General features: G+C 47.6%; 109 protein-coding genes, 2 tRNA genes and 1 other RNA gene (1 of these 112 running past the window's edge). 45 read left to right on the forward strand and 67 right to left on the reverse strand.

From position 1 onward, the window contains the following. The first annotated feature begins 84 nt into the window (after positions 1-84). Positions 85-714, forward strand: a complete 630-nt coding sequence (locus tag MGMO_RS00800; protein WP_023493099.1) for a LuxR C-terminal-related transcriptional regulator — start codon at positions 85-87, stop codon at positions 712-714. A gap of 269 nt (positions 715-983) precedes the next feature. On the opposite strand, the gene dnaB is transcribed toward MGMO_RS00800, so the two are convergent. From dnaB to MGMO_RS00815, 3 genes are all read right to left on the reverse strand, one after another. Then, positions 984-2,378 (reverse strand): replicative DNA helicase, encoded by a 1,395-nt coding sequence (gene dnaB, locus MGMO_RS00805; protein WP_023493100.1) that lies wholly within the window; start codon positions 2,376-2,378, stop codon positions 984-986. A gap of 195 nt (positions 2,379-2,573) precedes the next feature. Further along, entirely contained in the window at positions 2,574-3,065 is a 492-nt protein-coding gene (locus MGMO_RS00810) for a C40 family peptidase (RefSeq protein WP_023493102.1), read from the reverse strand. 131 nt (positions 3,066-3,196) lie between these two features. Further along, positions 3,197-4,081 (reverse strand): class I SAM-dependent methyltransferase, encoded by an 885-nt coding sequence (locus MGMO_RS00815; protein WP_023493103.1) that lies wholly within the window; start codon positions 4,079-4,081, stop codon positions 3,197-3,199. Between the two features lie 278 nt (positions 4,082-4,359). Between MGMO_RS00815 and MGMO_RS00820 the strand changes: the two genes are divergently transcribed. Then, on the forward strand, positions 4,360-4,998 hold the full coding sequence (locus tag MGMO_RS00820; protein WP_023493104.1) for a response regulator: 639 nt from the start codon (positions 4,360-4,362) through the stop codon (positions 4,996-4,998). A gap of 12 nt (positions 4,999-5,010) precedes the next feature. Here the strand turns inward: MGMO_RS00820 and MGMO_RS00825 are convergent, their stop codons facing one another. From MGMO_RS00825 to MGMO_RS00835, 3 genes are all read right to left on the reverse strand, one after another. After that, positions 5,011-5,913, reverse strand: a complete 903-nt coding sequence (locus tag MGMO_RS00825; RefSeq protein ID WP_023493105.1) for an NAD(P)-dependent methylenetetrahydromethanopterin dehydrogenase — start codon at positions 5,911-5,913, stop codon at positions 5,011-5,013. Between the two features lie 33 nt (positions 5,914-5,946). Beyond that, complete coding sequence (locus tag MGMO_RS00830; RefSeq protein WP_023493106.1) at positions 5,947-6,852, reverse strand: NAD(P)-dependent methylenetetrahydromethanopterin dehydrogenase; 906 nt, start codon at positions 6,850-6,852, stop codon at positions 5,947-5,949. 165 nt (positions 6,853-7,017) lie between these two features. After that, entirely contained in the window at positions 7,018-9,288 is a 2,271-nt protein-coding gene (locus MGMO_RS00835; protein WP_023493107.1) for a DNA internalization-related competence protein ComEC/Rec2, read from the reverse strand. 245 nt (positions 9,289-9,533) lie between these two features. Here MGMO_RS00835 and MGMO_RS00840 point away from each other — a divergent pair, with 245 nt between their 5' ends. Both MGMO_RS00840 and MGMO_RS00845 read left to right on the forward strand, forming a co-directional pair. Continuing rightward, positions 9,534-9,941, forward strand: coding sequence for a ketosteroid isomerase-related protein (locus MGMO_RS00840; RefSeq protein WP_023493108.1), 408 nt, complete (start codon positions 9,534-9,536; stop codon positions 9,939-9,941). A 50-nt stretch (positions 9,942-9,991) separates the two neighbouring features. Then, on the forward strand, positions 9,992-10,348 hold the full coding sequence (locus tag MGMO_RS00845) for a hypothetical protein (RefSeq protein ID WP_023493109.1): 357 nt from the start codon (positions 9,992-9,994) through the stop codon (positions 10,346-10,348). A gap of 49 nt (positions 10,349-10,397) precedes the next feature. Here the strand turns inward: MGMO_RS00845 and MGMO_RS00850 are convergent, their stop codons facing one another. From MGMO_RS00850 to MGMO_RS00910, 14 genes are all read right to left on the reverse strand, one after another. Beyond that, complete coding sequence (locus tag MGMO_RS00850; protein ID WP_082458231.1) at positions 10,398-12,563, reverse strand: ATP-binding cassette domain-containing protein; 2,166 nt, start codon at positions 12,561-12,563, stop codon at positions 10,398-10,400. Continuing rightward, a complete protein-coding gene (locus MGMO_RS00855; protein WP_023493111.1) occupies positions 12,523-15,243 on the reverse strand; it encodes an ATP-binding cassette domain-containing protein in 2,721 nt (906 codons plus the stop codon). The genes MGMO_RS00850 and MGMO_RS00855 overlap by 41 nt, the downstream gene beginning before the upstream one ends. Next, positions 15,240-16,433 carry an HlyD family secretion protein gene (locus MGMO_RS00860; protein ID WP_023493112.1) on the reverse strand — a complete coding sequence of 398 codons (1,194 nt, stop codon included), beginning with the start codon at positions 16,431-16,433 and terminating at the stop codon, positions 15,240-15,242. Before MGMO_RS00860 ends, MGMO_RS00855 begins: the two co-directional genes overlap by 4 nt. A gap of 136 nt (positions 16,434-16,569) precedes the next feature. Then, on the reverse strand, positions 16,570-16,935 hold the full coding sequence (locus MGMO_RS00865) for a hypothetical protein (RefSeq protein ID WP_023493113.1): 366 nt from the start codon (positions 16,933-16,935) through the stop codon (positions 16,570-16,572). A 69-nt stretch (positions 16,936-17,004) separates the two neighbouring features. Next, positions 17,005-17,343: a histidine triad nucleotide-binding protein gene (locus MGMO_RS00870; protein WP_023493114.1), complete on the reverse strand. Its 339-nt coding sequence runs from the start codon at positions 17,341-17,343 to the stop codon at positions 17,005-17,007. A gap of 69 nt (positions 17,344-17,412) precedes the next feature. Continuing rightward, positions 17,413-18,009, reverse strand: a complete 597-nt coding sequence (recR, locus tag MGMO_RS00875; protein ID WP_023493115.1) for a recombination mediator RecR — start codon at positions 18,007-18,009, stop codon at positions 17,413-17,415. A gap of 19 nt (positions 18,010-18,028) precedes the next feature. Continuing rightward, positions 18,029-18,352: a YbaB/EbfC family nucleoid-associated protein gene (locus tag MGMO_RS00880; RefSeq protein ID WP_023493116.1), complete on the reverse strand. Its 324-nt coding sequence runs from the start codon at positions 18,350-18,352 to the stop codon at positions 18,029-18,031. A gap of 18 nt (positions 18,353-18,370) precedes the next feature. Next, entirely contained in the window at positions 18,371-19,975 is a 1,605-nt protein-coding gene (gene dnaX, locus MGMO_RS00885; RefSeq protein WP_023493117.1) for a DNA polymerase III subunit gamma/tau, read from the reverse strand. A 36-nt stretch (positions 19,976-20,011) separates the two neighbouring features. Continuing rightward, positions 20,012-20,108: signal recognition particle sRNA small type (ffs, locus tag MGMO_RS18805), an RNA gene on the reverse strand. 239 nt (positions 20,109-20,347) lie between these two features. Next, a complete protein-coding gene (locus MGMO_RS00890) occupies positions 20,348-21,310 on the reverse strand; it encodes an SCO family protein (RefSeq protein ID WP_023493119.1) in 963 nt (320 codons plus the stop codon). 33 nt (positions 21,311-21,343) lie between these two features. After that, positions 21,344-23,932, reverse strand: a complete 2,589-nt coding sequence (locus tag MGMO_RS00895; protein WP_023493120.1) for a multicopper oxidase domain-containing protein — start codon at positions 23,930-23,932, stop codon at positions 21,344-21,346. 392 nt (positions 23,933-24,324) lie between these two features. Continuing rightward, positions 24,325-26,895: an HYR domain-containing protein gene (locus MGMO_RS00900; RefSeq protein ID WP_023493121.1), complete on the reverse strand. Its 2,571-nt coding sequence runs from the start codon at positions 26,893-26,895 to the stop codon at positions 24,325-24,327. 10 nt (positions 26,896-26,905) lie between these two features. After that, positions 26,906-27,640, reverse strand: a complete 735-nt coding sequence (locus MGMO_RS00905; RefSeq protein ID WP_023493122.1) for a hypothetical protein — start codon at positions 27,638-27,640, stop codon at positions 26,906-26,908. A gap of 421 nt (positions 27,641-28,061) precedes the next feature. Then, on the reverse strand, positions 28,062-30,578 hold the full coding sequence (locus MGMO_RS00910; protein ID WP_023493123.1) for an Ig-like domain-containing protein: 2,517 nt from the start codon (positions 30,576-30,578) through the stop codon (positions 28,062-28,064). A gap of 1,009 nt (positions 30,579-31,587) precedes the next feature. On the opposite strand from MGMO_RS00910, the gene MGMO_RS00915 reads away from it, so the two are divergent. Beyond that, positions 31,588-32,349, forward strand: a complete 762-nt coding sequence (locus MGMO_RS00915) for a response regulator (protein ID WP_023493124.1) — start codon at positions 31,588-31,590, stop codon at positions 32,347-32,349. A gap of 96 nt (positions 32,350-32,445) precedes the next feature. On the opposite strand, the gene MGMO_RS00920 is transcribed toward MGMO_RS00915, so the two are convergent. From MGMO_RS00920 to MGMO_RS00940, 5 genes are read right to left on the reverse strand one after another with little or no spacing between them, the layout of a single operon-like run. Then, a complete protein-coding gene (locus MGMO_RS00920) occupies positions 32,446-35,040 on the reverse strand; it encodes a response regulator (protein ID WP_023493125.1) in 2,595 nt (864 codons plus the stop codon). Then, entirely contained in the window at positions 35,040-35,723 is a 684-nt protein-coding gene (locus MGMO_RS00925) for a (5-formylfuran-3-yl)methyl phosphate synthase (protein ID WP_023493126.1), read from the reverse strand. Before MGMO_RS00925 ends, MGMO_RS00920 begins: the two co-directional genes overlap by 1 nt. Further along, positions 35,720-36,283, reverse strand: coding sequence for a DUF447 domain-containing protein (locus MGMO_RS00930; RefSeq protein WP_023493127.1), 564 nt, complete (start codon positions 36,281-36,283; stop codon positions 35,720-35,722). Before MGMO_RS00930 ends, MGMO_RS00925 begins: the two co-directional genes overlap by 4 nt. Continuing rightward, positions 36,280-37,665, reverse strand: a complete 1,386-nt coding sequence (locus MGMO_RS00935) for a DUF6513 domain-containing protein (RefSeq protein WP_023493128.1) — start codon at positions 37,663-37,665, stop codon at positions 36,280-36,282. The genes MGMO_RS00930 and MGMO_RS00935 overlap by 4 nt, the downstream gene beginning before the upstream one ends. Continuing rightward, positions 37,662-38,198: a flavoprotein gene (locus MGMO_RS00940; protein ID WP_023493129.1), complete on the reverse strand. Its 537-nt coding sequence runs from the start codon at positions 38,196-38,198 to the stop codon at positions 37,662-37,664. Before MGMO_RS00940 ends, MGMO_RS00935 begins: the two co-directional genes overlap by 4 nt. Positions 38,199-38,298: 100 nt before the next feature. Here MGMO_RS00940 and folP point away from each other — a divergent pair, with 100 nt between their 5' ends. The 10 genes from folP to MGMO_RS00990 all read left to right on the forward strand — a co-directional run bounded on the left by folP (position 38,299) and on the right by MGMO_RS00990 (position 50,672). Then, positions 38,299-39,090 (forward strand): dihydropteroate synthase, encoded by a 792-nt coding sequence (folP, locus tag MGMO_RS00945; protein WP_036306438.1) that lies wholly within the window; start codon positions 38,299-38,301, stop codon positions 39,088-39,090. A 14-nt stretch (positions 39,091-39,104) separates the two neighbouring features. Then, positions 39,105-40,007, forward strand: coding sequence for a 1-aminocyclopropane-1-carboxylate deaminase/D-cysteine desulfhydrase (locus tag MGMO_RS00950; protein ID WP_023493131.1), 903 nt, complete (start codon positions 39,105-39,107; stop codon positions 40,005-40,007). Continuing rightward, positions 40,007-40,666, forward strand: coding sequence for a class I SAM-dependent methyltransferase (locus MGMO_RS00955; RefSeq protein WP_023493132.1), 660 nt, complete (start codon positions 40,007-40,009; stop codon positions 40,664-40,666). Before MGMO_RS00950 ends, MGMO_RS00955 begins: the two co-directional genes overlap by 1 nt. A gap of 10 nt (positions 40,667-40,676) precedes the next feature. Continuing rightward, positions 40,677-42,788, forward strand: a complete 2,112-nt coding sequence (ppk1, locus tag MGMO_RS00960) for a polyphosphate kinase 1 (RefSeq protein WP_036306439.1) — start codon at positions 40,677-40,679, stop codon at positions 42,786-42,788. Further along, the gene (def, locus tag MGMO_RS00965; RefSeq protein ID WP_023493134.1) at positions 42,785-43,312 is read left to right on the forward strand and encodes a peptide deformylase; all 528 of its coding nucleotides are present in this window, start codon (positions 42,785-42,787) and stop codon (positions 43,310-43,312) included. The genes ppk1 and def overlap by 4 nt, the downstream gene beginning before the upstream one ends. Before the next feature lie 159 nt (positions 43,313-43,471). Then, a complete protein-coding gene (locus tag MGMO_RS00970; protein ID WP_023493135.1) occupies positions 43,472-43,867 on the forward strand; it encodes a hypothetical protein in 396 nt (131 codons plus the stop codon). Then, positions 43,864-44,544 carry a DUF2760 domain-containing protein gene (locus MGMO_RS00975; RefSeq protein ID WP_023493136.1) on the forward strand — a complete coding sequence of 227 codons (681 nt, stop codon included), beginning with the start codon at positions 43,864-43,866 and terminating at the stop codon, positions 44,542-44,544. Before MGMO_RS00970 ends, MGMO_RS00975 begins: the two co-directional genes overlap by 4 nt. 50 nt (positions 44,545-44,594) lie before the next feature. Next, a complete protein-coding gene (locus tag MGMO_RS00980; protein ID WP_023493137.1) occupies positions 44,595-46,439 on the forward strand; it encodes an Hsp70 family protein in 1,845 nt (614 codons plus the stop codon). 60 nt (positions 46,440-46,499) lie between these two features. After that, on the forward strand, positions 46,500-49,334 hold the full coding sequence (locus MGMO_RS00985; RefSeq protein ID WP_023493138.1) for an Hsp70 family protein: 2,835 nt from the start codon (positions 46,500-46,502) through the stop codon (positions 49,332-49,334). Between the two features lie 411 nt (positions 49,335-49,745). Then, the gene (locus MGMO_RS00990; RefSeq protein ID WP_023493139.1) at positions 49,746-50,672 is read left to right on the forward strand and encodes an ExeA family protein; all 927 of its coding nucleotides are present in this window, start codon (positions 49,746-49,748) and stop codon (positions 50,670-50,672) included. Between the two features lie 93 nt (positions 50,673-50,765). On the opposite strand, the gene MGMO_RS00995 is transcribed toward MGMO_RS00990, so the two are convergent. The 10 genes from MGMO_RS00995 to MGMO_RS01040 form a co-directional block, all read right to left on the reverse strand. Next, the gene (locus tag MGMO_RS00995; protein ID WP_036306440.1) at positions 50,766-52,376 is read right to left on the reverse strand and encodes an ABC transporter ATP-binding protein; all 1,611 of its coding nucleotides are present in this window, start codon (positions 52,374-52,376) and stop codon (positions 50,766-50,768) included. A 52-nt stretch (positions 52,377-52,428) separates the two neighbouring features. Next, positions 52,429-52,728, reverse strand: coding sequence for a TIGR02450 family Trp-rich protein (locus tag MGMO_RS01000; RefSeq protein ID WP_023493141.1), 300 nt, complete (start codon positions 52,726-52,728; stop codon positions 52,429-52,431). After that, positions 52,712-54,061 (reverse strand): ABC transporter permease, encoded by a 1,350-nt coding sequence (locus tag MGMO_RS01005; protein WP_023493142.1) that lies wholly within the window; start codon positions 54,059-54,061, stop codon positions 52,712-52,714. The genes MGMO_RS01000 and MGMO_RS01005 overlap by 17 nt, the downstream gene beginning before the upstream one ends. Before the next feature lie 46 nt (positions 54,062-54,107). Beyond that, the gene (locus tag MGMO_RS01010) at positions 54,108-54,827 is read right to left on the reverse strand and encodes a dienelactone hydrolase family protein (protein ID WP_023493143.1); all 720 of its coding nucleotides are present in this window, start codon (positions 54,825-54,827) and stop codon (positions 54,108-54,110) included. A 16-nt stretch (positions 54,828-54,843) separates the two neighbouring features. Next, a complete protein-coding gene (locus tag MGMO_RS01015; protein WP_023493144.1) occupies positions 54,844-55,338 on the reverse strand; it encodes a low molecular weight protein-tyrosine-phosphatase in 495 nt (164 codons plus the stop codon). A 37-nt stretch (positions 55,339-55,375) separates the two neighbouring features. Further along, positions 55,376-55,801, reverse strand: a complete 426-nt coding sequence (locus MGMO_RS01020) for a hypothetical protein (RefSeq protein WP_023493145.1) — start codon at positions 55,799-55,801, stop codon at positions 55,376-55,378. Between the two features lie 41 nt (positions 55,802-55,842). Further along, positions 55,843-59,730, reverse strand: a complete 3,888-nt coding sequence (gene purL, locus MGMO_RS01025) for a phosphoribosylformylglycinamidine synthase (RefSeq protein WP_023493146.1) — start codon at positions 59,728-59,730, stop codon at positions 55,843-55,845. A gap of 160 nt (positions 59,731-59,890) precedes the next feature. Further along, positions 59,891-60,685: an outer membrane protein assembly factor BamC gene (gene bamC, locus MGMO_RS01030; RefSeq protein WP_023493147.1), complete on the reverse strand. Its 795-nt coding sequence runs from the start codon at positions 60,683-60,685 to the stop codon at positions 59,891-59,893. Positions 60,686-60,694: 9 nt separating this feature from the next. Beyond that, entirely contained in the window at positions 60,695-61,573 is an 879-nt protein-coding gene (gene dapA / locus MGMO_RS01035; RefSeq protein ID WP_023493148.1) for a 4-hydroxy-tetrahydrodipicolinate synthase, read from the reverse strand. Between the two features lie 221 nt (positions 61,574-61,794). Further along, on the reverse strand, positions 61,795-62,697 hold the full coding sequence (locus MGMO_RS01040) for a cation diffusion facilitator family transporter (protein WP_023493149.1): 903 nt from the start codon (positions 62,695-62,697) through the stop codon (positions 61,795-61,797). A 253-nt stretch (positions 62,698-62,950) separates the two neighbouring features. On the opposite strand from MGMO_RS01040, the gene MGMO_RS01045 reads away from it, so the two are divergent. Continuing rightward, on the forward strand, positions 62,951-63,703 hold the full coding sequence (locus MGMO_RS01045; RefSeq protein ID WP_023493150.1) for a hypothetical protein: 753 nt from the start codon (positions 62,951-62,953) through the stop codon (positions 63,701-63,703). Positions 63,704-63,830: 127 nt separating this feature from the next. On the opposite strand, the gene MGMO_RS01050 is transcribed toward MGMO_RS01045, so the two are convergent. The 16 genes from MGMO_RS01050 to MGMO_RS01125 all read right to left on the reverse strand — a co-directional run bounded on the left by MGMO_RS01050 (position 63,831) and on the right by MGMO_RS01125 (position 73,695). After that, complete coding sequence (locus tag MGMO_RS01050; RefSeq protein ID WP_023493151.1) at positions 63,831-64,151, reverse strand: non-heme iron oxygenase ferredoxin subunit; 321 nt, start codon at positions 64,149-64,151, stop codon at positions 63,831-63,833. Between the two features lie 16 nt (positions 64,152-64,167). Next, positions 64,168-64,944, reverse strand: a complete 777-nt coding sequence (locus tag MGMO_RS01055; protein ID WP_023493152.1) for a class I SAM-dependent methyltransferase — start codon at positions 64,942-64,944, stop codon at positions 64,168-64,170. Positions 64,945-64,967: 23 nt separating this feature from the next. Further along, on the reverse strand, positions 64,968-65,408 hold the full coding sequence (locus MGMO_RS01060) for a GFA family protein (protein WP_023493153.1): 441 nt from the start codon (positions 65,406-65,408) through the stop codon (positions 64,968-64,970). A 61-nt stretch (positions 65,409-65,469) separates the two neighbouring features. Beyond that, positions 65,470-65,922 (reverse strand): Fe-S cluster assembly sulfur transfer protein SufU, encoded by a 453-nt coding sequence (gene sufU, locus MGMO_RS01065; RefSeq protein WP_023493154.1) that lies wholly within the window; start codon positions 65,920-65,922, stop codon positions 65,470-65,472. 79 nt (positions 65,923-66,001) lie between these two features. After that, the gene (locus tag MGMO_RS01070; RefSeq protein ID WP_023493155.1) at positions 66,002-66,553 is read right to left on the reverse strand and encodes a DUF6155 family protein; all 552 of its coding nucleotides are present in this window, start codon (positions 66,551-66,553) and stop codon (positions 66,002-66,004) included. Between the two features lie 3 nt (positions 66,554-66,556). Next, positions 66,557-67,792 (reverse strand): cysteine desulfurase, encoded by a 1,236-nt coding sequence (locus tag MGMO_RS01075; RefSeq protein WP_023493156.1) that lies wholly within the window; start codon positions 67,790-67,792, stop codon positions 66,557-66,559. Continuing rightward, positions 67,783-69,168, reverse strand: coding sequence for a Fe-S cluster assembly protein SufD (gene sufD / locus MGMO_RS01080; protein ID WP_023493157.1), 1,386 nt, complete (start codon positions 69,166-69,168; stop codon positions 67,783-67,785). The genes MGMO_RS01075 and sufD overlap by 10 nt, the downstream gene beginning before the upstream one ends. Next, positions 69,168-69,929, reverse strand: a complete 762-nt coding sequence (gene sufC / locus MGMO_RS01085; protein ID WP_023493158.1) for a Fe-S cluster assembly ATPase SufC — start codon at positions 69,927-69,929, stop codon at positions 69,168-69,170. The genes sufD and sufC overlap by 1 nt, the downstream gene beginning before the upstream one ends. An 80-nt stretch (positions 69,930-70,009) precedes the next feature. Continuing rightward, on the reverse strand, positions 70,010-70,369 hold the full coding sequence (locus MGMO_RS01090; protein WP_023493159.1) for a type II toxin-antitoxin system VapC family toxin: 360 nt from the start codon (positions 70,367-70,369) through the stop codon (positions 70,010-70,012). Then, on the reverse strand, positions 70,366-70,572 hold the full coding sequence (locus tag MGMO_RS01095; RefSeq protein ID WP_023493160.1) for an AbrB/MazE/SpoVT family DNA-binding domain-containing protein: 207 nt from the start codon (positions 70,570-70,572) through the stop codon (positions 70,366-70,368). Before MGMO_RS01095 ends, MGMO_RS01090 begins: the two co-directional genes overlap by 4 nt. A 113-nt stretch (positions 70,573-70,685) precedes the next feature. Then, positions 70,686-70,934: a hypothetical protein gene (locus MGMO_RS01100; protein ID WP_235557202.1), complete on the reverse strand. Its 249-nt coding sequence runs from the start codon at positions 70,932-70,934 to the stop codon at positions 70,686-70,688. Positions 70,935-70,958: 24 nt separating this feature from the next. Next, positions 70,959-71,252 (reverse strand): hypothetical protein, encoded by a 294-nt coding sequence (locus tag MGMO_RS01105; protein ID WP_023493162.1) that lies wholly within the window; start codon positions 71,250-71,252, stop codon positions 70,959-70,961. A gap of 22 nt (positions 71,253-71,274) precedes the next feature. Further along, positions 71,275-71,484: a type II toxin-antitoxin system HicB family antitoxin gene (locus tag MGMO_RS01110; RefSeq protein WP_023493163.1), complete on the reverse strand. Its 210-nt coding sequence runs from the start codon at positions 71,482-71,484 to the stop codon at positions 71,275-71,277. Beyond that, the gene (locus tag MGMO_RS01115) at positions 71,477-71,734 is read right to left on the reverse strand and encodes a hypothetical protein (protein ID WP_023493164.1); all 258 of its coding nucleotides are present in this window, start codon (positions 71,732-71,734) and stop codon (positions 71,477-71,479) included. The genes MGMO_RS01110 and MGMO_RS01115 overlap by 8 nt, the downstream gene beginning before the upstream one ends. After that, on the reverse strand, positions 71,734-73,182 hold the full coding sequence (gene sufB, locus MGMO_RS01120; RefSeq protein ID WP_023493165.1) for a Fe-S cluster assembly protein SufB: 1,449 nt from the start codon (positions 73,180-73,182) through the stop codon (positions 71,734-71,736). Before sufB ends, MGMO_RS01115 begins: the two co-directional genes overlap by 1 nt. A 63-nt stretch (positions 73,183-73,245) precedes the next feature. After that, positions 73,246-73,695, reverse strand: coding sequence for an SUF system Fe-S cluster assembly regulator (locus MGMO_RS01125; RefSeq protein WP_023493166.1), 450 nt, complete (start codon positions 73,693-73,695; stop codon positions 73,246-73,248). Positions 73,696-73,848: 153 nt separating this feature from the next. On the opposite strand from MGMO_RS01125, the gene MGMO_RS01130 reads away from it, so the two are divergent. Together MGMO_RS01130 and MGMO_RS01135 are read left to right on the forward strand one after the other, a co-directional pair. Beyond that, on the forward strand, positions 73,849-74,226 hold the full coding sequence (locus tag MGMO_RS01130) for a YajD family HNH nuclease (RefSeq protein ID WP_023493167.1): 378 nt from the start codon (positions 73,849-73,851) through the stop codon (positions 74,224-74,226). Between the two features lie 61 nt (positions 74,227-74,287). Next, positions 74,288-75,124, forward strand: a complete 837-nt coding sequence (locus tag MGMO_RS01135) for a putative phage abortive infection protein (RefSeq protein ID WP_023493168.1) — start codon at positions 74,288-74,290, stop codon at positions 75,122-75,124. Between the two features lie 131 nt (positions 75,125-75,255). On the opposite strand, the gene rnhA is transcribed toward MGMO_RS01135, so the two are convergent. Both rnhA and MGMO_RS01145 read right to left on the reverse strand, forming a co-directional pair. Then, positions 75,256-75,699 carry a ribonuclease HI gene (gene rnhA / locus MGMO_RS01140; RefSeq protein ID WP_407656486.1) on the reverse strand — a complete coding sequence of 148 codons (444 nt, stop codon included), beginning with the start codon at positions 75,697-75,699 and terminating at the stop codon, positions 75,256-75,258. Continuing rightward, on the reverse strand, positions 75,696-76,397 hold the full coding sequence (locus MGMO_RS01145; RefSeq protein ID WP_023493171.1) for a class I SAM-dependent methyltransferase: 702 nt from the start codon (positions 76,395-76,397) through the stop codon (positions 75,696-75,698). The genes rnhA and MGMO_RS01145 overlap by 4 nt, the downstream gene beginning before the upstream one ends. A gap of 93 nt (positions 76,398-76,490) precedes the next feature. On the opposite strand from MGMO_RS01145, the gene MGMO_RS01150 reads away from it, so the two are divergent. After that, the gene (locus MGMO_RS01150) at positions 76,491-78,206 is read left to right on the forward strand and encodes a lytic transglycosylase (protein WP_023493172.1); all 1,716 of its coding nucleotides are present in this window, start codon (positions 76,491-76,493) and stop codon (positions 78,204-78,206) included. Between the two features lie 377 nt (positions 78,207-78,583). After that, the gene (locus tag MGMO_RS01155) at positions 78,584-79,852 is read left to right on the forward strand and encodes a sialidase family protein (RefSeq protein WP_023493173.1); all 1,269 of its coding nucleotides are present in this window, start codon (positions 78,584-78,586) and stop codon (positions 79,850-79,852) included. 383 nt (positions 79,853-80,235) lie between these two features. On the opposite strand, the gene MGMO_RS01160 is transcribed toward MGMO_RS01155, so the two are convergent. The 4 genes from MGMO_RS01160 to MGMO_RS01170 form a co-directional block, all read right to left on the reverse strand. Continuing rightward, on the reverse strand, positions 80,236-82,449 hold the full coding sequence (locus MGMO_RS01160; protein WP_023493174.1) for a methyl-accepting chemotaxis protein: 2,214 nt from the start codon (positions 82,447-82,449) through the stop codon (positions 80,236-80,238). A gap of 68 nt (positions 82,450-82,517) precedes the next feature. Next, positions 82,518-82,679: a hypothetical protein gene (locus MGMO_RS19815; protein WP_023493175.1), complete on the reverse strand. Its 162-nt coding sequence runs from the start codon at positions 82,677-82,679 to the stop codon at positions 82,518-82,520. A 1,018-nt stretch (positions 82,680-83,697) separates the two neighbouring features. Beyond that, positions 83,698-84,087, reverse strand: coding sequence for a hypothetical protein (locus MGMO_RS01165; protein WP_023493177.1), 390 nt, complete (start codon positions 84,085-84,087; stop codon positions 83,698-83,700). A 484-nt stretch (positions 84,088-84,571) separates the two neighbouring features. Continuing rightward, positions 84,572-85,234 carry a hypothetical protein gene (locus tag MGMO_RS01170; protein ID WP_023493178.1) on the reverse strand — a complete coding sequence of 221 codons (663 nt, stop codon included), beginning with the start codon at positions 85,232-85,234 and terminating at the stop codon, positions 84,572-84,574. A gap of 401 nt (positions 85,235-85,635) precedes the next feature. Between MGMO_RS01170 and MGMO_RS01175 the strand changes: the two genes are divergently transcribed. The 5 genes from MGMO_RS01175 to MGMO_RS01195 all read left to right on the forward strand — a co-directional run bounded on the left by MGMO_RS01175 (position 85,636) and on the right by MGMO_RS01195 (position 89,196). After that, positions 85,636-86,223 (forward strand): TetR/AcrR family transcriptional regulator, encoded by a 588-nt coding sequence (locus tag MGMO_RS01175; RefSeq protein WP_036306451.1) that lies wholly within the window; start codon positions 85,636-85,638, stop codon positions 86,221-86,223. A gap of 49 nt (positions 86,224-86,272) precedes the next feature. Further along, the gene (locus MGMO_RS01180; protein WP_023493180.1) at positions 86,273-86,548 is read left to right on the forward strand and encodes a DUF4242 domain-containing protein; all 276 of its coding nucleotides are present in this window, start codon (positions 86,273-86,275) and stop codon (positions 86,546-86,548) included. A 35-nt stretch (positions 86,549-86,583) separates the two neighbouring features. Beyond that, positions 86,584-86,763 (forward strand): (4Fe-4S)-binding protein, encoded by a 180-nt coding sequence (locus MGMO_RS01185; RefSeq protein WP_023493181.1) that lies wholly within the window; start codon positions 86,584-86,586, stop codon positions 86,761-86,763. A gap of 52 nt (positions 86,764-86,815) precedes the next feature. Next, positions 86,816-88,183: a methanethiol oxidase gene (gene mtoX, locus MGMO_RS01190; protein ID WP_023493182.1), complete on the forward strand. Its 1,368-nt coding sequence runs from the start codon at positions 86,816-86,818 to the stop codon at positions 88,181-88,183. Between the two features lie 95 nt (positions 88,184-88,278). Further along, a complete protein-coding gene (locus MGMO_RS01195; RefSeq protein WP_023493183.1) occupies positions 88,279-89,196 on the forward strand; it encodes an NAD(P)-dependent methylenetetrahydromethanopterin dehydrogenase in 918 nt (305 codons plus the stop codon). A 90-nt stretch (positions 89,197-89,286) separates the two neighbouring features. Here MGMO_RS01195 and MGMO_RS01200 read toward each other — a convergent pair whose 3' ends face one another. Continuing rightward, positions 89,287-89,754: an ATP-dependent zinc protease family protein gene (locus tag MGMO_RS01200; protein WP_023493184.1), complete on the reverse strand. Its 468-nt coding sequence runs from the start codon at positions 89,752-89,754 to the stop codon at positions 89,287-89,289. 188 nt (positions 89,755-89,942) lie between these two features. Between MGMO_RS01200 and MGMO_RS01205 the strand changes: the two genes are divergently transcribed. Next, positions 89,943-90,572, forward strand: a complete 630-nt coding sequence (locus MGMO_RS01205) for a YchE family NAAT transporter (protein WP_023493185.1) — start codon at positions 89,943-89,945, stop codon at positions 90,570-90,572. An 86-nt stretch (positions 90,573-90,658) separates the two neighbouring features. Here the strand turns inward: MGMO_RS01205 and MGMO_RS01210 are convergent, their stop codons facing one another. From MGMO_RS01210 to MGMO_RS01240, 7 genes are all read right to left on the reverse strand, one after another. Continuing rightward, positions 90,659-91,591, reverse strand: a complete 933-nt coding sequence (locus MGMO_RS01210) for an N-acetylneuraminate synthase family protein (RefSeq protein ID WP_023493186.1) — start codon at positions 91,589-91,591, stop codon at positions 90,659-90,661. A 26-nt stretch (positions 91,592-91,617) separates the two neighbouring features. Further along, positions 91,618-92,136, reverse strand: coding sequence for a KdsC family phosphatase (locus tag MGMO_RS01215; RefSeq protein ID WP_023493187.1), 519 nt, complete (start codon positions 92,134-92,136; stop codon positions 91,618-91,620). A gap of 13 nt (positions 92,137-92,149) precedes the next feature. Beyond that, positions 92,150-92,968, reverse strand: a complete 819-nt coding sequence (locus tag MGMO_RS01220; protein ID WP_023493188.1) for an SDR family oxidoreductase — start codon at positions 92,966-92,968, stop codon at positions 92,150-92,152. Between the two features lie 14 nt (positions 92,969-92,982). Further along, positions 92,983-94,356 carry an aminotransferase class III-fold pyridoxal phosphate-dependent enzyme gene (locus tag MGMO_RS01225; RefSeq protein ID WP_200922688.1) on the reverse strand — a complete coding sequence of 458 codons (1,374 nt, stop codon included), beginning with the start codon at positions 94,354-94,356 and terminating at the stop codon, positions 92,983-92,985. A gap of 20 nt (positions 94,357-94,376) precedes the next feature. Continuing rightward, positions 94,377-95,177: a cytidylyltransferase domain-containing protein gene (locus tag MGMO_RS01230; RefSeq protein WP_023493190.1), complete on the reverse strand. Its 801-nt coding sequence runs from the start codon at positions 95,175-95,177 to the stop codon at positions 94,377-94,379. After that, positions 95,178-96,251, reverse strand: a complete 1,074-nt coding sequence (locus MGMO_RS01235) for a glycosyltransferase family protein (protein ID WP_023493191.1) — start codon at positions 96,249-96,251, stop codon at positions 95,178-95,180. Positions 96,252-96,731: 480 nt separating this feature from the next. Continuing rightward, positions 96,732-97,142, reverse strand: coding sequence for a hypothetical protein (locus MGMO_RS01240; protein WP_023493192.1), 411 nt, complete (start codon positions 97,140-97,142; stop codon positions 96,732-96,734). Between the two features lie 717 nt (positions 97,143-97,859). On the opposite strand from MGMO_RS01240, the gene MGMO_RS01245 reads away from it, so the two are divergent. After that, entirely contained in the window at positions 97,860-98,192 is a 333-nt protein-coding gene (locus MGMO_RS01245; RefSeq protein ID WP_023493194.1) for a sll1863 family stress response protein, read from the forward strand. Between the two features lie 170 nt (positions 98,193-98,362). Here MGMO_RS01245 and rsgA read toward each other — a convergent pair whose 3' ends face one another. Beyond that, complete coding sequence (gene rsgA, locus MGMO_RS01250; protein ID WP_235557203.1) at positions 98,363-99,286, reverse strand: ribosome small subunit-dependent GTPase A; 924 nt, start codon at positions 99,284-99,286, stop codon at positions 98,363-98,365. A gap of 3 nt (positions 99,287-99,289) precedes the next feature. After that, on the reverse strand, positions 99,290-100,540 hold the full coding sequence (locus MGMO_RS01255) for a M48 family metallopeptidase (RefSeq protein WP_023493196.1): 1,251 nt from the start codon (positions 100,538-100,540) through the stop codon (positions 99,290-99,292). An 89-nt stretch (positions 100,541-100,629) separates the two neighbouring features. Here MGMO_RS01255 and orn point away from each other — a divergent pair, with 89 nt between their 5' ends. From orn to MGMO_RS01335, 18 genes are all read left to right on the forward strand, one after another. After that, positions 100,630-101,184, forward strand: coding sequence for an oligoribonuclease (orn, locus tag MGMO_RS01260; RefSeq protein WP_023493197.1), 555 nt, complete (start codon positions 100,630-100,632; stop codon positions 101,182-101,184). 29 nt (positions 101,185-101,213) lie between these two features. Beyond that, complete coding sequence (gene crcB / locus MGMO_RS01265; protein ID WP_023493198.1) at positions 101,214-101,921, forward strand: fluoride efflux transporter CrcB; 708 nt, start codon at positions 101,214-101,216, stop codon at positions 101,919-101,921. A 38-nt stretch (positions 101,922-101,959) separates the two neighbouring features. Further along, entirely contained in the window at positions 101,960-103,234 is a 1,275-nt protein-coding gene (gene serS, locus MGMO_RS01270) for a serine--tRNA ligase (protein ID WP_023493199.1), read from the forward strand. Positions 103,235-103,435: 201 nt separating this feature from the next. Continuing rightward, complete coding sequence (locus MGMO_RS19385; RefSeq protein WP_023493200.1) at positions 103,436-103,690, forward strand: hypothetical protein; 255 nt, start codon at positions 103,436-103,438, stop codon at positions 103,688-103,690. A 39-nt stretch (positions 103,691-103,729) separates the two neighbouring features. Next, positions 103,730-104,941: a hypothetical protein gene (locus tag MGMO_RS01275; protein WP_023493201.1), complete on the forward strand. Its 1,212-nt coding sequence runs from the start codon at positions 103,730-103,732 to the stop codon at positions 104,939-104,941. 179 nt (positions 104,942-105,120) lie between these two features. Then, positions 105,121-106,746 (forward strand): peptidase, encoded by a 1,626-nt coding sequence (locus MGMO_RS19820; RefSeq protein WP_023493202.1) that lies wholly within the window; start codon positions 105,121-105,123, stop codon positions 106,744-106,746. Positions 106,747-106,910: 164 nt separating this feature from the next. Further along, positions 106,911-107,279, forward strand: a complete 369-nt coding sequence (locus MGMO_RS19390; RefSeq protein ID WP_152976266.1) for a hypothetical protein — start codon at positions 106,911-106,913, stop codon at positions 107,277-107,279. Positions 107,280-107,390: 111 nt separating this feature from the next. Continuing rightward, on the forward strand, positions 107,391-107,636 hold the full coding sequence (locus tag MGMO_RS01285; protein ID WP_023493203.1) for a type II toxin-antitoxin system ParD family antitoxin: 246 nt from the start codon (positions 107,391-107,393) through the stop codon (positions 107,634-107,636). Continuing rightward, positions 107,636-107,869, forward strand: coding sequence for a type II toxin-antitoxin system RelE/ParE family toxin (locus MGMO_RS01290; protein WP_023493204.1), 234 nt, complete (start codon positions 107,636-107,638; stop codon positions 107,867-107,869). Before MGMO_RS01285 ends, MGMO_RS01290 begins: the two co-directional genes overlap by 1 nt. A gap of 136 nt (positions 107,870-108,005) precedes the next feature. Continuing rightward, positions 108,006-109,409 (forward strand): glutamate--tRNA ligase, encoded by a 1,404-nt coding sequence (gene gltX / locus MGMO_RS01295; protein WP_023493205.1) that lies wholly within the window; start codon positions 108,006-108,008, stop codon positions 109,407-109,409. Between the two features lie 47 nt (positions 109,410-109,456). Next, positions 109,457-109,532: transfer RNA gene (locus MGMO_RS01300), tRNA-Ala, on the forward strand. Between the two features lie 35 nt (positions 109,533-109,567). Then, a tRNA-Glu gene (locus MGMO_RS01305) sits at positions 109,568-109,643 on the forward strand. Between the two features lie 31 nt (positions 109,644-109,674). Further along, complete coding sequence (locus MGMO_RS01310; protein WP_023493206.1) at positions 109,675-110,484, forward strand: alpha/beta fold hydrolase; 810 nt, start codon at positions 109,675-109,677, stop codon at positions 110,482-110,484. Between the two features lie 232 nt (positions 110,485-110,716). Beyond that, a complete protein-coding gene (hfq, locus tag MGMO_RS01315; protein ID WP_023493207.1) occupies positions 110,717-110,959 on the forward strand; it encodes an RNA chaperone Hfq in 243 nt (80 codons plus the stop codon). A 69-nt stretch (positions 110,960-111,028) separates the two neighbouring features. After that, positions 111,029-112,294, forward strand: coding sequence for a ribosome rescue GTPase HflX (hflX, locus tag MGMO_RS01320; RefSeq protein WP_023493208.1), 1,266 nt, complete (start codon positions 111,029-111,031; stop codon positions 112,292-112,294). 202 nt (positions 112,295-112,496) lie between these two features. Next, positions 112,497-113,765 carry an FtsH protease activity modulator HflK gene (gene hflK / locus MGMO_RS01325; RefSeq protein WP_023493209.1) on the forward strand — a complete coding sequence of 423 codons (1,269 nt, stop codon included), beginning with the start codon at positions 112,497-112,499 and terminating at the stop codon, positions 113,763-113,765. Beyond that, positions 113,765-114,631, forward strand: coding sequence for a protease modulator HflC (gene hflC / locus MGMO_RS01330; protein WP_023493210.1), 867 nt, complete (start codon positions 113,765-113,767; stop codon positions 114,629-114,631). Before hflK ends, hflC begins: the two co-directional genes overlap by 1 nt. Positions 114,632-114,763: 132 nt before the next feature. Beyond that, positions 114,764-115,343, forward strand: the 5' end (the start) of a protein-coding gene (locus MGMO_RS01335; protein ID WP_023493211.1) for an ATP phosphoribosyltransferase regulatory subunit. The gene runs 626 nt beyond the window's last position; 580 of the gene's 1,206 nt are visible here — the first part of the coding sequence; its start codon is at positions 114,764-114,766; its stop codon lies beyond the right edge, outside the window.

Consider the following 115,343-nt stretch of genomic DNA (forward strand, 5'->3'; position numbering starts at 1 on the left):
TATACATCCCGATAAATCTAAGTTAGATTTTACTTACCAGAAATAATATTTGCTAAAAAATCACAATACATCTGGAGATGTCAAATGTACAAAATATCGATTATCGAAAATCAGCCGATAATCAGGGAAGGTTTGTGCTCATTACTAAGAATGCAGTCAGGATTAGATGTTTTAGGGGGCTATAGTGATATAGTTGATTTTTTACGGGATCACGAAGTATTACCGGATGTCGTCCTTCTTGATCTAAATTTATGCAGCAAGAATGAAATTGATAATGTCAGAAAATTAAAGAACTTATTTTTATATGTAAAGATAATAATTTTTTCTACAACCAACAACGAACAATGCATTAAATGTGCATTCCAAGCAGGTGTACACGGCTTTGTCAACAAGGATGCCACGCCGGAACAAATTTACAATGCCGTCAGTTGTGTTGCCCAAGGTCAGATCTACCTCGGACCATCTATTTTACCGATTGTAATCAATGGTTTCATTCTAAGCCAAAACCAAGCACGTCCTGTCGACACCTCGGCCCTCACCGCCCGTGAACGTGAATTAGTAAGGCTTATTACCGAAGGTTATAAGAATAAGGAAATTGCCAACATCCTTTGTCTAAGTGTCAAAACGATTGAATCCCATCGAAGTAACCTTATGAAGAAACTCCAAGTACACAATGTTGCCGGCTTGATGACAAAAGCAAATCAATTTATCTGATCTTGCCCCGAAGTAGCCGGCACTCCGTCAAGAGAGTAGCCTTTGAAATCAAAGTCAACGATGAAAAGCAGAAACGGCAGCACGATATGCCCGCAACAGAGACAGCGCGCAAATTAAAGGGCAAGCCCTAGAACGGGCTGAACGGGACACGCGTCCCCAGGTGGCTCAGGATTTAGGGCTAGCGGAGACGACATTGTATACCTAACGGGTAAAGCGTCGGCAAACAGGGTAACCTTCTTGAAGACCAAAGACATCGTTCATAATACTGGCTACTCATAACTACTGTCGCCATAAGAACCACCCGCATAATTCTCAAACCGGGTGTATTGACCCAAGAAGGTCAGACGTACCGTACCTAATGGCCCATTCCGTTGTTTGCCGACAATAATCTCGGCAATGCCTTTGTCGGGACTGTCTTCGTTGTAGACTTCATCACGGTAGACAAAAATAATCAGGTCGGCATCCTGCTCAATTGCGCCGGATTCGCGTAAATCAGACATCATCGGACGCTTATTGGGGCGAGACTCAAGATTACGGTTTAATTGCGATAAAGCGACTACAGGCACGTTCAGCTCTTTGGCCAAGGCTTTCAAACCACGGGATATATCGGAAATCTGTTGTACCCGATTATCGCCGCTGCTGGGCGATTGCATCAACTGTAAGTAATCCAGTACGATCAGGCCTAATTGCCCGTGTTCGCGGGTTAAACGCCTCGCCCTTGCCCTAACCTCTGTCGGCGATAATGCCGGCGTGTCATCGATAAACATTTTGGTTTCGCCCAGCAAGCTGATGGCTGAGGTCAAACGCGGCCACTCGTGGTCTTCAAGCTTGCCAGTCCTGACCTTATGTTGGTCAATGCGCCCCAGTGACGACATCATCCGCATCGCTAAAGCGTCGCCTGGCATTTCCATACTGAATATGGCGACGGGTTTGCCGCCCCTGATAGCGATGTTTTCCGCCATGTTCATGGCTATCGTGGTTTTTCCCATCGACGGGCGGCCTGCAACGATAATCAAATCGGACGGTTGCAATCCTGAAGTCAACTCATCAAGGTCAGTAAATCCGGTGGCCGCACCGGTAATATGGCCTTCCTGCTCAAACAGCATTTCAATCTTGTCCACTGCCTTGGCCAGTAGCGATTTGATACCGATAAAACCGCCCTGCCCGCGTTGGCGCTGTTCTGCAATCTTGAAGACTTCCCGCTCGGCATGTTCCAGCAAGTCTGAGGTGTCCCGACCTTCCGTATTGAAGGCAGAGTCAGAAATTTGGGTGCCCACATGAATCAATTGCCGCAACACCGAGCGGTCCCTCACGATATTGGCATAGCTGACGATATTGGCGGCACTGGGCGTATCCTTGGCCAACATGCCCAGATACGGCAAACCGCCGACAGTGTCGAGTTCACCAATCGCTTCCAAGGTTTCTGATATGGTTATCACGTCAAAGGGAACTTGCCCTTCCGCCAATTTGGCAATGGTGCGGAAAATCAGTTGATGATCTTTTCGGTAAAAATCGCTTTCGCCGATTTTATCCGCAACCGAATCCCACGTCAGGTTATCCAACATCAAACCGCCCAAGACCGATTGCTCAGCCTGTATGGAATTGGGCGGTATCTTCAAAGATTCATAAGCATAATCACGGTCTAACACAAAAGTTTCAGGCATGGTAGGTAATTAACGGTAGTATTAAATTATCGGCACTCGATATATTTATAGGTTTCATGTCGGTGAACAAAACACTCCCGCCAGATACCCACATTTTACATCCAATGCTAATTCATTGATATTATAAATATTTATAATATATTGCTCTTGTTATTCTGATCGCCACCTCATGGCAACATCGGACAAAAAGTTTGGTTAATGAGGGCTTGGCCGACGCGCACCGACATAGTGTTTCCGCCAATAATCATTGCTCATGTTGGAGACCAATACCCGACCGGTGCGACGGCTAGGTGCGTGGATAAATTTATCATTATCGATAAAAATGCCAACATGGGAATAAGTGTTGCCGCTGGTATTAAAGAAGACCAAATCACCCGAGCGAAGGTTGCTTGGTGGTACGGAAGGTAAGGCGGAAGCCATTTCACTGACAGTACGTGGCAACCAAATTCCGTGTTTACCATAGATATGCTTAACAAAACCGCTACAATCGAAACCCTCCTCCGGTGTATCCTTGCCTGAACGGTAAGGTATGCCTTGTAGGCTCAAGGCATAGTTAATTAAAGGCGACTGGGATTCGGCTTGGGGTTGGATTTCTGGTGTGCTTGCGCATCCCGACAACAGGACTACAAGCAATACCGCAACTATAATAATTGTCTTTGATTGGAATTGCAGACTAGGATTTTCCATCAACTTACTCGTACATTTAACTATGCCTATGGATGATAAGGGATAACGGCACAACTATAAAATATCCATTATCCAGCGGGTAAATAAGTGCCTGATTCAGTTTGATAGTAAGCCGAATCCCCAATGTCCGGTCAAAGGGATTTCTGGAATCCATAGATGTAATACATCAATAGCCGAAGTTTACTCAGCCCTTCTGCCGTGACAGTTTCGATCAAGGCGAATATATTATTGACAGGGAATTTCAAGCTTAACCGCCTGAGATAACTGTAGGTTGGCAAGGTGTTGACTGTGATGTCGCGCTCGGTTTCTATCGTGAACCCCGTTTTTACGGCCAGATTCCGGTAATCCTCCACGCCGCACAGGATGTTACATTTGCCGTAAAACCCGTCACTCAGCTTTTGAGGCAGCTTTATCTTAGTGAACGGCAGCAATACTGGCTTAGGCACAAAGTCCGACAATGCCAAGTAGCCGCCCGGTTTAAGCACCCTGCAAGCTTCTTTAAAAAACTGCTCCCGGTCAGGAAAATGGAAAATACATTCCACCGCCAGCACCACATCGAAAGCCCCATCCGGCAACGGCAAAGCGCAGGCGTTTCCTTGCTTGAATTCGATGGTGTTATTGGCGGTAGGCTTGACGATCTCTCTCGCCCTCGCTAATTGCCGGTCATCAATATTCACGCCGACCAATCTCATTCCCTGATAATTTTCGTTGATATGGGCAATCGTCCCGCCAAAGCCGCAACCCACATCGAGGACGCTCAGGTTGTTTTGGATATGCCCTGCCAGACAAACTTCCCTACTCAAATCTTCCGAAGCTTGGGCAAAGGCCTCCGTAGTCAAGACGGCCTGCTTAGGATTCTCCCAATATCCCCAGTGCACATGCCGACCGAAGCTAAGTTCGACAGTGTCATTGCCTTCCTTTAAAGCAGCCAACAGATAATCAAAATAAGGCAAGCGAACAATCTTGGATTGGGAAAGTTCAGGATCGGGTACATTTGTTTGATTTTTGTTAGCCATTTCAACCTTTTTCGGAAAAGTTAGTGCCTAAATTTCGATAATGCCTGATCTTTATCAACCATCCGAAATTCCCGGATAATAAACGCTTTTATACCATACCGATAGTGCCATCGCAGGGTGACAAGAAAACCATTTGATTCACTTTATAGTTATCATTCAGATAAAACAACCTCGTAAAAAAATTACTCGACGGTTTTTAGTTGTATAATTCCGGTCACCGAAAGGAAAACGGTAAGCCACGGCTATAACAATAACTTAGATTTTCCAAAATAATAATAATGATTCGGATATTACTTGTTGACGATCATGAGCTTGTGCGAACAGGCATAGCTGCTTTATTGAACACGGCAGAAGACATGACTGTTGTCGGTGTCGCTCAGTCAGGGGAGGAAGCGGTCAATCAAATTGCCCTGCAAGCCGCTGACGTGATCCTAATGGATGTCAATATGCCGGGCATCGGCGGAATGGAAGCTTGCCGAAGGATGTTAAGGCGCGACCCCAACCTTAAAATTATCGCCATCTCTGCCCATAACGACGGCCCCATCCCGCAACAATTGCTTAAAATCGGTGTTAAAGGCTTTGTGTCCAAAGGCTCTTCCGCCGAAGAGATGATACTTGCCATTAGAAAAGTCATGACCGGAAAACGCTACCTATGCTCCGAAGTGGCGAACAACATGGCCCTTCAAGGTCTGCCAGGTAACGTGGAATCACCCTTCGCAAAACTTTCCCAACGTGAAACGGAGGTTGTAACGCTGATTCTACAAGGCAAATCCATTCAGGAAATGGCAGAAATGCTGGTATTAAGCGACAAGACCGTCAACACCTACCGTTACCGCTTATACGAAAAACTCCATATAAAAAATGATGTCGAACTGACCCGTCTGGCGGTTAAGTTTGGTCACATGATACCGGATTGATTAACAAGGATTTTATAGCTCTCTCGCCTTAGCGAAGGCATCCCTGAAATCGAGATACAAGGGTGTGTCGGTTTCCAACATCAGTTTCAACAAGATATTTTGCAGTTGGTATTTAACATTACCCACCGCCAACGCCCCAATGCCCACCGCACCAGGTGAATTGACCGCATGGATTAACGGATCGCCCATATGGCTACGCTTAATGCCTTCAATCCCAAGCGGCGGCACAGCGTTGACGTCACCCGCTACTTTTAACTGCTTAGCATCGTCCAAGACGTCTGCGCTAATCACTTGAAGTCCCGCTTTCGCCGTACAAAATACAATATCCGCATGGCTTATTAACCGTGCCTTATCGGCATCCGAACTGGCATAGGTCCCCTTCAAATGACATCCAAAACGTCCGTTGTATTCATTCGCAACCGCCAAAGCCGTATCGACAGACAAATGGTCAGTCAAGGTAATGTCAGCACCCGCCAATGAAGCGATTACGCCCGTTGCGATTCCGACCGAACCCGTACCGCCAAAGACAACGCCATGACAATCGCCCAATTCTTTGCCGTGCTTTATTTTGAGTTGCTTCTCCACACAGGCAACCAATGCCGCAGCTGTGGTGAACGCACCGCTAGGGTCGGCAAATACCGATACCTCAAACGGCGGCACCATCGCTTTTTTGGCGGCTTCCATCATATCTACCGCCGTGCCTATATTACGGCCGCCAATAAATATTCCCGTGCGTTTAACCCCCGAAGGCCCACGGGAAAAAATAGCGTCCTGCACCAAGCCATGTACGCTTTCCAGTGTGACATTGCTGTAGGGCATCATAATATCGAAATCGGCATCCATTGCCATGTTGATGTCAAAGGGACTATTGTGGGGCATAGGGTCAAACATGTGCAAGATGCTGCGTTTTTCCATCGGTTTCTCTCGTAGATTATGGGATATTGCTTATTAAGCCGATTTTGCACAAGCCCTGGCGACCTCAAAAGCATGTTCAAAATGCAGATAAATCGGCTTTTTTGCTTTGAACATCATTTTTAATAGCCGGTTATGCGTCTGATATTTAATATCGCCAATTGCCATAGCACCTATCCCCACTGCACCGCTGTTAGAACCATCAATGACATTGCCATTTTGGAATGCATCCACACCCGCAATTCCGGCGGGAGGAACGGCATTAACATCGGCGGCAACCTTTAGCTGTGGGGCAGACGCCACCAACTCGGCACTTAATAACTCAATACCGGCCGCACCTGTTGCCACGACTATATCCGCGGTCTTGATGTATTCGGCTTTATCGGCATCTGCGCCGGCAGTAATGTTGGTTTTTCCTTCGCCAAATTCATTGTTGCATAGATCGGCAATATTTTGGGCCCTTTCAAGTTGACGGCCAATAATCCTGACATTAGCCCCAGCTTTTCCTGCGATCACCGCTGCCGCTTGACCCACAGGGCCTGTGCCTCCGAGAGCCAACATATTTTTACCTGCCAATGAGGTGTTGAATTTTTTCTGCAATTCGCGTTCGACGGCTGCCATCATACCGGCTGCCGTGGTGAATGCGCCACTAGGATCGGCAAGCACGGACACTTCGTAGGGGGGCACCATAGACTGTTGGGCCATTTTTAACATGTCCATAGCCAGCTTGGTATCGCGACCACCAATGAATATGGCCGTACGTTTTACATTTTCCGTACTGCGTGAAAATATGGCATCTTGAACCAAGCCTTGAATCTCGCCCAATTCCACGTTGAGATACGGAACGGCAGAAATCCAACCGGCATCCATCGCCATATTCACATCAAAAGGGCTAAGATTTTTCGCCGTGGTCAGCATGTGTAAGATATACGGTTTTTCCATGTTTTGTCCTCTATAAAATAGCGCGAGAGTATAAAAGAAAACGCACCGGATTGACACATGGGGTAGCATTTACCGTGCATATTTTAGTTGGGGCAGTTAGGGCATAAGCGTAGAAATATGAATAAGGTATGCGTTTCTAGGCAGTTACGGATTTGATCCCTGCGCCTATCTTGAAACTACATTATTCCAATACCGGGCTTCGGTTGCACGCCATGCTTCAACTTTAATGCCGTTATCCATATTAACCTCAATACTGCCATCCTCTGAATTATTGAAAACCCTAATGTGCAAATCACTATAACGCCGGAGAACATCTTGATGCGGATGACCGAACTGGTTTCTGTAACCAACTGGAATTAATACGGTATTAGGTTGTACTGCCTTTAAAAATGTGCTTGTCGACGAGGTCTGGCTACCATGATGGGGGGCAATCAAGACATCGGCTTTTAGCTTATCTTTATAAGTCTCAACGAGCCATGACTCCGCTTCCGCCTCAATATCACCCGTTAGCAATGCCGTACCCTTCTGCGCCTGGATTTGTAAAACGCAAGAATTGTTGTTATCTGACAATAAGTTAGCCACCTTTGGCGACAGTATGGAAAAGGTAACCTGATCCCAGGTCCAAGATTGCCCCACCTTACATTGAATTGGCGAATATTCCATTAATTGCAGCGGCACACTGGTCAAAATATCACCTGTATCTATATGGCCTACTACCGACCCAACACCGCCGATATGGTCATTATCGCCATGGCTAACAATTAAAGTATTAACCTTATCAATGCCCTGGTAACGCAAGAAAGGGATGACAACGCTTTGTCCCATGTCACTGGTAGCTGAAAACTTTGCCCCTGCGTCATAAACCAGGACGTGATTCGCGGTTTGCACGACCGCAGACAAACCTTGACCGACATCCAGCAAGGTTAACTTTACGGCGCCGGGATGAATTATGCTTGATCCTGTAAAGACCAATGGAAATAACATGACCCAACCCAAATGGCGCGACGGCATACCCTTAGGGCTAAATAAAAGCAATATGCCAGGTATTGCAAACACCAAAGCCCACCCTGATGGTTGGCTATGAGCTGCTGTTGACAACGGTAAAGCCGCTAATTTGACCAGTACCCACCATAAACCTTGCAATGTTACGTCCACGACAATGAATAATTTTGCCGCCACTATCGGCGCAACAAATAGTATCAACGTCGCAAACAAGGCTATGGGAACGACCAACAAACTGATAATCGGCACGGCAATAAGGTTGGCGAGCGGCGAAATCAGTGAAACCTGCTGGAAAAAGAACAACAATAACGGTGCCAGTCCTATCGAAGTCACCCAGTTGATCTTGATGCTGCCACGAATCAAGCCCGGTTTACCCAAACGTCCGGCAATGACATAAATAATCAGGCTAACTGCAATAAACGACAGCCAAAATCCGGCAGATAAGACCACTAAAGGATCAATAACCAGGACGGCAAATAAGGCAACGGCAAGTACGTTAAAGGGGCGTGTATTTCGCTGCTGGACAATAGCCGTCATGGCGATAGCGATCATCAACGCAGAACGTTGTGCAGGTACAGAAAATCCCGTCAAACCTGCATAAAATATGGCAACCACCATTGCCGTCATGGCAGCGACTTTCTGGGGCGACCACACCAAAATCCCCGTCCAAGCCCAAAATCGGACAACCAACAAATAGACTAAGCCTGCAATCAGGCCGATATGCGAGCCAGAAATGACCATCAAATGTGTTGTGCCAGTCTGGCGAAATATCTCCCATTGGCGTGGCGATAAACTATTGCCGTCCCCTATCGTTAACGCTTTAATCAACGGTAAGCTTTCGCTATTGGCCAGTGTCCGCGCTAACTGTTCGGCGATATGTTGTCGCCAAACTAACAGGCTGGTTTTGGTAGAACCGCTATCCACTAACCTAGGCTCAGGTTTCGGGCGAATATAACCCGACGCGCCAATACCTTCCAAAAACAACCAGCGTTCATAATCAAAACCGCCAGGGTTAAATGTGCCATGCGGCGGCTTTAATCGGACTGTAACCGCCCATTCCTGGCCGGCTTTGACCACTTTATCGGGGTAATACCAAGTTAACCTTAATTTAGGTGGAATCTGTTTGGTTGATCCTGTTACAGTGAAATTAAACCGGACATGGTTACCCTCATGTTCCGGTAAATCAGCAATGTAACCTTGAATTTGAATATCTTGACCGGCCAATTGCTCGGGCAAACGGTGATTAAGGCTCAATGAAGCAAATACAGCTGCCCATAATATTCCCAACAATAAAAATAGGCCTCCCCAACACCGCAACCATACCGTAACAGCAGCAGCGCAAACAACCGCTACCGCCCATATAGGCTCTGGCAATGCCGTCATCTGCTGGACACATAAAATTCCGACCAGAAAACACAGGACAAAAACAACCATTGAAGTCGAAATTAATTAAGGTAAAAATCTGCTAAAATTAGCCATCCAAAGGAACCATGAACCGGTCATTCGACAAAGCTCTTTGAGGGAAGCGAAAGGATCCAGGATGGCAGGCAAGCTGTTGATAACCTTTGCAGCGAGCCGTGGGCTTGTCGAACCTGCCGAAATCCACTTGCCCAGAGTTCCCATAACGTCATAATAATAAACTTAAACCCCATTATCATTGAACTTGACAAGAAACCATCATGAACCAAAACACCATTAACCTTATTGAACAATACTATGCCGCTTTCAACAGTGCAGATATGGAAACTTTTTTAAGCCTGCTGACCGATGATGTCATACACGATATCAACCAGGGTAAGCGTGAAATCGGTAAGGAGGCATTCAGTCGCTTTATGGCCTGTATGAATTTCAATTATAAAGAGCAATTGGTCGATATGGTGATTATGGCGACACCCGACGGCTCGCGCGCCGCTGCCGAGTTCGTGGTATTAGGCAAATACCTAAAATCCGATGAAGGATTGCCCGCCGCAAACGGCCAGGAATACAAGTTACCTGCCGGCGCTTTTTTCGAGATATGTGAAAACAAAGTCGCCCGAATCACCAACTACTATAATCTGGAAGATTGGATCGCCCAAGTTAGCGATTAATTTATTGGCCCTTTAGCTCGGCAAGAACCCTAAACATCGGCAATAATCGAATGAAACTAGTCACCATCGCTATAACCATAGGCTTGATCCTGCTTTATTTTGTGAATGCGGCCTTTAAAATCGATATTTTTAACTGGGAAATGCTTATACACATTAGCATCCGGTTTTTTACCGGCTTCATTATTTTAGGCATTAGCTATTTTTATGCCCATAAACTCAAACTAAAGATCTCGATTTTTTTGGTTTTAGGCCTGGTCCTGGCAGATGATGTATTGGATTACTACCGACAGGTAACCCGTTTTAGTGTCGAAATGATGCTTTATGGAATCTATATGCTGTTTTGGGGGTCGGTGGTCGGTTATTTATTCATGAGACAGTTCAAGCATAATATTGACGACCAAGGATAACAACCAACATTGACGATTTGTGCTAATCAAACGCTTCAATTCGCTGAACTCAAGGGTGGGCTATCACCAACAAGGTCTGGGCGCGTTCAAACGCGCAATTCAGGCATTTTTCCAATGATTCCGGGTCCAACGCAGCAAAGCTTTCGTCCAGGATAGTCAATTGGGTATTTTGCAGCAAAGCACGCGCCAGGAAAATGCGGCTGCGTTCGCCATGCGAGAGTTGCCAGCCGGTTTCGCCCACCATTTGCATCATGCCGGACGGCATTCGCTCCAGCAATTCCCCCAAGCCTAAATCCACACACAACGCGTGCGCTTCCTGGATGTCGCCCTCCGAAGCCGGCCATTGACGGCCCATCAGCAGATTAAATGCCAGTGTTCCGGTCAGGATGTGATTTTCGTGGAACTGGGGCGCTTCGGTTGCCAAGCTATGCCAGCTTTCACCCAAGGTATGGCTATCCAGTCCATTCAACAGCAACAGGCCGGAATCCGGCTTTCTCAGCCCTACCAGCAAAGAAGCCAGTGTTGATTTTCCGCCGCCCGACGACCCTTCAAGCAAAATACGTTCACCTTTATAGATCGATATATTAACCCCACGGAGAACCGGATCGGACTGTGGCTGATAACGAAAGACCAAATCGCTGGCATCAATTAACTTGGTGGTCACATGAGTGGTGCTTGCTCCGGCTATCTGGGCAGCGGTTAAAAAAGCTTCGTTGGCTGGTTTTTTACTGCCTGAATGAAATAATGCTGAAACTTGCGTCCAGGCAATGCCTGCCCTAGCCAATGCCGCCAGGCCACCCGTTGCCCCGGAAAGCGCCCTGTTAGCGAGCAATATCCCGCCTAAACTAATGGCCAATGCCGACGCGCTGCTTGCGCCGGAAATAAAGGCAGGCGCCAAACCGATCAACCCAATGATCAACCAACCGCGTGACAGCCCGCCAATTATCGGCGTTATCGCGCCATCCAGTCCTTTAGATGCGTTCAGGTACTCTTGGACTGTTTGGTCTTCTTCCGCATTTCGCCGCGTTGCCGACTCCTGGGCAAGCCGTGTCCTGTGCCCAACCATGCGTTCGACCAGCTCATGGGTCATGTCAAGGCGCATTAGCGTCCATTCTTGCAAACGCTTAAAGTATCGCCAGACCAGGGCTAGGGTCAGGGCTAACCAACCTGTCAACAGCAACAAATGCAGTTGGCCACCTGCGCCATACGCCAGGATAAATCCCGCAAAAACCAGTTCGACTGTTGCGACAACGACTGAAAAACCACCATTCAGCGCCAGTGATTCCAATGCTTGCGACTCCATCACCCGACCCAGGAATTGGCCTGCCCCTTGATGCTTTACTGACTGCAGATCCATGCGTAACGCACCCGCTAATAACCGCTTTTTTAGGATTCTCCCCATATCGAGCGCAAACATACTATCCAGCCAACCACCCAGCAAATGCAGGGGGATTAGCGATAAGACCAATAAAACCCAAGCGGTCAACCAACCAAAATCTAGCCTACCATTCAGTGCCGCCTGCCCAATCAATGCCCAGCCAGCCATTTCCATGCCGTATAGCAGCATGAACACCGTTACCATTAACAACGCGCGTCTTGGCAAATGGGCTTGCGAGAGTTGCCGCCAGAACCCCGTTGTTGGCGGTAAGCGCAGCAACCAGCAACCCCGTATGCGTTGGCCGGCAAGCCGTTCCCGTACCATGACCGCCCGCACCTGTTGCCACTGTTGCTTGGGCACATTGGCGAGCTGCAATAAATGGTCGATTTCGGCACTAATGGGGATTTCAAATGGCTCACAGATTGCTGCACGGAGCATGTCAACCGAACAACGATGTACCTGCAAATCCGGGCCGATCAACAGCAATTTGCCAAATTTCAATTTAAGCAATAACAGGAATTGACTTTCTTCGCCTGTTTTTACCTGCAACACGGCAGGGCTGACATTGCGCAGCAATTGTCCAAATTGCGAAACCGGTGTTTCAATGGGTTCGGCTTCCAAGGCTAGCCGATCGCTCGCCCATTCAATCCAACGGCTTAAATCGGCTATGTCTTGCTGTTGCAAGGGTTCAGGTGCAATACGATTTCTACTTTCTGGACTTAATCCTGCCTGCCTCGCCAATTCTTCGATGCCTTCACCTAATCTGGCAAGCGGCCAGCACAAATCGACGATAGCCTTATCCATTGCTGGCATCCGTAGCGGATTTAATGTAGCCATCCTGGACTTGAATTTTCCGCCATTCTTTCCCCTTCCACAATTCTTGGCGCACTAGTTTTTCGGCATTGAGCAGGTCACGGTATCGGGAATCACGGGCAGCCAATCGGCCAGGCGCATCATCTTCGATGATTTGCCCATCTTCTACTACCAGAACCCGGTTGAACGACAGCGTTTCTTCGACATCATGGGTGACACAAAGCAATGTTGCCGTTGCCCACCAATTTCTGGCCTCATTGAGCAATCGATGCCTCTGGGTACGATCCATGCCACGAAAAGGCTCATCAAGCAAGGCCAGCCGGACATCGGTTTGCATCAACGCCCTAGCCAGACGTACGCGCTGGCCTTCCCCACCAGACAGCAACGAGCCGCCTTCACCCAGGTAAGTTTGTAACCCCGATGGCAGTTTTTGCAATACACCCCGTAAGGTGGCGGCATCTATGGCACTAGTTATCCTGTCGAAACCGTTCTCGTGTGAACTGTAAATGAGATTGTCTAAAAATGGGCGATTCCATATCTGAACGGCAGGATCAACCCAGGCGATTTCTTGCCTAAGGGCTTGTTGATTACGCCCCGATAAAATCTGGTTATCGACCAACAATTGCCCACCAGCGAGCCGATGCCATCCAAGCAACAATCCCACCAGGCTGGATTTCCCAGCACCGGAAGGGCCGACGATGGCAATTTGCTCACCTGGAGCAATACTCAGGTTGATGCCTTGTAAAATCGAATGCCCCGCCGCCACCACATTGCCATTGGAAATTTTAATGCTAACGCCAGTGCTGCGTTTAATGGGTCTTGTATCAGGGGAAGCATCGTCCTGTATAGGCGTATCAACCTCTTCTGGTGTAGATAACGGCTCTAATAACCGCAGCAATATATTCCGTTGCGCAGGGTATTGATGCGCAAGCGTTGTCAACGTATGCCCAATAGCGGGCAGCTTCAATGCCCAATAGACCAGCAGCAAATCACCGCCGGTCACACCGCCCGAACGCATAAAATGCTGGAACAACATCAGGCCTACAAACGACATGCAGACCAAAGATTGTACGCCGTCTATCGCCAAGGAAAGCTGTATCAGGCTTCGGCTAGACCGAGCCCATTCCACTAATAAACCTTCATGTTCGCGACGAACGGCAAGTTCGGCCCGATGTGTTCGGATAGGCACAAGGCCTAGCAAGGCATCCAGGTAGAAACTGAACAAAGCCCCAGAATGGCTACGCACCCGCAAGTCCCTCTCATTAAGCAATGGCTGTGCCAGTAAAGGCAATAGAATTGCCAGCAGTGCTATGGTTATCGCCAATACGCCGCTGGCAGGGGCTATAAGAATAATCCCGGTCAAGGTGAAGACAATATCCCAAACCGTCTGGACAAAATGGATACCTAAGTCGGGGACCAGCCGGGTCAAGGCGATGCTATGGCTGCGTTCCGCCATATCCGATACGGGACGGCTTTGGAAATAACGGTCTGTCAGGTTCGGCAATTTTCGCAACAATGCCATCCGCAACCGCGTTTCCAGATGACGGCCAAACCGCAACGACTCCATCTTAATGGGGATTTCAATCAACAGCAGCAAGCCGACAAAAACCATTAAAGCGACAACGGCAAATAACCGCTGGTCGGCTAATTTGAGCTCCCAGCTTATATCAAAGATGCCCCTGAACAGCAGGGTTTCTATCAATAATGCTGCGACGGAAACGGTTAGCGCCCCTATCAGGGCATACGGGGATAAAATGCCATCGTCTTTTAGCATATTGAGGAGGGCTTTACTCGGCTGTAGCGGTTTCTCTTTGAGTGCGGCCTCTATCTCTGTGGCAAGGGGTTCTTGTCCAGTGGTTTCCTTAGTAAGCGCGGGGGTTATTTCAGGGTTTTTTGCCTTTATTTGTAATAAAACGGCACCGCTTAATACCAGCTTTTCATCGGATTCGCCTTCGGAAAGCGGGGGCATTACCGACCAGTAAGAGCGTGGGATTGTTTTGTAAATAGCATTTTTATCGATTTGTCCAAGCAACGTATCCATCAATTTAACGGCTTGGTTTCCTGCGGGTATCCCGCCCGCTTCCACTATAGAATGGACTAATCTGACGCTGGCATCCAGTTTTGCCCATCCAAACCAATCCGATTCTTGACGTGCTTGGTTAAGCACGGCGGTGACCTTCTCTTTAGTCGCGCCCAACAAGGAGATGCGCTGGGCCAATGGTTTTAGGAATTCATCCGAAGCCGCCCATTCCAGCCAGTCTTGGGCTTGAACCGGAAATTCATGGCGAAATATTTCTTCTGCAAAACGCTGGCAAGTTACCCAGCGCCTACCCATTGCCGGATCCATCACTTGCAGCCATCTGCCATGTCGACGCCAAATCACTACAAAATGGGTTGCACCGTCGGAGTGCCGCACGACGACCATCGCAGGTAACACGGCGGCTTCAGATAAAAAGATATGGTCAAGAGGGACCATGGTTTGCTCGGCAGTAACGCCCAACTGGTTGGCGACTTCTTCCAACATATCGATTGAAGTGCCATCGACATTGGTTTGGCATGCTTCCCGAAGCCGACCATAACTGACAGGAATGTTGAAGCCTTCCAACAAGCATTTTAAGGAAGCGGGTCCGCAATCCATTGCGGATGTCTGGACGACCTCCGGCACTAGCCAGCGCCGTTTTTCAGTGATGCCTAAGCTGCTCATTTCGGGTTGGGCGCGTCAGCAGGATGTGATGTTTGGTCAGTATTGGATAACAACTGCCCTGCTACACGCAGCACCATAACCGCTGGGCTGACTTGCTCGATACTGACTTCAATTGATCCCGGCAACCCATGTTGAAGAGTAATACGCGAGAATGTGGATGGGTCGGGCGTGAATTCCACCCGCACTTGGTTATCCCTGATTTCAGAACCCACCCGGCTTACTTTCGCCGGGATCGTCCCAAATTGTACCCAAGGGAAACCATCCAATCGCATACGGGCACGTTGTCCTGGGTGTATCCTGCCTAACACAGAAGCCGGAGGAAAATCAGCGACTATCCTGAGCTCACTGCGCGGCACCACCGTGCCGAGTTTTTCACCGACGGCGATATACATGCCAACTTGCAAAGGCACGATATCGCCGATTTGTCCGTTTGCCGGAGACCGTATCAGATGCTTTTCAATATCCTGCTTAAGGCGCACAATCGTCACTTGTATCGTTGCAAGCTCACCATTTAACCTGGCAACTTCGCGCTTTAGGTTTTCAATTTCAGCTTGTTGTTGATGGGCACGGGTTTGTGCCTCCATCTCTAAGCGCTGTATATCGGATGTCAATGCTTCTTTGTTAGAACTCAGCTTTTCTGATTCTGCTTGGGCACGTAAAGTTTCTATGACAGGAATTCGACCTGAGCCACGTAGTGTTTTTAACCGTCGCTCATTATCTTTTGCAAAAGTGACGGCTGCACCCGCCTCTTTTTGTCGTGATTTAGCGCTATGCACTGAAGCCAATGCGGCTTGACGGCCTTCAGTTTTAGCCCGTTCCAGTTCGCTAATTTGTTTTTCAAGTGCGGCAATTTGTGGCGGCAAGGCAATCAATTTTGATTCTTCTTCTTGTAACCGCAGTTTTTCACTGCTTGCGTCCAAGGTAAACAATACCTCGCCTTGCCGGACTTCCTGCCCTAAGGATAAGGAGGTCGAAACAATTTTGCTGGCAACCAAAGCGGCAATGGGATGTGAAGAGCGGTCGACTTCCAGTCGCGCTTTTGTAGAAAGCTCATAAACGGTGACTTCAGCAAAAAAAAACCAAACCAGCCATCCGGTTAAAAAAAAGCCGCCAATTAGCCACGCTATCACCGCATACTTAGATGAGTCTTGTGCGAGAGAACGGGTGGTTCGAGAAAAAGTCGTAGGCAAAAATGCTCCTTAGGCTGAAATTTGTTACTTATAAGCGATGCACCAAATCTACACTATCTTTGTATTTTTACGTTACGATAAAATCAAGATTTTATCAAACCAGATATTAGCGTTCTAAGGCAGCATTGTCCGCAACTTATTCGCTGTGCGTATCTTCTGGCTCAAAATGGAATTTATGTAACAAGCGATGAACTAATGGGCTAAAGAAAAGGCCGGCTGCCACCAGAAACATTAATCCCGAAAACAAGGCGTACAATCCGGCAAACAATTTACCTACCTGGGTATGCAGGACATCAACTGGCCCCATCCCGCCCAAAATCATTGCCGCATTGAGAAATGCATCCAGCCAACTCATGGACTCAAATTCGTGATAACCGATCATACCGATACCCAAACCAATAGCCAATAATAAGAAAGCCGAAAATAAATACTGCGCTTGACGGACTAAAAACGTACTAAACGGAATGGGTTTTTGCTGGCGATGTTCAAAGGGGTGGCGCATCTATATTATTGTGGTTTGCAGTGTCTCAGCCTTGTCATTGTGGTAAGGCCTAGGTTCATCGATGGGCAACTAACCAGGAGGCCAGCCCATTTGCCGACCGCCCAAAAGATGTAAATGCAGGTGATAGACGGCCTGACCGCCATTCCTGTTGCAATTGAACACGGTGCGGTAGCCGTCTTCCGTCAAGCCTTCTTGTTCGGCCAATTCGACGGCTACCTGCAATATTTGCCCACCTAGCTGGACATCATTGAGGTCATTCAGGGTCGTGATATGGCTCTTGGGAATGATGAGAATGTGGACTGGGGCTTGGGGGTTGATGTCGCGGAAGGCAAGGATAGCTTCATTTTCATAGACGACATCCGGCTTTATGTCTCCAGCAACCATTTTGCAAAACAGGCAATCGGTCATTATTACCTCCTAAATTTTGGGTTTATTCAAACAAAGTACGGTCAACGGTATCTATTTACCGCCTATTTGTCACAGGTTTTTTCGTCCATTAAACGCATGTGCCAACGTACCGCTGTCGATGAATTCCAATTCACCGCCCATTGGCACACCGTGGGCTATACGGCTGGCTTGCACTTGGTGCTTTCTTGCTAACTCGCCAATGAAATAGGCAGTGGCTTCACCTTCGACAGTTGAATTAGTGGCTAAGATCAATTCCTTGATCCCCCCTGTCGCCATGCGTTGCTCCAAGACATCAAGACCCAACTCGTCAGGCCCTATTCCGTCCAAAGGTGATAAGCGCCCATGCAGGACAAAATAATGTCCATTAAATATGGTGGCTTGGTCGATAATCCAGGCATCCGCAGGACTTTCAACGATACAGACCACAGCGCTGTCCTTGGCCTTATCTGCGCAAATCTGGCAAACATCCTGTTCGGTCAGGGTTCGGCAGATTTGGCAATGGCCTATTTTGTCTAAGGCTTCGATCAGGGTATTGGCCAGTATTTTAGCGCCTTTACGATCCCTCTGCAGTAAGTGGAAGGACATGCGTTGCGCGGTTTTCGGGCCTACGCCCGGCAAACAGCATAATGTTTGCGTCAACTGTCCAAGCAGGCCTTTTTTCAGCATGTCACTTTAATTTATCTAATTAAAAGGGCATTTGGAATCCGGGCGGAATCGGCAAGCCAGCCGTAATTTCGGCCATTCTCTCTTTTTTCATCTTGCCGACTTTGTTGACGGCATCATTGATCGCTGCGGCGACCATGTCTTCCAGCATGTCCTTATCTTCGCCTACCAGCGACGGGTCAATAGTCACTTTCCTGGCTTCGCGCTTTCCGGTCATGACAATGGTCACCAGACCGCCGCCCGATTCCCCTGTCACTTGCATCAGTTCCAGTTCTTCTTGGGCTTTACGTAAGTCTTCCTGCATCTTTTGGGCTTGCTGCATAAGGTTGCCAAGCGGGTTTTTCATTTCATTTTCTCCATCCTGTTAGACAGGCTCTATAGTACCGGGCATTATCCTGGCATCAAAATGTTCTTTTAGCGCCAAAATGTTAACATCCGAGTTAATGGCATCAACTGCCGCCTGCTGCCTGGTTTCCTTGTCTTGGGCTGATTGTACCGCAGGTGTCAGAATGCCCGCCTGTTCGATTTTAATCACCAACTTAATTGGCGCACCTCGATAATTTTGCAAAGCTTGCAGCAGTTTTTTTTCGCGGCTAGCTGTCAATAACTGTTGATGGCTGGCATCCAACAACAACGTACAGGTTTCGTTGTCTATTTGTTGCAATACGCAGTTGTTGGCCAACTCCTTGGTCAAACTCTCAAGCCCCATGATTTCGATTATGTCTTTCCAACTGTGATTATCGTTTGTTTGACTTGAAACTTGTTGGCTAACTTTTTCTGCAACGCATAAAGGAGGAATGGGCTGCTCAACTTTTATTGTCGTTTCCTGCGTTGGTTTTGAACTTGGTAGCGATTGCTGATGGGACGGTAGTATCTTGGGTTCTGCCGTGACAGGCCTAAAGGCCAACATACGTAGCATGACCATCTCAAAACCCATCCTAGAATCGGGCGCAATATCCAGGTCTTTTTGTCCGAGCAAGCCTATTTGATAATAAAGCTGCACATCCTCAACCGTCAATCGCTGCGATAAGGCCGTTATCATTGCCTTGTCAAATTCATGCTCTATTGCATTTGGCACCTGCTGCGCCAAGGCGACACGATGGAGCAATTGCAATATCTGCTGCAATACTGAACTGAAATCCGGTTGAATGTTGGCGATCTCATCGATTTTGTTGAGGATAGCCTGTGCATCTGCGTCAGCCAATGCATTGAGGATGTCCTCAACAGGTCGTTGTGCCACAGTGCCTAACATGGCACTCACATCGTCCGCCGTGACTTTGCCAGCACCATGGACAATCGCTTGATCCAATAAGCTCAAACCATCCCGCATACTGCCGTCTGCAGCTCGTGCCAGCAGTTGCAAGGCTAAAGGTTCTGCTTCAATCTGCTCCTGTTTGAGTATGCCCTGCATCTGGGTAAAAATCTGCCCAGGCAACAAGCGCTTGAGGTTAAACTGCAAACATCGCGATAAAACGGTAACCGGAATTTTCTGGGAGTCTGTCGTTGCCAACAGGAATTTCACATGGGGCGGCGGCTCTTCCAACGTCTTTAGCAGGGCGTTGAAGCTATGCCCGGACAGCATGTGGACTTCGTCGATTAGATAAACCTTGTACCGTCCAGCATTGGGCGCGTATTGGGCATTATCGAGCAAATCACGGGTATCTTCGACTTTAGTGCGGGAAGCGGCATCGACTTCGATCAAGTCCATAAACCGGCCTTCGTCCAAAGCACGACAGACATTACATTCACCGCACGGATTAAACTCCCGGAGATTTTCGCAGTTGATGGCTTTCGCCAGGATTCTGGCTATCGTCGTTTTGCCTACGCCACGGGTCCCGGTAAACAGATAAGCATGGTGCAAACGGTCATGCTGCAAAGCGTTTATCAACGACTTGACGACATGATCCTGACCAACGACTTCGGTGAAATTTGAGGGCCGCCACTTTCTGGCGAGAACCTGGTAATTCATTGCAGGCTCGTATCTGTGTGACTGATTGGGCGGCGACCGTGCCAGCCGCATCCCGGCACACGAATCTGCTGCTACCGTTGCTTCCTTCCGGACCTGGCGGGGTTTACAGCGTATCGTTGCGGGAGGACCAACACGATCACCATGATAATTCCTTCGCCGTACTGGCTTAAGACCTCGTATTATCGTTGAACGGCTAGAATATTACAACAGGCGGAATACAAACAAACTCAAAACTGCATTTCTTAATTAAGAAATGCTATTAAAATAACCCCTCCTCCTGAGAGAGGGTCAGGAAATATGCTTGATTCTGAAACCCTTAACCACTTTCTTCCGCAAGGGGATAGGGAGGAATTATTGGCCTCTTATAACGCGTTAGTGCGCATGCCTATTTGGGTTGGCAGTTGAGTCCAAATAATCGATCAATGCTTCCACATCACTATCGTTCAACCTTAAATTAGGCATCAACACCTTGTTGTAGCGGTTGTACAAGTCAATGGCAATTGGGTCTTTTTCAGCCAGCATCTTGTCCGGCTCTTTTATCCAGCGTTTCAACCAAGTGCGGTCCCGTTGTAATGTCACACCATACAAGCCAGGCCCCAAACCGCTGCCTCTTCCTAAACTATGGCACGAACTGCAACGGTACCGGAACATTTCTTCAGCCTTGTTGATATTGGGCAACGGTTTCGCATCGGTATACTTGGCATGCTTACCGCCAGGCATTATTTTGTTTTTGGACAACGAGTAACCTAACGCCCATGCCAGTGTCATTGGCTCGTCGTAAGGTGTCTTTTTGACCCATCGGCCGCTGTTATCGTTTCCAATAATGAAATTGGTATTGTGGTCGCTTAATTTTTTTTCGCCTTCGCTGTTGTATAAGCCCAATTTCTTGCGCAGCAATATCGTATCGGCTTTCTTCCCGGTCAAAAATGTCCAGCCGTGGCCAACCTTAAACCGTTCCGAATATTCTTTCAGTACTCTAGGCGTATCGTGTTTGGGGTCAATGCTAATGGAATAAAAAAAGATGTCTTTACCCATCCGATCTTCCAGCAGGGCATAGACCCGTTTTAAATTTGCAGTTTCCACCGGGCAACTGTCGCCGCAATGGGTATAAATAAAATTGATGGCGACGACCTTGTCTTTAATCAGGCCGTCATAGAACTTATGTTTCTTTCCGTCTTGGTCGGTCAATTCGATATTGGGGAAATAATCGCCACCCCAAGGTGAATCCTTGGGAGCCGCCCAAGTTGGGCAGGCTCCTAAGGCAAACATAACGCATATCAATAAGCATCCATAAATCTTTCCTTGTAAATAACGGACCACGTTATGTTTTTTCATCGCTGTAACTTCCTGTGTTATGGGTTTAATGCCTTACTGAGGCGGTATGATAAAGTCTTTCGCTGCTTTGGTATCACCCGTCAGATAACTCGGTAACGTCGACGTTTGGTTATAGGTCACGCCTTCCCAGCCCAATTCCGGCGACGGTAATGGAATGGTTTGGCCCGGATGCATCGAATCCCAGCGTAAAAGCATGGCATGGTCTTCATGCTGGGTGTTATGGCAATGCTCAACATAGGTCCCCGCAAATTCTCGTACCCTGATCGCCATATCAACTCGCTGTGACAAATCTGGCAACGGGCCAGGGCCGCCGACACGGTACATGTCCTTACGGGCATATTTTTCCCAGCTTGGCGGTGTTTTACCGTCACGGTACAGGATTTGGCCTTCTTCAAAGTGGACGTGCACCGGGTGTAACCAACCTGCATTTGATTTGATATGCCAAATTTCAACCGAACCTTCTGGGCCCGTAGACTGAGGTGCCGCCGACACACTGCTCATATCGGCATTAAGGCCTAAGCCACCATCGGTCTTGATCGCCCAAGGCTTGTTATCGGTGGTTACCACACGCACAAACTCGAAGGAGCGATGTTTAGCAGTCTTGAGTTCTTCCGTGGTGAATTTCGGCCTTACAACTAGGTTCTTTTTACCGGGTTCATAGTCAGCTGGGTTCATGCTCAGGTCCGTGCAAGCCGACGTACCGTTAGCACCGCAGCCTTTAAGCCTGAGTTCTAGGAATTTACCGACCGCAGGGTCGCCGTTTTTATAATCCGCTTTGTATGCACCACTTAATATACTCGCCAATGGAATCACCTTGCTAGGCCCACGTCCGTTTGTATGTTCTTGGATATTAACAAAATAAACATTACCTATGATCGGTTGGCTAAAGTCTACGATAATATCGTAACGTTCGGCGATTGATTGTTGCGGTAATGCTTCAGGCGATTCCGTATTCGGGAACGGAATCGCATATTCCATCAGGTTGCCGTCATTGCCGATCATGTGGTACTTAAGTTTATTTCCGGCAGAATCCACTATCGCAATTTTCATGATACGGGAAACGGAACCGTTCAGGATACGGAAACGGTACTTGCGTTTCCTGACTTCCATATAAGGTTTGTAGATCCAGTTGACTGTCATGTGGTCGCCCAGGAAACCGTCCGTGTTGAAAATGTTGAATTTCAACTGACCAGCCTTGTCCCAGGCCTTGTCCGCAACCAAAAGGTTAACGTCGTAATCGCGGTTACCCCAATCCAAGTTGCTGCCGCTTGGCAAGCAAAGGTTCGGGCTTGCTGGGTTTGCATAATTACAACCCCAACCATCTGCTCGATGACCACTAGGGGATGTGCCGTTGCCTTGAGCTTCAGTCACTGTTGCAGGTTCTCTGCCCCGGTCAATAGCACTGTAATAGTTCATCATCGCAGCATTGCCTTTGTAAACATTCTGCGCGGTGAAATCGACCATGTGGTCGTGGAACCAATGGGTGCTCATGGTTTCCCGCCAATCACCTCGTACTAAGGTATTGCCCCCGTCATCGTTTGGTGCGCCGGCCCAAGGGTCAGTTGCACCGATATTGACACTGTCATGACCGGCCAAAACCATCGGCCAATGGTAGTCGTAATATTGACCGGGATAGAAAAAAGCACCCGCAAACCCGTCGCTTTCCGCCGGGTTATGACCGTTATGCTCATGGGTCGAGATCGTGTGCAAACCGAAGCCACCGTTGGCAGCCTCATCGATAGGCAAGGCATTGTAATGGCGGAACAATAAGGTTTCACCGTAACGCGCCATCAGCAATTTTGGCGGCAAGGTGCCATCAAAAGTCCAGACCTTATGGGGGTCTTGGGCGGGCAAATTGGGGTGCATTTTGATGTCCACACCTTTGGTGCCCGGTATGCCGTCGCCATTGGCATCGATATAATACAATCCGCCGGGCGCAAACTCGCCTTTGCTGTATTGATGCCTTTGGTTAAGGTCACGTAGGCCGCCGTTGGTGCGCGCACCAGTCATGGCGGTTTGGAAATACCCCTTCGACGGAAAGTCTTCATAGCGCTGGTGTTCAAAAAATTCACCGGTCGGGCGGCCTTCGGTATTGCTGTGGATATCCCCTAAACTAGGGTAACAGTCTTCAACCTTTTGTTCCCACGCATTTTCAAGGTAATGGTCGTCGTCTTCAGGATGCGCCGGATCATACGCATTGGTGTTTTCATTTGCTTGTTTTGTCGGCAGTGGAAACAGTGTTTGACTCAAAAAGCTATCCAAATCGGCACCATTTGGCATACTGTCACATCCGCCAGCAACGGGCGGCAACTGCGGCATCGCAGGGACTTCACCGGTGAGATCCTGGTAGTTCTTAACCCCGAACTCCTCAAACATCACCATCTTGGCGGAAAAGGGAGCCGCCGTCTTGCCATTGATGGTCAAGGGACTGGCTGGTAAATCAGTTGGAATATTGAATGCCGCATATACCGGGTTAGTGGTTAACACGCTTCCCGTTAGCGCCGCAATCGCGACAGTCAAGGCTGAAAGTGGTTTGGAAAAAAGTGTTCCGGCCTTACAGGCCTTGTCCTTGAATGGTTTTTCAGCGTTTTCCTTAGCGCTGAAGTTGTTTGTTTTTTTCATGTTAATCCCTCTCATTGACGGTTTGAGGATTTGCACAAGTGACGGCAAGCGCAAACATTATTGTTACAATTTAGCTTTGATTAGTTGGGCATGAAGCCCTCCCAAAAAAGCCAAAACCGATATTGTTTTATAGTTAAATTCACTGAGAAGCAGCACCCAAACTTGGCATCGGTGAATCTAATATCTAAAAAGCCATCGGTATTTGTCGATTCAACGACTGGCGATACACCATACCGATGGTTTACTGCTTTTCAATAAAACCCAGACCCTTGCGGAACTGGGCTTTACAACTTACCTCCCTAGGTCTTAATTAAGGGCATCAGACCCCAATCAGACCTTTTATGTGCCACCACTTTTTTAGTGGCGGCAGCATTAGGTCTCTCTCTTTGCTACTACTGAACAGTGACGGCTATGTTTTCTTTGACCGTACCGGCAGTGGATCGCAGGCTTATGGGTGATGTACAAGCCGGGCCAGGTTTAGCCTGGAACTGCCATCCACCGCCATTAGACGAAACCGAAACCGATGCACCCAGCGTGTTGCTGGCCAAATTAGCCGGAACAGTTGGAGCCCTATATAGCTGGATCCTGTTACTGGTGGTGATGGAGCTCGTACCTTGCACCAACCATTCACCCGACGTTGCATTGATCCGCTTACACTGCGTTTTATTGCTGTTCACTGAAATCGTCTCAGTCACTGTCGCATTCACTGTGACTTGTTGAATACAAGTTGCCGTGAGCCCTACCCCATCGGTGGCAGTCCAAGCCACTGTTGTGAGGCCAAGCGGTAATGTACCTACTGGCGAACGAGTGACAACGGGGGTTGATGCATTGTCCGTTGCCGTCAGCAGCGGCAATGGTTGGCCTTGGGTCAACGTAACGGTTGCCGGGCAGCTTGTGAACACAGGTGGTGTTTGGTCGGTTACGATGGCTACAACTGTCACGACAAAGCTGACGGAATTGGTGTTTCCAGCAATATCACTTGCCGAACAAGTTACCGTTGTAGTTCCAACTGCGAAGATCGATCCTGAAGCAGAGCTACAGTTAACAGATGGATTAACGTCTACATTATCCGTTGCTGTCGGCAATACATAGTTAACAGCAATGCCATCTGGGCTGTTTGCAGTCACCGTGATATTTGCTGGGACATTCGCCAACACTGGTGCGGTTTGGTCTGCCACAGTGACAACAAAGCGAGAAGTGGCACTATTCCCAGCGTTGTCGCTAACCGAACAATTGACTGTCGTGTTCCCTAAGCCAAAGGTCGATCCCGATGCTGGTGTACAACTAACAGCGCCTGCTACACCAGAAGTCAAATCTGATGCCGTTGGCAAGGTATAGTTAACGACAGACCCGGCTGCACTGGACGCATTCCTTGTAATTGCTTGCGATGGACTGATAGCAGGTGCAACTGTGTCCACCTTAACTATGGCTGACACAGGCCCAGTCGATCCGCCAGCACTGCTTGCAGTACAGGAAAACTGTGATGAGACCGTATCGGACACAGACAGCAGATCAATACAACCAGACTTTGTGACAGTGGATTCAGGGTCACTCACTGACCAAGCGATGCTTGGTGATGTTAAGTACCAGCCTGAAACAGCCGGCGCAACAGGAGATACGGTCACCCTAACCACGGGCGGTGTAGTGTCCCCACCTATTCTAACCAGTTGGGAGCATATAGCCGTATTACTGTTAGCATCGGTTGCCGTCCATATTACCGTTGTGTCGCCATTTGGGAAGGTCGCTGGGCGGTTATTGGTAACTGTGGGCGCTGGGTCCAGGTTATCCTGGGCGACTGCAACGCCGATGCCGATTGGCTGTACACCGGTTGTAGTGACCGTTGCGGGACAAGTGATCGTCGGCTTTATTCGGTCAGGCGACAACAGGAAGGCGTGGTGTTCCACTACGTTGAGATTGTTGACTGCGTCAACTTTCGTCAAAGTCCCGATACCGATGACCTGGCCAGCATCGTTTATGGCATGGGCTTCGGACAGCACCCAACCCGTATTGGGCAGGATCATTCCATTGAGGTCGGCTATTGGAACACCGGCTTTACGGATAATGGCGCGTTTGGCCGCACCGCCTGCTGTTGTCGAATAACCGACCACGTCATCATTGGCATTGATATCAATGCCAGCCGTATGGGTGCTGGTGGCAGTCAGTGCACCCAGGTCCACCATGCCTTGTCCAGCCTGCCAAACGAAGCCTCTCATCTGGACGTCGTTGGCATTACTGGCCACGCCAGTGACATGCCCAAAAGCATTAACGGCGTTGGCTTCGCTGTAACTGCCGCCAAGGGTCCCCAAATCTTGCACCGACGTGGGCGTGGTATAGGGAGGCGACCAAAGGGTGGCATGTGCCACTTGACTGGCAGTCTGTGAATAGCCGGCAATTTGACCGTTAAAATTGATGTCATTGCCCTGGCTATTGCCACCGCCCAAGGTGCCCAGGTCGATAGGTAACGCGACAGTCGGGCTAAACCAGACCACGCCATGTTCGGCGACATCGCCAGCCACAGTGGCTACGCCGGTTATCACACCGTTGTCGTTAATCGCCGTAGCGCGGCTAAGTGTGCCACCCAAGCTCGATAAGCCTTGCATTGCTCCAAGCGTCCAAACAAAACCATGGCTGGTGGCATCGCCGGCGATCCGGGAATTGCCGACAATTTTTCCTGCGTTATTGATACCCAAGGCCAATGCGTGCGTACCGCCAAGGGTGCCAAGGTCTTGCAACACCGCACCCTCCTGCCAAATGAAGGGGTGCAGGGCAGCATTGGCGGGCAGATGTGAATAGCCAGCAACCTGACCTGCCTCGTTGAGGGCTGCACTACTGCTGTAAGCGCCGCCGAGCGTACCCAGGTCAGTTATGGAGTACTGGGGGGCAGCATGTAGCACATCCAACGGCAAACCAAGCGCGAGCGGGACCGCCAACAAGGCCGTAATCGTTATTTGTAGTGTTTTCATGGTCGTAATCTCAGAAATTAGCCAAGGGGACAATGGTGAACTGGTCACCGATGATGGAACCCCCGCCCGTGCTGATGATGGTCAACTCGGTAAAGCCATGTGAGTCCTCCACACCGACAAAGGGTATATTGCCGCGCGTCTCCTGGGTAAAATCACGGACCGGGGTCGCCTGACCGTTGACGATGAACTGTATTCCGTCGGAAACGCGGCCCTCCTGCAGATCTGGCGAGTTAGTGACGATGAACGGGTCGAAGACCATGCCGAATTGGGCGATCCGCTTGTTGAAGCGGATTTGGACAACGCGTGGCGCTTCATTGGGTTGGCCAAGTGCCGGAGAGCGGCCATTGACACCGAATTCCAGGCTGATCCGATCTAGCCCCGATTGCTTGTCTGCACCAGTGAAGGGAAGGGTCGGTTTGGGGATATTGGTGATGCTGTTGAAGGAAAAGAAATCAGTACCGAATCGAACCGCATTACCGCACACCAGATTGTTTGCATTAAGGTCTGCCGGAATAAGGCAAGGGGTTGTGTTTAAACCCGCCGCAATGAGGCGCTCTTGTAATTGGGCCTCGATCGTCGCCGTAGTCAACTTGACTTTTTTGGGGTCAGCGTAGAAGAACATGTAGCTCGTCTTGGCTGCCTTCAAATCGCCGTCGCCGATCAGCTTCGGTGCCGCTGCGGCTGGCAAGGCAAAAGCCGAGCAAAGCGCAAACGCCACCGTTCTTGTGAATTTGTTTGTGTACATTATGTATTACCTCAGTTTAAGCGCAGTAAAATCTGCATGAACCTTCTTGGCTACCTGCAATTATTGTTAATGACTTGTCGTATTCCTTATGGTGTTTAGTTTGTGTCCCCAAACCAACGCACCTATGGTGTATTCCCAAAGACAATCTAAAAGTTCACTTGAGTGATAATATAATTTTCAGTTCGTATTTGATGACCGAAACCTACCATTCAATCTTCTTATCCTGAATTGATAACTTAACGACCTAAATTGCCATCATTAAAACAAAGTCCTGAATCAAGCCTTTGTTGGTTCATCCTCTTTTAATGTATGGGGTTGCAGGCGAAACACCATGTTTGCCTACAGCCCCTTTGTTTCAGTGTTCACAGTGGCCACCACATGAGGTGACCACCGTGCCCTTTTTTCCGCCAACTTGATCGGCTTACAACTGCCCAGTACGATTACCAGAACCGCCGCTGGAGGTAGTACAGTTGACCGTGTAGTTGTTGCCGACAGCCGCAGGTGAGTTAGCAACATTCACGTAAGCGTTGGTCCCGGCACCCGGCACAACTGGTCCGCCGATGTCACCGATTTGGCCACCTGCGCCATTGGCAGTCAACCTGCATTGTGCGCTTGGCGCCAGGGTGATGGCTCCGGCCGGGCCCGCATAAGTGCTGGTGAAGCGGATATCCCACCGTGAACCGTTCCACCTGACGCGTTGGAAAGCCACCGCTTCTGCCGCTGTCTTCAAGGCCACTTGTACCGTGATGGGTGCTGAACGAACGCCAGCCGTATTTGCCACTGTGTAGGTAAACGTGTCGATGGTGTTATTAGCGGTTGCGCCCTGGCCTACTGGTGTGTAGGTGATGGTGCCGCTGGCATTTGCAACCGCATTCCCGCGTGTACCTTGGGTGGCAATTTGCACTGAAGTAATATCAATCGGCGTAGCGCTCAAGCCAGTCGTGTCATTAGCCAAGACCGGGATAACGGCCCCAGCAGTTGTACGGAACACGCCTTGGCGGTCAGCCACGCCCACGGGTGGTGGTATGGTTTTGTCCACGCTCAAGTCTACCCTGGCAACGTTGGTCACCGTGTTGTTTACCGTATCTTGGATAGCATAGTAGAAGGTCAGGTTAGACGCATCCATGCCTTCTTCAGCGGTATAAGTCACGGTGCCGCCGCTGATAGGTGCCGTCACAGTACCAACTTGCTTAGTCCCATCATTAGGCTGGCTAATCACCACAATGCGGAAGTTTCCTGGCGTGGTGTCTGCACTGGCAGTTAGCTTGACCAAACTTGGTGTATTATCAAAAGCCACACCAGTCAGATCCAAAGCAGTTGTGCCGGTACCTTGGATATTGTCGAAACTGTCACTGACTGCGCCTAGGAGTACAAGCGCATCGCTGGCGGTGCCGTCGGCTAGACTGACAGGTTGGCTGGTTTCTTTTCCGCCCAAGTTAGATTGCACGATAACGTCTTTCGGGATGAAATGGGTGTCCGGATTGAAATTGTCCAGATCTACATCCAGCACCACGTCATTCACTGCCACGGCAGGGCAAGTTCCAGTTGCTGGGCCGAATGCACCATAGGCAGGTGAGTTCAGGCTTAACGGTACTGGGCTGGTTTCGTCACCGGAATGCGCGGCGATACAAAGCTTTCTAGTCACCGGTTCAAAGACAGATTTGGTTACGATCACGGCATCCACCACCCCGCTTGATGAACGGTTAGTCGGATTGCTGGTCAGGTCGGTCACGGTTACGCTGGAAGGGATTTGCGCCAAACTAACAGCGCCATTATCGAATTCCAGGTGGGCATGATAACGGCCTGTTGCCACGCCAGCGACCTTTTCTTCCTGCATCGTCACGCTAGGCAAGTGCTGGGAAGCATCGGTTGAAGCCGTCAGGACGACATTATGGTTTTTGGTGCCATCTGCCCACACATCCAACGCAGCTGTAGCGCCGTTACGGACATAGGTTGCCTTGGTGATGGCGATTGGGTCTACGATGGGCAAATCCCAAATAGGGCCTGAGATGGCAGCCAAGTCATTGAACAGCGGTTGACCTGCGCCAGCGCCCAAGTTACAGCCTGCGGGTGGAATAATTTCTACATAGTTATTGAATGTCTTTTCAAGATGACCAGGACCTGCAGGTATCGTACTACCTACGAACAAGTGTTCAATATTGGGGTCGCCGATATACTTACGGACAGGGCCGACTGGCGGGGTGAATACTATTGCAGGATTGGTAGCACTGACTGGGTTAACACCGTCTACACCTACATCCCACTTCAGGAAAGGGCCGTGGAGACCTTTTAACGCAGCATCCATATCCCCAGGGATAGGCGTTATGTCGTTGGTGTAGAACAGGGCGCGCCCGCCCTCTTCCATGGTGAAGTTATGGACTGCAAACGGTGTGCGCACTATATAGTCGCCCGCACAAGAATTGTCGCCCGTTACCGGCAAATCGATACGGATACGCTCACGGGAAAATACGACTTCCTGTGGGTCTGCGGCATTGCGTACCGCCGGCGGCGAACCGTCGGCAGTCAAATAGGCCATTTCAAAATTACCAATCCAAAGCAGGTCACCGCCCGTAATCGGAATATTGATTTCGGATGCCGCATAAAATGCCTCGTCACCGATATTACCGGCAAAACGGTCAGGCAATGCATCGGCAGTGCTGGTCAAACACAAAGGTCCGCTTCCTGCGTCATCCTGATAGATACATTGGCCAATCGCCAAGCCGCCTGCATCGGCAGTTTCGCGGTACCAGTCCGGAAAGAAATCGGCCGGTAAAGTGGTAGTGCCGACAGACCTTACTGGGCCGCGGTCACGCAATACGGCATTCGCCATGCCACTGACAAGTATGGTGCCTGCCAACGCAATCTCGATACCCTTGCGCAGGCGGCCTTTGCCTATTTGGGAGCTTACTCTCCCTGTCAATAACTCAATTTTTTTCATGTTAAACTCCATTATTTCGTTGTAGGTTGAACAAAGATGCCAACGCCGTTGACTTTCACCAATCTCGTACGTCCTTTTTTCAGTTTTGTTTTCACTAAAATCCCCATCAGTAAAAATTGGAAAACTATTTTTAATGCAGCAATCAGAAGCGGCTTCAGTACTTCCGCCTTTTCGAGCAGTTAGCCCACATCCATTCAAAATCCCTATCATCAATCGCCATTCACTTAATTCGCGGGGATGACAAAAATTAATTAATCGCTGATTATTTAATGCTTGACTTTTACTCCATGTTCCATAATAATTAAACCGTGTTTAGAAAATGACAGGTTCAAGCACGGTTTGGTTTTTTACTTTTACTCTTCACACTAAAGGTATACTCTGAACAATATGATTATTGCTATGGTTCGACAGGTTCAGGACGAACAGAATTAACGCGTTATCGTACTCTCCGGTTTTGTCGAAAGACTTAACCCAAGTTTTCCATTATTAAAACGCATGGGATTTATCCATGCACGGCATAGCTAACGGTGTGCTACTTCTCAGCCTAACCCAGAAAATTTATCCTTGAAGTTAAGGCGATATATCGCAAATCCCCCTTGTTTTTAACCGTGAGCTCAGGTTACTAAAAACTGCAAGCAATTAAACTAAGCAAAAGACCTGAATCCAGGTCAGTAAAACACCTGAAATGAGCTAAGGCAAAAGCCTTAGTCAAAACTAAGGTCTAGCTTTTTCACTGAGCCGCCTTGCCGCCATAAGTCAGTTGGGGAAAGGTAGCGACTCCTCGTCGAGTCTTGTGAAAAGTCAAATTTCGACAATCCCTCGCCTAATTTTTCGGCAAATAGCCTTTTAATCAAAGTCGCCTATATATCCATAGGTATTAGTACGTATAGACCCGTTTCTTTAAAGATAGATAATGTAGTCCAAGGGAGTATTTTGGCGTTTCGCAAAATTTAATAGGATGCGCAACCGCACTTAATCGTTTAGGTTATCTAATGAAATCGGGCTAATTATGAACAGAATTGCAATAGTGGAAAATCAGGCGATTGTCCGGGAGGGTTTGCGGATGCTTTTATCACGAAACCCTGAGTTTTCGGTTTATCATGCCACTGACCCTATCGCCCTTTTTCGGCAAACGTGGACAGCTCCCCCAGAGTTGGTCATTATGGATAAAATCATGTTCGGCATGAACGCAATTGAAGCGATAGAGGAAGTCAAAAAACGCTGGAGCAATACCAAGGTTTTAATTTTTACTGCTAAAAGTGCAGAAGAAAATATTGTGAGGGCCTTTCAGGCCGGTGCTAGCGGCTATATCTTAAAGAGCGCAGCCCCCGAAGAATTGCTGTTTGCCATTCCCCACTTATTGGCAGGCCATTATTATGTCTCGCCAGCTATCTTATCGACAGTCATCCAAGGCTATTGCCGATTGGGTAAAGCCGTCCTTGAGAATATTTGTGGCGTTAAACTTTCTACGCGTGAAAGGGAATTGCTAAAGCTGATTGCTGAAGGCAACAAGAACAAGGATATCGCCAATATTCTTTGTCTCAGCATAAAAACTGTCGAGACGCACCGTTACAATTTGATGAAGAAACTGGATATCCATAATGTTGCCGAGTTAACGGTATTTGCCAACCGAGCGGGGGTGACGATGGACAGCGTCAATAATGGAATCGAACGGCAACCCGCTGAAATTATAATAAACCATCCCAGTGGCATGAGAATTGTGGAACGGAGGAAGACTTCGCGCAAGCAAACCCAGCACATCAACCATTGATCCGCTAATGTGTAAAACCGTTCGGGCTGAACCCTTGGCCTAAGCTGAGAAGGGAGGAATCAACGACTTACGTTCGTCCTTAACGTGCCGAAGGACTTAATCAGGGATGCCTCGACTTAGGCTCGCTTGTATCAATTCGACTAACTGATATTCCTTTATCGGTTTGGTTATGTAAGCATCAAATCCGGCATTTAGCGCTTCACTTATCTTGGACTCGTCGGCATAAGCACTAACCACGGCGAGTTTAAGCCTAAAATTTTGACTGCGAAGTTTTTCCACCAATTCTAAACCATTCATGACTGGCATATTAATGTCCACCAAGGCGAGGTCGTATGGATTTTTCCCGATCAATTCCAGGGCTTCCTGTCCATTCTTGGCAGAATCAACCCTGCATCCCAATTGTTCTAACATACTCACTAAAAATATAAGGTTGATTTCACTGTCATCCACTACCAACACATAGGCATCCTTAAAAGTGCCGGTTTCATCAGGCAGATCCGACGCAACCTTGACGTGGCTTTTCTCACTGAGCGGCAAGGGTAACGAAACAGTAAAAACACTGCCCAAGCCAAGTCGACTACTGACCGTCAGTTCACCATCCATTAAATTGACGAGTTCTTTGGTAATTGACAACCCAAGGCCTATACCTTCACGGGTAAAACTATTGTTATTGATCTGCACAAAAGGGGAAAATATCAGATCCAAATCCTTTTGCGCTATGCCAGAACCCGTGTCGGCCACGGACACCTCGACGATGCCGTCTTGGTAAGATGCAGTCACTGTTACACTGCCTTGACTGGTATATTTGACGGCGTTGTCTATCAGGTTTACCAGGATTTGCCGTATCCGCTTTTCATCGCCTTGAAATTTCCGTGGGGGACAGGAGTTTTTTGTGTTGAGTTTAAGGCCTTTCTTATCTGCCCGAAATTTACAGATCCGAATGCTATCGGTCAGCAACGGGGTAAAATTAAAGCCATTGAGTTCCAACTTTATTTGTTGCGTCTCTATGGCCGATATGTCGAGAATATCATTAATAAGCCGCAATAGGTCATCGCTGCAATGTTTGATGATTGAAATCTGTTTTTTATCTTCGATATCCAAGGATGGTTTCTTTTCCAATAACTGGGCGAAACCAGAAATACCGTTCAGCGGTGTCCTTAATTCATGGCTGATTTTAGCCAGGAATTGATTCTTGGCTTGGTTGGCCAATTCCGCAGCCGTTTTGGTTTCCGTCAATATTTTGGTGCGTTCTTCTATGATGGCTTCAGTGCAGAAATATCGGCCCGTCAAGTGTAACAGGGCGATACCGAGTATCGCGGTAAACCATAATCCACTTACCATTATCCAGCCTACCGGCCACCAATGGTCGCTAGCCTTTTCCTTACCCCAATCATGATAAAAACTTAACAGCCAAGTTTGGCCAGCTACCTCGATCGGAACGGTTTGGTAAAGCATTTGGTCTTTATTGCCGATATCGCCGTAAATAACTGATCTTTCCGGTAAGGAATCTTGGTGGGGTGTGCTAATCATCAACGCACAATGAGCCGTATTCAACTCGGCAAACGCTTGCTGGACCAAGCCTTCCATCGATAAATCCAAAATGATTACGCCCAACGCTTTCTTGTCCTGGCTAAACTCATTGAGAACGGGAATAAGCAATTTAAAGCTGTTCCGCTCCGAAACCAGGAATTCGGCCTTGGCGGCTTGCGGGTTTGTCTGCAATTTTTTCCTGACATCAAGAGGAATTGCCCACGAATTTTCCGATTTACTGGTCGCTTGATCGTTAAGTGGGATTAGGTATTGGTTTTTTTCTTCTTTGCCTTCTATATTATTCACCCAATTGATAGCCTGCATCTCTTTGTACGGCATGAGCATTTGTTTGGCTAATTGTGAAAACTTTTGCGGCTCTATTGATTTCAAACCAAGCAAGAAACTCCTTACAGCTTGAAGTTCAGACAGGTCTTCTTTTACCCTGTTTTTTAATGCCTGGGACAAGGTAATGGCTTTTTCTTTTAATTGTTGTTCGTATTGCTTCTGGGTAATGCTGTCCAGGTAAAAAAACAGGGCGATGACTAACGCAAACGTCGACAAAATGGGCAAGCCGACGGTAGCACGCCGTTGATGCCAGATATGTCGCGGCTGGGCAAGAAGTATCAGGATAAGCGGCGTAAAAATAAGTACGCCCAATACGTCGGCCACCCACCAACTTAACCAAGCGAGCGAAACGTCGGGCAAGGCAACAATTCCTAAGCGGTACATTGCCGCAACACCAATACCCGCAGAGACTAGGCAACTGACCGGCCCGCCCAAGCCCATAAAAAGCATGATGCTCCGACCCTCTATCAGAGGATTGGGAAATCCGATCACCCGACGTATAAGGCCCGCCCCCAAACATGCCGATAGGGCTGCCCCAATAGCGCTGGCGGCATAGAAAAGCAAAAACTCAGGATCAAAATCGAAAGCCCAGGCACTAACACAGAAATTGCCTATAGCGACAGCGGGCAAAATCCGTATCCCAAACAGTAATGTCGCCGCCAATGCCAAMCCAGCCGATGGCATCAGGATACCTAAGTGCTCAGAAGGAAGCCTAACGAGCAAACCTAATAGGCCCAACAGGATATATAGACCCGCAACCATACCAATTAAGATAAGACTTTTACCAAATTGGATGAACGGCGAGCTATTTGGCATCAGGAAGAATATTCAGAAATGTTTTGCTTGATAGCCTGGACACGCCGGAGATTTAGATGCCCTACCCTATCGTTTTGGTCGCATAATGCCCCCCTAAAGCCCAAGTAATCAGGTTGATAAGGCATCAATAGGGCAATGTCTTCCAACTTTAAGGAACCCGCAAGGCCACAGAGGACCTGCTTGGTTTTAACGTGGGCGACAAAACGCCCGATCTCGCTTCGAGCCATGATTCCTGTCAATGAACCCTTGGTTTTATCTTGGGTATCGAGCATGATCCCCTTTAAACCTGCCTCAACAAGGCGGTCTATTAAGCCGAAATCGGGGTTTGTGTCCGCAAATAAGACGGCGATCAAGTTAATAGTTGAAGTCAATTGAGTTAATTTTTCAATGACTTCCTGTTGATTTTCGTCTGGAGAAAAGCCGATTTTGATATAGTTAACACCTGTTTCCGCCATTTCTTTTACGGCATTAAAAATTAACCCAGATTGCATGGGCAAGTCGCCAATCGTTGCACTGACCGGGCATTGATGACCAATAATGTTGACAATTTCCTTTACCAATTTAATATCCAGCCCGCCCAACGAACCCAATGCGGGTTCTTTGAGGTCAATGATAGCGACATTTTCCGCCAATACCAGCCTCGCTTCATCCACGCTGTTCACACTGGCTAGCATTCCGGTCATATCTTTGCATTCCTTTTGTGATGATCGAGCGCATCCATGAGCCAGCCCCAGGCTTCCCACTCGCGCTCGCCTGCGGTTTTTTCCAAGCCAATGCGTAAATAATCCATTTCCGATTCAATTTTTTCTAACGGCAACATGTCCAATCGGCTAATTAAAATGGCGGCTTCCAGGACTGAAAACTGGGCGCGATTGAAACCCGTAAAAGGCCTATGGTTAACCGTATTTACAGGCCTGCAAAATAATTTGGGTCGAGTGGAATCCTCTTCAACCCTTTCGATTTCTACTTCAGTATGCGCCAATGCACACTCCAAGACCTTACCTGGGATAACTTGTGCAGGTTTCAGCGGCCAATCACGGTGTCCGGTCAAACATCCCGCAAACACCCGCACATCATCGCAATAATTGATAACGCCCACCTTCGTTTCCAAAAAATTGTTCAGTGTGGTCGATGGCCGGAAGGGCAAGACAATAAGGTGAGCCCCCTCCTCATGGATGCCCATCGGGGCGATGTGGACAGTCCCTTCATTATTTTGGGTAATGACGATGGTTTCCAGTATCATTTTTTTAAGGTAGTCCCGGCAGGTTTAAAACTGTGCAGGTCAACGGTTTGCTCGGCGCTGTCGCTGGCACAACCCCAATCCAGCCGCTGGTCTTGATTGAACCGCTTGCCTAATTGCCAGGCAATCTCAGCCCGTGCCAATTCCACACCTAAATAAAAGGCATGCCCAGGATCATTCGCCACTGCCAACTTGGGGTAAAGATCAAACGGGTCGCTCGCCGTATGGAATCCGTCCCGGTTAAAGAGATGGATGCCCTCAGTGCTGGTTTGGATGCGGTAGCTAGGATCGGTAATCTGGCCAGCCAGTTCCTTGATTTCATCCGCCGAATAAGGAAACGGCGAGGTCTCGTGCAAGGCCATCAGGCTAGAGTCGATATGCTTAGGCAAGGTGTCTTGCTCTTTAGCCGCAAACATAATACGCCGTGCAATATCGGATTCTTTGACGGCGCGGCACGCATGACGACTGACTTCGGTGGCAAGGATTTGGTTAATGTTGAGTTCCGAACAAATCCCCAACAACAAGGCATTCATCCCAGCCGTATCGGCATGGGTCAATTCGGTGATGTTGCCCACACCCATCATGATCTCAATTTCGGGATGCCGCTTCCTGACCTCATGATAGCGCACGATGGACTCGGTAAAGCCGAAATGGATGGGATCGAGGATGGGATCGACGATGAATGGGCGATTTTTGCCTTGCATGACCGAAATTGCACGGTCGAGCGACGCTAAATCTTCATGCGTTTCAGGAATCAAAATCGGCGTTGCAGCGACTTCATCGGCGATCCACAATGTATTTTCGTGCAGGCTGAGGAGATAATCAGCCCCTGCCTTTCCACCTCGAAGCAAGTCGTCGCTGTTTAGTGAATCGATACTGACAATGAATCCTTGTCGTTTGAGTGCCTGGATTGCCTCTTCCATGTGCGGAAAATCCGTGCTCGGCAAACAGCCGATGTCGATAACGTCCGCACCATTTTTTTTGTAATAGTTAGCGCGTTTGACAATTTCTTCGATGCCAATATGGGGCGCATCAACAATTTCGGCATAAATCTTGACGTTATAGCGGTTTAAATCGTATTGATGTGCCGCCTTGCCGAAATACTGGGGCAAATCCTTGAGCTCATCCGGCCCCCTTTCTACCGTCACATCCAGTTCTTTCGCCAAAGCCCCAACATCGCCACGGCAGCGACCCGGGATGATAATGCGGTTTGCGCCGAAGGTATCTTTTAATCGGCGAAGGATCATGTCTGTCGTTATCAGGGCGGCGACTTTAACGCCAAGTTGATGAACCGTATAGGTAAATTCTGGCTGCATTTTTTTCAGGATGCCACGCAATTGCTTTTCTGCCAACCTGCCGGTGAGAAAAAGTAGATGCTCGCTCATGCCAATGCCGCTAGCCGTTGTTTAACCGTGTCGATCAATTCTTCAACGCTTTCCACGACGGTGGTGTATTCAAAACTGCGTATTTTTTCCGTGCCTTCCAAATCGATTTTGCGCGGATAAACCATCACTTTCCCACCCGGTGCCGTCGTTTCCATTTCCGGAGCAATATCGCAAGGATAGACAATGCACGGCACTTTGCACTTCCCTGCCTGTGAGTAGAGGTTAGTCACCAGATTGTCGGCAATACCCAGTACGCACTTGGCAATCGTATTCGAGGTGGCGGGTGCCATCACGAAGGTATGGTAATAGCCTTTGTAAAACAGGCCGACGGGCGGAGAGGAGGCCGTCTTGTCACGATAAACCGGATGTATAGCCCGCACTGCATCCAAACTAATGCCGTACATTTTCAGCACTTCCTCGCCCGCCGGACTGATATAGACATCCACATCCTGCAAGGTCAGCAAAAAGTCCAGGCATTCTTCTATATAATGACCAGAACCGGTAATCGCCCAGGCCAGACGGGGTTTACTCATGACAACAACAAGTAGGAATAGTCCTTTTATTATAAGGTAGCTTGGACAACGCACACAGGAAAATCGAGTGGACTTTAACGAAAGACAAAAACCGCTGATTATGGGCATTTTAAATGTAACCCCTGACAGCTTTTCCGACGGCGGCCAATATGTCCGCACCGATGCGGCAGTACGACAAGTTGGACGCATGTTGGCGGAAGGGGCCGATATCATCGACATCGGCGGCGAATCCACACGCCCTGGCTCTGGCCCGATCAGTTCGGAGGAGCAAGTGCGGCGCGTCATTCCTATTATCCTCGCCATTCGCAAACAGTTCACCAATGACAGGCTGATTAGCATCGATACAACCCTAAGCCCCGTGGCAGAAGCCGCATTAGATGCAGGCGCCAATCTTATTAACGATGTCTCGGCGGGGCAGGATGACCCCGATATTCTAGCTTTGGCCGCCAAAAGGTCAGTCCCTATCATCCTTATGCATAGGTTAGGAACGTCGCTTACGATGCAGGATAACCCTCATTACGATAAGGTGGTATCGGAAATCCTTGATTTTCTACAATCAAGGGTTTCTGCTGCCCTAGCGGCGGGCATTCATAAAGAAAATATCTTAATCGACCCTGGCATTGGCTTTGGTAAGCGCAGGCAAGATAACCTCGATTTATTGGCAAATCTTGATAAATTCGTCGAACTCGGATTCCCCGTGCTGTTGGGGACAAGCCGCAAACGGTTTATGGGCGCGATCTGCAATGTCGCCGAGCCTTCCGAACTGGTCACCGCAACCGCCGTCACCACTGCACTAGGCGTAATGGCAGGCGTAAAGCTGTTTCGGGTACATGATGTGAAGGAAAATCGGCAAGCAGCAGATGTGGCTTGGGCGATTAAGCAGAGCCTTTAACTCAAAACAACCGAATGCACCCAGAACTGGTTAAACTGGAACAAAGCTTCGGCTTATCCGTCCTGACTAAAATTGACGATCCCCTCCTGGATGATTATCAAGTCAGCTTATGGATAAAACGGGACGACCTGTTGCATCCTATAATTTCCGGCAACAAATGGCGTAAGCTCAAATACAACCTGGATCATGCCTTGTCTTTAGGCGCGGACACCCTGATCAGCATGGGTGGCACCTATTCAAACCACCTGCACGCCTTGGCGTATACGGGCAAAATCCTCGGGCTGAAAACCATTGGCATCATTCGCGGCGAAAAACCGGCCCTGTTAACCCCTACCCTGCAAGATATGCAGAATTGGGGCATGGAGCTTAGGTTTATCTCCCGCACAGAATTTCGGCATTACAGAAATTATAGGGATTGGCAAGACTTGCCCGACATCAAGCCCAACGAATTTTGGCTACCGGAAGGCGGGGCAAACCACCTTGCACTCAAAGGCATGGCTGAATTGGTCAATGAAATTGACATTGAATACGACACCTTATGCGTAGCATGTGGAACGGGCGTAACCTTAGCCGGCTTAATCGATGCCGTTCCTGGACGACAATCCGCATTAGGTTTCGCCGCATTAAAACACGCCGATTTTTTACAGCCTGACGTGAAATCTTTATTGTCAAAAAACAGTAATAATTGGGAAATAATTCTGGATTATCATTGTGGTGGATTTGCCAACACTAGCCTAGAATTAACGTCATTTATGCATGCCTTTACGCAAAAAACATCCATCCCTCTAGATCCCGTGTACACCGGAAAAATGTTGTACGGCCTCTATGACCTGATTGCAAAAGGCTATTTTAAGCCGGGACAGCGTATTATTGCGTTGCATACAGGAGGATTACAAGGAAACCGGGGCTACGCCTGATGCAAAGAATATTAGAACTTGAGTTAATGGAAGACGTGGACCAAGTGATCGCTTATGCGCAAGCTGATTTTGAAAAGCCGCATAATGATTTTTTACAACGACTTAAAACCTTTGTAAATGAACCGACATTCAATGGCAAGGCGCTGGATTTAGGCTGCGGCTCAGGGGACATCAGCCGACGATTTGCTTCAGCTTTCCCATTTAGTAAAATTGATGCTGTTGACGGCTCCAAACCCATGATAGATTATGCGTTAAATTCGATTGATCCTGTGTTACAACTTAGACTTAACTTCATACACGGCAAGTTACCTGATACCGTATTACCCGAATCCAGTTACGACATTATTTTCAGCAACAGTTTGTTACATCACTTACCGAATCCGCAAGTGCTTTGGCAACTCATCAAAAAGTGTTCAGCACCCGGTACGCGCATAGTTGTGATGGATTTGCTTAGGCCCGTTTCAAAAAAAATGGCAAAAACGCTAGTGGAAATGTACGCTATAGACGAACCGAAAATATTGCAGCGGGATTTTTATAATTCCTTGTTGGCGGCATTTAGCCTTGAAGAAATCGACAAGCAATTGGCTTTTGCAGAGTTACCGCTAGCTATCGAACAAGTCAGCGACCGGCATGTTTTTTTATCGGGCATTGCAAACTGATGGGCAATTTATGGCAAACCTGACTGTAGCACCGAAAGAGACATTACAGATTATCGACCTGCAAAGGCCGGAATTCTATATCAACCGTGAACTCAGCCTACTGGAGTTCAACAAACGCGTATTGGCACAAGCGAAAGATGAAAACGTCCCATTACTGGAGCGGCTAAATTACCTGTGCATCTCGTGCTCCAATCTCGATGAATTCTACGAAGTCCGGGTTGCTGGCGTTATCCAGATGGAGGCGATAGACCCCAAAGCGACTGGGCAGGATGGCTTAAACCCCCATGAACAGTTAGAGCTGATTTCCGTTAACGCCCATGAATTGGTGACTGAGCAATATCGGGTACTCAATGAACTATTGATCCCTAAACTTAAACAAGAAAATATCCGCTTTATTCGTCGCACTGACTGGACGGAAGCGCAACATCAATGGCTGCAAACGTACTTCAGCGATCAGTTGTTGCCTATTTTATCCCCCGTCGGATTAGATTCCGCCCATCCTTTCCCCCGGATATTAAACAAGAGCTTAAACTTCATCATCTCGTTGACGGGCAAGGATGCGTTTGGCCGCAACAGTGGACGCGCTATTTTGCAAGCCCCCCGATCATTGCCGCGCATCATTCAATTTCCTGCAGAAGAAACCCAAAGTGGGCCTACCGATTTCGTGTTCTTGTCGTCGATTATCCATGCTTTTGTGGGCGAGCTGTTTAATGGTATGCATGTTAAGGGCTGCTATCAATTCAGGGTAACGCGAAACAGTGATTTTTTTGTTGATGACGATGCTATAGACGACTTACTGCTCGCAGTGCAAGGCGAATTGGCCACGCGCAATTACGGGGACGAAGTGCGCCTGGAGATTGATGCCAATTGCCCCGATGAAACGGTCAGTTTCTTACTTGACCGCTTTGAAATGACCAAGGATCGGCTGTTCTTGGTGGATGGCCCTGTCAACCTTAACCGCTTACAGGAAATTATTGCGCTGGTAGGTCGTCCAGACTTGAAATTTGCGTCTTTCAAGCCGACGACCCCTTTACAATTCAGCCGAAACACCGACATTTTTGCAGTTATCAAAAAACAGGATATTTTACTGCACCATCCATTTGAATCCTTTTCGCCCGTCGTTGAGTTCCTTCGCCAAGCGGCAGTTGCGCCGGATGTGCTGGCAATCAAACAAACGCTTTACCGTACTGGTGCTGAATCACCGATAGTTAATGCCCTGATAAAAGCAGCGATGGCGGGGAAGGAAGTGACAGTTGTCATTGAACTCAGGGCGCGGTTTGACGAGAAAGACAATATCAGCTTGGCCGCCAAGCTCCAAGAAGCTGCCGTGCATGTCGTGTACGGCGTGGTCGGCTATAAAACCCACGCCAAAATGTGCCTGGTACTAAAGCGGGAAGGCAAAGAATTACGCAATTACGTGCACTTAGGTACGGGGAATTACCACCCCAAAACAGCGTTGCTGTATACGGATTATGGTTTATTTTCCTGCGATAAAGACCTGGGCGAAGATGTACGGCGGGTATTCGCACAATTGACCAGTTTAGGTAAAGTCAGTAAACTCAATAAATTGCTGCAATCTCCCTTTACCCTACACAGCGGCATTATCGAAAAGATTGAACGGGAAATTGCATACGCCCAGGCAGGTAAAGCCGCCAAAATCATCTTTAAGGCAAATGCCATCGTTGAAGAACAAATTATCCAGGCGTTGTACCGCGCTTCGCAAGCGGGCGTTAAAATAAAACTCATCATTCGCGGTATTTGTTGCCTTAAGCCAGGCATTCCAGGGGTATCGGAAAACATAGAAGTCCGTTCCATTATCGGCCGTTTCCTGGAACATGCCCGTGTCTATGCCTTTGCGAATGACGGTAACTGGGAAGTTTATGCTGCCAGCGCAGACTTGATGAACCGCAATATGTTCCAACGTGTGGAAGCTTGTTTTCCCATTGAAAGCAAACGCTTACATAATAGGATTTTGCATGACCTGGATACCTACCTAAGTGATAACAGCCAATCTTGGTCGCTACAAGCAAACGGGAGTTATAAACAAAATCATCGTAAAAGGAATGAAGCCGCCATCCAGGCACAGACAGTGCTTATGCAAGAGCTACAAAACCAGCCATGACACAAACCTGCGAAATCGCCCAACTGGGTGCAACAGTACTGCGGCAACAGGCTGAGATTGTCGAGCATGTCGATAATCCCGACATCCGGCAAATCATCAAAGCCATGCAAGCCGCCTTGGCGACGACCCAAGGTGTAGGGCTTGCCGCGCCGCAAATCAGCCAACTCAAGCGAATCATCATTGTTGCATCAAGGCCGACTGATCGTTATCCCAGCGCACCATTAATGCAGCCGACCGTTATGATCAATCCCGTGTTCGAACCCCTCTCGGATGAGAAAGAAAAAGACTGGGAAGGTTGCTTAAGCGTTCCCGGCATACGCGCCCTAGTGCCGCGCTTTAAATCCATTGAGGTAAAATATGCCGATGAGCAAGGCTACCGTATTGAAACGCAACTGGAAGGTTTTGTCGCCCGGATCTTCCAGCATGAGGCCGACCACCTGGAAGGCAAGATTTACCTGGATCGAGTGGAATGTTCAACAGACATTATCTCTGAAAGTGAGTATTTGAAACTGTTCCCTCATTGAAATTATTTTGGCTGACTGACGAAACCGCTTAACCCTACCCTATTGATAATACAGTTTATATTCCTCCGTCATGGCCTATTGCGACGATAGCCCTCACACTCACCGCAACTTCGAGTAAAATTACCCTAATATAGATTATTGCTTTATCAAGAGGAACTCATGAAGACAGCCTTTATAACTAGCGCACTGTTATTTGCTTCACTATTTTTTTTAGTTATCGCAGAAGCCGAAACATCGACTGATGAATGGCAAAATACGACTATTTCTGATGCCACCATCAAGAAAATCCAGGAAGCAAAATATGAATATAAAAAATGTATCGGTGGGCAAATGCAAAAAACCGCTTTTTTGGACATGGACAGCCGCAAAGCAACGGAAGAGATCTTAAAGCTGTGCGAACCCATGCTGGGTAAAATGCGCGAGACTTATTTGACAGAAAAAGTGCCTGCCGTGATGGCAGACCGCCATTTGCGGCAAGTCCGTATCCAGACGACCCGAAAATTGTTGCAGGAATTGATCTTTGCCCAAGCTGGCCGTGGCGCGGTAAAGCCATGACTTACATAGAGTCGTTAATGAGCACTTTCTCCGTCGATTTGACCTTAAGGCCGACCACATTTGACTTATGGCATGTGTGTTTGGCAGGTACCGTGGTGGCCTTGATGGCTGTTATCATCTTGCTACTGTTGTTGCTATTATTTAGCCGAAGCATGAATAAGACAGTAGCCGAACCCGCGACCGTCCAACCGATTCACGCACAACCCGCTGAACCTACGGTAAAAATTATCGAGAAAATCATAGAGGTCGAGAAAATCGTGCCTGCACCCACACCGGAACCTGTAGTCCTTAAGGAATACACGCCGGATGCCGCCCTGCAAGTATTGGGCTTGCTGCAAAAAGAAGCTCGGTTTATCGACTTCATCAAAGAAGACATCACGGCTTATAGTGATGCCGATATTGGTGTTGCCGCACGGGTGGTGCATGATGGCTGCAATAAGGCCCTCAATGCGCACTTCAGCCTTGCGCCTATCCGAACAGAGCAGGAAGGCAGCAATATTACCGTACCTGTCGGTTTTGATGCCACGGCGATTCGGTTGACCGGCAATATTGTGGGCGCTGCACCGTTTACTGGCAGCCTAGTCCATAAAGGATGGCAAGTGACTGAGGTGCGCTTACCCAAACTCACACAGGGACATAACCCCCATATTGTTGCGGCTGCAGAAATTGAATTGTAAGCATCGCTATTTTCACGCAATTCCATTCAACTAACTGCCATAATTTATTGATGAATAGCCCTATCAGACCAAAATATACCGTCGGAATTGATTTAGGCACCACGCATTGCGTCATGTCTTATGCCAATCTAGCCAGCTTGGAACAGGATGAATTTTCCCAACAAGTCATGCCGATTTCGCAGCTTACCGCTCCAGGCACGGTTGAAGACAAGCTCCAATTGCCTTCTTTTATCTATCAAGCCCATGCCGCAGAACTTGCCAATGGCGCAGCCATCCTGCCTTGGACGAGCAAACCGCAACATCTGGTGGGTGAAATTGCCCGTAATTTGGGCAGCAAGACCCCTATCCGCCTCGTGTCCAGTGCCAAAAGTTGGCTGTGCCATTCCGGTGTGGATTGCAAAGCGCCGATATTGCCGCCCGATGCGCCAGAAGAAGTCGAACGCATCTCGCCTTTTCAGGCGACCGTCGCTTATTTGCAGCACCTTAAAAGCGCGTGGCAGCACCAACACCCCGATGCGCCGCTGGAACAGCAAGATCTTGTGATTACCGTCCCCGCATCGTTTGATCCGGCAGCGCGGGAGCTCACTGTCGAAGCGGCTAGGACCGTTGGCTTAGGCCATGCCATCCTATTGGAAGAACCGCAAGCGGCATTTTATAGCTGGATTGAAAAAAGCAGCAAAGATTGGCGCAAGCAAGTTCATGTTGGGGATGTTATTCTTGTCATTGACATCGGCGGCGGCACGACCGACTTATCCTTAATCGCCGTCACAGAGAATGACGGCAACCTGGAGTTGACCCGTGTGGCGATTGGCGACCATATCCTGCTCGGCGGGGATAACATGGATTTGGCACTGGCCTATACCGTGAAAACCAAAGTCGAGACAGAAGAAAACCCTTTGCAACCCTGGCAATTTCAGGCATTGACCCATAGCTGCCGAGATGCGAAAGAAAAGCTGCTCAATAACATGACGATGGATGTCGCCCCCATAGTCATTGCGAATCGAGGTTCTTCGTTAATTGGCGGCACATTACGGACGGAACTGACCCGCGATGAAGTCAATAGCACCTTAGTGGAAGGCTTTTTGCCTATTGTTGCCTCCAATGCAAGGCCTGCAACTCGAGCCCGGACTGGATTGAGGACATCCGGCTTACCGTATGCCCAAGATGCGGGTATCACAAGGCATCTCGCCGCATTCCTGGCCAAACAGCAACATGCGACTGGCGAATTGGAAGGCATCAGGCTGACGGAAAATGCCACATTCATCCATCCTACCGCCGTGCTGTTTAATGGCGGCGTGTTAAAGGCGGATTCCTTGGCTGACCGGATGATGAGCGTATTGAATGGCTGGTTGCAAGCAGAGCAAGCCCCGCCAGCCAGGTTGTTGTCTGGAACTGACCTCGACCTAGCCGTTGCCAGGGGAGCGGCCTATTACGGCTTTGTCCGCAAAGGCAAGGGAGTACGCATTAAAGGTGGGGCTGCGGCTTCCTATTACGTCGGCATTGAGAGCGCCATGCCTTCTGTGCCGGGCATTCCGCCCGAAATCCAGGCCTTATGTATCGCTCCCTTTGGCATGGAAGAAGGCACACAGCAAGAGTTGCCCAATGAGGAATTCGGCTTAGTCATTGGTGAACCTGTCCGTTTCCGCTTTTTTGCATCGACCAGCCGTCGGTCAGACCGGGTTGGCACCCGCTTAAACCGCTGGAGTCGAGACGAACTGTCGGAACTGGCTGAAATCGAAATCACCTTAGCCAAAGAAGGCCGTAATGCCGGAGATATTGTTCCCGTCCATTTGTGCGCAGCCGTCACGGAAATCGGTACGCTCGAGCTGCAAGCCGTTTCCCAAAAAGATAACTCCCGTTGGAAGATTGAATTTGATGTCAGGTCGGGGGAATAAGCATCAAACGCCAGCATCCAACCCTGTCCGCAAGCATATCCAAGCAGTTTTAAGCAACCCGTGCAAAACCCATCTCCCCAATACCACGTCGGCATCGACCTGGGTACGACGCATACGGCGGTTGCTTATGCCAAAATCGGCAACCCGCAAGACATTCAGTTATTCCAGATTGAACAACTGACCGCGCCGGGGCAAGTCGAAGCGAAACCCTTATTGCCGTCAGCGCGTTATCATCCGGCTGAAAACGAACTTTCCGAAGCCGAACTTGTTTTTTCCCAATCCGGTACTCGCGCCGTTATCGGTGAAGCCGCACGATTGTTGGGCGCGAAGTCCAAAGGACGATTGGTGGCCAGCGCCAAAAGCTGGTTGTCACATCCCACGGTTGACCATCATGCCAAGATCCTGCCCTGGGGCAGTGATGAAAGCATCGAGAAAGTCTCCCCCATCGATGCCAGTGCCAGCTATCTCAGGCATATTTGCACCGTTTGGGGCATTCGCAACCCGAGCGCACCCTTAGAAAATCAGGATATTGTGATTACCGTGCCGGCTTCTTTTGATGAAGCCGCACGGTCGCTTACCCTGGAAGCGGCAAACCGGGCGGGACTCCATAGCGTCAGGCTGCTCGAAGAACCCCAGGCGGTCTGTTACGACTGGCTACGCCGCAACAGTGGCAATATCCATGACGCGCTGGAAAATATACAGTTGTTGTTAATCTGCGATGTAGGCGGCGGCACGACTGACCTGACATTAATAAAAGTCGAAAAACAGGGCCAAACTGATCCTAAGCTAACCCGGATTGCCGTGGGCGACCATATTTTACTGGGCGGGGACAACATTGATTTGGCCTTGGCGCATCTCGTCGAAAGTCGCTTGCAGTCAGGCCAGTCCCGCTTGTCTACGGCGGATTTTTCCCAGTTGAATGAACAATGCCGCACCACCAAGGAACACTTGCTGGCAGAAAATGCACCAGGACAAGTGACCATTACCTTATTGGGCGGCGGTTCCAAATTGATTGGGGGATCGCGCTCCGCCATTTTGACTCAGGACGATGTCAAACGAATCGCCTTGGACGGCTTCTTCCCGCTCACCCAATTAGACGACACGCCGGACAGGAAACGCAGCGGTGTGGTGGAATTTGGTTTGCCGTACGCGGCAGAACCGGCCATCAGCAAACATATCGCCGCGTTTTTAAACCTGCACAAACAGGCTGCCCTGGAGGCATTGCAAGGCACAGGGACAGTGCCCGATGCTATATTACTGAACGGCGGCCTCTTCCGCAGCCAAACGATCACCCAAAGAATCCTTGACCTATGCAATGCCTGGAGCCCAAAGCCCTTGGTCTTGCTTGAGAACGACTACCCTGATATTTCTGTGGCGTATGGCGCAGTCGGTTATGCCATCGCCAGACATGACAAAAAACTCAAAATTGGCGGCGGTGCGGCGCGGAGTTATTTTCTGTTGATCGACACAAACGTATCGGCGCAAGCACCGATCACGAAATCGCCTACGAAATACGGAGTTTGCGTACTGCCAAAAGGTAGTGCAGAAGGCAAGGAAATCATTTTGCATGACCGACGGTTCGCCTTACGTACCGGCACACCCGTCCGGTTTGACTTGGTTTCATATTCGGGCGACCAGCCCTTCAAACCTGGGGGCATTACCGAAATTAGCGATGACTTCCATGCCCTGCCCCCACTTGTCGTAGTGTTTGATACCGAGACCGCCCATCAAGACACCGAAACGGTTGTGCAGCTAGGTGTCACCCAAACCGATCTGGGAACGCTTAAAATTCAATGTATTGCAGTAAATGATGCGGCAAACCAGGAAACGGCAACACACCAAACGATAGGCGACAACCCACAACAACGCTGGGATGTGGAATTCCAAATCAGGAAACAAGACACTATCAGGACTCCGGTCAATACCGAATTACCCCCCCAATTCAATGCGGCTATCGAGCTAATACAGGCCGTATTCGGCACTAAATCCAAACAAATCAACCCAAACGCAGTCAAAAGCCTCCGTTCCGATCTCGAAAGGCTGCTGGGTGACCGCTCGCTATGGGATTCATCCTTGCTCAGGGCATTGTTTGCGGTATTGTGGGAAGGCCATAAATACCGTCGCCGTTCGGAACACCACGAACGGGTTTGGCTCAGCCTGATCGGCTTTTGCCTACGCCCTGGCTTTGGCTGCCCCCTGGACGACTGGCGCATCCAGCATCTGTGGCAACTCTATCCCCAAGGCATCCAATTCATCAACAGCAATCAAAACTGGAGCGAATGGTGGACACTCTGGCGGCGCATAGCCGGCGGCTTGGATGTTGTTACCCAAGAACGGGTTTTTGCCGACATTGCTAACTATATTAACCCCGCTGCAAGTAGGCAACCTAACATTGCCAAGCAAGCCAAACAGCGCAGTTATGACGATATGGTCATGCTTGCCGCCGTTCTCGAACGCTTGCCGATTGCCAAAAAAATAGGCCTTGGCGAATGGCTAATCAAACGATTGGGGAAAGCGAATGAATCCCAACAGACATGGTGGGCCGTAGGCCGCGTGGGTGCACGTATCCCTTTTTATGGCAATAGCCATGATGTGATTCCAACCGCTACCATTGAAAAATGGTTGGACCTCTTGTTAGTGCAAGACTGGAAAAAGAATCGGCAGGCAGCTTTCGCCGCCATGCTGTTAAGCCGTAAAAGTGGCGATCGTGTCCGTGATATTGATGAACCGCTCAGCATGAAAATTATTGATAAGCTAAAAATAAGCAAAACGCCTTATGCTTGGCTAGAAATGGTTGAGCATTATAAAAAGCTCGATGAAAAAGATGAGGCCCAGTTTTATGGAGAAGCGTTACCGCCGGGATTAAAACTGATACACACGAACTCCGCGTATTGACTAGCCTTGGTTAAAGTGTATAACCAGAAGGTAACACCGCATTTTTGGTTGTTGCGATGGTTTACCTCAATTTACTGACAGCTAATTGAAATATAGGTAATACCACTTATTGTGAAGGGCTGGAAGTTTACGTAAGCTATTGCTTAAGATTACTAAAGCATTCGTTAACTACGTCTCCAGCGCTATTTTTTATAGATGCCGTTACTTTTTTTAAGGCACAAGCTATAGTTGTAACCAAATGGACTTAACATGCCTATCAATCCGGCCATTTTGGTTATTTTTTAGCATGTTTTTTTAAGACTTAGTATAGAAATGCGCTACGCGTTCGGCAATTGGAAAGAAAGCCTATACTTCTTTGAATATAGTCTGTGTTTAACTCATCTTTTATGACTGGTTTGTCGAACTAGAATTATGTACACAAATTTTTTTGGCCTGACAAAAAAACCATTTTCGCTCAGCCCTGACCCCAGTTTTCTCTACTTAAGCCCCAATCATAAGAAAGCGCTGACTACCCTGAGATATGGTTTAGTAAGCCAAGCCAGTATAACCGTCATTACTGGAGAGATTGGCTCGGGCAAGACTACCTTAATCATGGCAGTTTTGGAAAAAGTCCAGAACCAATGCACTGTCGGCTTGATCACCAATACCCACAGTGCATTTGGCGACCTGTTGACCTGGGTTTTGGCTTCGTTCGACATCCCCCATGAGTCCAAAAATAAGGCCGAACGCTACCAGATTTTTACCCGATTCCTGGCCGAAGAACATAAAAAGCAACGTCGCGTCATTTTGATCGTCGATGAAGCTCAAAACATGGACATTGAAACATTGGAGGAGCTAAGGCTGCTCTCCAACATCAACGTAGCGGATCAAATCAAATTACAAATGATTTTGGTCGGACAACCTGAGCTGGTCGACAAACTGAACCAACCGGAACTCGTCCAATTTGCACAGCGTATCTCTATTGAATACCATCTGAAACCGCTCAATTTCGAAGAAACGCGAAACTACATCGCACACCGTTTATTGATAGCCGGTGTCAATTCCACGATCTTTAATGAGGCGGCATTAGCGGCAATATATTTTTACACTGAAGGCGTGCCGCGCCTGATCAACAACATCTGTGACTTGGCAATGGTTTTTGCCTTTGCGGCGGAAACCAAAAAGATAGGCTGGAAAACCATTACCGAAGTGGTAAACGAAAGAAAAACAGGGGGTATCAGGCGTTTTAAAGGGACTATTTCGACAGAACCCACCTTGATGGATCGAGCAACAGAAGCCGAGCGTCTACGCAGGGATATTTTGGACAAGACCAAAATCGATATTTCAAGGTCGCTTTGAGAGCAGCGTAAGCACGTACATAATCAACACATGGCCTTTGTGTTGGGCTTGCAGAAACCCATAAAACTTCCCTACTATTTGTCGGCTTTTTGGTCAGGCAACTTCCTTTTTTAGCACAGGCACGGCACTGATCAACTTTTTGGTGTAAGCGTGTTGGGGCTTGAAAAGCACCTGCCCGACACTACCTTGCTCTATTATTTTTCCTTGATACATGACGGCTACGTCATCCGCTATTTCGGCTACAACGGCGAGATCATGGGTAATAAACAAATAGCTGATACCCTGCTCCTTCTGCAGATCCTTTAATAGCCGGATTACCTGCGCCTGCACAGAGACATCCAGCGCACTCGTCGGCTCATCGCACACGATCAGTTTTGGCCTTACCGCCAAGGCACGGGCGATACAAATCCGCTGCCGTTGCCCACCGGAAAATTCATGCGGGTAACGCAATGCGGCATCTTCGGGCAAACCGACTTGCTGCAGCAATTGCCGTACACGTCCCTTGCACTCAACGGCGTCAATATCTGGATGCAGCGCACCGATGCCTTCTGCAATAATATCGCCTACCAGCATTCTGGGATTCATCGAAGAAAACGGATCTTGGAATACAATCTGTATATTGGCGCGTTGTCTCCTTAACAATTCGCCTTGTAAGCCGTCCAAATCCAAGCCGTCAATCTTGACCGACCCAAAACTGCCTGGGATCAAATTGAGCAAACCTTTTCCCAAGGTCGTCTTGCCGCAACCGGATTCACCGACCAAGGCCAGCGTCTTGCCTTGCTGGATAGTAAGGCTTACCCCGTCCACAGCGCGCACATAACCTACGATGCGCTTGAATAAGCCTTTACGTATCGGATAATGGCAATGAAAATTGTCCACTTGAAGCAAAGGCGGCTTTTCTTCGGGGCAACGGTTCAAGCCGCTTTGCATGGATGGCAGGGCAGCTAGCAACTTACGGGTGTAAGGGTGCTGGGCTTGCGTAAATAAGTCCGATGAAGAGCTAGATTCAACAATTTTACCGTGTTGCATCACGGCGACCCGATCCGCCATCGTGGAAACCAGCGCAAGATCGTGGCTAATAAGCCACAGTGCCATGCCAGTTTGCTGTTGGATGCTTTTCAGTAAGGCCAATATTTGCGCCTGGATCGTCACATCCAGCGATGTCGTCGGCTCATCCGCAATCAGCAAATCCGGCTTGCCTGCCAAGGCAATCGCTATCATCACCCGTTGCCGCTGGCCGCCGGACAATTGGTGGGGAAAGTCCTTTATCCGCTGCTGCGGCTCCGGCAGTTCAACTTGCTGCAACAATTCCAATACACGCCGCTGTACCCCATTATTGGACAGGGGAAAGTGTTGTCGGACGGCTTCTGCAACTTGGTCGCCTATGGTCATGACTGGATTCAGCGATGACATGGGATCCTGAAAAATCAAGCCGATACGACGACCACGGATCTTGCACAATTCCAATTCGGACAGCTTTAATAAGTTTTCGCCTTGCAAGCTAATCGACGCGGCATTGAGAGTAGCGTTATTGGGCAGCAATCTAAGTACCGACAAAGCCGTAATCGATTTCCCAGAACCCGACTCGCCGACGAGGGCGAATGTTTCCCCCGCATAAAGTGTAAAGCTGATGTCATCGACAACCGGTTGGGATCGGCCAAAACGGACACTCAAATTTTCGACGGAAAGCAATGGCTCAGTCATAGTGTTATTTTCAGTATTTAACGCCATCCAGCTAACCGTTGTGTATGGTCTTTCAGTTCTTGCCAAACCATTTCATATTCGTTATGCGTAAGCACTGCTTCGACGATGCAAGTGATACCAATCCCAATAAATTTTTATTTGAATTCCCCTCATCCTGACCTTCTCCCTCTGGAGAAGGAATAATACGAGAATTTATTGGGATTGGTATGATTACCACACCTTGCCCATCTTCACTAGTACGCGTGACCAGAAAATGTTTTTCCTTATCTTGTGGTGTGACCGCCGTCCATTTGCTCAACAACAATTTAGCGGGATTTATTCGATTGCCCGTCGGTTTATTTAAAGCTTTCATTGCCCGCGCTCCTCGGATCAAACGCATCCTGCACGACATCGGCAAACAAATTGGCCGCCAATACCAGGGCAAACATAAATACGAAGGCAGCGGACAATGACCACCACACGACAGGTTCGCGTGCCATTTCCAGGCGCGCGCCGTTAATCATATTGCCCCAACTATAAGTCGTAGGATCAACACCAATATTGATATACGACAGCACGGCTTCCGCCAATACCAAGGAACTGAAATCCAGCACGACGGAAATCAATACGATGTGCATCACATTAGGCAAAATATGGCGCAGCAAAATGGCATGTTGCTTCACACCCAATGCGTAGGCAGCTTGCACATATTCCATTTCCCTCAGCTTTAAGGTCTCCGCCCTGAGCAAACGACATAAGCCCGTCCAACTGGTCACGCCTAAAATCATGCACAGGAACAGCAAGCGCATATCGGCACGGACAATCACACTGGTAAATGCGGACTCATGGTTTGCCATGTACACTTGCACCATCAATACCGATGCCGCTATCAGCAATACGCCGGGGATGGAATTAAGCGTGGTGTAGAGGTATTGGATGACATCATCCACCCAACCCCGAAAAAATCCGGCCAGGATGCCGAACAAGATCGCCAAGGGCAACATGATAAGCGTGGTCAGCGTACCAATGACCAAGCCGGTACGGATACTTTTAACGGCTTGGTAAAAGACATCTTCACCCACTTTATCTGTCCCTAACACATGATAATAAAGTGACAGGTAGCTAAAAATTGCGCTTATCACGATAAGCGTGAATAGGGTTAACATGACGGGGCGTAAGGCAAAAAACGCGGGCGTTGCCCCATATCGCAAATAGCTTATGACGGCCGATAAGAGCAAAAAGACAATGAAAAAAGCCACACCCAGCAAGAAACCGAGCCCTGCTTTTTGCAAAATATCGCCCAGCTTCCCTTTTCCTGGATCGGCCAAATGCTTGCCGCCATACACCAGTCGCGGATAATCCCAAACCCTATCACCGTCTTTTGCTATCATCTCCTTGCTGTACAAAGTTGTGGCAAACGGCGCGGAATAAGTCTTCTCGGACTGCTCCCGCAATGGGGTAGCGCAGTAGTCCAGCAGGCTGATAATCTCGTTGCTCCCTTCTTGCTTCGGCTTGAAATGAAGCGAATCGAGCAGGCCGACCAACAGGAAGAACAGCAACACCACCAAGGACACCATGCCCACGTTGCTGCGGGCTATCTTATTGAGCGGACGTTGGATATGCGGTTTGTCGTGCAGGTAAAACCCGATACTGACCGATGCCAGCAATAACAGGAATATCAACGCGTCGGTCCACAATAAGGTCATGGCAGGAGTTTCAACTTAATTTGCTAGACGGGTTCAATAACGAACCTTACGCGAATATTTCAGCAAAGAAATTTCGCATGGCTATCCACGAACGCCTATCGGCATCGGCCTGATAGACCGTGCCAAAACCGGGATCGTTGGCAACGGGATTGGTGAAAGCATGGACGGTATGTCCATACGATACAAATTGCCAATCGGCATCAGCTTGGGTCATTTCTTCCTGGAACGCAAGCACTAGCTCAGGTGGCACCATCGGGTCATCGCGTCCATGCAAGGCCAAGATTTTTGCCTTGATAAGGTTGCCTTTGGTATTGTCCGGTGCGCCGAGCAAGCCGTGAAAACTCACCACACCTTTAATGTCCACACCCGTCCGCGCCAAATCCAGGACACACAGTCCGCCGAAACAAAAACCCATCGCGGCGATAAGTTTGTCATCCACCCAAGGCAATTGCTTAACAGCATTCAAGGCGGCTTTCATTCGGTCCTGTAATTTCTTCCGATCCGCCAAAAAGGGTTGCATCAACTTAGCGTTTTCTTCCGCACCGCTCCCTAAAACACCCTTGCCGTACATGTCCAATGCAAAACCCACATAACCCAATTCGGCCAATTTCCTGGCCTTATCCGCAACGAAAGCATCCCTCCCACCCCAGGCATGGCTGATAAGCACCGCAGGTCGTCGGCCTGTTACGCTATCGTCAAAAGCAAAGAAAGCCTCCAATGCCACGTCTCCATCCAGGTAAACGACAGTATTTTCGATGATCGCCATGCTTATCCTCGCACCGTTAATTGCTTACACTGAGTTTGCCCGATTTTTGTAAGGACTCCAAGAAGCCCAAAGAAGCTTCTTGCACCATATCCAAGACCCGCTCAAAACCCAGCTTTTCGCCATAGTAAGGGTCGGGGACCTCACGGATGCCTAAATGCGGTGCATAATCGAGAAAATACTTAACCTTAGCCTTATGCTCATCGGGACACTCATGAAACAGTATTGAATAATTGTCGTCATCCATGGCAAGCACATAGTCAAAATATTCGAAGTCGCTGCCATGAACCTTTCTGGCACGTAAATGTTGTAATTCCACACCGCGTTTCAAAGCGGCTTTTTGGGCTCGTGCGTCCGGTGGATTACCGACATGGTAAGCATGAGTCCCCGCTGAATCGACAGTAAATCGGTCAGCCAAATTTTTTGAGGCAATGATTTTTGTAAATACGCCCTCTGCAGTTGGTGATCGGCAGATATTGCCCATGCAGACGAAAAGTACTTTGATTTTTTCCATAATTTTTTAACGTATAAGCAATGGCTAAGTAACGGGATTAAAACAGCAGAAAGGACGCCAAGTAATTGACGAGCAAAAAGGCTGAAACAAGAAGCACCCGGTCAGTGACAGTCATCGCTTGCCAATCCTGGGTAATAGCCCCGACAAATTCCGTCCATTCGATTTGCATACGGTGGCCTGCACTCCTAAAAAGTTGCACCAGCATTTTCCATAAAAAATATATTAAGATCCCTACCAGCACGAGCAAAATATAAAACACAATCAATTGCGTTTCATGAAGCTCTGTTTCAAACGTATGTTCAATGAGCTTGTCCAACGCCATTTCGACGACTTCAAACAAGAGATGTAAAGCTTCCAATATATGGCCGAAAATTACATCGTAAAAACCGACCAAAACGCTGATGGTAATACCAAGCAAACTCAGATGAAAAATGAATTTCTGATAAATCTGCCTGTTATTCATACCTTACCTGACAGTAGGAGAATTAATCTGATGATCTGGCCTTAGCTTATCCATACCCTGGCATTCCTGAATAGCCGCATCCATCCGCCATCTTCCTGCCAATCCTGCGGATGCCAGGAATTCTGTATTGTCCTAAAACACCGTTCAGGATGCGGCATCATGATGGTAAAGCGTCCATCGCTTGTCGTCAATCCGGTTATGCCTAAGGGTGAACCATTGGGATTTGCCGGAAATGCTTCGGTTATCTTGCCGTAATTATCCACATAACTCAATGCAACTTTATTGGCGTTGGCCACAATTGAAGGTTCGCCTTCAAAGACAGCGCGTCCTTCGCCATGCGCAACCACCACGGGCAAGCGGGAACCTGCCATACCGGAAAATAACAAGGAAGGCGACGGTTGGACTTCCACCATGACCACCCTGGCCTCAAATTGTTCTGAAGTGTTACGCACAAAGCGCGGCCAATGTCCTGATCCTGGGATGATCTCAGTCAAACCCGACATCATTTGGCAACCATTGCATACACCCAAGCCGAAACTGTCCTGCCGCGCAAAAAACGCCGTAAATTCATCTTTGGCGCGTGGGTTGAACAAAATGGATTTGGCCCAACCGCCACCTGCACCCAGCACATCGCCATAAGAAAAACCGCCACAAGCGGCAAGCCCGACAAATCCAGCCAAACTCACCCGTCCATAGATGATGTCGCTCATGTGGACATCGACACAGGCAAATCCGGCACGGTCAAATGCCGCCGCCATTTCCACATGACCGTTTACGCCTTGCTCACGCAAGATAGCGATTTTAGGTTTTGTCGTGTTGATATACGGTGCGGTAATGTCGTCATTGGCATCAAAGGTCAGTTTCGCATGCAATCCGACATCATCGTTATCTTTAATTCGCTCAAATTGTTGGTATGCACAGTCAGGATTGTCGCGAAGCGCTTGCATCTTATAACTCACTTCCGACCAAACAGATTGCAACTCAGCGCGGCTAGACGAGTAGATGACCTTATCGGCACGAAAAATCGACAACTGCTGGCCTTCGGTTAATCCGCCAATAATATGGACTCCGCCAGAAAATCCGGCTTGCTTAAATAAACCGATAACCTCATTGGTGTCATGACGTGATACTTGAATAACTGCGCCCAATTCTTCATTGAACAATGCTGCCAACACATCGTCGCCAAGATTATCGATACATAAATCAACACCTAATCGACTGGCAAAATGCATTTCTGCAACGGTCGCCAACAGGCCGCCGTCCGAACGGTCATGGTACGCCAACAGCTTGTTTTGCTTATTTAGGGTTTGGATAGTATTAAAAAAGCCTTTCAATAAACTCGGATCGTCAAGGTCAGGATTGACATTACCCATCTGTCGATAAACCTGCGCTAACACCGACCCACCCAAACGATTTTTCCCTAAACCCAGGTCGACCAGGATCAACACGCTATCAGCGACATCTTGCAATTGCGGCGTCAGGGTTTTAGCGACATCATCCACGGGCGCAAATGCCGTAATAATCAACGACAACGGCGCGGTCATGGTCTTTTCACCCTGATCGTCTTGCCAAACCGTCTTCATCGACAAGGAATCCTTGCCCACAGGAATGGCAATGCCCAGTTCTGGGCATAATTCCAGCCCGACGGCCTTTACGGTATCGAATAAAGCCGCATCTTCGCCTTGAGTGCCTGCCGCCGCCATCCAATTCGCGGACAATTTAATGTCCCCTAATGCATCAATACTGGCGGCGGCAATATTGGTAATCGCCTCACCCACCGCCATCCGGCCTGATGCAGGCGCGTCGATAACGGCGATGGGCGCGCGTTCACCCATCGCCATCGCTTCACCCGTAAGCGCATGAAAACCGGATGCGGTGACAGCAACATCGGCAACGGGCACTTGCCAAGGGCCGACCATTTGGTCCCTGGCAACCAGGCCGGTAACAGAACGGTCGCCGATATGGATCAAGAAACTTTTGTCGGCGACTGCCGGGAAAGATAAAACCCGTTTGATCGCCTCATCCAGTCGTACGCCACCCAAATCCAATTCGGTTTTGGAGGCCGTGAAACGCTCAACCTTGCGGTGCATTTTAGGCGGCTTGCCGAATAGCACGGACATGGGCAAATCGACGGGCTTATTCCCTAATAATGAATCGCTGAGTGTTAAATGTTCTTGTTCAGTCGCCTTGCCGATAACGGCATACAGGCAATGTTCCCGCTCGCAAAATGCAGCAAACAGTTCCAACGCTTCGGGTTTAATGGCAATGACGTAGCGTTCCTGGGCTTCATTGCACCAGATTTGCATGGGCGACATGCCCAGATCGGCATTTTGGACGTGGCGCAATTCAAACTGTCCGCCACGACCACAATCATGGATGATTTCCGGCACGGCATTGGACAAGCCGCCGGCTCCAATGTCATGGATAGAAATAATCGGCGATTCGTCACCTAAGGCATTGCAATGGTTGATGACTTCCTGGCAGCGCCGCTGCATTTCAGGGTTTTCACGCTGGACTGAGGCAAAATCCAGGTCTTCTGCACCTGACCCCGAAGCCTGTGACGAAGCCGCGCCGCCGCCCAGGCCAATCAGCATGGCAGGGCCGCCCAGGATAATAATCAACGAACCAGCGGGTATCGGCTGCTTGTTCACCAGCATGGGACGAATCGCACCCATGCCGCCTGCTACCATGATTGGTTTGTGGTAACCCCGGTATTCATTATCCTTACCCATCACGGCTTGTTCAAAACTGCGAAAATACCCTGCCAAATTAGGCCGACCAAATTCATTGTTGAATGCCGCACCGCCCAACGGGGCTTCCAACATAATCTGTAAGGCGGACGCTATGCGTTCAGGTTTACCGTGGTCCTTTTCCCAGGGTTGCGGAAAACCTGGGATAAGCAAGTGCGATACCGAAAATCCAGTTAACCCGGCCTTGGTCGCGGATCCTCTCCCTGTTGCGCCTTCATCCCTTATCTCCCCGCCCGAACCCGTTGCTGCACCAGGAAAAGGCGAAATAGCCGTGGGGTGGTTGTGGGTCTCAACCTTCATGAGCAAATGAGCCGCCTCTTCGGTATAGCCGTATTCTCCGGTCATGGGGTTGCGGATGAAAACTTGGGTGTTCGCGCCTTCAACAACGGAAGAGTTATCGCTATAAGCCGTTAAAACTCCTTTTGGACTAAGGGCTGTGCTATTGCGGATCATGGCGAACAAAGTCTGTGCCTGTTCGATGCCGTCTATCGTCCAGTTCGCGTTAAAAATTTTATGGCGACAATGTTCGGAATTGGCTTGGGCAAACATCATCAATTCCACGTCGGTCGGGTTCCTGCCCAGTGCGGTAAAGCTGGCGCTTAAGTAGTCGATCTCATCTTCGGATAAGGCCATGCCCAACTGCGTGTTGGCTGATACCAACGCACCACGGCCTTGCCCCAAAATATCGACTGACTGCAATAGCTTTGGCTTATGCTCCGCAAAAAAATCGGTTGGAATATCGCCAAAGTAGACGGATTGGGTCATGCGGTCGTGCAGCCAAGCCGATAAGCGTTTTCTAGTATCCTCAGATAAGCCGGTATTTGCCACTATCGAATACTCAATGCCCCGCTCGATACGCCTGACGGAATTCAAGCCACAACGTTGGGCAATTTCCGTCGCTTTGCTGGACCAAGGTGAAATCGTCCCTGCCCGTGGCACGACCAGCCATTTTTCGGGAATCAAAGCATCAAAAGGTTCTTGTTTGACGACTGCTGTCCCATAAGAAAGCAATTGGCTTAATATTTCCAATTCCTGGTCTTTCAAACCTTCGCCCGCATCGACAAAATGAATAAATCGTGCGCTTTTCAAAGTGACGCCACCCTCTATCTCTCGTAACTGAGAATTCAGCGGACGGATACGAAAATCTGATAAGGCGTTTGAACCTGGGAGTTTAAGCATGTGGGTGAGGACGGCTAAAAATTAGGGATTAGCATCACAAAAGATACTGGGTAACTGGAATGACGAAAAGTTAGTGTTATTGTATCGCCACCGCGACATTCGATTTAATCGGGTTCTCGCACCGAAGGCTGAGCACTTTCTTTTATTTCGCTAAAAAAGCTTACGGATTGTTTTCGTTATCTGGCTGTGATTTTTTAGCCAAATCCGCTTTTATGGTATCCGCCATCAGTTTCAACAAGCGCAAAGCGGCTTCATCGTTGAGCATCGGCAAATGCTCTTCATTCAGGACGATCGTATCGGTTTGCTGGCCATGCTCTTCGAGCTTGAGCACAAATGTCTTGTCATTTACGCCGATTCCCTTGAAGAGAAAGATAATTTCATCCATAAATGAATCGTCTTTTGCTTTTTTTTCGTCGGGATCATACTGGATAACGATTTGTGCCTTATCGTGATTCCGTTCAGTGACTTCGATGGTATTGCGGCTCAATGCCTTATTGACTACGCGCCAGGATTTTGAAAATCCCGCCCCTAAACGCAATCGGCTTTCACCGTCGTCATATTTAACGATTTGCACGGATAAAACGATATCCCGCCCATCGGATTCTGCGGCTGGCGTTATGGGCGTGCTGGATACTTCCGGGGTAGCGGAAGGTGTAGTTTCCAGGGCGTTTTCCGACAACGCACCAGTTGCTGGCGGCTGATCTGCATTATCTGTCGTTGTGCCGACCTCGCTACGTTCAAGATTTTCGGCTGGGGAGGGTGTTTCCGCAACACCATCGCTACTCGGGTTCTCTGCCGACTTATTTTTCCTTAAATCAGCCGGATAATTGATCAACGGAATTTCGGTAGTGTATTGGTAATCCCTTTCCTTATCTGGAAAGTAACTTTCCAGATAACTGCAACCAGCCGACAAAATCGCGGTAAAACCAACAATGCAAATGCCTATCCTATTCATAATATGGCACTACACTCTAATCTCGGCTTGCTGCATGGCTTGACGTACCGGGGCAAAACAATCTTCCGTCAACCAAGTTAACGGCAAACGGATACCCTTGCCCATCAAGCCCATTTCAGCCACCGCCCATTTTACGGGTATGGGATTGGCTTGGATAAATAGCTGCTTGTGCAATCCTGCCAGTTTGTTGTCGAGCGCCAACGCGGTTTCTGCGTCGCCCTTAATGGCCGCCATAATCATTTCGTGCATTAACTTAGGGGCGACATTACCCGTGACGGTAATCGTGCCGTTGCCGCCCAACAAGCAGCATTCACGGCTGGTGGCATCATCGCCGCTATAGACGGCGAAGTGTGCACCGGCCAAATCCCGGATGGTTTTTATTCTGGACAAATCCCCAGTCGCTTCCTTAACACCAACAATATTAGGTAACTTCGATAGCCGTCCGACAGTTTCCGGCAACATATCGCAAGCCGTCCGCCCAGGGACATTGTATAGAATCTGAGGAATATCAACGGCCTCGCTAATGGCCTTATAATGCAAGTACAAGCCTTCTTGGGTCGGCTTATTATAATACGGTGTGACGATCAAACAGGCATCTGCGGCCACATCTTTCGCCCTGCGTGTCAGGGTAATGGCTTCAGTGGTGGAATTTGAACCCGTTCCGGCGATGATGGGAATCCGGCCTTGCGCATAATCCACGGTAGCCTTGATGACATCGCAATGTTCGTCCTCGTCCAACGTGGCAGATTCACCCGTCGTGCCGACCGCTACGATGGCATCCGTACCCTGCGCTATGTGGAATTCGACTAATTTCTGCAAGCTTGCCCAATCCACCGCGCCAGTTTCATCCATGGGCGTGACTAAAGCGACGATACTACCTTGAATCATTTATTCTCTCGATCAAAATGGCTATTTTTAAACTTTTCTTTATAGTGGGCATTATAACAAGCAAATCGTTTAAAAAGGTATGGATAAGGGTCGTGCCAATTTGACGTGCCTGCACATCTTACGCGTTTGGGCAAAAAGTTGGGATGAAGGTGGATTTAAAGCATTTTCCTTGTTTTATTACTCTTCGCTTTGCCCCTACACCTGAAGGGGCGGTTAAAGATTTAATCCTTGTCGTCAATCTCAAAGAAAATCCATTTGACGCGGCTGTTGGTTTGCTTGATCTGCCTTTCCATGGCGTTAATCTCTTGGACGGCAGAATGGACTGACAGTTCGGGCTTTAATTCCGCTTTGATGGCGACCATGACAGAATTACCATGGTTAATTGCCCAAACGTTTAGCACCCGCATAACACAAGCCTGGGCTTCCAGGTAAGTCTGTATGCTGGTCCGAACGTCTTCGGCAGATTCCCCTATCAAGAGCGAATGTATCTCAGCACCAACCACGGCTGCGACTGTAACCAACAATAGTCCAATAATCATGGAACCTAAGGCATCAAAGGCCGTATTTCCGGTCATAACGGTTAAACCCAAAGCAACCAGTGCAAACACCAAGCCCAGCAAAGCGGCGATATCTTCGCCCGTCACTACCATCAACTCGCTGGAATGGGTCGTTTTAAACCATTGCCAAAGTGATTGTTTCCCCTTCTCTTCCTTCATCGCCGACAACGCACCTTTCAACGAAAGGGCTTCCATGATGATTGCAGCCAACAAAACCAGCAATGCAATTTTGGCATTCTCTATGGCTTGGGGATGATGATACCTGTCCCAACCTTCATAGATCGCAAAAACGCCACCGATTGAAAACAGGATAAATGCGACCATCATTGACCAGATATAGGACTCGCGTTCATAGCCCATGGGGTGTTTTTGGGTTGCCGCCTTTGCAGAACGCTTCATACCGATTACCAATAACACTTGGTTGCCGCAATCGGCGTAAGAATGGATCGCCTCAGCCAACATGGAGCCCGAACCTGTCCAAACGGCCGCGCCGCTCTTCGCTAAGGCGATACCTAAATTGGCCGTAAATGCATATAGCACTGCTTTAATTGAGTTATTATCCGACATATATTTGGGGCTTGTTAAAATTTTTGGTAAAAAGTTAGTGTAAAAATATACACCTAAGTCCACTCATTTTGATTATATCTAAGCATGTAAGCGTAAGCTGTAAGTAATTATACGTATTGTTAATATTCAATAGCCTTGAAAGAATAGCACTAGCTAATAATTTTGCATCTAGCTATGAAGCATATTATCCGCATGAATCATGTGTGCGATTTAATATTTCGTTTTTAAATGTTTTTCAAAGGCATAACATTCTATGGGAATATTTAGTTTATCAAAAAAATCTCTGTTAGGACTTATATTGGTTGCGGCTCTTTCATCGGGCAATTCTTACGCTGCCAAGATTGTCTTAAGCTTTGAGGGAATCGGCGATTTGACGCCAATAAACGACTTTTACAATGGGGGTGCTGATGGAGTGCGAGTGGGCAACTCCGGCATTGATTACGGCGTTCAGTTCTCGAATGACGCTGACGGAATAATTGATGAAGATGTCAGCTTAAATTTCAGCGGTCTTTTCGCCAATGAACCATCGGCCAGTACTGCCCTGATCTTTAGGGAAGGTGGCGTTGCAACCATGAACGTGGAGGCAGGTTTCGAGTCAGGCTTCTCTTTTTTCTATAGCTCTTCTGCTGATGCAGTTGTAAACATTTATGATGGCTTGGATGGAACCGGTAATTTATTAGCATCCTTAAATCTCGCCGTTAACTTCAAAAATAATAATTGCCAAGGTGACCCTGGTGGTGGTTATTGCCATTGGGATTCCATTGGTGTGAAATTCTATGGCAAGGCTCGATCAGTCGTGTTTGAAGGCCCAAGGGAATTCACATTTTATGATGACATTACATTGGGCAGCCCTGCCCCGAATGATTGTAAAAAAGATTTTAGAGGGCATCGGCGGGATCGTCACTCTAGTGATAACGACGATATTTCTATGGATGACGAAATCCGAAGCGAATGTAAAGATTCTCGGCGGCAACGACGTAACCGCTACTCTTTTAGGCAAAATTAAATCTCGTAACCATCATTGCAGCAGAGATTCCAAAGCAGGCCCCTGCTTTGGAATCCAATTGGCGTGACCATATCGACAAAATCAAGATCAGTTGTTTTTAAGCCACTTATATATAACCTTGGTTCATTCAATTGGAATATTCATCCTTGACCTGCACTAGGCCATTTTCAACCCTGACCGGGAAACAGGCAATGTCTTCATAAGCGGGAGGGGATTTCACCGCACCGGTTTTAATACAAAATCGTGCGCCGTGCCGAGGACAAATAATCTGGTCGCCATCTATCAAACCGTCCGCTATGGGTGCGCCATCGTGGCTGCACACATCTTCAATCGCGTAACATTCGCCGCCAATTTTGAAGACGGCAACATTGACCCCGTCAACATCAACGACAATATGTCCGCCTTCAGCTAACGCCGTTTGTTCTATTGCATTGATCCATACTGACATTTTATCAACACCTGGGTTAACATTTTAAATATACATCATAGCGCAATAGTTTACCGTGAAAACTATCATTCGGCTTACCGCCCAATGGCTCGGCATAATCTGGGCTTTTCACCACGACGCGCTTACCTGCCGCTTTATAAGCGGCTGCAAACAACTGCTCCTTATCGCTATCATCCCCCACCAAATCCCGCAATACCCTAATGGATTTTTTTGCTAAAGCTGATTTTTTGCGCTTCGGCGGAAACATGGGGTCAAGGTAAACGCAATCGGGCTGATCGACTAACTCGGTTAAACAGGCTAGCGCATCACCTTTCAGCAAAGTGGGCAGTTCGAGTCCCAAGCGCTGCACCCAATCTTGCTGGGCGAGCCTCCGATAAGCATCGTCCAATAATTCCGCCATAATCGGATTGCGTTCGATACTGGTAATCCGATAGCCCATACGAAACATAGCCAAACTATCCTGTCCCCAGCCCGCAGTGGCATCAACCACGGTTTGAGTTTTCTTTCCTATCGCTTGCGCGAATGCTCCGGTTTTGGGCATAGGCCAAGTCCGTTGCTCACCTTGGCGATGTTCTATGTCAACGGTCAAACCCGAGCTTTTAATACTGTCCTTATCCAGTAAAGACAAGCGGCCTTCGCGCCAGCTTAGCCAAAACTGCAGCTCTTTGTTTAAACCCATTTCTGTGCTGGATAGCAAGCTTATGCCCAGCTTTGTTGCCAATTGCTCGATTGCGGCTATATCATCCTGTCCATCGTAAAGAACGGCAATCTTGTCTCGCCAATCACACTGCATTTGTAATGCTTTAAATCGCCGAACTAGGTTTTACTGGCATCAGGTGGCGGGGGCTGTCCTTCCGTACGCGGAATACTATCGCTAATGCACGCCCAACCAGGTGCCTCGGAAGTCCAGATAGTGATCTCCGGTTTTGCAATTTCAGGATCGTCCAGCGTACCGGCACGTACGATAATGAGATGTGGCCGCACTTCCGCTGAACTAAAAAGATGCGTTCCGCACACTGGGCAGAAGCGGCGGTGCATTTGATTGCCGCTGTCGGCAACACTGGGGAAATCCCGCGTCTCGCCGCTTATGCTCATAGCAGCGCTGGGAAAGGTCACGTTGACCGTCGCATTGCCGGCAGCCATATATTGGCACAACCGACACCAGCAAACCCGCGTGGTAATCGGTGCTGCGTTGATCTCATAGCGTACGGCTTTGCATAAGCAGCCGCCGGTGATTCGTTTGTCGATTTTATCCATGGTTTAACTTTGTTGCTTAAAGATACTTGGCCCAGTATCGCTAAATTTATGCAAAATAATGTCACTCCGTCGAAACCGGCTGCTGCTGGTTTTTCAACGCCGCATCCAACGTATGCCATGCCAAGGTCGCACATTTTACGCGTGCCGGATACTCGCGTACACCAGCCAAAACAGCTAACTTTCCGACCGCTTCCAATTGGATGTCTTCGCTTTTGCCTGTTGTCATTTCGTGGAAAGTCTTGAATAAGGCTTCGGCTTCCGCTTCGGTTTTGTCTTTGATAATCTCGGTCATTAGTGATACGGAAGCGGTCGAGATGGCGCAGCCGGAACCCTGAAAACTGGCGTCGACGATCCTGTCGCCGTCCATTTTTAAATACAACGTCAAGCGGTCACCGCATAAGGGGTTGAAACCTTCCACTTTCCGGTCAGCATCCGCGATCACCCGAAAGTTGCGCGGATTGCGGTTGTGGTCGAATATGACTTCTTGGTAGAGGTCGCGTAAATCTTCAAACATGATTGTTTATTAGGTTATCTTGGACGAACTATAAGGGAACTTTTCCAGGCTTAAATAGAAGATGGTTAAGTTTTTGGTGTCATTGATCTTTATGCCGAATATGGACATACTCTTCATAGCAATATCTCAGGTCGTCATGAAAACCCCAGCCGATTCCACGTGTATTATTGACGACCGCAAGCAAGCGATCCTCGAATTCAGCAAGCATTTGTTCCTTGAGCAAAAATTTTAAGGTGTTTTCATACATACTCACCATGCTGTTGTAAAACGGTTCGTCAATATCACCAAACTCATTGGTATAAACAACCCCGGATTCGACATAAGCCAGCATGATGTCGGCAATGCCGTACTTTGATACTGCCACTTTTTTGTATTCAGAAATCGCTTTACGGGCAATTGAAACCCGCGCGTCAGGATATTCTTTTTTAAACCCTGGCACAAACTCAGCCCTAACAATGTTTTTATACTTGCGTTGGATTGCCGAGTCATCGCCCCCTGAAAATTTAGCTTGATAGTGTTCTTTTACTTGCGGGAATGTTTTATACAAAGAGGCAATATCTTCGATCAAGTCCATATTGGTCTTGGTTTTTAACAATTGTTTTAATATTGTTAGCGATAATTTCTCGGCCATGATTTAACTTAATTCAAACACATCTATCAAAGATTCTATCCCATTCATCAACACATCAATTTCTTGTCTAGTATTATACATGGCAAACGAGGCTCTCGCCGTGGCGGGTACACCGTAAAACTCCATTACCGGCATGGCGCAGTGATGCCCTGCCCTTATCGCAATCCCTAAGCTATCCAGCATGGTACCGATGTCGTGAGGATGGATTCTATCCAGCACAAAAGACAGGATAGCGCCTTTGTCTCCCGCCTCGCCGATTATCCTTAAACCTTTAATTTGCTTGGCTTGTTGTGTGGCATAGTCCAGCAATTCAGCTTCATAAGCGGCGATGTTTGCCATGCCGATTTCGTTTAGGTAGTCGATAGCCGCACCTAAGCCGATCACATCGGCGATACTGGGTGTGCCCGCTTCAAATTTATGCGGTAATCCGGCGTATGTGGATTTTTCAAAACTGACGGTCTTGATCATATCGCCGCCGCCTTGGTACGGCGGCATGGCTTCCAACAAGGCTTGCTTACCATACATCACCCCGATGCCGGACGGCCCGTACAATTTATGGCCTGAGAAGACGTAGAAATCGCAATCTAACGCCTGCACATCAACGGCAAGATGCGGGATCGCCTGTGCGCCATCGAGCATGACGGGGATGTTATGGGCATGGGCAGCAGCAATAATAAGTTCGACCGGGTTGATCGTACCCAGCGCATTCGACATGTGGGCAACAGCAACCAGTCGGGTTTTGTTATTCAACAAGGAAGCAAATTCGTTATAAAGTAATTCGCCCTGAATATTCATCGAGGCAACTTTCAGCACCGCACCCGTTTGTTCGCACAGCATTTGCCAGGGTACGATATTGGAATGGTGTTCCATGGCGGTAATCACAATCTCATCACCCGCCTTGATATTAGCCTTGCCGTAGGTTTGGGCAATCAGGTTAATGGCTTCGGTCGCGCCGCGCACGAAGATGATTTCCTTGCTGCTGGCTGCGTTGATAAAGCCGCGCACCTTCTCCCGTGCTGCTTCAAACTTGTCGGTCGCACGGACGCTTAAGGTATGCACACCCCGATGGATGTTGGCGTACTCGTGCCTATAGACATGGCTGATGCTGTCGATAACCGCATTCGGCTTTTGGCAACTGGCGGCATTATCGAGATATACCAGCGGTTTGTTGCGGATTTTTTCGGCCAATATAGGGAAGTCGGCGCGGATAAGTTCAACTGGGAACGATGTTAAAGCCACTCTTTCTCAACTCCTTCCTGCGGAAACCGTACCAACACCTGTTCCAACACTTTGTCATGCAAGCTTCTAATCTTGATTTTATCCACCATCTCATTTGCAAAGGCGAAGGTCAGCATGTTCCGGGCCGTTTCTTCGTCGACGCTGCGGGATTGCAGATAGAAAATCGACTTTTCGTCCAGTTGGCCGACGGTTACGCCGTGTCCGCACTTAACGTCGTCGGCATAAATTTCCAATTGCGGTTTGGTGTCAGCTTCGGCATCATCCGATAACAACAAGTTACGGTTATTCATTTGCGAATCGGTTTTTTGGGCATCTTCCGCAACGATGACCCGTCCCTGAAAAACGCCTCTGGCACGGTCATCCAACACACCTTTGTACATTTCCCTGCTGATGGCGCGGGGCTTAAGGTGATTGATTCGTGTATGGTTATCCAGATGCTGGCGTTTTACGCCTAGATACAAGCCATTCAATGTACATTCCGATGCCTGATCCAAATCGGCATGAATATCGCAACGTGCCAACAATCCACCCAAGGCAAAGTTGTGATGGGAAAACCGTGCATCTTTCGCTTGCTTAACGTAAATACCGCCAAAATGGTAGGCTTTTTCCGATTCTGTTTGCATTTTATAAAGCGTTAACTGGGCGTTTTGTTCGACAAACACTTCCGTGACTGCCGCCGTCAGATAAGCATTCGCCGCACCTGTTCCAGGCAGGCTTGCGGCATACACGCCATCCCTGGCGATACCCAATCCGACAAAAGTTTCTATCACTTGGGCTTCGGCACTTTCAGCAATGATGACCAGATTGCGTGTCGTTGCCATCACATCGGCTTCGGTCACGATATTCAGCAATTGAATCGGTTTGGCTAAAATTTGTTTGGCTGGCACATGCACTAATATGCCATCGGTAAACCATGCGGTATTGAAGGCGACGAAGCTATGCTCTTGATTATTGACCGCTTGCCCTAAGTATTTTTCGACCATTTGCGGCTGTTTTTCTAAGGCATCCGCCATACTCACGATTAAAACGCCCTCAGGCAAACCATCTAACCGAGAATACTCTGCGGAATAATGACCATTGACCAACACCACCGACCAAGCATCTTCTAGTCGTTGTGATTTCAGCCAATTTGCATCAAGAGCCTGTAGGTTAGGCTTCGACACGGAGTCCAACACCGGTGCAAACCACTTCTTCTCGATAGCGGACACATTCGTGTAACGCCATTCTTCCTCACGGGGGGAAGGAAAGCCGTTTGCGGAAAATTTTTCTAAGGCATCTTTTCGTAATTGCTGCAGCCAAGGTAAATTTTGCCCTGGCAATATCGGCACTATCGCTTCATATTCAGCCACATAGCGGCTGGTGGATTCTGTTGCCATTAAGCAGCCACCCCCGGCTGACTGGTTTCTACCCAACTGTAACCTTTTTCTTCCAGCTCCAAGGCTAATTCAGGCCCGCCGGATTTAACGATCTGCCCATGCGCCAACACATGCACGAAATCAGGCTTAATGTAGTCGAGCAAACGCTGATAATGGGTAATCATCACAAAGGCACGATTCTCGGAACGCAAAGAATTAACGCCATCCGCCACGACTTTTAAGGCATCAATATCCAGGCCGGAGTCCGTCTCATCAAGGATGCACAGCTTAGGCTCAAGGATTGCCATTTGCAGGATTTCGTTACGTTTCTTTTCACCGCCGGAAAAGCCTTCGTTGACGGCGCGATAGAGAAATTTTTCATCCATTTCCAACATCTTGACCTTATGTTTCACTAAGGTCAGAAAATCCATCGCATCCACTTCCGGTTGGCCGTGATGCTTACGCACGGAATTCAACGCTGCTTTCAACAGATATATATTGCTGACACCAGGGATTTCCACCGGATATTGGAACGCCAGGAAAATGCCTTCCCGCGCCCGGATTTCCGGTGCCATGTCGGTTAAATCCTGGCCCTGATAAGTAATCGAGCCTTGGGTGATTTCATAGCCGCTTTTGCCGGACAGCACATGCGACAACGTACTTTTCCCGGAACCGTTCGGCCCCATGATGGCATGGATTTCACCCGCTTTGATTTCGAGGTCAATCCCTTTCAGGATCGGTTTGTCAGCCACGCTGACGTGGAGGTTTTCTATAAGGAGCATTTTTACAACCTATTAAATTTTAAATTTCTTTGTTCGTTTCCAAACTTTGCACAGAATCAATAAATCAAGTCTTACTCTGATTAGTTCACACCAGGAATCCCTTCAAAATCCTTGTCCTGCGTCCACAATGTTGCTTGAAAGCCATAAGCTGTCGCCAAAATAATGCTATCGGCCATCGGTAATTTATGTTGGATAGAAAGTTTGCCAGCATATACTGCTAATTCAGGGTTTAGATCGACACATTTACCTTGCTGCATTAAAGCAATGGCTTGTAATCCCTGTGATTCGTTGGTTTGCTGGGTTACGCGCTTAAATACCTCATACAAACTAATAACGGGGACGATAAGGTTTTCAATATCCTCTATAGCGGCAGAGAAAAAATCCGCGTTTTTGCCATCAGCAAAATATTCCAGCCAACCGGATGAATCGACAACATTCATATTCGGTCATTTTCCCGCTGAATGCAGGTGTCAATGCCCTTTAAAAAACCTCTAGCTTCCTTGATATTGCGTTGTGGAATCAGCTCAATCCGGTCGCCGAATTGAAGCAATTGCACTTGTTGCCCCGGCTTAATATGCAGAGCCTCGCAGATAGCTGCTGGCAACGGCAATTCGAGTTTTGGCGAAATGGTAACTGTTTGCATAAGTTCAAACCTTCAAATTGAGGCAATAATTTTCTTAGATGTTATTCGTTTAATTTCATACGGCGGAATACGCTTCGCTATTCCGCCCTACAGCTCTAGATGCCTTATAGATATTAATTTTCTTTTAAATACATATTAATTTTTTCACTTAGCTCTTCAATTTCTTTATTTATTTTTTCAATTTCTATGTTGAGAGGTTCAATATTTGTATTATGAAAATCACGGCTAATTCTTGCTTTTTCAATCCCTTCGGCCAGACCTGTTGTATTGGAATTATGAGAACTTTGCCAATTAGCCATTGTCATTTTTCTATCCTCAAGCTTATAAAGTTGACTTGTTTTATAATCGAAAATAGTGACCATTGCAGCTAGTCGGAGCTGATCTAACTAAGCGTTAGTGGATACTTTCAGAAGTTTTCTTGTTTCTTCTAACTCCGTTTTCTGTAATTCATAAGTTTTTGCGATTAAATAAAACGCAAAAGCCGCAATAATGGGGTTAAGTATTCCACCTACATAATCACCAAAAGTACCCCATACTCCATTATCTTTGGATAACCCATTATGAAAATTGTAAAAATAAAATCCGACAATTATGAGTACGATAAAGCAAATAATTACTACAATTTTTTTAGAATCAACGGCGCTAGTTAGTGATTTATTTTCTTTATTTGAATTATCCATAGCTCACCGCTTTAAATATCACCTAAGCAAATAACAGCCGCCCCTTTGGGTCAGGGACATTATGTCCTAGCTCTCTTGCTGTCGTTATCCATTCTTCGATAACGATTTCAGCATTTTTAACGGCTTCCTGATAATTGCTACCATCCGCCATACATCCAGGCAATTCTGGCACTTCGGCAATATATGCCTGATCTTCTTCGCTCCAGTAGATAATCATTTCGTATTTAGTCATTCTTCAACTCCAAACGATAACGTACGATAATCTGGCGTACCTGTTTAACCTGATAAGGTTTAGCCATTGCTCCCAATGGTTGTAAATTGATAATTTCAACCACACCCTCCTTGCTAAAAATATGGTGGTCGCCACGAATCCGTTCTTGAAAACCCAAAAGTAAAAGTAACTGCTTTAATTCAGAAAATGTAACATTGGTATCGGAACGTCCAAATATAACTTTCTCTAAAACTTTATTGTATTTACCCACTACCCAACCGACCCTTCCAAACTCAGCCCCAACAAAGCTTGCGCTTCAACCGCAAATTCCATCGGCAATTCCTTAAACACTTCCTTACAGAAGCCGTTAACGATCATCGAGACTGCATCTTCTGCCGATAAGCCGCGTTGCTGGCAGAAGAACAATTGGTCTTCGCTGATCTTGGATGTCGTTGCCTCGTGTTCGACTTGCGCAGACGGCTGTTTGACTTCAACGTAAGGGAAGGTGTGCGCGCCGCATTTGTCGCCGACCAATAAGGAATCGCACTGAGTATAGTTACGGGCGTTTTCGGCGCTTTTCAACACTTTGACCAAGCCGCGATAGGTGTTTTGCGCGCGGCCTGCCGAAATGCCTTTCGACACTATCGTGCTGCGGGTGTTTTTGCCGATGTGGATCATCTTGGTGCCGGTGTCGGCTTGTTGCCTGTTGTTGGTGACGGCCACCGAATAAAACTCGCCGATGGTGTTGTCGCCGGTTAAGATGCAACTGGGATATTTCCAGGTGATGGCGGAACCGGTTTCCACCTGCGTCCAGGACACTTTGGCGTTATCGCCCCGGCAATCGGCACGTTTGGTGACGAAATTATAAATGCCGCCCTTGCCTTCCTTGTCGCCCGGATACCAGTTTTGTACGGTGGAGTATTTAATCGACGCGTCTTTCAACGCAATCAGTTCGACGACCGCTGCATGTAATTGGTTTTCATCCCGCATCGGCGCAGTGCACCCTTCAAGGTAAGACACATGACTGCCTTCATCGGCAATAATCAAGGTGCGCTCGAATTGTCCCGTGTTGGCGGCGTTAATGCGGAAATAAGTGGACAACTCCATCGGGCATCGCACGCCTTTGGGAATATAGACAAACGAGCCATCAGTAAATACGGCAGAATTCAATGCGGCAAAGAAGTTATCGCCAGTCGGAACCACCGAACTGAGATATTGCTTAATTAAATCCGGATGATCGCGCAAAGCTTCGGAAATCGGACAGAAAATGACGCCCGCTTCTTTTAGTTTACCCTTGAATGTTGTTGCGACTGACACGCTATCGAAAACGGCATCTACTGCAACGCCTGCCAGACGTTCTTGTTCGTCCAGTGGAATACCCAGCTTTTTATAGGCATCCAAGACTTGAGGATCGACTTCACCCAGGCTTTTGGGGCCGTCTTCCTTGCGTTTGGGTGCGGAATAGTAACTGATCGCCTGATAATCGATTGGCTCGATGTTCAATTGCGCCCAATCCGGCGACTTCATGGTCTGCCAGTGGCGGAATGCTTTTAACCGGTATTCCAGCATGAAGTCCGGTTCATTTTTGACCTTGGACAGTCTATGGATAACAGCCTCGTCCAGGCCAACGGGAAAGGTATCGGTTTCCAGTTCGGTAACAAAGCCTTGCTTATAGCTTTGGTTTATCAGGTTATTGATTTCTTTGGCGCTAGCGGACATAACAATTGTCTCTTTATTTACAAGGATGTAATGTAGGCAAAAAACGCAGGGGCAGTTTTTTGCCTAGCGATATAAACTGGAAACAGGGATCAGGAATTCTTGCGGCATATTAATTGGCTTAATCATATCCGCCAGGGTTACCACTTCCAGCGCATGTTGGATGGCCTGGTTAATCAAGCCCCAATTGGCACTGATACCGCAACCCGAAGCCTGCCCACACCCTTCATGGCTTATGCTGCATTCGGTCAAGGCAATAGGCCCTTCCAACGCACTGATAACGTCCGCTACAGAAATAAGTTCAGGTGACCTCGCCAATGCATAACCTCCCTTAATGCCGCGCGTAGACACCAGCACATTGGCATTCACCAATATTTTCAAAACTTTGCTGACTGTCGGCAACGCAATTCCGGTTGCTTCCGCCACCCCCATTGCCGAATTCGTTTGACCGCTCTCTTTCGCGATATGGCTGAGTATGACTGTAGCGTAGTCGGTGAGTTTGCTTAAGCGTAACATACCTGCTCCTGTAATTGAGGACTATTTTAGTCCTATTTAGTTCCCGAGTAAAGCGGTTATGCTATACAACACGAGTTGTTACTATTTTTGTCGGCTGGCAACAGCAGCTAGTTGCGGTTAGAATGAATCCGAGCTAGCCTAAAAAGGTGAATTATGACCATAAAGAAAACCCAAATCGATGCCCACAAATCAGCCAAAATCGTATCCGAAGCGCGAAAGCAGCAGGAATTACGGGACCAATCCTACCGTGGGCAAGCGCTGAAAATGTACCCGTGGATTTGCGGGCGTTGTGCACGGGAATTTACCCATGTGAATCTTAGCGAACTGACGGTTCATCACCGCAACCACAACCACGACGACAACCCACCCGACGGCAGCAACTGGGAATTGCTGTGCCTGTATTGTCATGACAACGAGCATCAACGCTATGAGGAAACGCGGTTTGGCAATGCGAAAGCGGCAGCTTCAAATGCAACGGCTGGCAGTCATAATCCGTTTGCTAACCTTAAGGATTTGATGAATAAGAAATAAATATTTCGTTAGTAATTTACGCTTGTAAATTCATTTTTTGATTATAAAACAACATCTGCCTATGAATGAAAGCCACGAATTAGATTCTTCGAATCAAAAGCTTACTTTCGTAAGATCTTGTTTTGGTTGGCTAGAAGAAAAATCGTTTGTAATACTACCATCCATAGCTGTTTTACTAACTTTCAGTGTTGTATCCGTATATTTTCATTACTTTAGCGGTGAGGTATTAGTTGAGCATGACAAGTGGGGGCAGTTCGGGGATTATCTAGGCGGTGTTCTCAACCCAATCTTTGGTTTTCTCGGGTTTATTGCCCTACTTTTAACGCTTAAATTGCAGAGACAAGAACTTAAGTTATCTACCGAAGAATTGGCAAAGTCTGCAAAAGCCCTCGAGCTACAGAACAAAGCCCTAGCCCAACAGAACTTTGAAAACACTTTTTTTCAGTTATTGCGGCGACACGGAGAATTGGTTTCCGAAGCAAGTTATAACAATCTCACTGGTCGCTATGTTTTCCAGAACTTATACCAAACTAGGCTAACCCATATCTATAATAATGAGGTTACTAAAGTGGAGGACATTAACGAAAGGGCAATAACTTCTTACAAAGTTTTTTTCTCTCACCATCATCACTTACTGGCACACTATTTTCGGGTTCTCTATCATGTATTCAAATTTATCGACACGAGCCAATTATCAGAGGACGATAAATCTAATTATGCAAATATAGCTCGCGCACAGCTTTCATCTTACGAACTTTGCCTGATGTTTTACAATGGAATTTATGGAGAAGGAAAAGTGGGTTTTAAGCCGCTTATCGAAAAGTATGGACTGCTTAAACACCTTGACACGAACCTTTTACTTGACTCTAAAGCATATGGAAAACCGTTCTTTTTATGAAAAAACGGCTTTTCTAAGTTATACAGATAGGACTAAATTCTATGAAGCAGTGGAAACGGAGTAGTACAGAGGAACCCGAATTCGTGGCTTCTATTTCCCCGCATTTCGTTACACTTCATGCGGGCTACGGCTTATAAGTTGTCAATGCCCAAATTCGCCAACTGATCCGCCCGGTCATTCCCATTATTCCCGGAATGCCCCTTGACCCAAAGCCACTCGATTTGATGCGGCAATCTGGCGGCATCCAGCCTGCGCCATAAGTCTTCGTTTTTAACCGCCGATTTATTCGCTGTCTTCCAACCCCGCTTTTTCCAATTTTCCAACCATTCGGTAATGCCTTGTAGGACGTATTTGGAATCAGAATGCAATTGCACCTGACAAGGCTTGGTCAAGGTTTCCAGGGCATTGATCACCGCCGTCAATTCCATGCGGTTATTTGTGGTTTCGCGTTCGCCCCCATACAACTCTTTCTTATTGTCCTTATAGCGCAGAATCGCACCCCATCCGCCAGGGCCTGGGTTGCCACGGCAGGCACCGTCGGTGTAAATTATTACCATCTCATTCATGTTTTTTATTTAGGGTGACTGGTCATTGCCGAACCTGCTAGCGCAACACGCGGGCTTAAGTTTTTTACTGGCGTTAAGGGAATCAAATTATACCGTCGTTTTATCGCCTTGACCCCATAGGCCGTCGACGACAAGGAAAAGGCATTCGCCATTTTGACATGCGTCGTTTTGATGGAATCCAGGTTGAATTGGGAAACTGTCGTCACCTCAAAATTCAGCAACTTTAACCAGTCGATGACGCGTGCTCGACGGATAAAATGCCCGCGCCAAGAATCTGCCAAGCGCTTGTCCCACAGATATTGATACCTAACCCAGACGCTCCAAGGGTTAAAGTTCAATATCACCACTGTGCCTTCCGGTTTCAACACCCGTTCCACTTCGCGCATGGTCTGAAAGCGGAAAGCATCAAACTCAAGGAGGTGCGGCAGGATAATCATATCGACGCTGTCGGATTGCAGGGGCAGGTGATACGCCTTTGCACGGATTTTTCTGGCGTCCTTATAACCTAAGTTTTTGGCATCCAGTATCGTATAATTTGTATAAAGTGTGCAGTCGACAAACTCGTTTTCCCAGCCTAACCCGCCTATCTGTAAGACCGTCTGCTTGCAACTGACGATAATCGCGCCACCCAGGTATTCGACCTCCAGGTCTCGCAACAGCTTGCCGCGTGGCGTTTGGTAGTAAGCAAATAGGAAATCGCGTTTCATGGCTTAAATTTTATTATCATTAACTTTATATATTTCAATAAAAACAAGCTATAATGAGCCAATCCTATGTTTAAACTTTACTTAAAGGGTTAGATGATGCGCAACAATTCTAACAGGTCAGTCAAATTTCTTATTTTTTTGATCGCATTGATCGTTGCCGGTTGTTCCGATGCGCCCAAAGAACCTTTAGCCGTCAGTGAAACTCCTGATGCCTCAACGTCTTATACCAACTCGGCAAAACAAACTTCAAAACTTCATTTCAAAAAACGGCTTAGAAATCTTTTTTCCCATCATGATACGGTTTGGGAAAGGATGATTTCACTTTATTCTTTCCCCGAAGTCGATAATGAGCGCATCAATGCCGAATTAAGTTACTACCTCAACCATCCTGATTATATCGCCAGAGTCCAGGAACGTGCCGCACCTTACATGCACCTTATCCTGGATGAGATTGAAGCAAAAAACCTGCCTGGCGAATTAGCTTTGCTACCCGTCGTCGAAAGCGCGTTTATCCCCGAAGCTTACTCACGCAGTGCCGCCTCCGGGCTTTGGCAATTCATCCCCTCAACGGGTCGCTTGTTCGGGCTGGAACAAAACTCCTGGTACGATGGCCGACGTGATGTCTATGCGTCTACCCAAGCCGCCACTACATTCCTTAAAAGTCTCAGCGAAGAATTCAATGGCGACTATTTTCTTGCCTTGGCATCGTATAACTGGGGTAAAGGCAATGTTGCCAAAGCCATCATGCGTAACGAATACCAAGGTTTGCCCACCGACTATTGGTCTTTGGACCTTCCTAAGGAAACAGAAGATTATGTACCACGGTTATTGGCAATTGCCAAATTATTCGCTAATGCTGAACAATACGGTATCCGTTTACAAAATATTCCCAACAAGCCTTATTGCGAAGTGGTCAATGTCGGCTCCCAACTGGACATAGACAAAGCCGCTGAACTGGCACAAACCCCGCTTAGCCACTTCCTAAAATTAAATCCTTGCTTCAAGAAGGGCAGCACCGCGCCTTATGGCCCACACCGCTTGTTGATTCCGTCCCATCGCGTAGAGGCTTTCAAACAAAATCTGGCACGCTTGCCTTATGAAGAGAGGGTTGACCAAAGGCAACGTGATGCAGAACTGTTGGCCGAAAAAATTCGCCAAAATGAATTAATGGCGCAAAAAATGCGCGATGAAGAAGAGAAATTTGAAACACGCCGCAAACGGGAAGTCATCGTATCAAAACGCTATTATGCAGGGACACCTACCCAGAGATATCAGGTTCACCGGGGCGAAACTCTTTCTACTATCGCCAGGAACCACGGTACCACGGTTGAAAATTTGCGCCGCATTAACCACTTATCCAAAAACACGGTCAACTCAGGCGGCTACCTGAAAGTGCCTGCATCAGGTAGACACACAACCGTGATAATGGAAGCAAGCAAATCTGGTAAAACGAAAATGTCAGGTGGACAAGTCTACATCGTCAAGAAAGGGGACACGTTTTATAACGTCTCAAAACGCTTTGCGGTCAGCCGAAATGATATTGCCGCCAGGAACAACATCTCGCCTAACGGCAGCCTTCGGATGGGACAAAAGCTAGTCATAAAGGGAGGGGCTCAGCAACTCGCTTCCGCATCGCCGTCCCGCCTTATTCGTTATAAGGTAAAGAAAGGCGACTCACTGATGCAACTTTCCAGAAAATTTGGCGTGCCTTTGAATGAACTCCGTAAATCTAACCCGCAAACCAGCAAAGGACTGCTTCCAGGCCAAAGCATAAAGATATTGGTTGATAATACGGATCGCGCCACTTAAGGCGACGGGCGGAAGTTATCAATCCCTTGCTTTGCCCTGGGCGGATCAATTTGATCACGCTATGAAAGCGCACTAACCAGTTATTGCTATTGCGGTATCACCGCAACACTTGCATTCAATCGAATTAGTGTGATCTTTATTTAGAGCGTTTTAGCATTTTTTTGAAGAAATTAGCTCGCTTCCCAGATGCACTCGCCAATATTTACTTAATCGTAACACACTAAAAGTCCACTGACTTACGCAGGTACCAACCCCCCAAAGTGCTGTGTTTGCCGTTATTCAAATAGGCGTAGATATTCGAATTGAGCCATACATTTAGATACAAGTCCCTAAGTCAAATACGTAAATTTCGAACAACAGGTTACTTAAACCCTAAAATGACAGAAACAACCATTCACTTATTCGCTGTAGGCTTCAAAAGCCGTTTTTCGGTACGACTTTTTAAACACGGCAGCCAATTGTTGAAATGCATGTTATTGACATGTTTGGTATTGCCGTTAATTTCCTCTTGCAATCTTACAAATCAAGTTCGCTTAAGCACGGGGACAACAAATTACAGCCATTATCCCGATGGAGGAGGCTTGTATGTTTCTGCGGCATTTGGCCCTGACGGCCGCTTATGGCGGGTTGTGCCAGAAAAGCATTTTATTTATGTCGATGTTTCGTCAGATTTAGGCAAAACTTTCAGCGCACCTGTCCGTATCAATAAGGAATCCCAACAAATCAAGGTAAGCGGTGAAAACAGGCCGGGCATAGTTGTTGATCGGCTTGGACATATCTATATAATTTATGCCGCCGAAAGCAACCAGCCATCCACTATTTTTTATAGTGTCTCCAAGGACGAAGGCCGCAACTTTTCTGCGCCCGCGCCGCTAAGCGACAATGCCGCTGACGCCAACACCTTCCAAGGCCGATTCGGAGTGGATCGTAAGGATAAAGTCTTTGTGTTTTGGCACGATGAGCGCAACCGCACCGATTGGCGGCAGGCAGGAAACGCCATATACTTCACCACTATAGACGGGAACACGGGCCTGAGCACCCCTGCACGAAAGGTGTCCGATACCCTGTGCGATTGCTGCCGTATTGCTACGGCTTTTGACAAGGCTAACCAAGCCGTCTTGTTTACGCGCTTTATTTATCCGGTCGGAATTAGGGACCACGGCTTGTTAAAAATCCAAGCAGATAACAAAGAACCGTTGTCCTGGCGCGTCACGTTCGACAACTGGGTTATCGAGGGTTGTCCTGAACACGGCCCGGCTCTTGCCATCAGCGAAGACGACAGATACCACATTGCTTGGTTTACCCAAGGTAGTGTCCGGCAAGGTTTGTTTTATGCCTATTCAACTGATGAAGGACAACATTTTTCAAACCCATTAGCTTTCGGTGAGTTGAAAAACTTGCCCAGCCACCCCGATATTCTGGCGCAAGGCCAGCACATTATCCTGACTTGGACAGAATTTGACGGCAAACAAACACAGCTTAAGGTAATGCATTCCAATGATGCTGGCGTGACGTGGTTGCCGGCAAAATCCATTGGGAGACTCAATTCAGAAGCAGACTTCCCATTCCTGCTGAACAATAAGCAAGGCGTGTTTGTCTCGTGGAATAGCAAGATTGACGGCTATCAATTGATTCACGTGAATTGATAGCCGGAAAATTTTTGCGATATTTAATTAAAACTGCTCGCCATGCTACATTCGAGAATTAACTATTAATTTTTCACTGAGGGACTCCCTAGTTTAGGCAAGTCGCATTATCGTGTGAAAAATGCCTAAAAATCCCTCCTGAAATCCAGTGTCATAATCGCAAAACTGTGTGGAAAAGTAGATAAGCCAATGCTTATTCGACAATGATCCCCTTCGGTTATTACTAAACGTCGGCAAAACCAGAAGCGCACAAACCATTATCAACACCAAACCTCTCGTACTACAACAAAATACCTTGTTTGCACCACCTCGTAAAGCGTTTGAACACGAAGTTCCATTTACCTATTCCCAATGAAGAAATTATCTTGATTCCTTGCGCCTGTTTAAAACTCCGTCCACGCGCCATCGCTATCTAGAGGTTTGGCAGGTTTTTCCTTACTTTTAGGTGTTTCTGGATTTGCAATAAGGCGTGGCACTGGCTTTTGAACAACGTTCGGGCTGTTAACAGGGCGGAGCACTGTCAACAGCCCGGTGCCCGAATCAAGGCGGAATTGCGCCATCGTCTCGGTTAACATATCAGCTTGTTCCTCCAAGGATTCGGCGGCCGCCGATGCTTGCTCGACCAGCGCGGCGTTTTGTTGCGTCACCTCGTCCATCTGGTTCACGGCTTGATTTACCTGGTCGATGCCTGAGCTTTGCTCCGCCGAAGCCGATGCGATCTCAGACATGATGTCGGTGACGCGGTTGACCAAGACCACAATTTCGTCCATGGTCTTGCCTGCTTCGCTGACCAGCATACTGCCGTCTTTTACTTTTTCGACCGAATCGCCGATCAAGCCCTTGATTTCTTTTGCCGCCGCCGAACGTTGCGCCAGGTTGCGCACCTCGCTCGCCACCACCGCAAAGCCGCGCCCCTGTTCACCTGCACGGCCCGCTTCAACCGCTGCATTTAGGGCCAGGATGTTGGTCTGTAAGGCAATGCCATCAATTACGCTAATAATATCAACAATTTTACCGGCACTTTCATTGATGGCGTTCATGGTGCCGACTACTTGCTGCACAACGTTCCCGCCCTTGATCGCCACATTCGATGATTCCAAGGCTCTTTGGTTAGCCTGTTTCGCATTGTCAGCGTTCTGTTTGACCGTGGAGGCCAGCTCTTCCATGCTGGAGGCGGTTTCTTCCAGGCTGGCCGCTTGTTGTTCTGTGCGATGGGACAAGTCGGTATTGCCAGAGGCAATTTCCTTGGCTGCGGTGTTAATCGCTTCCACAGCGGACTTGATATCCAAAACCAATTTCGACAGGTTTGCCACGGTGACATTGCAGTCGTCTTTTAATTGGCCAAACATCCCTTGGTATTCATTGGTGATCTTTTCGGTGAGGTCGCCCCGCGATAAGGCGTCCAATATTCGCATCACTTCGCTCAAGCCTACGTGGCTGGTTTGCATCAACGTATTGATGTCTTTGCCCAAAGCTAGGAAGAAGCCTTCCTTTCCGGACAACTCTATGCGTTTGGTAAAGTTGCCTTGCCCAGCAGCGTTTACGATATCAGCGACTTCGCTTTCAATGGCGACTTCATTGGTACGGTCATTCCATTCGACAACCGAGCCCAAACGTTCTCCCTGTTCGGTAATTACCGGATTGGCGACCAATGAGAAAGTACGCCCACCTATTTGGATCTGGGTACGATGGGTACTGGTGAAACTGGTCAACATGCCTCGTTGGTGCGACGGTTTCTTATGAAATTGGTCTATGTTTGAGCCCATTAGGCGGGAAACATTGAAGCTCGGCAAGGCTTTGCGTACGTCAGCCTCTGCCTGTGTCAACATGCCGACAATGGATTTATTCATGTAAATGATGTTATGTTCGTTGTCGGCCATCATCACGTTGGTGGAAACATTGTCCAAGGCGATGCGGATGCGGGAATTTTCGGCAGAAAGTTTCTCTTCCTTCTCACGGGCTGCAATTTCTGCCGCTTGGTGCGTTAATTCGGCTGTCATGTCTACCCATTCCGCTACGGTGCCTAACTCAGCGCCATTACCATCAATGACGGGGTTGACAGTCACCTGCAGGTTGCGGCCACCTATTTCCAACATGGCAGTGTGGCTGGATGTCAGGTTCTTCAGTAGCCGCGCTTGGTGCTCCGGAGTACTGTGGAAACAGTCGATGTTGACACCAACCAAGTTGTCGGCGTTGAAATTCGGTAACTGTTTGCGGATGCTTGTTTCAGCTTCTTTAAGCAGCTTTTGCACGGACTTGTTTACATAGGTGATGTCCCGGTCGGTGTCGGCGATCATGATCCCTGTACTGACGTTGTTTAATGCACCCTTGCTGGCTATGAGCCCAGCCAATACGTCATTGGTGGCGTTGAGGGATTCCTTAATGGTGTTAAAATCACCTTTGTAGTTAGTGGTGATCTTAGGCGGTAAATTGCCCTTTCCAATATTATGGACATAATCCGTTAACATAAATAACGGCTCCGTCAACGCATCGAGTATCATGTTGACACCTTCCGCAGTCGTTCGGTATAAACCATCCGGCAGATTACCTAATCCCATTCGAGTAGACAGTTTACCAACCTGGATACCTCCAATCACTTTGCTGAACTCCTTATCGAAGAGTGTTGATGTGCTTATGTGACGGTGGCCTTCCAAAGCCCGCTGTTCTATCTTAACGGCTTTTTTTTCAATGCCTGCATGAGTGGGACGACCGGATCATTGCCTGATGTGTCGATGTGGCCGATAAGTTCGCCGTCCGTCATCAGATCGACGATTTTCACCGCCTCTTCGATACGGGATTTTAATATTTTGTTGCCTGAAAATAACATATGGATCCCCTTGGTTTTACGTTAATTTTTAAATAAAAAATAAGCCGTATCAAGATGCTAGGGTGTTTGAGAAACGGCCATACCGGAATTTCTGCAAACCAGGATTAGCATACAAGGCCATCGCTCAACCTGGTTTCGGACGCAACACAAAAATCTAACTTAGACTCTAACATTCTTCATAAGGGGCATTAGCAATCTGACTGCCAATGATTCCAGTAAGGCTGCGGATTCTTCCGATGAAGTGGCTGATGCTATGCCAATGGTTCTTCAATCAGGGTCGTAGCCAACTGCAAAAGCTTGCTTTTTCCCGATTTAATTTGAATATGTTATTGGATTAGCAATCGTCAGATGGGAAAGGCGAATCAACTCGAATACTAGCCCGAACCTGCGTGGTGTATACATCCCCACTCCTTTGATTTTGATAGATTGGAATAACGGTTTGGTAAGAAAAAACTGACTTGGTACGTTAATTATTCATAATGCGAATTATTTGTCAAGAAATTTATTGATACTGGGTCGTGCGCCATAACCCTAAAAATTTACCATTCCTTATCATATCAGTACGTTACTATAATTTTGTGTTGCTATAATATAGCCGTATCGAGGAAAAGCACGACCAGGATTACCATGTTTATGCCGTTCCCAGTAGAAGACCGCTGCATAACTCAGCCCAAAATCATCCTGAATTCCAACGAACCAAAAAAATAAGAAAACCTCAAAAAAACGAAAGTTCTATTCCAATTTTGATGCCGAAGTACTGCCAATTCCTCGTTTGACCGGCTATCCTGTAGCTTTTTGCGATAACGACATCAATCCTGTTCAGTAAAAAATCAACTGAGTAAAAATTCATTAACCCAATAGGAAGAGGTTTTTTGTCATGAGACTCATCTATCAGTGGTTAGGCAATCATTTGATGAATGGGGGTCATAGATCATTTGGGTTGAATAAACGGAGGCTTCCACACTACTTCAATTCGAAGTCCCCTCGGGTATTAGCCTCTAATCCGTTTATTAAACCGTCAGACTTTTTCGTCGATTACTTCAGTAGTAATGTGGGGTGACTCAAGGCAGAAATTATCGGGGCTTAAAATAACCCTTGTGAATTCAATAAATTCTATTGGTGAATTTTCGTAATGTTCGATAGTGATTTCGGCATCATCTTCTGTATATATTGGATATTTAGTTAATGCCAAAAATTCACTTCTAAGTTTCAAAAGTTTCTCGTCAACATTGATTCCGCGCTGTTCTAACCTGAGTCTGACATAGGGTTCGTTCAGAAATTCGATTGTTTTTCGTAAGGCAACCCTAAGCGTGGTTATCCGCTGCTTTGGCGTTGCTTGCAGATTCGTTAAATTATATTGTAATACAGGCAAAAGCCGTTGTGAGTGTTGCGAAAGTTCAGTATTCATATATGAAATGATCTTATTGAAAATGAGTGAGGATGGAATATTCACGCCTCATGCGACGCGTCTATTTCCCCATATTTTAAAAGTTGATAAAAAGTATATTTCTAAACCTTGATGGTTGCTATTGGTATGATTACCTAGCCAATGTAATCATATCAAGGAGGCTGGCTGACGCAGGGAATCAGATAAAAGGCCTGGTTTGAAATACAGCGTGCAAGAATCACAGACGACCCTGATGTTCATCTTGGACTAAGCGATTTGGTCTTTGAAACGATGCCTATTGGGAAGGGAATACAATTTGAATGGTTTCTTTGGCAAAAATTATAAATTTACTTTCAGTGTCGAGTACGGTCGGTGAGCACGAAAACGATGTGGTTGTTACCTAACCAAAAATATGTAAAAACAGGTTATTCAAATAATAACACAAATAACAATGAGTTAGCGCCATGTAATGGTTGCGCTAGATTCTAATCGAATACTCGTTTAACTATGCCGCCAAACGCGATTCAAGCAATGCCATAACTTCCTCACAGCCGATGACTGCTTTAGGCTGATCGCGGATATATTTCGCGAGTGCCGCAATGGCGTACCAGTTTGAATGCTTGTTTACAAAGCTGAAAGCCGCCAAAAAAAGCTCTATCAGTTTTCTGTCGCGTTCGGCTTTGTCTGGCATAAAACATTCCATGTAGTCCGTAATCAGCTCAATATCAGCATTGCCACCATAAAAACGCAGTGCAGCAATATTGACAAGATTGGCATTAAAAACTTCATCATCCCGCAATGCTATATATTTGGCTTCTGCCAACGATCCCGCCAAAACATTGATGACATCCGCTTCAAAAGCGCTGCGAAACTCTTCTTGCTGTTGCCAGGAAAAATCCTGAGTAAGGCCCGAAAACGATAACGGCAAACTCTGTATTAATCGACCTCCTTCAACTTTCGCAGTGTATTTGTCCTGTAAGCGCGAGAGGTGTTGCCCCTCTTCATCTTGTTGCGTAATGATGATTTGAAAATGCACAGCCGGTAGTCGTTTTAGTTTATTGCCCAGATAAATGGCGGTAGCCCGGCCTGCTTGATGATAAGCGCTACCCTTATCGATATGGATCTGAGATTCTCGTTGGCTATTAGAAGCCGTGCGATGTTGTTTCATATTCGCCTCGTTGAAAAAAATGCGGACTCAACGTCAGCCCGCTTTTATAGAGAGGAAGGATACCAACTGCTGCAGGACGTGAACACCCACAAAAGTCGGTAACAGTCTAACGTCATTTCCCAGCAGTTGGTATGTGACAAATTGTCGCACCCTAAGGCGCATAGTTATGCCGCATAAATCAATATCCTGGCTGAATGTCTTAATACCTCTATGTGAAAAAATATCTTTTCGAACGGGCTTCTTCAAATAAGGACATGATAATTTGCTTGTTGCGCCTATCTGAAACTGTAAAAGCAGGATGTACAATTTATTTAAATAACAATAAGATATAAATTATTGTGTTGATTATTTGGTTTACCTTGACAAATCAAGACAACCGGTCGTATTATAAATCCGTGATGATGCCTAAAAAACAAATTAACAAAGAAAACCTCCTCGCCCAAGGGGTACAACTATTGATGCAACAGGGATATCATGGTACGGGACTTAAAGAAATCCTGGATGCTGTACAAATCCCTAAAGGATCTTTTTATAACTACTTTGCAAGCAAAGAAAGTTATGCTGCCGAGGTCATCCAGTATTACATCGAGCCTTTCATCATACAACTCGATAGCCACCTTCAACACCCTGAATGCGATGGCTTGACTGCCCTTAAGAATTATTTCAATGAATTGATTGTCGAACTGGAAAAAGCGAACTTTAAGGGTGGTTGCCTACTGGGCAACTTGATGGGAGAAATCGGCGACACCAGCGAAATCTGCCAGAAATCCTTGCAGTTGGCGATCCAACGATATCAAGGTTTACTCGCTGCCGGACTGAAAAAAGCGCAAAAGGAAGGCACGATCCGCACGGATAAATCTGCCGATGAGATGGCGGATTTATTGGTAAATATGTGGCAAGGCGCATTGCTGCGAATGAAGATAGAGCAAACGGCTGAGCCATTAAAGCAATGTTGCCATGATTTACTGGATGATTATTTCAAAGTGTGATGTAATTACATTAAAGACGACTGGTCGTATTTTATTAGAGGAGAACGAAATGCCGAAATACCTTATAGAACGAGAAATACCTGGTGCTGGTGCTTTGACACCCGACCAACTGCAAGCTATATCCCAGAAATCCTGTGGCGTCCTACGCGGAATGGGACCGCAAATCCAATGGCTGGAAAGCTATGTGACCGATGATAAGGTCTATTGCGTTTATATCGCGCCGGATGAAGCGACTGTTAGGTCACATGCCGAACAAGGCGGTTTCCCGGCGAATAAAATTTCTCAGATTAAAACGATTATCGATCCCACCACCGGTGAAAGTTAACCGCATTGACATCTTTAACCCAGAGGGGACACGCCATGCAAGTGACATGGGATGAAAACAAATGTTGTCATACTGGGGTTTGCGTTAAATCCTTACCTGACGTGTTTAGGATTGAAGACGGCCAATTTGTCATTGACCCATCTAAAGCTAGCGAAGCAGAGGTTAAGGACATTGTCTGCCAATGCCCATCAGGAGCGTTGGAAACAAAGGATTGACGTTATCGGTTCCATCGTTAAATAAAATAACTACAAAATCAGAGAGGAAAACATGAAAGCAAACACACCAAACCTGAGCAACAAGTTAAAGACTATATGCGCGGTGGCTTTAAGCACCGTAGCCTTGAGCGGAATAACCACCCATTCAGCGCTCGCCGATGAAACCTGCCTATCGCCTTATGCGCCAAAAATCACCGGACAGGAAGATTTTGTCTACATCTGGACATTAGGCATAGAAGGCTTGGGCGACGAACAAGATAAGCTCGTGACAGTTGATGTCAACCCGAAATCGAAGACTTACGGTAAAGTCGTCAATACTTTATCAGTCGGCGGGCGTAATGAAGCGCATCATTCAGGTGTAACCGATGATAGGCAATATCTTTGGGCGGCAGGTTTGGATACCAACAAAGTATTCGTGTTCGACATCCATACCGACCCCGCAAAACCGACCTTGACTAACACCATTACCGACCTGGTAGCCAAAAGCGGCGGCGTCGTTGGCCCACACACCACGTATGCGTTGCCTGGACGCATGATCCTAACGGGGCTATCCAACAACAAAGATAACGGCGGGCGCACCGGCTTGGTCGAATACACTAACGACGGCAAATACATCGACACCCACTGGATGCCGACCGACAGCGACCTGCAAGGCGCGGTTAAAACCGGGAAATACGCCGACGGCTACGGCTATGACCTGCGCGTGATGCCACGCAATAACTTGATGCTGACTTCGTCGTTCACTGGCTGGTCGAATTATATGATGGATTTCGGCAAAATGCTGGCTGATCCTGAAGCGATGAAACGCTTCGGCAATACCGTGGTGCAATGGGATTTACACACCAAACAGCCGAAAAAAGTGTTTGACGTCCCCGGCGCGCCATTAGAAATACGCTGCGCCTGGGGCGAAAAACACGACTATTGCTTCACCAGCACCGCTTTAACCTCAAAAATTTGGCTTATCCACAAAGACAAAAAAGGTGAATGGCAAGCCAAGGATGTCGCTGACATCGGTGACCCCGCCAAAATCCCGCTGCCCGTGGACATTTCCATCGCTAGCGATGACAAATTATTGTGGGCAAACACTTTCATGGACGGCACGACCCGCGCCTTTGACATCACCGATCCGTTCAAGCCCAAACAAGTGTACGAACATAAAATCGGCGCACAGGTGAACATGGTATCCTCAAGCTGGGACGGCAAACGCATCTACTTTACTTCCTCGCTACTGGCAAACTGGGACAAAAAAGGCAAAGACAACGAGCAATTCTTCAAAGCCTACGATTGGGACGGCAAAAAGCTAAACGAGAAAATCGCCATCGACTTTACCAAAGAAAAACTCGGTAGGCCGCATCAAATGGTATTTGGGGCTTATCAGCTTTACGGTGGCGACAAGACGACCAAGAAAGGTAAGGGATAGCGACTTGCGTGGCATATAGTCGTAATGTCGACAATCTGGCGTTTATCGACTATATTTCTGGTTTGTTCTAACACAGCCACCAAGGTAAACATCCAATGTCGCAAAGAATCCTGTACTTTCTAACTCCCGGCGCAAACATTAGCCCCTTTGATGTAACGATGGCGGCTGATGCGGGCTTTGATATTATCCTGCCGATCACAAACGTAGACCCGAAACAAGTGACCGCCATTGTACAGGATGCGATTTTTTGCCGCCCCCCTAGCCGCTTTAATGACACGGGCATATTTATCGGTGGCCGCGACGTGCATTTGGCGACAGATATGTTCCAAAGCGCCAAAAAGGCGATGGTCGGCCCGTTTGAAGTGGGCGTTTTTGCTGATCCTAATGGCGCTTATACCACGTCGGCCAGTGTTGTCGCACTGGTCGATCAGGTGCTTAAAGAACATCATGGCAAGAGCTTAAACGGATGCAAGGTTTCTATATTCGGTACAGGCCCTGTCGGCACTTGTGTGGCAATCCTGGCGGCGAAACAAGGCGCTAGCGTTAGCTTGTGCCAATTAGTCGCTGAAGATGAGCAGCGGGCAGTCATTAGTTTTTGCGAACGCTATCAAACTGATGTGAAATGGGTTTCAACCCAAACCAATAAGGAAAAAACGGAAGAAATCGAAAACTCTGATGTGATAGTCTGCGCTGCAAAAGCGGGCATACGCATACTGGAAGGACATTTGAACAATGCCAAAAAATTACTGGTGGTAGCGGACACCAACGCCGTACCTCCCAGCGGCGTAACGGGGGTAAATTTGAATGATTTAGGCGCAGCCGTTGACTTTGCCTACGGCAGCTTCCGCAGTATCGGGCCCATGGCTATCGGCAATTTAAAATACAAGACCCAATTTGGTTTGTTTGAGGAAATCCATAAGGGAAGCAAGGCTGCGCTGATCGATTTTACTGATGCCTATGCGTTTGCCTTGTCAGTGCTTGAGAAGAAAGCGAAAAAACAACAGGCCGGATGAAGGCATTGACGGGAATCTTTTGCCAGTGTGCCCCCCTCGGATTAAGGAGTTCCTAAAAATTCACAAAGTCCTTATCCGTAGCGGGTATTTTCAGGGATTCACTTTATTGATCGGCTCTGGTTTTCCCTGCAAATAAGAGGCATTGGGGTCGATAATAAAATGCGTGTTCATGGCGGTCCTGCCCAGTAGCATACGAAAACGCATAGATTCCCGGTTGGTCAATGTAATCTCCGCTTGTATCCGGTGCGAACCGAAATTTAACTGGGTTTCAATGACATAACGGAGTTGCCTATGCCCACCGGAATCCGAAACCAGTCGCCGGTCTTTGACGGGGGCATGGCATTCAGTAAGAAAATCGCCTTGCTTTTGCTTAGGCTGCACCGTAAACATCAACCAATTCTCGCCGCCTTTCTGGTAGGGCTCAAGGGTAACGACATGTAGCGCAGACGACCGCGCACCCGTATCGATTTTGGCTTTAATTTGGGCGATGCCCAGATCAGGCAAGGCCACCCATTCACGCCAGCCTAACATAGGCAATTCAGTTGGTTTGTCAGTCATGAGAATAAATCGTCCCCGTAATCCTCCGCCTATTAAATCGATTATTAGCTGGAATCAATATCCGATTTTGCCCATAAAGTAAAAAGCGGCTTGCGCTTTAATGCAATATGCTTCATTTTCACAAGAGCTTGCCGTTGCAGGCAATAAGCCTGTAACCTTGGGACATAGGAATCTTGGAAGCCAGCATTATGCTTGAATATACCGATTATCTAAAAATATTTATTGCCCTATTGGCTGTCGTCGATCCGTTGGCGGCAATGCCGATCATTTTCTCAATGACGGAAGGGGACAAGACATCTGACTTGAAAGAAATCTCCCGAACCGTTGTGTTGTCGGTCACTACGGTATTGTTGGTGGCACTTTATCTTGGGCAAGAGGTGCTGAAATTCTTCGGTATCAGCCTAAACTCGTTCCGGGTGAGCGGCGGAATCCTGCTCATGCTGATGTCGCTGTCAATGCTACAAGGCAAAATCAGTGAAACCGTCCGCAACGAGGAAGAAGCGAAAGAAGGCGAAACAAGGCAACGAGCCGTTGTGCCCATATCAATCCCGTTGTTGGCAGGCCCTGGTGCGATTAGCACGGTCATACTTTACGCCCATAAGGGCAACGGATTACAGCACTATTTTATGATAAGCCTTGATATTATTGCCGTTGCCGCTATTTTATGGTGTGTATTACGGGCAACGCCTTGGCTAACTGAGCGTTTGAGCCAAACTGCAATCAATATTGTGATTCGACTGATGGGGCTAATTTTATTGGCGCTAGCCGTTGAATTTATTGCGGGTGGGCTGAAAGGCTTATTCCCTAAATTAGCGTGATAGGGATGCAGCCTTGTGGCTGAGGAAACCCGCCGTCAATGGCCAATACTTCACCATACGATGCCTCTAGCGACTTCCCTGTTAGATTAAGCAATGCTCCACACCTTTAAGTCAACACTCTCGTCAAGTTCTAAGGTATTGACGCGGCGTAGCTTCTGCTTAGGTCCCAACTCGCTGTCGTACACTTTTTTGATACCGTCGCCCAGTGAGCTTTCAATGTCGCGAATATTGGAAACCAAGCGTTCCAGGCCGCTGATTTCGACCGAAGCCGCCTGATCCGATCCCCACATGGCGCGGTCAAGGGTAATATGCCGCTCAACAAAGCAAGCGCCCATCGCCACGGCTGCCCAAGTGGGCGCCAAACCCGTTTCATGGCCGGAATATCCGATAGGGACGTTGGGATATAGCGTTTTTAGGGTGTGCAACATCCGTAGATTCAATTCGCTGGTTTTGCAGGGATAGGTGGATGTGGAATGCGCTATCAATAAATTCTCACACCGAATCAATTCAATAGCCGCCTCGATTTCCACCATCGTAGACATACCGGTAGATACAATCATAGGCCGCTTTGTCGAACGTTTCTTTTTCAATAAAGCCGCATCGGTTAATGAAGCGGATGCAACTTTGTAACAGGGCGGATCAAATTGTTCCATAAAATCGACAGCTTCTTCGTCCCAACAGGAAGCGAACCAGTCAATTTTGAGGTCTTTGCAGATCCTGTCAATTTGGGTGTATTGGGCCTTATTGAATTCGACTTTATGGCGATATTCGATATACGTCATGACGCCCCAAGGGGTATCGCGCTTAATGTCCCGTTGGTCTGGAGGTACGCATAAATCAGGTGTCCTCTTTTGGAACTTGACTGCATCACAACCCGCTTTTGCCGCACCTTCAATTAATCGGCGTGCGTTATCAATATCACCGTTATGGTTGATGCCGATTTCAGCAATGACGTAGACCGGATGTTGATCGCCAACCCAACGATAACCTACTTTTACTTCATTTTTTATCTTATTCATTGTGATCCTTAAAAATGAGTTATTACTTAGTATCGATGGGCAATAATCCATTCCGCAAAATCACGGAATGCCCCTTGCCCGCCATTCGTCTTGCAACGGTAGATAACGGCATCGATTATCTTCGGCATTGCATCTTGCGGTGCTGCAGTCAGTCCCTTTTGATTGACCGTGTTTATCACGTCCAAATCATTGTAGTCATCCCCTATGTAAGCTATTTCTTCCAGTTTAAAATCTGTCTTGGCCAGGATTTCGAGCAGCTTTTTAGGTTTGTCTTTAATGCCTAAATAAAGATATTTAATAGTTAATTTGTCTGCCCTTGTTTTAATGCTGCCTGAAATTTCCCCCGACATGATGCCGGTTTCAATGCCACAATCCCTCAAGCGTTCTACGCCCATGCCATCCCGGATGGAGAACCGTTTCATGATTTCGCCCGCGTCGGAATAATAAACGCCCGTGTCGGTTAGCACGCCGTCATTATCGGTCAGCACCAATTTGATTTTTTTGGCCCTGCTGACAATTTCATTCCTGTCTAACTGGCTGTTCATTGACTCCCCTGCCCTACCACGCTGTCCATCCCCCGTCGACGACAAGGTTCGCACCCGTCATGTAACTTGAAGCATCGCTAGCAAGAAAAATGACAGGCCCTTGATAATCGGTGGGCTCTGCCATTCGACCCAGCGGTGTGCGTTTTGCATAATTAGCGACAAAAAATGGATCTTGGTGATTTTCGACGCCGCCAGGCGATAAGGTATTGACCCTGACCCCCCGATGACCCCAATAGGCGGCAAGGAACCGGGTAAAGGAAATGACTGCGCCTTTGGTGACAGGATAGGCAGCCGATTTATAAAAGCTTTGTGAGCCGTCCGCACGGGCATACAAAGATTGATCCGGTGCGACCAAGCCATAAGTGGAGGCAATATTGATGATGCTGCCAGAGCCTTGTTTCGCCATTTCATTGCCCAAGACCTGGGCGCATAAAAATAGGCCGGTGATATTGACATCCAGCGAACGCTGGAACAATTCCAAGGGATAATTCTCAAATTTGGATTGCTCTGCCGCCGCAGCCGGATTTTCAAACATATCGTTAATGGCGGCGTTATTGACTAACGCATCAATTTTCAAAAACTGTTCGAGAATTCGGTCTTTAAGTTCGACAACGGATTCCTTATGGGTGATGTCGCAACTTAACCCTAACGATTTTATCGAGTATTCGATTGATAATTCGCTGGCGAAAACGTCACAGGCTTGCTGGTCTAAATCAGTCACAACCACATTCGCCCCGGCTTCGGCTAACGCCCTGCAATGATTTTTGCCCATTAGCCCCAAACTGCCCGTGACAACGGCGACTTTGCCCTCTAACGAGAAAAGTTTAGGCATAGGTAAATGATCCATTACAATTTTGGCTTGGTATTAAAGTTAGTGACTTTCCTGAATACCGGCTCGACAGGCAACCCTTTTAAAGAGCCGGAGACGTTGTTTTCATCCACCGCTTTTTTCAATAGGCTTAAGACATCGCCATAAGCTTGCAAGGTGTAATCGATGTCGCTGTCGGTATGGGAAAAACATAGATTGTGGAATCCGCCCCATAAAATCCCGCGCTTAATCATTTCTTGCTGTACTAAGGATTTCATCAGCAAGGCATTTTCAGTGGCATGGGAAAAGGTAATGATCGTCCGTGCATCCGCCCCGTTGCAGGCGGTATAAGGCATATTCAGGGACTGCGCGATTTCGTTATAGCCGTCCTTCAGTTTTTTACCTTGTTGGGCTAAAAATCCGGGGACATTGTGCAACCGTAATTCATTGATCGTCGCTTTGGCCGCCGCCAACGAAAGCGCTTCCCCTCCGAAAGTGGTAAAGAAGAAAATATCTTTGTCGCATAGCTGCATCAATTCCTGCTTGCCGCACAAAATCGAAAGCGGCATCCCATTGGCAACGGCTTTGGAAAAGCAAATCAAGTCTGCATCGACACCAAAATACTGTTGCGCCCCGCCAACCGATAGCCGAAATCCCGTCCACATCTCATCAAAAATAAGCACAATGCCTTTTCGGGTACAGAGCTCGCGGAGTTTTTGCAGAAAGCCGTCCTTGGGCGCTTCAAAGACGGTCGGTTCAAGAATGATGCAGGCAATATCGTCATCCAGCGAATTTTCCACCGATTCGATGTCGTTGTAGTTAAAGGTGAAGGTCAATTCACTGACGGATAAGGGAACACCCTTGTCCCGGTCGGTAACGCCAATGTACCAATCATGCCAGCCGTGATAACCGCAACACAGGACCTTGTTCTTAGCCGTTGCCGCCCGCGCCAGCCGGACAGCAGCCGTGGTCACGTCACAACCGGTTTTGCTGTAGCGGACCATTTCGGCATTAGGGACAACATCGCGGATCAATTCGGCGACTTCAACTTCCAACGGGTGCATTTGTGAAAACGTAATGCCATCGTTCAATTGCTCTCGTATCGCGCTATCGACCGCCTCGTAGCCATAACCCAGCGATATGGGCCCAATAGCCATTTGGTAATCGATGTATTCATTGCCGTCCACATCCCAAACATGCGAGCCCTTGCCTTTTTTTAAATATTTAGGCGCGATGCCATGGATGTATTGTCCCGGCCCTTTCGCCAGGGTTTGGGTATAGGCGGGTATTAACCCTGTCGCGCGTTGATACAACGCATTGCTTTGATCGATCACGGGATACAGCTCGTTAAATTTGACCGAGTTAGCCCTGGCTTTGGACTCTCCTTGCATCTGTTCGTGGTAATTTTTCATAAGCTTGCGTCGCAATTCCATTAGATAATTCTGGTCTGGGATTGGGTGACAGTTGACAATTCAGTCAAATGATTTCGATACCAATTAACGCCGTTGTATTGTGAATTGATCCGGACAATCTCAGGTTTCCTGTCCAGTAAGTCCAAGATATGGGTCAAGGTAAAAATCGGGTTTCCCGGTGTCCAAAGCTCTTCGTAGATCACCTGGATAAATTCATAATCTTCTGGATAATCAACCGTAAAACGGTGCGACATGGAATAGTCCAGGCCAGTTTCCCATTCGACATTACCAATCCGAAACCGGCCCGGCTGATCCCAAACATAAGGTGTCGTGTGTTCCCGTTCAAAAGGGTTTTTGGCGTTAAGCCAGGCCCATTCCAGCGCAGCAAAGGACACCACTTCAACATCATTCCCGTCTGGGTATGTCGCCGGGTGTAAGTTGCTGACGTAATCGTATTGCTGGGGATGGTCGAGATAAAAATTCAATACCTTATCAATAATGGCAGGGTCGATCAGCGGGCAATCGGACGGAATTTTCACGACAGCGTCCGGTTTGCCGGCTAACGCCGCTTGATAATGTCGGTCGAGCAAGTCAGTCGAATGCCCGCTAAAACAATCTAATCCGTTTAATTGGCATAGCTTACGTATGGGCTGGTCTTCGGCATCGGTCGTTGTAGCGATAACAAATTCAAACGGCGTTTTCGCCGCCAGAATTCGCTCCGCCTGCCTTAACAGTAACGGCTGCCCGGCCAACGGCATCATCACCTTATTGCCAAACCGGGACGACCCTGTCCTTGCCTGCATAATGACGAGAATTTTCATTTACGGATTCGGGCGTAGCCGTTGTTGAATGCGGTTGGTAAAGTGCTTGACTACCGGCGCCCAATTTTCAGTCGGAAGCAACCTGGGTCTCGAATACCGTATTGGGATAACTCCACTTGCCACTTCCTGACGGACAATTTTTGCAATATGGTTGGCCGAATTTCCGTCATTTTGGATAGGTGTCAACCTTTTTAAGGTTTCAAGCGGATAATCGGAATAAACTTCCTTGCCCAATGCAATGCCGACATAAACCGTTGAGGAAAAACGTGTTATTAAGGTTTCGCAATTTGCGATCATCTGTTCGGCACCACCTAATTCATAGACCAAGGCCTGTGGTGCCCATTGGTTAATTTCTCGGGTTGCTTTCGCAAAATTTTCGTTGGGGTGCAGCTTAAAGATAAGCTGCCGTCCGTTTGCAACTGCTAACGCATTCTCAATGATTTTTTTGCGGTTTTCGTACTGGAACGTTTCGCGTGTGTCCGAGGTACAGACCAATACGAAATTTTTGTGCGGAAAATCATTCTCGTGGTATTTCGCACAATGGTCAAAGTTAGGTATCCCAGTGACACAGATTTTTTCTGGATTTACGCCTTTGCGGATAAATAAATCACGATAACCTTCACTGGCGACACAAAATTTTTGGTAGGCCTGACTTAATCCTGTTGTTGCCGTGCCGGCAATCCAACGCGGCAGGAAAGGCAATGCCTTGACTAAATGAAAAGCCAAGTTTTCTGGATCGGTCATCCCCTCTTGCACCAGGATGATTTTCTTATGGTGAATGTTTCTTTGCACCACTAAGTCGGAACAGGTAACGACTAATTCGTAATCGTATTGGCTGCCGCCGTTGTCGATAGGCAGATTATGTTGTTGCAAATAAGCAAGACAGCGCTGGATCAACTTATTGCCCATGACGGTCATCTCGGCAAGCCGCGCGTGGTAAAGCGCTTTTTCAAGACCATCCGAATAATAAGGCGTAAACCAAGCCTCATATTCGGGTAAGGCGTTAGCAATTTGGTGCATTTGGGTGGTCTGGTTAATTGAACCACAGATAAACAAGATTTTTTTCTTCTGCATAGGCTTCAGTAACTAGGGGTAAATAGCCTGTTCTTTTTAGGAAACTAAGACTCTCAACCCGATTGTACAAACCAATTGTTACAACTTTTCAAGTCAAAAAAACTTGTTGATATTTTTTAAGGGGAACATTAATTAATGTTCTTGGACAAGCCATGATTGACATTAATCATAGGGTTTTATGCCTAAATATGGCCCAACCATGAGGAACAACCCGTGTGGAGACAGCTAAAATGACCGGACACTTTCAAACGAAAGATTATACGTTTCAAACGGGGTGTTGATGTGTCGCCAGTAATGGCACAGATGTCATGTAATTAAGCGGGCCTTATCTTTTTGATACTCAGCCATTGAATTTAGGGGATCAGAAAAACCACTGGCATGGTCCTGATGCTAATCTGGCAGGCTGTGTGGCCAACAAGAATGTGTGCCCAATGAAGGGGTTGACATGGCCTTGTTTCGGCGCAGGCATTATTTCTTGGGTCAGTTTTCGGAAATCTTGAGCAGCCAGCCATCGGCAGCCCGGCACGACGGAATCTTGGAATCGATTTTGACATCGACCCGCGCAGCCGTATTGTGAAGCGAATCAGGGATCTTGCCTTTCACCACATAAAACGGGTCTTTAAATTCACTGACAACGTCAACATCCTGCTTTTTGATTTGTACGGAGACCTGCTCGGGGTCGTCGAGATTGGACACCACAAAAGAAAACGCCGAGCCCGGTGCAACGGTTGACAAATGTGCCGGCTGCATCTTGCTCAACTGTGGGCGGACACAAGAAGCGCCTCCCATCGCAGCATTGCCATTGCCACGATGCCCACTATGATCCATTGCCGCATGGGCATCAAATAACGAACAGGTAAGCAAGGCTATCAACAAGGGCATTTTTTTCATTTGGCTAATCCTGTGTATACAGTTGACGAAAACTCCACCTGGACTTGATTATACCCTTTATTCAGTGAATCCAATGTCGTCAATTATAGGACGTCTTTCGACAGGTTCGGGACGGACGATAAGGCTTTAAGGTTCCGTTCGTGATGGGCGTAACTGGTCGAGCGGTCAAGCCATGATCGGAATTGATTTAGCCGGAGATTCCTTAAAATAATCCAACAAGACCCTAATACGCCGTTTTCTTAACCCTTAATCTATCTGTTATTGGCGGTTATGATTTTCCTCGCCAAGGGGAAAGTCGACCCGTGCGGTTTGGGATATAGTTGTATGTTTCCAGGTTTTATAGTATTTTGTAAACGGTATTTTAGGCTGTCGCCGTAAAACTTGGGCCCAGTCATTAATGTCAATGTTGTTTGGCCATCGTTAGATCTTTAAGGGACGCGATGGCGGAAATTGAGATCAAGCCAATGCTGAATTACATCATCGACCGGGTGCAAGCAAGGATTAATGAGCGGACTTTATGGGATGGGATAACCATTAGATCATAAGCCTAATTGCGTTAATTGTAACGCCCGTGGTCAAAGTTGCTGTGGATAGGTTTATGTTGCGGTGCCTGGACGTTGTAGGAAAGAGAAAAAATATAATAACATTTTATTAACCTAAATTAGGCCGCCATTTTGTACTTTGGTGGGCGTATCTATAGCCTGGGAGCACACAACGATGTCTACAAAAGAAGAATATTTAGCCAAACTGAAAACCCAATTGGATAGCTGGCAAGCGGAAGTCGGTGAACTGGAAGCTAAAGCAAGTGAGGCGGTGGAAGACCTTAAACCAGAAATTGAGGAACAAATTACCAACCTAAAAGCTAAATTTGCTGAAGGCGAAGTGAAGTTTAACGAATTGGCCGATGCGACCGAAGAGGCTTGGGAAGAATTGAAGGTTGATGCGGAAGCAAAATTCAACGAGTTGATCGGTGACTTCAAAGAAGATGTTCAGGAAGCCGTGGTAGAAGCGAAAGGTATTTGTGCAAAAATTAAAGCCTTTTTCAGCTAAACCATCAAAAAAGCGACTGCTGTTTTAAACTATTAGTCGTCGTCAGTACGCAGAGTTTTCCTGTTTAGCCTAAGCATTAAAGCACACAAAGGACGGCTTAAAAGCCGACCTTTGTGTTGCTTTGGGTTAAGCCGGATAGTTTTTTCAAAAACATGTTTTCAATTATCCCTTTAGCCGCCCATTTTTTGGGTTAGCTTCAAAAATCGCTGATACCTAGTCATCGCTATCTTGCCGTCTTCCGCCGCCGCACGCACCGCGCAGCCTTTGTCTTGGTGATGGCTGCAATCATTGAACTGGCAGTTATCTATAAAAGGCTGGAATTCCCGGTAACCTTGGGCGAGTTGTTGCCGGTTCAAGTCCGCTAGCCCGAATATGGCCACGCCTGGGCTGTCGATTAAATCCCCGCCGTTGTCGATGTGGTAAAGCGTTGCCGCTGTGGTGGTATGCCGGCCATGTTTGGTCGTTTCTGAAATCGAGTTTGTCCTTACGTTTTTATCGGGGACTATCACGTTGGTAATAGAAGATTTGCCTACGCCCGATTGGCCTGTCAGCACACTGGTTTGCTTCTGTAAGGCGAGTTTTAATTCAGGCAAACCACTGCCTGTTTTTGCGCTCACCTTGTGTATCTGATAGCTTAACTCTTGATAAATCCGTAACTCGTTTTCCAGCGCTTCGGGTACCGGTAAGTCTAGCTTATTTAATATCAGGGCGACATTGATCTGGCTGTTCTCGCAAACCGCCAGATATTGGTCGATAAGCAAGAAATCGCAATAAGGCTCAACGGCGATGACGACAAAAACGGCATCGATATTGGCGGCAACAGGACGGATTTTGTTGTTCCTGGCAGGCCTTGCCAACAATGACCGACGGGGCAGTATGGACTCGATCCGTCCCTGGCCTGGGGCCGATAGCGTCCATAACACCTTATCGCCGACTGCCACTGTCTCTAGTTTTCTCAACGGTTGGCAAAGGATAATTTTATCGTCATGCTCAACCGCGATCCCCTGCCCTACATGCGCGATAACCACACCTTCCTCAAATAATGCAGACGCAGGACTTTCCTTAGAAACGACCATTCGCCCCTGCTTGCTCATGGCTTATGCGGACTGCATCTTGGTTTCCAGATGGGCGATACGAATGGCGGCGGGAGGATGGCTATAGTGGAATGCCGAATACAAAGGGTCTGGTGTCAATGTGCTGGCGTTTTCTTCATACAGCTTGACCAGGCCGCTAATCATTTTGGTGGCTTTGGCATTAGCGGCGGCAAAATCGTCCGCCTCAAATTCAAATTTGCGTTGGAAATAAGCGCTGATGGGCTGCATAAAGAAAGTGAATACCGGCGATACCAGCATAAACAACAGTAATGCAGCCGCATTAGATGGCTGTTCTACACCCAAACCGTTATAGAACCAGGGCTCATGGATCAGCCAACCCAAAATTGCTAAACCAATCAGGCTCATGATCGACGTCGCAACCAGCATTTTGATGACGTGCTTGCGTTTGAAATGGCCTAATTCATGGGCTAAAACGGCTTCAAGCTCCTCTTCATCCAGTGAATTCACCAAGGTATCGAAAAATACGATGCGTTTGTTGTTACCTAAGCCAGTGAAATAGGCATTGCCATGGCCAGACCGCTTTGAGCCGTCCATGATGAAAATGCCTTGGCTATTGAAGCCGCATCGGACGAGCAAGCCCTGTATACGGTCTTTCAACGAACCGTCCTGCATTGGCGTAAATTTGTTGAACAAGGGCGCAATAACCGTCGGGAACAACCAGCTCATCAGCAAGGAAAACCCCATTATGATCGCCCATGCCCACAGCCACCACAGCGACCCTACACTGTCCATCACCCACAAAATCAAGGCCAATATGGGTAAGCCGATTGCTGCGCTTAAACCCAATTGCAGAAGATGGTCTTTGACAAATTGCGCGACGGTGCTTTTGTTGAAACCGTATTTTTCTTCGATAACAAAGGTTTGATACAAGCTGATGGGGATTTCAATCAATGCCATAACCAGGAATACGGCGACGAGTGCGCAAATCCCCGCCCACAGAGGCGACGTGACCTGAGCCGCCCAGAATACAAATGACGCATTGATGCCGCCGCCTACTGTCAACGCCAACAAAACGATAATGCCGAGTACGCTGTCTATCGTCCCCAATTTGCCTTTTTCGATGGTGTAATCTGCCGCTTTTTGGTGTGCTTCCAGGGAAACTCGGTCTTTGAATGCATCCGGTACGGCGGAACGATGACTGGCAACATAGTCTGCTTGGCGTTTGGATAACCAGAATTGGGTAGCGTAACAGATAACCAAAGCTATCAAAAAGATGAGAGTAAAGCTGTTCATGGGTTAAAATCGTCTGTGTTTAGAGCAAAGTGCCGTGATAAACCAATGCTACACTAACTATCGCCCAATTAATATAACGGAAATTTCAAATGGCACAAGATGCCCAAAACCTGATATGGATCGACCTGGAAATGACCGGCCTGAATCCCGATACCGACTTGATTATCGAGATCGCGACCGTCATTACCGACAAAAACCTGAATATCCTTGCCGAAGGCCCTGCATTGGCGGTGCATCAACCCAATGCCGCCTTGTCAGCGATGGATGACTGGAACCAAAAACATCACGGGGAATCGGGGTTGGTTGATCGGGTGCGTGCATCCAAGATCAGTGCGGAAGAAGCCGAAACAATGACCATTGCATTTTTGCAGGATTGGGTGCCTGGAAGGATTTCTCCCATGTGCGGCAATACCATCGGGCAAGATCGGCGCTTTCTAGTCAAATATATGCCCAAGCTGGAAGCTTATTTCCATTACCGCAGCATTGATGTCTCGACGTTGAAGGAATTGGCGGCGCGATGGGCGCCCAACCTGAAAGACGGCTTCAAAAAAGAGACCAAGCATGAAGCCTTGGCGGATATTCTTGAATCGATTGAAGAATTGCGTTATTACCGCGAGCATTTTATTAAATTCCCCGATAATTAACATGGGCATTTTGGAGGCTTGAACTTCCGATGAATCAATTGCTAGCCATCGCACTGGGCGGCTCATTCGGTGCGGTGTTCCGCTTCCTGGTGTCAACCGGCATTTACCAATGGCTAGGCCGTGGCTTTCCTTTCGGTACGCTGGTGGTCAACATCATCGGTTCTTTCCTGCTCGGCTTATTGACTGAGGCCTTGGTCGTGCAGCGCATCACGTTTGCCCATGATTACCGCGCCGCCATCCTGGTCGGCTTTATCGGCGCGTTCACCACGTTTTCCACCTTTTCCCTGGAAACCTTGTACCTTATTGAGCAGGGCAGTTTGACGAAAGCGGCAGGCAACATCTTTGTCAGCGTAACGGCCTGTATCCTGGCGGTTTGGTTGGGCTTGCTGTGCAGTCGCGGCTTGTTTTTCTGGTCAGAAGGTGCAATAAGCTGGAAGGGCATCACGATTCCTTATGCGTTGATGGTTATCAACCTGATCGGCGCTTTTATCATCGGCTTCGTGGCTGCCCTTGTTTTAACTAAAACCACGCTGCCAGAACCCAGCCTTGTCACCCTGATGGCGGTGGTCATCGGTACGTACTTGGTGTTGTCCGGTTTGTACATCACCTTGTACCTGATCGACCAAGGCCACTCATTTTCCACCCAAATAAATTTATTGCTGGGCACTTATGCCATAAATACCGTGTTGTGCTTATTAGTGATATGGGTGGGTTTTGTGGCCGCAAAAGACCTATAATTCGTTTTTTATCCGTTTTTTATTGAATAGGAAATACCGTGCTAGACCCCCGATTATTCAGGACAGACCTCGATAAGGTTAAGCAACAACTGGACAGGCGTTCGTTCGCGTTCGACCCCGCACCTTATATGGCGCTGGAAACCAGGCGCAAAGCAGTGCAGGTTAAAACCCAGGAATTGCAGAATGAACGCAACAGCCGCTCCAAGCTGGTTGGGCAAGCCAAAGCCAAAGGTGAAGATGTCCAGCCCATTTTGGATCAAATGCAGCATCTCGGCGATGACCTGAAAACGGCAGAAGCGGAATTGGCTGTCGTACAAAACGAAATGACGGCATTGATGGCTATTATCCCCAACATCCTGGATGAATCCGTCCCTGACGGCAAAAACGAAGAGGCCAATGTCGAGGTCAGCCGTTGGGGTTCTGTACCCGAATTTACATTCACGCCGAAAGACCATGTCGATTTAGGGGCGATCCACAACCGGATTGATTTTGGGCTGGGCGCAAAAATCGCTGGCGCACGCTTTGTGGTCTTGAATGGTGCGCTTGCCCGCTTGCAACGCGCCATCATCCAGCTCATGTTGGATACGCACACCGCCGAACACGGTTATAGCGAAACCTACGTGCCTTATCTGGTCAATGCCGACAGCTTATACGGCACAGGCCAGTTACCCAAATTTGAAGCCGACTTGTTCAAGGCCAACGATGACCCCGCGTTGTACCTGATCCCGACGGCGGAAGTGCCTGTGACGAATATCGTGCGCGATGTCATTGTCGATGCCAAAGATCTGCCGCTTAAATTCGTCTGCCATAGTCCCTGCTTCCGTAGCGAAGCAGGCGCATATGGGCGCGACGTGCGCGGCATGATCCGCCAGCACCAGTTCGAGAAAGTGGAAATCGTCCAAATCGTCAGGCCGGATGAGTCCGTCCGGGCACACGAAGAACTGACCCGCCATGCCGAAATCATCCTGGAAAAGCTGAACCTGCCTTATCGCAAGATGCTGCTCTGCGCGGGCGACACCGGATTTTCATCCGCAAAAACCTATGACCTCGAAGTCTGGCTGCCAGGACAAGGCGCATACCGGGAAATTTCCTCATGCAGCAATTTCAAGGACTTCCAGGCGCGGCGTTTACAAGCGCGCTGGCGTAACCCAGAAACCGGCAAACCGGAATTAGTGCATACCTTGAACGGCTCAGGCCTGGCAGCGGGTAGGACCTTGATTGCGGTGATAGAGAATTATCAGGACGGGCAGGGGCGGATACATATTCCTGATGTGTTGTTGCCGTATATGGGGGGGGTGAAGGTTATTGAGTGATTTGTTTAACCATTTGATGGTGTTGCTTGATTCATGAAATCTCTGAGTAAGTCTTTCGACAGGACGAACGGCTGGTAGTTGATTCCGTTCGTGGTGAGCTTGTCGAACCATGAACGGAATCAATATTGTAATTTCGTATTTTGTGAGATCGTCATTCCAGCAGGGATTGCCGGAATCCAGAACACAGAGATGTGAAAGTTAATGTGTCGCTACCGCGACGGTTATTTTAATGTGGGCTCTCGTACCCACGGACGAGATACTTTTCTTTGCGCGGACAAAGAAAAGCATCCAAAAGAAATCCGCCCGTATGCCGCTTATTTCCTGCGTTCCTCAGTTTTGACGAGGGCTATTCCCGCCAAAACCTCCGGTACTCGGCGCGGCAAAACGGGTGATCGGGGGGATGTTGTAGGTTGTGGGGAACTAGTAAACCCCAACATAAAGCTAAACAATAAATGATTTTTGGGGTTCGTACCTCACAGCATCTCCGGGTTAATAATGGCAACAAACCATAACTTAAACTTTATTTGTTACAAATGCCAAGCCAGCTTAAGCACCGCTAATATTTTGCTGAACAAGAATAAAAATGAAGCCCGTGGACGTTGTGCCAAATGTAACATTTGGACTACTTTCCCGCTTCCAGAAATCAAGAAAAAACTCATATACCTGGATCAATCATTTTTCTCTGATATATATTCTGAAACAGTTAAAGAAGATTTAAACCAGAGGTTAAAAGAGAAGCTATTGCTTCTCAGGCAAAAACAGAAAATTTTCCTCGTAGTTTCAGATATCCATAGTTATGAAACATCAAATATCCCGGAGCAACATTCAAAGCAAAAAACTGAACAATGGAAATTCCAAAACTCCATGGCTGATGGTTGCATCGCTGGAAATTTTGATAATGTAGTTATTGCACAAACTCGAAGAATGCTTCTTGAAAAGAATTCATTTGAAACATTCCCACACACTGATATTGGACTTAAAAATCCGCATCAATTTATGGTTGGGATGAATATTATTTCTACAAATACATGGAGAGATGGACTGAATCAATCAAGCAAAACATCTTCCGAACAGCAAAACGAGGCAATAAGTGACAATCTTGACCGTCAAGTTGAAAAGTTACCTGACAATTGCAAGCTGAGTGATTGTCTACATCATATCCAAGAGCTTAGGAAGGGAGGTTTACAGCAAGGGATTAAGGACTTTATAAAAGATAAAAATTTTACTTTACAAAGCGAAGAAATCATTTCAGAGATCAACGCAGGAAGAACTCCTTCTTTCCAATACCCTCAAATTTCAAGGTCGAGTTTCTATCCAGTTATTAAATCTGTAGTCGAAGGTTTAGATGAAGATGCGGCGCTAATGAAATGGTCTGATTTACTAAAAAATGATAATCTTGGGTTATGTCCTTCTTTAAGAATTCGCATTGCCATGGAAGCTGAACTGCTTTGGATTAAAAAGCAAGGACATCGCCAAAACCCAAAAAAGTTCAGTGAAAATTTCGGCGTTTCCAGACATCATGATATTCAGCATATAGCATCGTTTTTTCCTTATGTTGATGCAATAACAACTGACAACGAGATGTTCAATTTTTGTCAGCGCGAAGCAGTGAAAAAGGAATTAAATAAATATCCTACAAAAATTTATGCTAAAAAATATTACAATGACTTTGAAGCGTGGTTAAGTGATCTAATTAAAAACTCGTAAGCTAGGTAGAATACGGTGAAGTACGAACCGCATCTAACCGGGCTGGTCAGCTACTGCTGAATCCTTGAACTGTTAATTTTACCGAAAAACACTACACTTTAATTACAATCGTAAAACGCGATAACCTTCTATAACCCTTCACAATTAAAAACAGAAGTACCACAATTTCAAGGTGCATAATGAAATTTTCTAATATTACGTTGTTAGTCATATTTATGTTGCCGCAGATTGGTTGCGATGTTAAAACTTCACGAGCGAATAGCGAAGCTGAAAAGCCTCTTATACAGTCAGAAAAGCTTACTCCAGAAGAGGAGTTTAAAAAAACTTTAAAGGAAGCAGAAACAGGGTTTGCACCTGCTCAATCCCTTCTTGGCTTGATGTATTTCAATGGTGAAGGTGTTACTAAGGATAACGGCAAGGCAATAGAGTGGTATCAAAAAGCGGCAATCCAAGGGGAAGCAAGTGGTCAATACAGACTCGGCTGGATGTATTTCCAAGGTGAAGGGGTAACCAAGGATGATTCTAAGGCGGTAGAGTGGTATCAAAAAGCAGCGATGCAAGGGTTAGCAAAAGCGCAAAATAAGCTCGGATGGATGTATTTCGAAGGTGAGGGTGTACCTAAGGACGAAGCTAAAGCGGCAATGTGGCTTCAAAAAGCAGCAATACAGGGGTTAGCAAATGCGCAAAACCAACTCGGTACGATGTATGCCGAAGGACAGGGTGTACCTAAGGATGCTATCAAGGCGGCAGAGTGGTTTCAAAAAGCGGCAGAGCAAGGGGTAGCAGAAGCACAATATAACCTCGGCTTGATGTATTCTGAAGGTGAGGGTGTACCCAAGGATGTCATCAAGGCGGCAGAGTTGTTTCAAAAAGCGGCTGCACAGGGGATTGCAGCAGCGCAATACAACCTAGGCGTGATTTTTGTCAATGGAAGAATTACATACAAAGACACAGTTCGCGCTTATGCTTGGTTTAATCTGGCTGCGGCGCAGGGGAATGTTGAAGCGCAAAACTACCGCGATAAGCTAGAAGAAAAGCTAACTGTTGCTGAACTCACGGAAGGACAGAAGTTAGCCTCAAACTGGAAGAAAGGGGATAACTTAGCAGAATCAAGCCGTCGTTCATCCCAAACTGTTTCTCTGAATGACAACCCAAGAATACCTGCTACACCCAGTAAACAAAGCAATGGAACTGCTTTCATATTCAGCCATGATGGACATGCGCTGACTAACTACCACGTCATTAATGATTGCACAGAAGTTAAGGTAGCGGGGCAAGATAATGACGCGAAGGTCATTACCTCTGATAGTGTCAATGACCTTGCCTTACTACAACTGCCGGGTAAGAGCAATGACGTTGCTAATTTGAATCCAGAACCCGGTAAGCTACGCCAAGGCGACGACGTTATCGTGTTCGGCTATCCACTTAATTTTGTGCTTTCATCTGGCGGCAATCTTACGCCCGGCATCCTTAGTGCACTAACCGGGCTGGGCAATAACACCAACCAGATTCAAATTACCGCGCCGATTCAACCAGGTTCTAGCGGGAGCCCAGTAATGGATAAAAAAGGCAATGTGGTGGGCGTAGTGTCTATGAAGTTGAATGATGGAAAACTGGCGCAAGCAACCGGGCAAATAGGACAAAATGTCAATTTCGCGGTTAACGGACAAACCGTTAAGGCATTCCTCGACGCAAACCATGTATCGTATAAAACCGGCGGCGGATTTTTCTCGCGTGAAAAGAGTAATGCCGATATTGCCGAAGAAGCTCGTAAATGGACTGTGCTGGTGGAGTGTTGGAAGTAAAAGACAACCAGATGTTGGACTGAGGTACAAACCCAACAAATATTACGCTATTTCCCGTTGTCTTTGAGAGACACAAGGTTGGGGTAAGAAACGAATCCCAACGACCAAGATTAATTATTTGTTGGGGTTCACAAGTACTCCCCAATTTTCCACCCTATCCCGTTATGCCGCGCCGAGTACCGGAAGTTTTGGCGGGGATTGCCCGAAGGGGTGCGGCAGGGATGCCGCACGTTGCCGGAGGGACAGGGAGTCCCTTCCGGCAACCCCCGTCAAAACTGAGGAACGCAGGGAGCAAGCGGCATCGGGCGGATTTCTTTTGGATACTTTTCTTTGTCCGCGCAAAGAAAAGTAKCCCGCCTGCCAGTGCGGGAACTGGCATTAAAAACAATCGTCGCGTTAGCGACACCTTATTCACCCCTCACCCTAGCCCTCTCCCACAAGGGGAGAGGGTACAACGGTTCCGGCAAGCGACGCTAGTTCCTGCTTGCTTGCCGTACTTCCGCCATCCTTGGTGGATGTCCCTACTGGAATGACAAGCTCACCACGAACGGATAAGTTAGGCTATCTCCAAATAAATTGGCAATCTTTGCCAATTTATGCCATAAATAGAGCCAAAGATTCATGCTAAATCTGGAGAGATGTCAATGGCAACGATGAATATTTCCATACCTGATCCGATGAAAGATTGGGTTCAGGCACAGGTGGAAACGGGTGCATACGCCAATTCGAGCGATTATGTCAGGGATTTAATCCGTAAAGACCAAGAAAACCGGAATAAGTTAGTTAGCTTACAAAAAGCCATTACCGAGGGTTTGGAAAGCGGGAAGAGCGATAAGTCTTTTGATGAAATTATCGACGCGGCTAAGTTAAAATTACAGAATGGCCTGTAATGCCAAGCTATATTTTTTCCAAGAAGGCCGAAGCTGACCTGGCGGAAATCTATCGTTACGGATTTGTTAATTTTGGCGAACGCCAAGCTGATGAGTACGCAGAAAGTTTGAAGGAAAAATGTCAATGCCTGTCTGAAAATCCGTTGCTTTACCGGGAGAGGGATGAATTCAATCCACCCGTTCGTATTGGATACCATGGAAAACATCTCATTATTTACACGATTACATCTTAATCGTCCGCATTTTGCATGGCGGTATGGATGTTCAAAATCATTTGGAATCATAAGCTATGCCAAGGTAACCTATAAGATTGTTTTCTAACCATCGTTACCCATTCAATAATCTTAAAATTATCATTCATAGTAAAAAATGACCGTCAGAACCCGTTTTGCCCCCAGCCCCACGGGCTACCTACACGTAGGCGGCGCACGTACTGCGCTGTTTTCCTGGCTTTATGCCCGTAAGTACAATGGTAAATTCATCTTAAGGATTGAAGATACCGACCTTGAACGTTCCACCCAGGAGTCTGTCGATGCCATTTTACTGGGCATGGACTGGTTAGGCTTGAGCTACGATGAAGGCCCTTATTACCAAACCCAACATTTCGGGCGTTATCAGGAAGTTATCCAACAACTATTGGATCAAGGCGACGCTTACCGTTGCTATTGCAGCAAGGAAGAATTGGAGCAGTTGCGCGAACAACAGATGGCGAACAAGGAAAAGCCGCGCTATAACGGCAAATGCCGTCATTCGACCGAACCGCAGCCGGGCAAGGAAAGCGTGGTGCGCTTTAAGAATCCCGATGACGGCGAAGTGGTTATCCATGACCTAGTTAAAGGCGATATTGTCATCGCCAATAAGGAACTGGACGACCTGATTATCGCCAGGACGGATAGCTCGCCAACGTATAACCTGACGGTGGTGGTGGACGACATGGACATGGACATAACGCATGTCATACGGGGTGATGACCATATCAACAACACGCCCCGGCAAATCAATATCCTTAAAGCGCTAGGTGCGTCATTACCCAAGTACGCGCATTTGCCGATGATTTTGGGTTCGGACGGTGCGCGGTTGTCGAAGCGGCACGGTGCGGTCAGCGTGATGCAGTTCCGTGACGAAGGTTACCTCCCGGAAGCTTTGTTGAATTATTTAGTGCGCTTGGGTTGGTCGCATGGCGACCAGGAAATTTTTTCGATTGAGGAGATGATCGCCTATTTTGAATTGGAATCAGTCAATGCCGCCGCATCGTCTTTCAATATGGAAAAGTTGCTATGGTTAAATCATCATTACATCATGCACAGTGATCCCGAACAAGTTGCTCAGCAATTGGATTGGCACATGAAGCAACGCGGGATAGATCTTAGCAAAGGGCCGAATCTAACCGATATTGTGGTCGCACAACGGGAACGCTGTAAAACACTGGTCGAGATGGCGACCGCCAGCCTTTATTTTTATCAGGATTTTGATGCTTACGATGAAAAAGCGGCAAAAAAGAATTTTACGGCGGATTCAAGACAGGTCTTATCAAACCTTCATGAAGAATTTACAAAGCTGCCAACCTGGGAACGCGAGCCATTGCACACAAGCGTCATCAACCTTGCCGAAAAAATGGCCTTGGGTTTGGGTAAGGTTGCGCAACCGTTACGGGTGGCGGTGTGCGGTTCGGGTGCATCACCTGCTATCGACATTACCTTGACGTTGCTAGGTAAGGAAACCACTTTGAGAAGGCTGGAAAAGGCGATGAAATACGTGCAAGGTTTAAATTAATTCTGGACTTAAATAGTAATTGTTGTAGAATGCGCGGTCTGAGTTGCGGGGCCATAGCTCAGCTGGGAGAGCGCTTGCATGGCATGCAAGAGGTCAGCGGTTCGATCCCGCTTGGCTCCACCAATAAAAGAAAGTTCCATTGAGACTAAACGAGTTTAGTCCCCATCGTCTAGCGGCCTAGGACACTGCCCTTTCACGGCGGTAACAGGGGTTCGAACCCCCTTGGGGACGCCAAATAGGAGGCTGTCATTCGACAGCCTTTTTTATGCCTAAGATTTTACAGGTTAGCTTTTCCCTGATGGAAACCGTCGCTTTAGCTTATGAGGAATTGGGGCGAAATAACCCGGTTCCGCTCATCATCCTTCATGGCTTTTTTGCCTCCTCACGCAATTGGCGAAAAATAGCCGAAAGATTGTCGGCGACCTATCGCGTTTATGTCTTGGATATACGTAATCATGGGAGCTCACCGCACCATCCCGAAATGGACTATCCGACCATGACCGCAGACGTGTTACGGTTTATGGATGAACATCAGCTAGCAATTGCCCATATCCTGGGACATAGTATGGGGGGGAAGATCGCGATGTGGCTGGCGTTGAATCACCCTGAGCGGCTGGGTAAATTGATCGTCGTCGATATTGCCCCTAAAAGTTACACACACCGTTTCGACAACATCATCCAGGCAATGATCGACTTGCCTTTGGCTGAAATTCAAAATCGTAAGCAGGCTGAGACACTGCTTGCCGAAAGTATTCCCGAACTGGGCTACCGCCAATTCCTTTTGCAGAACCTAGTCTTGAAAGACGGGCACTACTGTTGGCGAGTTGACCTGAACATTTTTATGCGGACGGCATCCAATATCGCCGCATTCCCGGGAACCCAAAGTTTGCTGCCGTTTTCGGGGGAAACAGCCTTCATTGCCGGCGCAGATTCCAACTACCTTGAATCAAAAGATACACTACACTTATTCCCCGATGCCACATTCACAACAATTGCCAATACGGGTCATTGGATACATGCCCAACAACCGGAAGTTTTTATAGAAGTGGTTGAAAATTTTTTACAAAACGGGTAATAATTAACCCTTGCTATTGTAAAAAATCAAGACATAATTGAACTTAGGCATTAATTTACAATCAAGACTTTTACTAAAGATTGCCCATTGTCAGCAATGGCTATTGAGTTTTAGCAAGATAGCCCCAATATTAAATGTGCCGGAACGATGTTCGCTGTATGGCTTTGCAACCCACTGGCAAGCGGAAGTGCTTGTTTGATAATCGTTAATAATAAATATAAGGAGAAATTGGATGTCGAAAGGTCAAAACTTACAGGATAATTTCCTTAACGCACTTAGAAAAGAGCACACCCCTGTCTCCATTTTCCTGGTCAATGGAATCAAATTGCAGGGCAAAGTCGATTCATTCGACCAGTATGTCATTATGCTAAAAAACACAGTTAGCCAAATGGTCTACAAGCATGCTATCTCCACTATAGTCCCTGGTAAAAATGTCAGGATGGTACGTGATGACGAACCTGATACAGAGGAATAATCCTGCTTACTCGTGTGATGTCCAAGAAGAACAAGGGGATTGCTGTTAGACCCCCATTGAGGTGCCTAATTGTTTGACCGCCCAGATACGGGTGAACGGGCTATCCTTGTTCATTTGACGCTACATTCCCATCATGAAGATCTCCTCGAATTAAAAGAGCTGGCAAAATCGGCAGGGACAAATCCCGTGCACGTCATCACGGGCAGCCGAAAAAGCCCGGATGCCAAATACTACGTCGGCACAGGCAAACTCGACGAGATTAAACTTGCAGTCGAAACGCATTCTGCCGATATTGTCCTGTTCAACCATGCCTTGTCGCCCAGTCAGGAAAGGAATCTCGAGAAGTTTCTGGGTGTCCGTGTAGTGGACAGGAATGGCCTTATATTGGATATATTTGCCCAACGGGCTCAGTCCTTTGAAGGCAAATTGCAAGTTGAACTGGCGCAATTAAAGCATCTTTCTACCCGTCTAGTCCGTGGCTGGACGCATTTGGAACGTCAAAAAGGCGGTATCGGCCTGCGTGGTCCCGGTGAAACCCAATTGGAAACGGATAGGCGCTTATTAGGCCTGCGAATCAAGCAAATCCAGAAACGCCTGGATAAAGTCGATAAACAACGCCATCAAGGTCGTAGTAAACGCAAAAAAGCCGAAATCCCTTCTATCTCTTTTGTGGGTTACACCAATGCCGGAAAATCCACGTTATTCAATAGATTAACCGGTGCCGACAGTTACGCCGCCGACCAGTTGTTCGCCACATTAGATCCTACGTTACGTAGCTGTCGCCTACCCAATAACATCGAGATTGTGTTAGCCGACACGGTAGGCTTCATTCGGCATCTGCCGCATGAATTAGTTGCTTCGTTCAAATCTACTTTGCAGGAAGCGAGCGAAGCGGACCTACTGTTGCATGTCATAGATGCCCATTCAGAAAACCGGGACGACAATATTGCCGAAGTCTATCAGGTGTTGGCCGACATTGGTGCGGACAAAATCAGGTGCATCGAGGTCTTCAACAAAATTGATTTACTCGAGAACGGGCAGCCCAGGATAGACCGGGATGATGAAGGCAACCCACAGCGTGTTTGGTTATCGGCTGAAACAGGGCAAGGCATAGACTTGCTTTTAAATGTGCTGGCCGAACAGTTTGCGCCCGTAAAAAACAAAAGAAAGTGTTATCTAAAGCCGGATCAAGGCCAAATCAGGGCCAAATTATTTACTTGCGCAAAAATTATTGACGAGCATATTAATGACTCAGGTGGAAGCGATTTGATAATTGAGATAGATAACAAATACCTAGGGTTGTTAAATGCCGTAAAAACCGAAGAAATAGCGTAATCCCTATATTGACGGCATCAAAAAATTTATTACCGCTGATATTCCTAAATTGGCATTATTGGGAAGTTTAGCAATGAGAATTCGTTTAATTACGTTACAATGCGGGTATCAAGTTAAGTCGCAAGCCAATGATGTTGTCTGTAGTAAAACAAAAACATCCTGAGCGCAAAAACAATAAATAATCCAATTACGGAGCAGAAATATGTCGTGGAATGAACCAGGCGGTGACAAGAAAGATCCTTGGAGTGGTCGAGGGGACCAGAAAGGGCCGCCGGATTTAGACGAAGCAATTCGTTCATTACAAGAAAAATTAGGCAAACTTTTTGGTGGCGGCAAAGGCGGCAACGAAGGCGGTAATGGGTCAGGTGGCGGTTCGCCGAATATTTTTTCGCCAGGTAACATCATGAAAAACTTGGGGTTGATAGGTGGCGCTATTCTGGCCTTTTGGATTTTGAGCGGCTTCTATATTATCGACGAAGGTATACAAGGTGTGGTCACCCGATTCGGAAAATACACGGAAACGACCAATTCCGGCTTAAACTGGCATATCCCAGCACCCGTAGAAAGTGTCGAAAAAGTTAACGTAAAACAACAACGGTTTATTGAAATCGGTTACCGCTCAGGGGGCAATGGCCAAGCACAAGGCGCAGTATCGGTGCCTAAAGAAGCCCTCATGCTGACCAAAGATGAGAATTATATTGATGTCCGGCTGGCGGTTCAGTATCAGGTAAAGGATGCCAAAGCGTTTTTATTCAATCTCTCTGAGCCTGAAGCCACCCTGAAACATGCCACGGAAAGTTCGCTACGTGGCGTAATCGGTAGCAGCAATATGGATTTTGTTTTGACTGAAGGCCGTAGCGAAATTGTCGCCCAAGCCAAAAAAGAAATCCAAGACGCGATGGATTCCTATAATTCCGGTGTCCAAATTACCAGTGTCAACTTGCAAGATGCCCAGCCGCCAGAGCAAGTGCAAAACGCCTTCGAAGATGCTATCAAGGCACGGGAAGACCAACAACGGTTTATCAACGAAGCGGAGGCCTACTCCAATGATGTCGTACCTAAAGCTCGCGGTGCGGCAGCAAGAAAAATACAAGAAGCGCAAGGTTACAAAGAGCAAGTCATTGCCCAGGCTCAAGGTGAAACCAGCCGGTTTAGCCAGTTATTGACGGAATACAAAAAAGCGCCCGAAGTGACCAGAAAGCGGCTTTACCTGGAATCGATGGAGTCCGTCATGTCCGAAACCAGCCCAGTGATGATCGATGTCAAAGGCGGCAACAATATGATGTATTTGCCGTTGGACAAGATGATCCAGCAAAAAAATTCGGCTGCCTTGGCTCAATCAGAAGCCATTGCAGCCGATCAACATATTGACCGCCAGTCGCCGAAACATTCTCCAATGGAAGAACAACAGCCACAGCAACAAGTGATTGATAGGCCGTCTACGCGTGGTCGTGAAGTAAGGGGACGCTAATGTTAGAAAATAAAATACTTATAGGTGTCGGCGCAGTGCTGCTGCTTGGGATGATGAGCATATTTACAGTCGGCCAAACCGAAAGGGCCATCAAGTTTAGGCTTGGACAAATCCAAAAAGTGGATTACGAACCAGGATTGCAATTTAAATTGCCGTTCATAAACAACATCAAAAAATTTGATGCCCGAATCCAAACCATGGATTCAAACCCTGAGCGTTTCTTGACCTTGGAAAAGAAAAACGTGATTGTGGATTCCTTCGTCAAATGGCGTATCGGCGATTTGAGGAAGTTTTATACCGTTGTTTCTGGCGATATAGACCAAGCGAATTTACGGCTGGATCCCATTATCAAGAACGCTTTCCGTGATGAGTTTGGTAAACGTAATATCAGGCAATTAGTGTCAACTGACCGGCAAGCCATCAGGGATATCCTAATCAAAAGCTCAAAGCCGCTTGCGGCGGAATTGGGCATGGAAATCATTGATGTCAGGCTAAAGCGGATTGATTTGCCGGAAGAAGTCAGTAGTTCCGTATTCCGGCGGATGGAAGCGGAACGTGAGCGGGTAGCCCGTGAATTTAGGTCACAAGGATCAGAAGCGGCTGAAAAAATCCGTGCTGATGCAGACAGGCAGCGTGTCGTCACCTTGGCGAACGCGTTCCGGGATGCAGAAAAGACACGGGGTGAAGGCGATGCCAAATCGGCGGAGATCTATGCCAATGCTTACGGTGCCGATTCCGAGTTTTTTACTTTTGTCCGTAGCATGAATGCCTACAAAAAGACTTTTTCGGGTTCAGGCGGTATGATGGTGCTCGATCCAGATTCTGATTTTTTCAAGTATTTTAAAAATCAGGGTTCGGGGAAATAAGCCTGAATAGAGAACATTAATTAAGATCAATCGGATCGTTGGTTAAACACTTTAGCAGTGCTTGGTGAATGCCACGTCAGAGAGAATAAAAACGCCCCGTGTGGGCGTTTTGTTTGAGTAGGTGCTGAAAATATGCAACAAAAAGATTCTTGGTTGTTACCCGAAGGCATAGAAGAACTCTTGCCGCAGGAAGCTGCGTACCTTGAAAGCTTACGCCAGAGAATTCTACAACTCTTTACTTGCTGGGGTTACGAGTTGGTAATCCCCCCGATGATTGATTTTATCGATTCATTGCTGACTGGTTCAGGACATGACCTGGACCTGCAGACATTTCAATTCACCGACCAGATAAGCGGCAAAACCCTTGGTTTAAGGGCCGATATGACGCCGCAAGTCGCCCGAATGGATGCCCACCAGCTTAAGCGAGAATGCCCTACCCGCTTGTGTTATGTGGGTACGGTGTTGCACACACGGGGCGATCCCTTGGAAAAAACCCGCAGCCCCATGCAAATCGGCGCAGAGCTTTATGGTCATGCCGGTATTGAGAGCGATGTCGAAGTGATTTGCTTGATGCTGGAAATGTTGGCACAATCCGGCTTACTCCACGTACACCTCGACTTAGGGCATGTCGGGATATTCCGCGCCTTGTCCAGGCAAGCGGGTATGGATCAAAATCAAGAAGGGCTGTTGTTTGATATTTTACAACGTAAAG

The sequence above is a fragment of the Methyloglobulus morosus KoM1 genome (assembly GCF_000496735.2).
GTDB lineage: Bacteria > Pseudomonadota > Gammaproteobacteria > Methylococcales > Methylomonadaceae > Methyloglobulus > Methyloglobulus morosus.

Bases quoted from the DNA above. Each gene is read 5' to 3' on its own strand.
- hflK (WP_023493209.1), top strand. From the start codon at position 112,497: ATGTCGTGGAATGAACCAGGCGGTGACAAGAAAGATCCTTGGAGTGGT.
- MGMO_RS00855 (WP_023493111.1), bottom strand. From the start codon at position 15,243: ATGAGCAGCTTAGGCATCACTGAAAAACGGCGCTGGCTAGTGCCGGAG.
- MGMO_RS00900 (WP_023493121.1), bottom strand. From the start codon at position 26,895: ATGAAAACACTACAAATAACGATTACGGCCTTGTTGGCGGTCCCGCTC.
- MGMO_RS01245 (WP_023493194.1), top strand. From the start codon at position 97,860: ATGTCTACAAAAGAAGAATATTTAGCCAAACTGAAAACCCAATTGGAT.
- MGMO_RS01185 (WP_023493181.1), top strand. From the start codon at position 86,584: ATGCAAGTGACATGGGATGAAAACAAATGTTGTCATACTGGGGTTTGC.
- MGMO_RS01255 (WP_023493196.1), bottom strand. From the start codon at position 100,540: ATGAACAGCTTTACTCTCATCTTTTTGATAGCTTTGGTTATCTGTTAC.
- MGMO_RS00880 (WP_023493116.1), bottom strand. From the start codon at position 18,352: ATGAAAAACCCGCTTGGCAACCTTATGCAGCAAGCCCAAAAGATGCAG.
- dapA (WP_023493148.1), bottom strand. From the start codon at position 61,573: ATGATTCAAGGTAGTATCGTCGCTTTAGTCACGCCCATGGATGAAACT.
- MGMO_RS00935 (WP_023493128.1), bottom strand. From the start codon at position 37,665: ATGAGCGAGCATCTACTTTTTCTCACCGGCAGGTTGGCAGAAAAGCAA.
- MGMO_RS01000 (WP_023493141.1), bottom strand. From the start codon at position 52,728: ATGAAAGCTTTAAATAAACCGACGGGCAATCGAATAAATCCCGCTAAA.
- MGMO_RS00815 (WP_023493103.1), bottom strand. From the start codon at position 4,081: ATGGCTAACAAAAATCAAACAAATGTACCCGATCCTGAACTTTCCCAA.
- MGMO_RS01095 (WP_023493160.1), bottom strand. From the start codon at position 70,572: ATGCAAACAGTTACCATTTCGCCAAAACTCGAATTGCCGTTGCCAGCA.
- MGMO_RS01130 (WP_023493167.1), top strand. From the start codon at position 73,849: ATGACCATAAAGAAAACCCAAATCGATGCCCACAAATCAGCCAAAATC.
- MGMO_RS01200 (WP_023493184.1), bottom strand. From the start codon at position 89,754: ATGACTGACAAACCAACTGAATTGCCTATGTTAGGCTGGCGTGAATGG.
- MGMO_RS01310 (WP_023493206.1), top strand. From the start codon at position 109,675: ATGCCTAAGATTTTACAGGTTAGCTTTTCCCTGATGGAAACCGTCGCT.
- gltX (WP_023493205.1), top strand. From the start codon at position 108,006: ATGACCGTCAGAACCCGTTTTGCCCCCAGCCCCACGGGCTACCTACAC.
- def (WP_023493134.1), top strand. From the start codon at position 42,785: ATGACACAAACCTGCGAAATCGCCCAACTGGGTGCAACAGTACTGCGG.
- sufD (WP_023493157.1), bottom strand. From the start codon at position 69,168: ATGGCAACAGAATCCACCAGCCGCTATGTGGCTGAATATGAAGCGATA.
- MGMO_RS01090 (WP_023493159.1), bottom strand. From the start codon at position 70,369: ATGAATGTTGTCGATTCATCCGGTTGGCTGGAATATTTTGCTGATGGC.
- MGMO_RS01050 (WP_023493151.1), bottom strand. From the start codon at position 64,151: ATGTCAGTATGGATCAATGCAATAGAACAAACGGCGTTAGCTGAAGGC.
- MGMO_RS01180 (WP_023493180.1), top strand. From the start codon at position 86,273: ATGCCGAAATACCTTATAGAACGAGAAATACCTGGTGCTGGTGCTTTG.
- MGMO_RS00995 (WP_036306440.1), bottom strand. From the start codon at position 52,376: ATGACTGAGCCATTGCTTTCCGTCGAAAATTTGAGTGTCCGTTTTGGC.
- MGMO_RS00895 (WP_023493120.1), bottom strand. From the start codon at position 23,932: ATGAAAAAAACAAACAACTTCAGCGCTAAGGAAAACGCTGAAAAACCA.
- MGMO_RS01225 (WP_200922688.1), bottom strand. From the start codon at position 94,356: ATGAAAAATTACCACGAACAGATGCAAGGAGAGTCCAAAGCCAGGGCT.
- MGMO_RS00970 (WP_023493135.1), top strand. From the start codon at position 43,472: ATGAAGACAGCCTTTATAACTAGCGCACTGTTATTTGCTTCACTATTT.
- MGMO_RS01170 (WP_023493178.1), bottom strand. From the start codon at position 85,234: ATGAAACAACATCGCACGGCTTCTAATAGCCAACGAGAATCTCAGATC.
- MGMO_RS01275 (WP_023493201.1), top strand. From the start codon at position 103,730: ATGGCAACAAACCATAACTTAAACTTTATTTGTTACAAATGCCAAGCC.
- MGMO_RS00910 (WP_023493123.1), bottom strand. From the start codon at position 30,578: ATGAAAAAAATTGAGTTATTGACAGGGAGAGTAAGCTCCCAAATAGGC.
- MGMO_RS01105 (WP_023493162.1), bottom strand. From the start codon at position 71,252: ATGGATAATTCAAATAAAGAAAATAAATCACTAACTAGCGCCGTTGAT.
- MGMO_RS01125 (WP_023493166.1), bottom strand. From the start codon at position 73,695: ATGTTACGCTTAAGCAAACTCACCGACTACGCTACAGTCATACTCAGC.
- MGMO_RS00850 (WP_082458231.1), bottom strand. From the start codon at position 12,563: ATGGCTACATTAAATCCGCTACGGATGCCAGCAATGGATAAGGCTATC.
- MGMO_RS00835 (WP_023493107.1), bottom strand. From the start codon at position 9,288: ATGGTTGTTTTTGTCCTGTGTTTTCTGGTCGGAATTTTATGTGTCCAG.
- MGMO_RS00840 (WP_023493108.1), top strand. From the start codon at position 9,534: ATGAACCAAAACACCATTAACCTTATTGAACAATACTATGCCGCTTTC.
- MGMO_RS01070 (WP_023493155.1), bottom strand. From the start codon at position 66,553: ATGGCCGAGAAATTATCGCTAACAATATTAAAACAATTGTTAAAAACC.
- ppk1 (WP_036306439.1), top strand. From the start codon at position 40,677: ATGGCAAACCTGACTGTAGCACCGAAAGAGACATTACAGATTATCGAC.
- dnaB (WP_023493100.1), bottom strand. From the start codon at position 2,378: ATGCCTGAAACTTTTGTGTTAGACCGTGATTATGCTTATGAATCTTTG.
- MGMO_RS01015 (WP_023493144.1), bottom strand. From the start codon at position 55,338: ATGGAAAAAATCAAAGTACTTTTCGTCTGCATGGGCAATATCTGCCGA.
- MGMO_RS19385 (WP_023493200.1), top strand. From the start codon at position 103,436: ATGTGTCGCTACCGCGACGGTTATTTTAATGTGGGCTCTCGTACCCAC.
- MGMO_RS00870 (WP_023493114.1), bottom strand. From the start codon at position 17,343: ATGACCGATTGCCTGTTTTGCAAAATGGTTGCTGGAGACATAAAGCCG.
- MGMO_RS01215 (WP_023493187.1), bottom strand. From the start codon at position 92,136: ATGAACAGCCAGTTAGACAGGAATGAAATTGTCAGCAGGGCCAAAAAA.
- sufU (WP_023493154.1), bottom strand. From the start codon at position 65,922: ATGTTTGAAGATTTACGCGACCTCTACCAAGAAGTCATATTCGACCAC.
- recR (WP_023493115.1), bottom strand. From the start codon at position 18,009: ATGCTGAAAAAAGGCCTGCTTGGACAGTTGACGCAAACATTATGCTGT.
- MGMO_RS00950 (WP_023493131.1), top strand. From the start codon at position 39,105: ATGCACCCAGAACTGGTTAAACTGGAACAAAGCTTCGGCTTATCCGTC.
- bamC (WP_023493147.1), bottom strand. From the start codon at position 60,685: ATGAATAGGATAGGCATTTGCATTGTTGGTTTTACCGCGATTTTGTCG.
- hflC (WP_023493210.1), top strand. From the start codon at position 113,765: ATGTTAGAAAATAAAATACTTATAGGTGTCGGCGCAGTGCTGCTGCTT.
- MGMO_RS19815 (WP_023493175.1), bottom strand. From the start codon at position 82,679: ATGTTATTTTCAGGCAACAAAATATTAAAATCCCGTATCGAAGAGGCG.
- MGMO_RS00930 (WP_023493127.1), bottom strand. From the start codon at position 36,283: ATGATACTGGAAACCATCGTCATTACCCAAAATAATGAAGGGACTGTC.
- MGMO_RS01100 (WP_235557202.1), bottom strand. From the start codon at position 70,934: ATGGTCACTATTTTCGATTATAAAACAAGTCAACTTTATAAGCTTGAG.
- MGMO_RS01150 (WP_023493172.1), top strand. From the start codon at position 76,491: ATGATGCGCAACAATTCTAACAGGTCAGTCAAATTTCTTATTTTTTTG.
- MGMO_RS01005 (WP_023493142.1), bottom strand. From the start codon at position 54,061: ATGACCTTATTGTGGACCGACGCGTTGATATTCCTGTTATTGCTGGCA.
- MGMO_RS01060 (WP_023493153.1), bottom strand. From the start codon at position 65,408: ATGGATAAAATCGACAAACGAATCACCGGCGGCTGCTTATGCAAAGCC.
- MGMO_RS00830 (WP_023493106.1), bottom strand. From the start codon at position 6,852: ATGGAAAAACCGTATATCTTACACATGCTGACCACGGCGAAAAATCTT.
- MGMO_RS00865 (WP_023493113.1), bottom strand. From the start codon at position 16,935: ATGCGCCACCCCTTTGAACATCGCCAGCAAAAACCCATTCCGTTTAGT.
- MGMO_RS00955 (WP_023493132.1), top strand. From the start codon at position 40,007: ATGCAAAGAATATTAGAACTTGAGTTAATGGAAGACGTGGACCAAGTG.
- MGMO_RS01010 (WP_023493143.1), bottom strand. From the start codon at position 54,827: ATGGCGATCATCGAAAATACTGTCGTTTACCTGGATGGAGACGTGGCA.
- MGMO_RS01285 (WP_023493203.1), top strand. From the start codon at position 107,391: ATGGCAACGATGAATATTTCCATACCTGATCCGATGAAAGATTGGGTT.
- MGMO_RS00825 (WP_023493105.1), bottom strand. From the start codon at position 5,913: ATGGAAAAACGCAGCATCTTGCACATGTTTGACCCTATGCCCCACAAT.
- orn (WP_023493197.1), top strand. From the start codon at position 100,630: ATGGCACAAGATGCCCAAAACCTGATATGGATCGACCTGGAAATGACC.
- MGMO_RS00980 (WP_023493137.1), top strand. From the start codon at position 44,595: ATGAATAGCCCTATCAGACCAAAATATACCGTCGGAATTGATTTAGGC.
- MGMO_RS01175 (WP_036306451.1), top strand. From the start codon at position 85,636: ATGCCTAAAAAACAAATTAACAAAGAAAACCTCCTCGCCCAAGGGGTA.
- MGMO_RS00975 (WP_023493136.1), top strand. From the start codon at position 43,864: ATGACTTACATAGAGTCGTTAATGAGCACTTTCTCCGTCGATTTGACC.
- purL (WP_023493146.1), bottom strand. From the start codon at position 59,730: ATGCTTAAACTCCCAGGTTCAAACGCCTTATCAGATTTTCGTATCCGT.
- MGMO_RS01195 (WP_023493183.1), top strand. From the start codon at position 88,279: ATGTCGCAAAGAATCCTGTACTTTCTAACTCCCGGCGCAAACATTAGC.
- mtoX (WP_023493182.1), top strand. From the start codon at position 86,816: ATGAAAGCAAACACACCAAACCTGAGCAACAAGTTAAAGACTATATGC.
- MGMO_RS00820 (WP_023493104.1), top strand. From the start codon at position 4,360: ATGATTCGGATATTACTTGTTGACGATCATGAGCTTGTGCGAACAGGC.
- dnaX (WP_023493117.1), bottom strand. From the start codon at position 19,975: ATGAATTACCAGGTTCTCGCCAGAAAGTGGCGGCCCTCAAATTTCACC.
- MGMO_RS01205 (WP_023493185.1), top strand. From the start codon at position 89,943: ATGCTTGAATATACCGATTATCTAAAAATATTTATTGCCCTATTGGCT.
- MGMO_RS00890 (WP_023493119.1), bottom strand. From the start codon at position 21,310: ATGAAAAAACATAACGTGGTCCGTTATTTACAAGGAAAGATTTATGGA.
- MGMO_RS01110 (WP_023493163.1), bottom strand. From the start codon at position 71,484: ATGACTAAATACGAAATGATTATCTACTGGAGCGAAGAAGATCAGGCA.
- hfq (WP_023493207.1), top strand. From the start codon at position 110,717: ATGTCGAAAGGTCAAAACTTACAGGATAATTTCCTTAACGCACTTAGA.
- rsgA (WP_235557203.1), bottom strand. From the start codon at position 99,286: ATGAGCAAGCAGGGGCGAATGGTCGTTTCTAAGGAAAGTCCTGCGTCT.
- MGMO_RS00940 (WP_023493129.1), bottom strand. From the start codon at position 38,198: ATGAGTAAACCCCGTCTGGCCTGGGCGATTACCGGTTCTGGTCATTAT.
- MGMO_RS00990 (WP_023493139.1), top strand. From the start codon at position 49,746: ATGTACACAAATTTTTTTGGCCTGACAAAAAAACCATTTTCGCTCAGC.
- MGMO_RS01045 (WP_023493150.1), top strand. From the start codon at position 62,951: ATGGGAATATTTAGTTTATCAAAAAAATCTCTGTTAGGACTTATATTG.
- MGMO_RS01290 (WP_023493204.1), top strand. From the start codon at position 107,636: ATGCCAAGCTATATTTTTTCCAAGAAGGCCGAAGCTGACCTGGCGGAA.
- MGMO_RS01210 (WP_023493186.1), bottom strand. From the start codon at position 91,591: ATGAATAAGATAAAAAATGAAGTAAAAGTAGGTTATCGTTGGGTTGGC.
- MGMO_RS01165 (WP_023493177.1), bottom strand. From the start codon at position 84,087: ATGAATACTGAACTTTCGCAACACTCACAACGGCTTTTGCCTGTATTA.
- MGMO_RS00845 (WP_023493109.1), top strand. From the start codon at position 9,992: ATGAAACTAGTCACCATCGCTATAACCATAGGCTTGATCCTGCTTTAT.
- MGMO_RS00905 (WP_023493122.1), bottom strand. From the start codon at position 27,640: ATGTACACAAACAAATTCACAAGAACGGTGGCGTTTGCGCTTTGCTCG.
- MGMO_RS19820 (WP_023493202.1), top strand. From the start codon at position 105,121: ATGAAATTTTCTAATATTACGTTGTTAGTCATATTTATGTTGCCGCAG.
- MGMO_RS01220 (WP_023493188.1), bottom strand. From the start codon at position 92,968: ATGCCTAAACTTTTCTCGTTAGAGGGCAAAGTCGCCGTTGTCACGGGC.
- MGMO_RS00800 (WP_023493099.1), top strand. From the start codon at position 85: ATGTACAAAATATCGATTATCGAAAATCAGCCGATAATCAGGGAAGGT.
- MGMO_RS00915 (WP_023493124.1), top strand. From the start codon at position 31,588: ATGAACAGAATTGCAATAGTGGAAAATCAGGCGATTGTCCGGGAGGGT.
- MGMO_RS01155 (WP_023493173.1), top strand. From the start codon at position 78,584: ATGACAGAAACAACCATTCACTTATTCGCTGTAGGCTTCAAAAGCCGT.
- MGMO_RS01135 (WP_023493168.1), top strand. From the start codon at position 74,288: ATGAATGAAAGCCACGAATTAGATTCTTCGAATCAAAAGCTTACTTTC.
- folP (WP_036306438.1), top strand. From the start codon at position 38,299: ATGGGCATTTTAAATGTAACCCCTGACAGCTTTTCCGACGGCGGCCAA.
- MGMO_RS01040 (WP_023493149.1), bottom strand. From the start codon at position 62,697: ATGTCGGATAATAACTCAATTAAAGCAGTGCTATATGCATTTACGGCC.
- MGMO_RS00925 (WP_023493126.1), bottom strand. From the start codon at position 35,723: ATGACCGGAATGCTAGCCAGTGTGAACAGCGTGGATGAAGCGAGGCTG.
- sufC (WP_023493158.1), bottom strand. From the start codon at position 69,929: ATGCTCCTTATAGAAAACCTCCACGTCAGCGTGGCTGACAAACCGATC.
- MGMO_RS01020 (WP_023493145.1), bottom strand. From the start codon at position 55,801: ATGAATAACAGGCAGATTTATCAGAAATTCATTTTTCATCTGAGTTTG.
- MGMO_RS01055 (WP_023493152.1), bottom strand. From the start codon at position 64,944: ATGCAGTGTGATTGGCGAGACAAGATTGCCGTTCTTTACGATGGACAG.
- MGMO_RS00810 (WP_023493102.1), bottom strand. From the start codon at position 3,065: ATGGAAAATCCTAGTCTGCAATTCCAATCAAAGACAATTATTATAGTT.
- MGMO_RS01240 (WP_023493192.1), bottom strand. From the start codon at position 97,142: ATGAAAAAAATGCCCTTGTTGATAGCCTTGCTTACCTGTTCGTTATTT.
- crcB (WP_023493198.1), top strand. From the start codon at position 101,214: ATGAATCAATTGCTAGCCATCGCACTGGGCGGCTCATTCGGTGCGGTG.
- MGMO_RS01145 (WP_023493171.1), bottom strand. From the start codon at position 76,397: ATGAAACGCGATTTCCTATTTGCTTACTACCAAACGCCACGCGGCAAG.
- sufB (WP_023493165.1), bottom strand. From the start codon at position 73,182: ATGTCCGCTAGCGCCAAAGAAATCAATAACCTGATAAACCAAAGCTAT.
- MGMO_RS01230 (WP_023493190.1), bottom strand. From the start codon at position 95,177: ATGAAAATTCTCGTCATTATGCAGGCAAGGACAGGGTCGTCCCGGTTT.
- MGMO_RS01235 (WP_023493191.1), bottom strand. From the start codon at position 96,251: ATGCAGAAGAAAAAAATCTTGTTTATCTGTGGTTCAATTAACCAGACC.